The organism is Streptomyces sp. NPDC088745 (assembly GCF_044751045.1).
Classification (GTDB): Bacteria; Actinomycetota; Actinomycetes; order Streptomycetales; family Streptomycetaceae; genus Streptomyces; species Streptomyces cremeus.
In genome coordinates, this window is sequence record NZ_JBIVLB010000020.1 from 1 (window position 1) to 114219 (window position 114219).

A 114219-nucleotide genomic window follows, 5' to 3' on the forward strand; every position below is an offset into this window, starting at 1 on the left:
CACACCCCCCCACCACCCCCCCCCCCCCCCCCCCCGCGCCCCCCCCCCGGGGGGGGGGGGGCCGGGGGCGCGGGGGGGGGGGGGCCCCCCCCCCCCCCCGCCCCCCCCCCCCCGCCCCTGTGCGTATCTGGGAGGGACCGAAAAAGGAGCCCGCCCCATGACGCAGCAGACGTCCTCACAGCACCTGGCCCCCGCCCACACCACGGGCGGCCCCGGCCTGGTGATCCCGTACGGGCAGCCCGGTGACCTGCCGGTCCTCTCCCTGTACGAGGACTTCCGCTGCCCGTACTGCGCGGCTCTGGAGCAGGCGTCGGGCCAAGCGATACGGGGCCTCGCGGACGCGGGCCGGCTGCGCCTGGAGTACCACTTCGCGGCGCTCCTGGACGGGATGCTCGGCGGGCAGGGCTCCGCCACCGCACTGAGCGCGGCCGGCGCCGCGATCAACGAGAGCCAGGCCGACTTCAAGACCCTGCACGAGGCCCTCTACGCCCAGCAGCCCGACGAGAGCGTCGACTCCTACGGGCACCCCTCCGTGGTGCTGCGCGTAGCGGAATCGGCGGGCCTGACCGCACCCGACTTCCGCGAGGCCGTCTCATCGGGCACGTACAGGCCGTGGGCCGACTCCGTCGCCGAGGCCTTCGCCCGCAGCGGGGTACGCGGGACGCCGACCCTGCGCCTGGGCGAGACCTCCATCCACGGCTTCGGCCGCACCGGTCGCCCGCTCCCGGCGGCCGAGGTCACCGCCCAGATCGAAACGGCACTGCCGCACTAGACGATTCCCGCACCGGAACGAACACCAGCAGGGGTACCGGCGAGCGGAGGAGCGGCGACCTGTTCCACTCCCCGCCGCCCCCTGACACTCTGTGGGAATGGCAGCAGTGGCAGAGGTCTTCTTCCGTCGGCTGAGCAGGTGGCAGGCGGACCAACAGCGGGAATCGATCGCCGACTTGTATGAGAAAACGTACCGCGACTCCGATCCCCCACCCCGTCCGCCGTCCACAGGCACCCGCATCTCATACGACAAAAGCGCGCGCCGCGAAACGCCCGCCCATGCCGCCCGCGACCGCGCCGCCTTCCTCGATCGCTTCGCCGCGGACGTCCAGCGCCCCGGCTTCGACATGCTGATCGCCAGCGCGGCGACGGCCCTGGTCGGCTGCATCTACGGCTACCTGCCCGACCGCCAGGGCTCCTGGTGGTACGGCCGCCACGACATCGCCCCCACCACCCTCGGCCAACTCGCCGACTCCGGCCGGATCTTCAACGTGGCGGAACTGATGGTCGCCCCCTCCCACCGCCGCCGGGGCGTGGCCGAGGAACTCCAGGACCGCCTTCTCGTACGGGTCGACGCCGAACTCGTCACCACCCTGATCGAGCCCGCCAACACGGTGGCCAAGGCAGCCTACGAAGCCTGGCACTGGCACCCCACCGACACCCTCCCCGCCGCCAACGGCCACCCCGCCCTGGAGGTCTGGACCCGCCCCACCCCCCAGAACGACCCGTCCTGACCCGGCCCCGCACACAACAGAAAACCCCAGACCGGAAACTTCCGGTCTGGGGTCCTTCTGAGCCGCCTTCGGGATTCGAACCCGAGACCTACGCATTACGAGTGCGTTGCTCTGGCCAACTGAGCTAAGGCGGCGCCGCCGCGTTCACACCATGGTGCGATCAGCAGCGGAGCCAAGTCTACACAGTTTCCGGGGGTGCTCCGCACACCCCCGGAATGGCGGACTCCGCGCAGGTCAGTGGCGGGCTGTGCGGGGGCGGCGCCGGGTCAGGAGCACTGCTTGCCGTCCTTCGGAGGGGTGCCTTCCAGGAGGTAGGTGTTGATCGCCGTGTCGATGCAGTCGCTGCCGCGGCCGTACGCCGTGTGGCCGTCGCCGTCGTACGTCAGGAGGGTGCCGGTGGCGAGCTGGCCGGCGAGGGACTCGGCCCACTTGTAAGGGGTCGCCGGGTCGCGGGTGGTGCCGACCACGACCAGCGGGGCCGCGCCCTTGGCCTCGATGCGGTGGGCGGCGCCGGTGGGCTCGACCGGCCAGGAGGCGCAGTTCAGGGAGGCCCAGGCCAGGCCCCTGCCGAAGACCGGGGAAGCCTTCTCGAAGGCGGGGAGGGCGGCCCGGACGTCGGCCGGCGAGGTGAAGGCCGGGGGGAGATCGAGGCAGTTGACGGCGGTGTTGGCGTACATGAGGTTGGCGTACGCACCGCTGCCGTCGCGCTCGTAGTAGGTGTCCGCGAGCGCCAGCAGGCCGTTGCCGTCGCCCTGCTGGGCGGCCGTGATGCCGGCCCGGAGCTGCGGCCAGGCCCCCTCGTCGTACATCGCGGCGATCGCGCCTGTCGTGGCGAGGGCCTCACCGAGCGGGCGGTTCTTGTCCTTGGTGGGGACGGGCTTGGTGTCCAGCGCCTTGAACAGGGCCTTCAGGCGGGCGCCGGCCTCGGCGGGGGTGCCGGTGCCGAGCGGGCAGCCCCGCTGCTTGACGCAGTCGGCGGCGAAGGACCGGAAGGCGGTCTCGAACCCGGCGGTCTGGTCCCGGTTCAGGTCCCGGGCGGTCAGGGAGGGGTCCATCGCGCCGTCGAGGACGAGGCGGCCGGTGCGGTCGGGGAAGAGTTCGGCGTACGTCGCCCCCAGGAAGGTGCCGTACGAGGCACCGACGTACTGGAGCTTCTGGTCGCCGAGGACCTCGCGCAGGATGTCCATGTCCCGGGCCGCCTCGACGGTGGAGATATGCGGGAGGATCTTCTTCGAACGCTTCTCGCAGCCCTTCGAGAACTTCTCGTACGCGGCCGTCAGCCTGGTGACCTCCGCCGCGTCGTCCGGCGTCTGGTCGACCTGCGTGTGGGCGTCCATCTCGGGTCCGGTCAGGCACTCCACGGGCTCGCTGCGGGCGACTCCGCGCGGATCGATGGCCACCATGTCGTAGCGGGCGCGGACCGGCGCCGGGTAACCGAGAGCGGCGTACGCCTGGAGGTAGCCGATCGCGGAACCGCCCGGCCCGCCGGGGTTGACCAGCAGCGATCCGATGCGCTTGCCCGGCCCGGTGGCCTTCTTCCGCGCCACCGCCAGCTTGATGTCGCCGCCGGACGGCTTCGCGTAGTCGAGCGGCGCCTTCATCGTCGCGCACTCGAAACCGGGCACCCCGCACTCCCGCCAGCTCAGCTTCTGCGCGTAGTACGGAGCCAGGGCCGCGCGGTCCCCGGCCGTCCCCGCGCTCTGCGCGGTGGTGGACACCGTCCGGCTCGGCGGCGACGAGGCCCCCGAACCACCGGAGCAGCCCGCGATCAGCAGACCGGTCACGGCGAACAGGGTGGCGGAGGAACGGAGCAGGCGCCTGGAGTTCATGTCCGGAGCGTAGTGGGATTGTCACGCGCCGTGGGTCTCGGATGCGTTCAGTTGCTCGTACGAGTGAGGTGGTCAACCCGGGGCCGCCCGCTTGCCCCGGGTCCCGCCGGCCCGGCGCTCGCCGCCCGGCATCCGCTCAGCCCGCTCGCAGGGACACCGCCATCGCTTCCACCGCGAGGAGAGGGGCCACGTTGCGGTCCAGGGCGTTGCGGCAGGCGATGATCGATTCGATGCGGCGCAGTGTGCGCTCGGGGGTGGAGTCGCGGGCGATGCGCTCCAGGGACTCGCGTACGTCCTCGTTGGCGAGGGCGACCGAGGAGCCCAGCTGGAGGGCGAGGACGTCGCGGTAGAAGCCGGTGAGGTCGGACAGGGCGAGGTCGAGGCTGTCGCGCTGGGTACGGGTGGAGCGGCGCTTCTGGCGGTCGGCCAGCTCCTTCATCGCGCCCGCCGTGCCGCGCGGCATCCGGCCCCCGGCGGCCGCGCCGAGGGCGGCCTTCAGGTCCTCGGTCTCCTTCTCGTCCACGTCCTCCGCGACCTGCTTGGCGTCCTCGCCCGCCGCGTCGACCAGTTCCTGGGCGGCCTTGAGGCAGCCGCCGATGTCGTCCACGCGCAGCGGGAGGCGCAGGACGGTGGCGCGGCGGCTGCGGGCCCGCTCGTCGGTGGCCAGGCGGCGGGCGCGGCCGATGTGCCCCTGGGTGGCGCGGGCCGCGGTCATGGCGGCCTCGGGCTCGATGCCGTCGCGGCGCACCAGGACGTCGGCCACCGCGGCGACGGAGGGCGTGCTGAGGGTGAGGTGGCGGCAGCGGGAGCGGATGGTGGGCAGCACGTCTTCGAGGGAGGGGGCGCAGAGCAGCCACACCGTGCGGGGGGCGGGCTCCTCGACGGCCTTGAGGAGGACGTTGCCCGCGCCCTCGGTGAGGCGGTCGGCGTCCTCCAGGACGATGACCTGCCAGCGGCCCACGGCCGGGGAGAGCTGGGCGCGGCGGACCAGGTCGCGGGTCTCCTTCACACCGATGGAGAGCAGGTCGGTACGGACGATCTCGACGTCCGCGTGCGTGCCGATGAGGGTGGTGTGACAGCCGTCGCAGAACCCGCAGCCCGGGTCGGCGCCGAGGGCGCGGTCGGGGCTCGTGCACTGGAGGGCCGCGGCGAAGGCGCGGGCGGCGGTGGAGCGGCCGGAGCCGGGGGGGCCGGTGAACAGCCAGGCGTGCGTCATCTTCGACGCGTCGGCGGCCTTCTCACCGGCGGACTGGGCGGTGACCTGGGCGTCGGCGTCCTTGGCCGCGCCGGCCAACTGCTCCTGGACGCGCTGCTGGCCGACGAGGTCGTCCCATACGGTCATGGCCGCTCCCTGCACTTGCGGGCCCCGGGGTGGGGCCGGTCTCCATTGTGGGGGAGCCCACTGACAATCGGGGACGGAGGGGGCGGGCGGTCGGGGGGTGGGGCCGGGGGCGGTCGGCGCGGGGGCGGTCGGGGCGTACGGGCACGCCCAGTGCGCAGGCGTACGCGCGCGAGCGGGGACCCCGCGCGCGGACCGGGGCGGGCGGCACCCGGTGGCGGGGGCATCTCCCCTCCCTGCCCCGTCCCGTGACCCCGCCGGGCGGTCAGCCGCTCCGAGCGGGCCGGTGAGCGGCTGGTCGCGCAGTTCCCCGCACCCCTGGCGGCATCCCTTGCCGGGGGCGAGCGATACGGGCGCGCCATCGCGTGAGCCCGCGGAGCCGCGGTCCGCCGCGCTCCTGGCGGCAGCCCCTGCCGGGACGGGCGGTCCGGCCCGTCCCGGCTCCGCCCTCTACCGTCGGCCCCGGCCCTTCGGGCCCTTGTTCCCGTCTTCCTCCGGGGGCCCTCCGAGCAGTTCGTCCGCCAGCGACGGCAGGTCGTCCAGCGGTGTCTCCTCCGCCCAGTCCGAGCGCCGTCGGGGCCGGCGTTCCGCCTCCGTCGGGCCGTCCGGGTCGACCTGCGGCAGCTCCCGCGTACGGTCCACCGCGGGTTCGTCCCGGAAGTACCCCGCGGGCACCCGGTCCGCCGGTCCCGCGTCCCGTACGGGCGGCAGCACCGCCGTCTCGTCCGCCGCCGGGCCCCCCTCCCGCACCGGGGGGATCACCGTGGTCTCGTCCGCCGAACCGTCCGCCGGGGTCCGCGGCAGCGCCGTCGTCCCGTCCGCCGCCGGCGTCTGCGGCAGGACCGCCGTCTCGTCCGCGGAGCCGGGCGCCGGGTCCTTCGTCAGGTCCAGCCGCACGATCGGCGTCGGCACGGTCCTCTCGTTGTCCGACTCCGGCACGCGCTCGGCCGGTCGCGGCGTACGCACCGGGGCCGTCGCCGAAGCCGTGGCCGAAGCCGTCGCCGCCGCAGCGGAAGCCGCCGCGGCAGCGGCCGCGGCCGCCCGCGCCTCCTCCGCCTTCAGCAGCGCCTCCTCCGCCTTGCGCTGCTTCTCCCGGCGGCGTTCCTCCGCCTCGGCGCGCAGCCGCGCCTCCTCCTCGGCCTGCTTGCGCAGACGTTCCTGCTCGGCGGCCCGCGCCTTGGCCTCGGCCTCGCGGCGTGCCCGCTCCTCCTCGGCGAGCCGGCGCGCCTCCTCGGCACGCTGCCTGGCCTCCTCGGCCTGCCGTTCGGCCTCGCGGCGCCGCGCCTCCTCGATCTCGCGGCGCTTGCGCTCCTCCTCCTCGGCGCGCAGCCGGGCGAGCTGTTCCTGCCGCTCGCGCTCGATGCGCTCCTCCTCGGCCTTGCGCGCGGCCTCCTCCTCGGCGCGGCGTCGCGCCTCCTCCTCGGCGGCCTTGCGCGCGGCCTCGGCGGCGGCGATCTCCTGCTCCGACATCGGCAGCATCCGGTCGAGCCGGTGACGTACGACCGTCGTGACCGCCTCGGGCTCCTGGCCCGCGTCGACGACCAGGTAGCGACTGGCGTCAGCAGCCGCGAGCGTCAGGAAGCCGGCTCGCACCCGCGCGTGGAACTCCGGCGGCTCCGACTCCAGCCGGTCCGGCGCCTCGGTGAACCGCTCGCGCGCCGTCTCCGGCGCCACGTCCAGCAGAACCGTCAGGTGCGGTACGAGGCCGTGGGTCGCCCAGCGGGACATGCGGGCGATCTCGGTCGGGGCCAGGTCGCGCCCCGCGCCCTGGTACGCCACCGAGGAGTCGATGTACCGGTCGGTGATCACCACGGCACCGCGCTCCAGCGCCGGCCGCACCACCGAATCCACGTGCTCGGCCCGGTCGGCCGCGTACAGCAGCGCCTCCGCCCGGTTCGACAGGCCGGCGCTCGACACGTCCAGCAGGATCGACCGCAGCCGCTTGCCGATCGGCGTCGCCCCCGGCTCGCGGGTGACGACGACCTCGTGGCCCTTGGCCCTTATCCAGTCGGCCAGCGCCTTCGCCTGTGTCGACTTCCCGGCGCCGTCGCCGCCCTCCAGGGCGATGAAGAACCCGGTCTTCGACGGTGCCTGCCCGGGCTCGCCGCCCCGGATCGCCTCCCGCAGGTCCCGCCGCAGCGGTACCCCCTGTCGGTCGTCCGTCTTCGCGAGCACGAGCGCGGCCACCGGCAGCAGCAAGGCCCCGACCAGCATCAACGTGTACCCGGCCCCGCCGCCCCGGACGAGGACGACGCTTCCGCTCTCCAGCCGGTGCAGCCCGATCGCGGCGGCCAGCAGGGGGCCGGCGAGCATGCCGAGCGCGCCACTGAGCCGTACGACGGCCTGAAGGTGCTCGGTGGTGCGGGCCTGCCGGTAGTCCTCGGTCTCCAGGTCGAGCAGGGTGTGCGCGGTGTTGGCGGCGACCCCGGCGGCGTACCCCGCGAGCAGGGCGAGGAGCAGCACGGTGGTGGTGTCCGGCACCAGCCCCATGGCCAGCAGCGCGACCCCGGCGACGGCGACCGCGAGGGACAGCAGGCGTCGGCGCGAGAACGCCGGGAGGACCTTGGCGGCCGTCCGGATGCCGAGCCCGGTGCCCGCGGCGAGCGCCAGCACCAGCAGCGCGAAGGTCGCGCCCCCGCCGCCGAGGTCCTGCGCGTGCAGGACGGAGACGGCGCCCGCGGCGGCGGTCGCGCAGGTCACGGCACCGCCCGCCAGCACCAGAAGCGGAAGGGCGCCGGTGCGGCCCTTGTCGGGGCCGTTGCCGGTGCTGGGCCGGCGCAGGCCCTCCAGCGGGGAGCGCGGCCGCGGAGTGTGCGCGTCGGGCAGCTCCAGCAGGGCGAGGACGGAGAGGGAGGCCGCGAAGAGGCCCGCCGCGACGTACGAGGCGAGGGCCGCCGGGTGCCCGGTGAACCATTCGATCCCGGTGCCGAGCAGTCGTCCCAGCAGCGTCGCGACGAGGAGCGCGGCCGCGGCGAGGGGGATCGTGGCGAAGTTCGTACGGAGCGTCAGCCTGCGCAGCGCTCCCAGGTGATCCGGAAGCGGACGTACCGCGTCGCCCTCGATGGGCGGGGTGGGCAGCAGGGCGGGGGCGGCGCTTTCGTGCGCCACCGACCAGAGCCGTTCCGCGACGCCGAGGAGGAAGACCGTGACGAGCAGCACCGCCGTCGCCCTGCCCGGCATCCAGCCGGCCCACAGGGGCGCGACGACCAGCAGCGCGAGCCGCAGCCCGTCGGCGGCGAGCATCGCCCAGCGCCGGTCGAGCGGGCCGCCGGGCGCGACGAGCGCGGACACCGGCCCGAGCAGGACGGCGCCGAACAACAGCGTGGCGAGAAGTCGCGCACCGAAGACCGCGGCGACCACGAAGGCGGCACCGCGGTAGTCACCGCCGAACACCGCCCGGGGGCCTGCGGCCTCCAGCGTCAGCAGGAGAAGGACGAGTAGGGCGAGAGCGTCCCCGACACCGCTGACGAGCTGTGCGCTCCACAGCCGCTTCAGCGGCTGGTGGCGCAGAAGAGCCCGTACGGCTCGCTCGCGTGAGTCTGCGGCTAGTGCGTCGGAGGTGGGGCTCACGACCGTTGGCTGCTCGGCTCGCGTCATCCCGCCAGCCTATCCGGAGTGTCCGGGGGGCATGCGGGGGTCCTCGAACGAATGTGTGCGTGGGTACGCGGGGGGCACGCGCGGCCCTTTCGGCGGCGGGCCCCGGGGCGGAACGGGCGGGCCCCCGGGGTCGGACGGGGCGGGCAAGGGGCGGCCCGGCCGGTCCCGGCCCGCCCGTTCCGGTTCCGGCCCCCGTACGCAACTCCTCGGGGCCGCCCCCGCTCCGCGAGCGGCAGCCCCGCTCCGCAAGCTCCAGCCCTACTCCGCCGGCGCCGCCGCCACCTTCTTGGCGGGAGCCTTCTTCGCCGGGGCCTTCTTCGCCGCCACGGTCTTCTTCGCCGCGGCCGAAGAGGAAGCCGTCTTCTTCGCCGCCGTCTTCTTGGCGGCGGCCTTCTTCGCCGGGGCCTTCTTCACCGCCTTCTTGGCGACCTTCTTCGCCGGGCCCTTGGCCCGCTTCTCGGCCAGCAGCTCGTACCCGCGCTCGGGAGTGATCTCCTCCACACTGTCGCCGGACCGCAGCGTCGCGTTCGTCTCGCCGTCGGTCACGTACGGCCCGAAACGGCCGTCCTTGACCACGACCGGACGCTCGCTCACCGGGTCGGTGCCCAGCTCCTTGAGCGGCGGCTTGGCGGCCGCCCGCCCGCGCTGCTTGGGCTGGGCGTAGATCGCCAGCGCCTCCTCGACCGTGATCGAGAAGAGCTGGTCCTCGGTCTCCAGCGACCGCGAGTCCGTGCCCTTCTTCAGGTACGGCCCGTACCGGCCGTTCTGCGCGGTGATCTCGACGCCCTCGGCGTCGACCCCGACCACCCGCGGCAACGACATCAGCTTCAGCGCGTCCGCCAGCGTCACCGTGTCCAGCGACATCGACTTGAACAGCGAGGCCGTCCGCGGCTTGACCGCGTTCTTGCCCGTCTTCGGCGTGCCCTCGGGAAGGATCTCCGTCACGTACGGGCCGTAGCGCCCGTCCTTCGCGACGATCTGCCGCCCCGTCTCCGGGTCCGTGCCCAGCTCGAAGTCACCGCTGGGCTTGGCGAGCAGCTCCTCCGCGTACTCCACCGTCAGCTCGTCCGGAGCCATGTCGTCCGGAACGTCCGCGCGCTGGTGGCCCTCGGCGTCCTTCTCACCACGCTCGATGTACGGCCCGTACCGGCCGACCCGCAGCACGATCCCGTCCCCGACGGGGAACGACGAGATCTCACGCGCGTCGATCGCGCCGAGATCCGTCACCAGCTCCTTGAGACCGCCGAGGTGGTCCCCGTCGCCGTTGCCGGCGTCCGAGGCGACGCCCGTGGCCTCGCCCTCGCCGAAGTAGAACCGCTTCAGCCACGGCACGGACTGCGCCTCGCCCCGCGCGATGCGGTCGAGGTCGTCCTCCATCCGGGCGGTGAAGTCGTAGTCGACGAGCCGGCCGAAGTGCTTCTCCAGCAGGTTGACCACGGCGAACGACAGGAACGACGGAACCAGCGCCGTCCCCTTCTTGAAGACGTATCCGCGGTCCAGGATCGTGCCGATGATCGAGGCGTACGTCGAAGGACGTCCGATCTCGCGCTCTTCCAGCTCCTTGACCAGCGAGGCCTCGGTGTAGCGGGCCGGCGGCTTCGTCGCGTGGCCGTCGACCGTGATCTCCTCGGCGGCCAGCGCGTCGCCCTCGGCGACCTGCGGCAGCCGGCGCTCGCGGTCGTCCAGCTCTGCGTTCGGGTCGTCGGCGCCTTCGACGTACGCCTTCATGAAGCCGTGGAAGGTGATCGTCTTGCCGGAGGCGGAGAACTCGGCGACCCGGCCGTCGGAGGCGGCGCCCGCGATCCTGACCGTGACCGAGTTGCCGACCGCGTCCTTCATCTGGGAGGCGACGGTCCGCTTCCAGATCAGCTCGTACAGCTTGAACTGGTCGCCGGTCAGCCCCGTCTCGGCGGGGGTGCGGAAACGATCACCCGAAGGGCGGATCGCCTCGTGCGCCTCCTGCGCGTTCTTGACCTTCCCGGCGTACGAGCGCGGCTTGTCCGGCAGGTAGGCGGCACCGTAAAGCTGCGTCACCTGGGCGCGGGCGGCGTTGATCGCCGTGTCCGACAGCGTCGTGGAGTCCGTACGCATGTAGGTGATGAAGCCGTTCTCGTACAGCTTCTGGGCCACCTGCATGGTCGACTTCGCGCCGAAGCCGAGCTTGCGGGAAGCCTCCTGCTGGAGCGTCGTCGTACGGAACGGGGCGTACGGCGAACGGCGGTACGGCTTGGACTCGACCGAGCGCACCGCGAAGGAGGAGTCGGCGAGGGCGGCGGCCAGCGCGCGGGCGTTCGCCTCGTCCAGGTGCAGGACGTCGCTCTTCAGTTGTCCGGCCGCGTTGAAGTCGCGGCCCTGGGCGACGCGCCGGCCGTCGACCGTCGTCAGGCGGGCGACCAGGGAGGACGGGTCGGAGGCGTCCCCGGCACGTCCGGTGGAGAACGTACCGGTGAGGTCCCAGTACTCGGCAGAACGAAAAGCGATGCGCTCGCGTTCCCGGGCGACGACGAGTCGCGTCGCGACCGACTGGACCCGGCCCGCCGAGAGCTTCGGCATGACCTTCTTCCACAGGACCGGCGAGACCTCGTACCCGTACAGCCGGTCGAGGATGCGGCGCGTCTCCTGGGCGTCGACCATCGGCTTGTTCAGCTCGCGCGGGTTCGACACCGCCTCGCGGATCGCGTCCTTGGTGATCTCGTGGAAGACCATCCGGTGGACCGGGACCTTGGGCTTCAGGACTTCCTGGAGGTGCCACGCGATGGCTTCGCCCTCGCGGTCCTCATCGGTGGCGAGGAAGAGTTCGTCCGACTCGGCCAGCAGCTCCTTGAGCTTCTTGACCTGGGCTTTCTTGTCGGCATTGACGACGTAGATGGGCTGGAAGTCGTGCTCGACGTCCACGCCCAGGCGGCGCACCTCACCGGTGTACTTGTCGGGCACCTCGGCGGCGCCGTTCGGGAGGTCGCGGATGTGCCCGACGCTCGCCTCGACTACGTATCCGGGGCCGAGGTAGCCCTTGATCGTCTTCGCCTTGGCAGGCGACTCGACGATGACGAGTCGGCGGCCGCCCTGTGCGGTCTCGCTGGTCGGGGACAACTTGGCTCTTCTCTCCGGTCGGCACTCAGTGATCACAGTCGTGGTCTCAGGCGCCCGCCGGACGGACCCGTCCGGACGCTTGACGCTGCGGAGTGTGACGGTACATGCCGTCCTCGTGTCAGACGGCAAAAGCCCGAAAGCCCGCAACGGCCACCTGAGAGACGGTAACCCGACAATCGCCATTCCTGCCGCCCGGACCACCCCACCGCCCCCGTACGGACCCTCTTCCCCCTCCCCTCGACCCCCACAACCCCACTTCCTTCACCCCCGCCCCCAACCCCTCGGGCGACGGACCCGCCCCGCCTTTCCCCTCCCCCCAGCCCCCTTGGGCGACGGGGCCGCCCTCCTCGCTTCCCCCGCCCCTTTGGGCGACGGGGCCGCCCTTCCCGCTTCCCCAGCCCAGCCCCCTTGGGCGACGGGGCCGCCCCAAGGGGGCGGAACGGGCGGGCAAGGGGGCGGCCCCTCCCGCTCCCGGCCCACCCGGGTGCCGCCCCCTGCCCAAGCGCCTGTGCCGGACGCGCGTCCCTGCCAGGGTCGTGACCTCAGCCCCGGCGCCGGACGCTCAGCCCCGCCCGGCTCGGCCCGGAGAGGCCCCGGACCCGCCCCTTTCCCTAAAGCGCTCGCCGCGCGGCTGCCCCGGTTCACCGCGGACGCGTCGTGGCCGGTCGCGCAGTTCCCCGCGCCCCTGAACGGAGCGCCCACCCCCGGCGGAAGACGTGCGGGTGCCTGGGGTCGCGCAGTTCCCCGCGCCCTGGGCGAGGCACTCCGCAGGGGCGGCCTACTCCCCAGCCCCCCGCGCCGGAAGCAGGAACCCCTCCGCCACCAGCCCCCGGATCGCCTCCGGCGTCCGGTCCCTCAGCACCACCCCGTCCTCCCCCAGCAACCGCGCGATCGCGTCCAGGATCTGCCCCGCGCTCAACCCCCCGTCCGACACCCCCGCGAACCCCGCCCCCACCGTGTCCACCCGCGTCGCCCGCCGCATCCCCCGGTGCTGACGCAGCACCACGTACTCCGGGTCCTCGGTCCCCGGCGCCCCGATCTGCTCCTGCACGACCTCGTCGGCCAGCACGAAGTGGTCCGCCAGCAGTCCCGCGTCATCCGTCGCCCGCAGGTAGTCCTGAAGCTCGAAGTGCTGCCGCACGACCTCCCCCAGCGGCTGCTCCACCGGATGCGGCCACTCCTCCACCAGCACCGACGGCTCGTCCCGCGCCGCGGCCGACTTCCGCAGCGTGATCCACCCGAAGCCGACGCCCACCGTCCTCCGCGCCTCGAACTCGTCCAGCCACGCCTCGTACCGCGCCGCGTACTCGGCCGGATCGCTGCGGTGATCGCCCCCGTCCCGCAGCCACAACTCCGCGTACTGCGTGACGTCCTGCACCTCGCGCTGCACGATCCACGCATCGCACCCACGCGGCACCCACGAGCGGACCCGGTCCTTCCAGTCCTCCCCCTCGACGTGCTGCCAATTGGCCAGGAACTGCGCGTACCCGCCCTCGTTGAGCCGTTCCCCGGCCTCCTGGACGAGCGTCCGGCACAGGTCGTCGCCGCCCATGCCGCCGTCGCGGTACGTCAGCCGGGCGCCCGGCGAGATGACGAACGGCGGATTCGAGACGATCAGGTCGTACGTCGCCTCCCCCACCGGCTCGAACAGCGAGCCCTCCGCCAACTCGGCCTCCGCCGCCCCCGACAGGGCGAGGGTGAGCCGAGTGAAGTCCAGCGCCCGGGGGTTGAGGTCCGTGGCCGTCACCCGCACCGCGTGCTGCGCGGCGTGCAGCGCCTGGATCCCCGACCCCGTACCGAGATCGAGGGCGGAGCCGACAGGCGTACGCACGGTGATTCCGGCGAGCGTGGTGGACGCACCGCCGACGCCGAGCACGACGCCCTCCTGCCGGGTCCCGGCACCGCCCGCGCCGCCGACCGCGCGCCCGAGGTCCGAGACGACGAACCAGTCCTGGCCGTCGTCCCCGCCGTACGGCCGCACGTCGACGGTCGCCCGCAGCTCCTCGCCCTCGCGGACCAGCCACCGGTCGGCCACGCACACGTCCACCGGGAGCACCCCGGCCACGCGGGTCGCCGGCACGGACTCCTGGAGCAGGAAGAGCCGCACCAGCGCCGCCAGCGGCTCCTCCCCCCTGGTCGCGCGCAGTGCGGGCACCGTCTCGCCGCGGGCCAGGGCGCTGTAGGCGGGCGCGCCGAGGAGGTCGAGCAGCCCGTCGGCGGTGAAGGCCGCCGCGAGCAGGGCCTCCCGGAGGCGGGCGGCACTCCCGGCGGCGGGCAGGGACTCGGGCAGGGGCGCGGAAAGGCTGGTCTGACTCACCCCGCCATTGTCGCCGCTGCCTCTGACAATCACGGCAGCCCCGCCCCGGGACGGGCTACGACGCGCCCGTCGTCGTCCCCGCGTTCGAGCTCGGGCAGAAGATCTTCGGCGCGGGCAGCTTGTCCGCCTTCCCGAGGTCCGCGCCGATCTTGTCGAGGGCCTTCGGGAACTCCTTCGACTCCGGGTCCAGCGCCTCCGCCTGCTTCTTCAGTTCGTCGTAGGCCTTCGCCCTGGCGTCCAGGTTCTTGATCATTTCCTTGTGGTCGCGCTCACCGTTCTCGACCGGCGGGACCCCGGCGTCCTTGAGCGCCTTGATCCTGTCCCGGGCCGCGTCGCCGTACATCTGGAAGGCCTGGATGTCGACCTTCTTGAGCTCTTCGGGCTTGCCGTCGGCGGCGACGGAGCTGATGAGCTTCTCCGCCTTGGTGGCCTTCTCGACGGCCGCCTTCTCCTTGGGGCAGTACGACGCGGACCAGTCCTTGGCCTTGTCCTCGGCGTCGTCCCCGCAGCCCGAGAGCGTCGCCGTCATCACGAGTACCGCACCGCCGGACAGCGCGGCTGCAAGCTTCTTGTTCACCGGATTGGTCCCTTCCAAGGTTCTCGGCCCCGGAACATACACGCCAAGTGGCCTACTACCGCGTGTCGGGCTTCCCATTCCTCCGGCATTGAAGCCATTTGCACCAAGAACGCGCCGGGCGTGCGCCCCCTTCCGGGCTCCGGCGCGGACGAACGGACGGCACGTCACCACGCGCCGCCCGTCCGCTTCCTGACCTGCCGTTACGCGTTCGCCTGCGGCACCGCCCGCGTCGGCACGGAGGGCTCGGCCTGCGGGGGGACCGCCGCCGCGTTGCCTTCGTCACCACCGGCGCCGCCGCCGCCCGTCGCGTCGCCCCCGGCCTCGTCGCCCATCACGATGCCGCGCCGCTTGGACACGTACACCGCACCGACGATCACCCCGAAGGCGATGACCGCGACGACGGCCCGCACCCACGGGCTGGCGTCGACGCCGAAGCTGAACTGCACCACGGCGGGTGCGATCAGCAGCGCCACCAGGTTCATCACCTTCAGCAGCGGGTTGATGGCCGGGCCGGCGGTGTCCTTGAACGGGTCGCCGACCGTGTCGCCGATCACCGTCGCGGCGTGCGCCTCGCTGCCCTTGCCGCCGTGGTGCCCGTCCTCGACGAGCTTCTTGGCGTTGTCCCAGGCCCCGCCGGAGTTCGCGAGGAAGACGGCCATCAGCGTGCCCGCGCCGATCGCGCCGGCCAGGTACGAGCCGAGCGCGCCGACGCCGAAGGTGAAGCCGACCGCGATCGGGGCCATGACGGCCAGCAGGCCGGGCGTCGCCAGTTCCCTGAGCGCGTCCTTCGTACAGATGTCGACGACCCGCCCGTACTCCGGTTTCTCCGTGTAGTCCATGATCCCGGGGTGCTCGCGGAACTGCCGCCGCACCTCGAAGACCACCGCTCCCGCCGACCGGGACACCGCGTTGATCGCCAGCCCCGAGAAGAGGAAGACGACCGCGGCGCCGAGCATCAGCCCGACCAGGTTGTTGGGCTGCGAGATGTCCATGGAGAGGTTGACCGGGGTGCCCTCGCCGCCGGTCACGACGCCCGCCTTCTTCGCCGCGCCCAGGATGGCGTCCCGGTACGAGCCGAAGAGCGCGGCGGCGGCCAGCACGGCCGTCGCGATGGCGATCCCCTTGGTGATGGCCTTGGTCGTGTTGCCCACGGCGTCCAGGTCGGTGAGCACCTGCGCGCCCGCGCCCGTCACGTCACCGGACATCTCGGCGATGCCCTGCGCGTTGTCGGAGACCGGCCCGAAGGTGTCCATGGCGACGATGACGCCGACGGTGGTGAGCAGCCCGGTCCCGGCCAGGGCGACCGCGAAGAGGGCCAGGATGATCGACGTACCGCCGAGCAGGAACGCTCCGTACACACCGAGTCCGATGAGCAGCGCGGTGTAGACGGCGGACTCCAGCCCGATCGAGATGCCCGCGAGGACCACGGTCGCGGGCCCGGTCAGCGACGACTTGCCGATGTCGCGCACCGGCCGCCGGGTGGTCTCCGTGAAGTACCCGGTGAGCTGCTGGATCAGTGCGGCCAGCACGATGCCGATGGCCACGGCCACCAGCGCCAGCATCCGCGGATCGCCTCCGTGCCCGGCCACGGACGCGTCCGCGCCGGTCAGTTCCCGGTACGACGACGGCAGGTGGAGGAAGACGGCCACGGCGACCAGCACCAGCGAGATCACGGCGGAGACGAAGAAACCGCGGTTGATCGCGGTCATGCCGCTGCGGTCGGCCCGCCTCGGCGCGACGGCGAAGATGCCGATCATGGCGGTGACCACCCCGATCGCGGGGACGATCAGCGGGAACGCGAGCCCCGCGTCGCCGAAGGCCGCCATGCCCAGGATCAGCGCGGCGACGAGCGTGACGGCGTACGACTCGAAGAGGTCGGCCGCCATGCCCGCGCAGTCGCCGACGTTGTCGCCCACGTTGTCCGCGATGGTGGCGGCATTGCGCGGATCGTCCTCCGGAATGCCCTGTTCCACCTTGCCGACAAGGTCGGCGCCGACGTCGGCGGCCTTGGTGAAGATGCCGCCGCCGACCCTCATGAACATCGCGATGAGGGCCGCTCCCAGCCCGAAGCCCTCCAGGACCTTGGGGGCGTCGGCGGCGTACACGAGGACGACGACGGCCGCACCGAGCAGACCGAGGCCCACGGTGATCATCCCGACGACGCCGCCGGTGCGAAAAGCAATCTTCATCGCTTTGTGGGAGACGGTTTTGAGATCCTTTTCCGCCTCACCGGGCGCAGGAGTCGCTTCCCGCGCGGCAGCCGCGACGCGCACATTGCTGCGTACGGCCAACCGCATTCCGATGTAACCGGTGGCCGCCGAGAAAACCGCGCCCACGAGGAAGAACAGTGAACGCCCCATCCGCTGCGAGGTGTTGTCCGCCGGAAGCAGCAGCAACAGGAATACCACCACTACCGCGAAGATCCCCAGAGTGCGCAACTGCCGCATCAGATAGGCATTCGCGCCTTCCTGCACCGCGGCGGCGATCTCCTTCATGGATTCGGTGCCCTCGTCGGCCGCCAGCACCTGCCGCACCAGCAGCCGGGCGACGATCAGTGCGGCGATCGCGACGGCCGCGATGACGATCACGATCAGCCGGTTGTCGTCGGTGAGGGAGACCGCGAGGTTCGAGAAGTGATCGGACTGTGGGGAGTTGAAGAGTCCCGCCATTCGTCCTCCTTGACGCGCAGAGCTCAAGATGGACGGATTCTAGGGAGCGGAAGCTGATCTCAACAGACCGCCGTTGAAGGGATCTTTCACCAATCCCGGAGAACGATATTGAAATGCTCCGGAAAAAACGAAAGACCCTGCTCAGCAGGGCCTTTCGAATATTCAGGAAAGATGTCGCACGCAGAATGCCTTCAGGGCATTACCACCGCGGAAGCGGTGGGCCAGCTCATCCGGATCGAACCGCCGCTTTCCCCGCCGACGACTTCGAGGTCGTCGACGAGTCCACTGATGACGGCGAGGCCCATGTCGTCCTCGGCGTCCGCTTCGAGTTCCGTCCCGCGCGCCCCCGTCCCCGCTGCGCCACGCGCCCCGGGGACCGGATCACCCGGTGCCGGCACCTCGTCGCTGACCTCGATGGAGAAGGTCTTCTCCTCCTCGGTCAGCGCGACCTTCACCGGTGCGGTGATGTTGTTCGTACGGTGCAGGCCCACGGCCCGGGAGCACGCCTCGCCCACCGCGAGCCGGACCTCGTCCAGCACCGCCTCGTCGACCCCGGCCCGACGCGCCACGGCGGCCGCCACGAGGCGGGCCGTCCTGACGTGCTCGGGCTGGGCGCTGAAACGGAGTTCCACGGTGGCCATTGCGCATCCCCCTAGGACGTACGGGCGTGCATCCGCGAGAGGCCGGGCGGTGAGGCCCGGCACCCCGCGTCGTACTGCTCTGAGCTTGTGTTCACGCCGGTGGGCGGCGCGTACTGCCACGCCGGTGAGGGCGTCGCACGCCCACATGGGGCGGGCGTGCTTCCCGGCGGACGGACCAGATGTCAGTCGGCCGCCGCGACGGCCTCGTCGACCGTCGTGTGGATCGGGAACACCTTGGTCAGTCCGGTGATCCGGAAGATCTTGAGAATGCGCTCCTGGTTGCAGACCAGGCGCAGCGAGCCCTCGTGGGCACGCACACGCTTCAGTCCGCCCACGAGCACGCCGAGTCCGGTGGAGTCGAGGAAGTCCACGGCCTCCATGTCGACGACCAGGTGGTAACTGCCGTCGTTCACCAACTCGACCAACTGCTCGCGCAGCTTGGGCGCGGTATACACATCAATCTCGCCACCGACCTCGACGACCGTACGGTCGCCGTTGGGGCCGTTCACGTTGCGAGTCGACAGGGACAGGTCCACGGATCCTCCAGCACCTTGCTATCGAGCGGCCGCCCCCCTGAGGTCTCCCCGGCGGAGCCAGAGGACGGAACGCCAGCCGCGAAACGCATTCAATCACTTACCAGCAGGCGAGCACGACGCCTTGGGACCATTGTCCGTCACGCCAGTGACACACTCGGCGGTGATGGCCACGAATTCCCGTCCTGGACGACCTCCCCGGAGCAGGGCCCAGACCCTGTCTCCCGGCGAGGTCCTCGCCCGTCTCTCCGCAGGGGAGAGCCGGGCCGCTCGCGTCACTCATACGGAGCACCTGCCCGCGCGGGAGGGCACCCATGCGGTGTGGCCGGACCGGATCCGCAGCGAGGTGATCGCGGCGATCGAGGCAGCCGGCGTGCGGGACCCCTGGGCCCACCAGGCACAAGCCGCCGAGCACGCCCTGGACGGCGAATCAGTGGTGATCGCCACAGGAACCGCGTCGGGCAAGTCGCTCGCCTACCTCGCCCCGGTCCTCAGCGCCCTGCTCGACGGCTCCGAGGCCCCCAACGGCCGGGGGGCCACCGCCCTCTACCTGGCGCCCACCAAGGCCCTGGCCGCCGACCAGCGCCGCGCGGTGAAGGCCCTGGCGGCCCCGCTGGGCAACGCGGTCCGCCCGGCGGTCTACGACGGGGACACCCCGGTCGAGGAACGCGAGTGGGTGCGCCAGTACGCCAACCTGGTCCTCACCAACCCCGACATGCTGCACCGGGGCATCCTCCCGTCCCACCCCCGCTGGTCCTCCTTCCTCAAGGCCCTGCGCTACGTCGTCATCGACGAGTGCCACACCTACCGGGGCGTCTTCGGCTCTCACGTCGCCCAGGTCGTACGACGTCTGCGCCGCCTCTGCGAGCGGTACGGCGCCGACCCGGTCTTCCTCCTCGCCTCGGCCACCTCCGCCGAACCGGCGATCGCCGCGAGCCGCCTGACCGGGCTGCCCGTCCGCGAGGTCGCCGACGACGCCTCACCCCGCGGCGAACTGGTCTTCGCCCTGTGGGAGCCTCCCCTCACCGAGTTCCACGGCGAGAACAACGCCCCTGTCCGGCGCACCGCCACCGCCGAGACCGCCGACCTCCTCACCGACCTGGTTCTCCACAACACCCGCACAGTCGCCTTCGTGCGCTCCCGTCGCGGGGCGGAGCTGATCTCCCTGATCGCCAAGGAGCGCCTCGCCGACCGCTCCGACCGCTTCCTGCCCCGCCGGGTGGCCGCCTACCGGGGCGGATATCTCCCCGAGGAACGCCGGGCCCTCGAAGCGGCCCTGCACTCCGGCGAACTCCTCGGCCTGGCCGCCACCACGGCCCTCGAACTCGGCATCGACGTCTCCGGCCTGGACGCCGTCCTCATCGCCGGATACCCCGGCACCCGCGCCTCCCTCTGGCAGCAGGCCGGCCGCGCGGGCCGTTCCGGCGGCGGGGCCCTGGCGATCCTGATCGCCCGCGACGACCCCCTGGACACCTATCTGGCGCACCATCCCGAGGCCCTCTTCGACCAGCCGGTCGAGTCCACGGTCCTCGACCCCGACAACCCGTACGTCCTGGCTCCCCACCTGTGCGCGGCCGCCGCCGAACTTCCCCTCACCTCCTCCGATCTCACCCTCTTCGGCCCCGCCGCCGAACCGCTCCTGCCGTCCCTCGAGGCGGCGAACCTGCTGCGCCGCCGGGGCACGTCCTGGTACTGGACCCGTCGCGAGCGGGCCGCCGACCTGGCCGACATCCGCGGCGGCGGGGGAAACCCCGTCCAGATCGTCGAGGAGTCCACCGGCCGCCTGCTCGGCACGGTCGACGCCGAAGCGGCCCACACCTCCGTCCACGAGGGCGCGGTCCACCTCCACCAGGGCCGCAGCTACCTCGTGCGCCGCCTCGACCTCGAAGACTCCGCCGCCCTCGTCGAGGAGGCCGCCCCGCCCTACTCCACGACCGCCCGCGACACGACCGCCATCTCCATCCTCTCCACCGACGAGTCCGTCCCCTGGGGCGCCGCCCGCCTCCACTTCGGCTCCGTCGAGGTCACCAACCAGGTGGTCTCCTTCCTCCGTCGCAAACTGATCACCGGCGAGGTCCTGGGCGAGACCAAACTCGACCTCCCGCCCCGCACGCTGCGCACCCGTGCCGTCTGGTGGACCCTCACCGAGGACGACCTCGACACCGCCGGCCTCACCCCGGAGATCCTCCCGGGCGCCCTGCACGCCGCCGAGCACGCCGCCATCGGCCTCCTTCCGCTCTTCGCCACCTGCGACCGCTGGGACATCGGCGGCGTCTCCATCCCCCTCCACCCGGACACCCTGCTGCCCACGGTCTTCGTGTACGACGGCCACCCGGGCGGAGCGGGCTTCGCCGAGCGCGGCTTCCACACGGCCCGTGCCTGGCTCACCGCCACCCGCGAGGCCATCGCCTCCTGCGAGTGCGACGCGGGCTGTCCCTCCTGCGTCCAGTCCCCGAAATGCGGCAACGGCAACGAACCCCTCCACAAACGCGGCGCCCTCCGCCTCCTCACCACCCTCCTGAACGCGGCCCCCGCTTAGCCGCCCGGCCCACCGCCCACCCCGCTCGTCCGGGCCCCCAGGACCCGCCCGTGCCCTCACCACCGCCTCGTACGGCCCCGCCCCCGCCGCCACCGAGACGTCCGCGACCTCGCCCCGCACCGCACACCGCACCACCCGCACCCCCTGCGCCCGGGCCACCTCGGCCGCCCTCCCGCACGCCGCCCGCTCGCCCCGCGTCCACTCCGTCGCCGCCGCCAGCGCCGCCAGATCTGCTCCGGCCCCGGCCCGGTGCCGGGCCAGCACCGCCTGCCCCATGGCCAGCACCCCCGCGCACACCACCCCGAGCAGCGCCACCACGCCCAGCACCCACACCGTCGCCGATCCGCGATCCGCCTCCCGCCCACGCCACGGCCGCCTCATGTCCGGGCCTCCACCGTCTCCTCCGCCAACGCCACCGCCTCGGCCCGCAGCGTCAGGCCCAGCGCCCCGGGCCCCGGTGCGGCGGCCTCCACCACCACCCGCACCAGATCGCCCTCCCGCCGGAACCCGACCCTCGCCCCGTCCGGCGCCGCCTGCCGGACCGCGGCCTCCGACGCGGCCCGCGGTTCCTGCCGGGCCGCCGCCCGCGCCCCGGCCCGGGCGGCGTCCACGCACTGGATCTGCGCGCAGGCCGCCAGCAGCGCCCACACCAGCGCCATCCCGAAAAGCACCAGCACCGGCAGCGCCAACGCCGCCTCGGCGGTCACATATCCCCGGTCCGCGCCCCGACGCCCCTCAGAACTGCACATCGAGGGCCCTCTGCACCGCCGCCTGCAACGCCCCCGAGACCGCCCCGCTGGTGACGACCTTGTAGAGCACCGCCGCGAAGGCACACGCGGCGATCGTCCCGACCGCGTACTCCGAGGTGCTCATCCCCGCGTCGCCGCCCGGACTCCGCAGCCGCCGCCGCACCCGGACCAGCCCCCACGCCGCCCGCACCCGCATCGTCTTCCACATCTCAACCTCCCGAAGTCACACACCACTTGAGTTGCTCGAAGTCCCTTGCGTCACACACCGCCCAGCAGCCCCTCCGCCAGTCCGATCACCACCGGAACCACTCCCACCACCAGGAAGGCGGGCAGGAAGCAGAGCGACAGCGGTGCGACGATCAGCACGGCCGCCCTGTTCGCCCCGGCCTCCGCCCTACGGGCCCGTTCCGCACGGAGCCAGTCCGCGACCCGGGCCACCGGTGCTGCGGCCGGAGCCCCGCTGAGGCCGGACCGCGCCAGGCACCTGGCCAGTCCGGCGGCGCCCGGTATCGCCCCCAGCCGCCCCCACGCCTGGGCCGGCTCACCCCCGAGACGCAGCTCCGCCGCCGCGTGCGCCAACCGCTCCCCGACCGGCCCGCCGAGCGACTCCCCGACCGCCCTGGCCGCCTCCCCCGGCCCCGCCCCCGCCGCCACGCAGGCCGCCATCAGGTCGGCGGCGAGAGGCAGTTGCCGTACCACCGCCGCGTCCTCCGCTGCCGTTGCCCCCTTCGTCTGCCGCCCCCGCAGCCACCTGCGCACCCCGGCTCCGGCCATCGCCCCGACGAGGCATCCCCACACCCCGCCCACCAGCACCCAGCCGGCCACCACTGCCGCCGCCGGTCCGCCCCAGCCCCGCGCCCACGCCGTTGCGGCCCCGAGGTCCCCGCGCCGCCGTCCCGCCAGCGCCGCCTCGACCGCCAGCAGCGTCACGAGCCGCCGTCTGGCCTCCCGCTCCCGGCGCCTGCCCGTCACCGCGAAGGCCAGGCACCCCACGGCCGCCGCAGCGGACACCACCGCCCCCAGCCTGTGGACGACCTCCCCGTTCACGCGCCCTCCCCCTCTCCGCTCCGTACGATCCGGCGGGCCCACAGCAGACCCGCCGCCTCCAACAACCCGCCGACCGCCAGGCAGCCGAGCCCCAGCGGCGTGTGCAGCAGCACCCGCAGCGGGTCCGCGCCCATCGCGCTCCCGATCAGCACACCCACCACCGGCAGCAGCGCCAGCAGTCCGACCGTCGACCAGGCCCCGGACAGCCGGGCCCGCAACAGCTCCCGCCGGTCCCGCTCGGCCCGCAGCGCCGCCTCCAGCCGGTCGAGCCCGGCGGCGAGCCCCGCCCCGCTGCCCACCGCCACCTGCCAGCACACGGCCACCCCGACCAGCCCTTCGGCGCCCGGCTCCCGCGCGGCCCGGTGCAACGCGGTGGGCACATCTCCCCCGAACCGCGCCGCCGCCAGCACCTCGGCCTCCGTCTCCCCCAGGCCTCCGGTGTCCGCCGCCGCGACGAACAGGGCCCGCCCCGGCTGGCTCCCGGCCCGCAACTCCCCGGTCACCGCCCCGCACAGCGCGATCACCCGCTCCTCGCGCCGCTCCCGCTCCCGGCCCGACTCCCGCTCCCGCAGCCGCCGGCCGACCACCGGCACGGCCACCGCCCCCAGCGCCAGCGGAATCACCGACTCCCCCAGCACCGCGACGACACCCGCCGCGGGCACGCACCACCACTCCGGCCGTCCCCGGGCCCGTACCGCCTCCCACAACCGCTCCCACGGCGCGGGCCGCGCCTCCTGCGCCGCGCCCCCGGCCACCACGAGCCGGGCCCTGCGCAACCCGTGCTCCCAGCCGACCAGCAGCCAGGCCGCCAGCCCGGCGCACACCATCGCCGCGTACGCGGCCGGCCCCAACGGGTTCACCAGGCACCCCCGATCAGCTCGCGCAGCCGGGGCCAGCCCCGTTCCCGTACGAACCCGTCCGGACCCCACCGCAGCGCGGGCACGGTCACCACGAGCCCGGCGGCGTCCCGTTCCAGGACGTGCACCTCGGCGAGCCGGCGTCGGCCCTCGCGGTCCCGTACGAGATGCAGCAGCACCGACAACGCGGCCGACACCTGGCTGTGCAACGCGGCCCGGTCGAGCCCGGCGGCCGTCCCCAACGCCTCCAGCCGAGCCGGAACATGGGCCGCCGCATTCGCGTGGAGGGTGCCCGCACCGCCTTCGTGCCCGGTGTTCAGGGCGGCCAGCAAGTCCGTCACCTCGGCCCCGCGCACCTCCCCGACGACCAGCCGGTCGGGCCTCATCCGCAGCGCCTGGCGCACCAGGTCCCGCAGGGTGACCCGGCCGGCCCCCTCCTGATTCGGCGGGCGGGACTCCAGCCGCACCACATGCGGGTGGTCGGGCCGCAACTCGGCCGAGTCCTCGGCCAGGACGATCCGCTCCTGTCTGCCCACCAGCCCGAGCAGAGCCGACAGCAGAGTCGTCTTGCCCGCCCCCGTACCCCCACTGATCAGGTACGACAGCCTGGCCTCGACCAGCGCCCGGAGCAGGACGTCACCGCCGGGCGGAACCGTCCCCGCCGTCACCAGCTCCTCCGGCCGGAAGGCCTTCGGCCGCACCACCCGCAGCGACAGACAGGTCCCGCCCACGGCCACCGGCGGCAGCACGGCGTGCATCCGCGTCCCGTCCGGCAGCCGCGCGTCCACCCAGGGCCTGGCGTCGTCCAGCCGCCTCCCGGCGACGGACGCGAGCCGCTGCGCCAACCTGCGCACCGCGGCCGCGTCCTCAAAGGTCACGTCGGCCAGTTCCAGCCCCGCCCCGCGGTCCACCCACACCCGGTCCGGCGCGGACACCAGCACATCACTCACCGAGGGGTCGGCGAGCAGCGGCTCCAACGGCCCCGCGCCCACCAACTCGTTCCGCAACTCGGCCGCCGCCCCCAGCACTTCGGCATCCCCCAGCAGCCGTCCCTGGGCCCGCAGCGCGGCGGCCACCCTGGCGGGCGTCGGCTCGGCCCCGGACTCCGCGAGCCGCCGGCGCACAGCGTTCAGCAGTACGGTCGCGCCCATCCGGACGCACCCCCCACGAGTGCCCGCTCCCAGAAGGCCGTGCAGAACCTGGCCAGCGGTCCGCGCGGACTGCCGCCCGGCGGCTCCCCGTCCGCGAGCGCGTCCCAGAGGCCGGGCTCGGCCGGGAGCTCGCCCACCAGCGGCAGGTCCAGGGCCTTCGCCACCCACTCCTCGTCGAGCCCGGCCGTATAGGGCCCGCGCACGACGGTCCGCAGGTCGCCCAGCACCATCGAGGCCGAGGCGGCGACCCGGCGGGCGGCGGCGACCGCCCGCAGCTCGCCGGGCACCACGAGCAGCCCCAGATCCAACTGCGCCAGCGCCTCGGCGACGCTCTCGTCCACCCGGCGCGGCAGGTCCACGACCACCACACCACCGGCGCGCCGTGCGGCGGCCAGCACCGCCCGCATCGCCTCGGGCGGGATCGCCACGGTGTCGCTGCGGTCCCAGCTGAGCACCCGGAGGTCGTGCAGCCTCGGCAGCGACTCCTCCAGGGCGGCGCTCGCCACCCGGCCCCGGGAGGCGGCGAAATCCGGCCAGCGCATGCCCTGGGCGCTCTCTCCGCCGAGCAGGACGTCCAGGCCGCCGCCGAGCGGGTCGCCGTCGACGAGCATCGTGCGGCGGCCGGTGCGCGCCGCCGTGACGGCCAGGGCGCAGGCCAGGGTGGAAGCACCGGCTCCGCCTCGCCCGCCCATCACCCCGACGGTGAGCGCCGGTCCGCCGACGCCCTCCGCCGCGTCGGCGAGCTGGTTCACGAGCCAGTTCTCGGCGTCGGGCAGCCGCAGCACGTAGTCCGCGCCGATCTCGACGGCCCGCCGCCAGACGTCCGGGTCGTCCTGGTCGTGGCCGACGAGCATGACGCCCCGTCTGCGCACCGCGCCGCGCACCCGCGGGGCCGCGTCGTCGCCGACGAGCACGATCGGAGCGGCTTCCCAGCTCCCCTGCCGTTCCGGCAGGCCGTGATGGACTTCCGGTTCCGCGCCGGCCGCGGCGCACAATCTCAGCAGATCGTCGAGGAGTTCCACGTCCTCGGTGACGATCAGCGGTCCGCCCCGCCCCTCTTCGGCGGCCGACAAGCGGTCGGGTGTGATCGGTCCAGCCACGATCTCCGCCCCCTCTCACTGCGCTCTCAAGCGATTCCGACATCCGCGAAGTTCGCGGTGGGGAATCACCGTGCAGCGATCCGGGAAATCAAGTGGATCTTGCTCAAAAACTGTGGACAACTCCGCGGTTGTGAATATTCCGCTCACCCATACCAGCGACTTCCAAGGGGAGCGGAACGACTACGCAGAGTCACGAGTTGGGGAGACAGGAGCCCGGCGCGGACGCGCGGGCACAGAGGAGGGAGTCGCGCGATGAGCGAGGATCGAAGGCCGCCGAGGCCCCGGAAAAACCATCCGGACATGCGACGACCCCCGCCGGGGGGGAGAGCGGGGGTCGTCTGCCACGGTTCGACTCGGGGGGGGAGGAGCCGAACCGGGGTAGCACGGTCGCGAACGATCCGTGACTTCCATGGTGTACCCGAGAGCCTTCTCAGGCAAACCCACGCGCCCCAGCGTACGCCGAATGGCGGGGTTCTATGCTCGGCTCGTGGAAAACCACTCGCTGCCCCGCACCGCTGCCTTCTTCGACCTGGACAAGACCGTCATTGCGAAGTCGAGCACGCTGACCTTCAGCAAGTCCTTCTACCAAGGCGGGCTGATCAACCGCCGCGCCGTTCTGCGAACGGCCTACGCGCAGTTCGTCTTCCTGGCGGGCGGCGCGGACCACGACCAGATGGAAGGGATGCGCAAATACCTCTCGGCCCTCTGCACGGGCTGGAACGTCCAGCAGGTGCGGGAGATCGTCGCCGAGACCCTGCACGACCTGATCGACCCGATCATCTACGACGAGGCCGCCTCCCTCATCGAGGAGCACCACGCGGCCGGCCGCGACGTGGTGATCGTTTCGACGTCCGGCGCGGAGGTGGTCGAACCGATCGGTGAACTGCTCGGCGCCGACCGGGTGGTGGCCACCCGGATGGTCGTCGGCGACGACGGCTGCTTCACCGGGGAGGTGGAGTACTACGCGTACGGCCCGACCAAGGCGGAGGCCGTGAAGGAACTCGCCGCCTCCGAGGGGTACGACCTGACGCGCTGCTACGCGTACAGCGACTCGGCGACCGACGTGCCGATGCTGGAGTCCGTCGGCCACCCCCACGCGGTCAATCCGGACCGCGCGCTGCGCCGCGAGGCCACCGCCCGGGAATGGCCGGTTCTCGTCTTCAACCGCCCCGTCCGTCTCAAGCAGCGCCTGCCCGGCCTGTCGATGCCGCCGCGCCCCGCGCTGATGGCGGCGGCAGCGGTGGGCGCGGCCGCCGCCACCGCCGGTCTCGTCTGGTACGCCAGCCGCCGCCGGACGGTCGTCACCGGTTGATGCCGCCTCTTCGCCCTCACGGCTTCGCCCGTGTTCACGCTCGCGGCTTTGCCCGTATTTGAGAGTAAAAGTAAAGAAGCGTTTCCAGGGCTTTCGCTCCTTCGGGAACGGGAGTACAAAGGAGTCAACGGCCCGCGAGACCAAGGCCATCCGCGAGGATCACCTGCTACGCAATACGGCCCCACGGACCGCGCATGGAAGCCGAGCACCCACGCGACGTCGACCCGTCGATTACGGGCCAGCCGCACCAGGCCACGGGCGAAGATCCCGACCTGATGGGCAACATTTCGAGGACGCTTGGTAACTCGACGGACATGCCAGCGGCGGTACCGAAGTCTGGTACCGCCGCATCTTTGTTCCCGGAGTGACCATCCGCCCGCGCCGGCTCGCGGTCAGCCGCCCCCGGAGCGGCGATCCACCGCGCCCGGGTACAGATCCGCTCCCGGGCGCAGATCCGCTCCCGCAGCCCTCAGGCGGCGCCGCGCTGGAGCGCCTCGCAGACCGCCATCGACTCACGCGCGCCCAGTTCGGCCGCACGCCCGCAGTGGGTGATCCACGCCGCGACACCCTCGGGCGTACCGGACGCGTATCCCTCCAGAGCGGCGACGTACTCCGCACGCCCCAGTTCCGCGTGGCCGACCTCGGCCGGGCAGACCGACTTCGGGTCGAGTCCGCTGTTGATCAGCACGATGCGCTCGGCGGCACGCGCGACGAGGCCGTTGTGCGAGCCGAACGGCCGCAGCGCGAGCAGCTCGCCGTGCACGACCGCCGACGTGACCAGCGCCGGAGCGGCCGCCCCGCCCGCGATGATCAGTTGCGACAGCCCTTCCAGCCGCCCCGCGACCTCATCCGCACCCGGCAGCGGCAACTCGATCAGCGGTTCGTCGACCGGCTCGCCCGCCAGCCTGGGCCGCCCCACCAGCTCGTCCTCGACGCCCGCGCCACCGGCCGCCACCAGGTGCAGCCTGGCCAGCACCCGCAACGGCGACTGCCGCCAGATGGACAGGAGCTGACCGGCCTCCGCGGTGAGCCGCAGCGCCCCGCCGATCACCCGGGCCTCGGCGTCACCGCTGAAGTCGGTACGCCGCCGCACCTCTTCCAGCGCCCAGTCCGCACCGGAGAGCGCCGCCGAACCGCGCGAGCCGCGCAGCGCCGCCTCGCCGGTGATCGCATTGCTCCTGCGCCGCATGACGCGGTGTCCGTACACCCGGTCGACCGCCTTGCGTACGGAGTCGACGGCCTCGGGCACGCCGGGCAGGGCGCCCAGCGCCGCGAGCGGATCAGCGTTCGTACTCATAAGTAGGGAGCGTACGCACCGTTCCGCCGCGCCCCCTTCCGCACCACCTTGGAGTGGTCTTCTTCACTTCGGTCGCACACGCAGCGCGTCTGTGCGCCTACCCTTGGTGAACATGAAGATCGCTTTCGTCGGGAAGGGCGGCAGTGGCAAGACCACGCTGTCCTCGCTGTTCATCCGCCACCTCGCGGCCAACGAAGCCCCGGTCGTCGCCGTCGACGCCGACATCAACCAGCACCTGGGCGCGGCACTGGGACTCAGCGAGGACGAGTCCGCCGCGCTGCCCGCCATGGGCGCGCACCTCCCGCTCATCAAGGACTACCTGCGCGGCACCAACCCCCGCATCGCCTCTGCCGAGACGATGATCAAGACGACCCCGCCCGGCGAGGGCTCCCGCCTGCTGCGGGTGCGCGAGGACAACCCGGTGTACGACGCGTGCGCGCGCCCGGTGACCCTCGACGACGGCGAGATCCGGCTGATGGCGACCGGCCCCTTCACCGAGTCGGACCTCGGCGTGGCCTGCTACCACTCCAAGGTCGGCGCGGTCGAGATGTGCCTGAACCACCTGCTCGACGGCCCCGACGAGTACGTCGTCGTCGACATGACGGCGGGCTCGGACTCCTTCGCCTCGGGCATGTTTACCCGCTTCGACATGACGTTCCTGGTGGCCGAGCCGACCCGCAAGGGCGTCTCCGTCTACCGCCAGTACAAGGAGTACGCCCGGGACTACGGCATCGCGCTCAAGGTCGTCGGCAACAAGGTGCAGGGCCAGGACGACCTGGACTTCCTGCGCGACGAGGTCGGCGACGACCTCCTCGTCACGGTGGGCCACTCGGACTGGGTGCGGGCCATGGAGAAGGGCCGCCCGTCCCGCTTCGAGCTGCTGGAGGCGGAGAACCGACAGGGCCTCCAGGTCCTCCAGGACGCCGCCGAGGACAGCTACGCGCACCGCGACTGGGAGCGCTACACCCGGCAGATGGTCCACTTCCACTTGAAGAACGCGGAGAGCTGGGGCAACGCGAAGACCGGTGCCGACCTGGCTGCCCAGGTCGACCCGGCCTTCGTACTGGACGAACGCCTGGCGGTCAGTGCCGCTCAGCCGGCGTAGGAACAGGTCGGTTCCGTTCAGTCAGCGTAGGAACGGATCGGTTCGGTTCGGCCGGCGCAGGAACGAGTCGGTTCCGTTCAGCCGGCGTGGAAACCGGTCAGTGCCGCTCGGCCGACGAAGCGGCCGGGGCGTGCCCGCCCGGGACGTGCGTCGCGGGCTGGGCGGCGGCCGGGTTCAGGAAGGTCGCCCAGCCCGTCTTCGGGGCCTGGCCGACCTTCAGGGTGCGCAGCTTGGCCAGGACCTGCGGGTCCTGGGCGTCCAGCCAGTCCGCGAGCTGGCGGAAGGACACGCACTTCACGCCGCGCTGGGTGCAGACCGCCTTGATGGTGTCCTCGACGGCGCGCATGTACGTGCCACCGTTCCAGGACTCGAAGTGGTTGCCGATGATCAGCGGGGCGCGGTTGCCCCGGTACGAGCGCTCGAAGGCCTGCAGCAGGCCGTCGCGCATCTGGTTGCCCCAGTACGCGTGCTTGCTCTCGTCACCGCGGGCCGCGCCCGACTGGTTCATGTAGAAGTTGTAGTCCATGGAGAGGGTCTGGAAGGCCCTCCCCGGCACCGGTACGAGCTGCATCGACAGGTCCCAGAGCTTGCCCCGCTTCTTGGGCCAGACCTGGTCGTTGACGCCACTGGTGTCGTAGCGGAAGCCCGTCTCGGCAGCGGCGCGCAGGAAGTTCTTGCGGCCCTCCAGGCAGGGCGTGCGGGCGCCGACGAGTTCCTTCTCGTAATCGAAGGGCAGCGGCTTGACGTCCTTGAGGGCGGCGTTGGACTTCCAGTTCTTGACGAAGGACTTGGCCTGGGCGATCTCGCTCTTCCACTCCTCCTTCGACCAGGTGCCGACCCCGCCGTCCTTGCCGCAGAAGTGACCGTTGAAGTGGGTGCCGATCTCGTTGCCCTCGAACCAGGCGCCGCGGATCTGCTCCACGGTGTCCTTGATTCCCTTGACGTCGTTGAAGCCGATGTCGGAGCGTCCGGTGGAGTGCTGCGGCGGGTCGTAGAGGTTCTTCTTGGCCTCGGGCAGCAGATAGACGCCGCTGAGGAAGTACGTCATCGTCGCGTTGTACCGCTGTCCCACCTTGCGGAAGTGGGAGAACAGCCGCTGGCTGTCCTCGCCCGCGCCGTCCCAGGAGAAGACCACGAACTGCGGCGGCTTCTCTCCCGGCGCCAGCTTCTTCGGCAGGGGCTGGAGCGGCTGGGCGCCGGTGTACGCGGTCGAACCGTCACCGATCAGGCGGACCGGGCCGTTGGGAGCGGCGGCGGGGACCCGCTTCGCGCCGTGCGCCCCCTGCTTCGCCGGGGGCTCCGACCCGGAACACCCGGCGAGGGCGGTCAGGGTCAGTGCGGCGGCAGTGACGCCGAAGGCAGTTCTCTTCGTGGCGGCCATCATCCGCCCACCCTCTTTCTCGGTCTGGATCCCGCGATGTCCGCCTCGGCCGAAACGGCGCGGCAAACCTCGCACGCACCCAGAAGTCGTCATATGCGACAAGCCGCCTGAAATACTTAATCACCGGTTTGGGTGAACAAATAGGCCATTTACCCGCAAACCAACCCGCAGATCTTTACTCTGAATTACGATTCGTTTACCGAGAGTTTTACGAGTCCCCCGCTGCACGCCGTGATCCACGGCCGCGACACCTCAGTTCCGCGACCGCGCTGCCCCGGAGGAGACAAGAGCAATGACTGCTTGCGTACCCACTCGCCCCGAACACACCTCTCGCACCACCCGAGCCTCACGGTTCAACCGCCCGCACAGCCCGCCGTCCGGTGACGGCCAGGACGGCAAGAAGCCCCACCGGGCCCGCTTCAGGATCGCCGGCGGTGACCTCGCCGCGTCGATCACCGTGTTCCTGATCGCCGTTCCCATGTCACTGGGCCTGGCTGTCGCCATCGACGCGCCGCTGGCCGCGGGCCTGATCGGCGCCGCCGTCGGCGGCATCGTCGCCGGTCTCCTCGGCGGCTCGCCCCTCCTGGTCAGCGGCCCTTCCGCCGGACTGACCGTCGTGACCGCAGGTCTCATCCAGCAGTACGGCTGGCGCACCACCTGCGGCATCGTCATCTGTGCCGGTTTCGTGCAGATCCTGCTCGGCTCGCTGCGGGCCGCCCGCGGCGCCCTCGCCGTCAGCCCGGCCATCGTGCACGGCACGCTCGCCGGCATCGGCGTCGCCATCGCGCTCGCCCAACTGCACATCGTGCTCGGCGGATCGCCCGAGAGCTCCGCCACGGCCAACGCCCTCGCCCTGCCCGGACAACTGGCGAACCTGGGCCCGGCCGCGCCACTGATCGGCGCGCTCACCATCGCCGTACTGATCCTGTGGCCGCGTCTGCCGGGTCGTGCGGGAAGGTTCCTGCGCAAGACCCCCGCCGCCCTGGCCTCCGTCGCGATCGCCACCGCGGTCGCCGCCGTCGCGGCCCCCTCGATCACCCGTGTCGACCTGCCCTCCTGGAGCAGTCACGCGCTGCCCCGGATGCCGGAGGGACCGGTACTGGGCCTGATCGCGGCGGTGCTGACCGTGACGCTGGTGGCGAGTCTGGAGTCACTGCTGTCCGTGGTCGCCGTGGACAAGCTGGCCGCCGAGCGGCCCCTCGTACCGGGCACCCCGCCCGTACCGCGCTCGGACCTGGACCGCGAGCTGCGCGGTCAGGGAATCTCGAACATGGTCTCCGGCATGCTCGGTGGCCTGCCGCTCTCCGGAGGCGCCGTGCGCAGCACGGCCAACGTCCGTACGGGCGCGGTCAGCCGGGCGGCCACCGTGCTGCACGGGGTGTGGGTGCTGCTCGCCTCCGTGCTGCTGGTCGGCGTACTGGAGTGGATTCCACTGGCGGCACTGGCCGCCCTGGTGATGATGGTCGGCATCCAGATGGTGAGCTTCGCCCACATCCGCAACGTCCACAAACACCGCGAATTCCTGGTGTACGCCACCACGGTCGCCGGTGTCGTCGTGCTCGGCGTCCTGGAGGGTGTGGCACTCGGAATCGCCGTCGCGGTCGCGGTCGCGCTGCACCGGCTGGCCAAGACCCGCATCGTCGTCGAGACCACGGCCGACGGCGTCCACCACGTGCGGGCGCGCGGGCAGTTGACCTTCCTGGCCGTCCCCCGGCTGAGCCGGACGCTGGGCCAGGTGCCCGAAGGGGCGCACGCGGTGGTGGAGCTGGACGGGTCCTTCATGGACCACGCCGCGTACGAAACGCTGCAGACCTGGCAGGACAGCCATGTCGCGCAGGGCGGAAGGGTCGAGGTCACCGGCCGGTCGGGCAGCCGCCTCGCCGGGCCCGTGACGGGCGTGGCGCACACCTGCTGCCGCCCCTGGACGCCCTGGCGCAATCACCACTGCGACGAGCACAACTCCCCCGGGCACGCCGCCGTCGACCACGCGGCCCAGGCGGTGACGCGCCCGTCGGGGACGCGTCAACTGGCCAGTGGGCTCAGCGCGTTCCAGCGCAACACCGCGCCGCTGGTGCGCGAGGAGCTGGCCCGCCTCGCGCGCGAGGGCCAGAGCCCCTCGCAGCTCTTCCTCACCTGCGCGGACTCCCGGCTGGTGACGAGCATGATCACGTCCAGCGGTCCGGGCGACCTCTTCACCGTACGGAACGTGGGAAACCTGGTTCCGCCGCCCGGTTCGGAGAGCGGGGACGACTCGGTGGCCGCGGCCATCGAGTACGCGGTGGACGTGCTGGAGGTCGAGTCGATCACCATCTGCGGGCACTCGGGGTGCGGAGCGATGCAGGCCCTGCTGAACGGGCCCGCCGAGGGCGGGGCGGACACCCCGCTGCGCCGTTGGCTGCGGCACGGCACGCCGAGTCTGCGACGCATGAAGAGCCGTCACCACCCGTGGGCGCGGATCTCCGGGCGGCTGCCCACCGATGTGGTGGAGCAGCTGTGCCTGACCAACGTGGTGCAGCAGTTGGAGCACCTGAGGAGCCACGAATCGGTGAAGCGCCGGCTCGCGGAGGGCACGCTGGAGCTGCACGGGATGTACTTCCACGTGGGCGAGGCCCAGGCGTACCTGCTGGTCGACGGGGCAGGGGTCGGGGAGACCAGCGAGGTCTTCGACCGTGTCGCGCCGTCGTCGCACACGGAGCTGGAGGATCTCAGCGCCTGATGGGTGCACCGTGAACCTTCCGCGGTTCGCATACGTGAGACCGTACGGCCCCCTCCGCACGACCGCGGCGGGGGCCGTACCGGCGCCATGCCCGCCAACAGGTCTAAACCAATTGCCGGATGGCTCTTGTCACCCGGCCCTTCGACTGATGAGCTAGGCCCCGGGACACATCGGACGCCCCTGGGAATGGGAGATGTCGTGAGCAACGAAAGCCTGGCCAACCTTCTTCGAGAAGAGCGTCGATTCGCTCCTCCCGCCGAGCTGGCCGCGAACGCCAACGTCACTGCGGAGGCGTACGAGCAGGCCGAGACCGACCGGCTCGGTTTCTGGGCCGAGCAGGCGCGCCGGCTCACCTGGGCCACCGAGCCCACCGAGACGCTCGACTGGACGAACCCGCCCTTCGCGAAGTGGTTCGCCGACGGCAAGCTGAACGTCGCGTACAACTGCGTGGACCGCCACGTCGAGGCGGGGAACGGCGACCGCGTCGCCATCCACTTCGAGGGCGAGCCGGGCGACAGCCGCTCCTTCACGTATGCGGAACTGAAGGACGAGGTGTCGCGCGCCGCGAACGCCCTCACCGAGCTGGGCATCCGCAAGGGCGACCGCGTCGCCGTCTACCTCCCGATGATTCCCGAGGCCGCGATCGCGATGCTGGCCTGCGCCCGTGTCGGCGCCGCGCACTCGGTGGTCTTCGGCGGTTTCTCCGCCGACGCCGTCGCCTCCCGCATCCAGGACGCCGACGCCAAGCTGGTCATCACCTCCGACGGCGGCTACCGGCGCGGCAAGCCGTCCGCGCTGAAGCCCGCGATCGACGAGGCCGTCGCCAAGTGTCCGACGGTCGAGCACGTCCTGGTCGTCCGGCGCACCGAACAGGAGACGGCGTGGGACGAGTCCCGCGACGTGTGGTGGCACGAGATCGTCGGCCGGCAGTCGGCCGAGCACACCCCGGAGGCCTTCGAGGCCGAGCACCCGCTCTTCATCCTGTACACCTCGGGCACGACGGGCAAGCCCAAGGGCATCCTGCACACCTCCGGCGGCTACCTCACCCAGGCGGCCTACACCCACCACGCCGTCTTCGACCTGAAGCCCGAGACCGACGTCTACTGGTGCACGGCCGACATCGGCTGGGTGACCGGCCACTCGTACATCGTCTACGGGCCGCTGGCGAACGGCGCGACGCAGGTCATGTACGAGGGTACCCCCGACACCCCGCACCAGGGGCGCTTCTGGGAGATCGTGCAGAAGTACGGCGTGACCATCCTCTACACGGCGCCGACCGCGATCCGCACGTTCATGAAGTGGGGCGACGACATCCCCGCGAAGTTCGACCTGTCCTCGCTGCGCGTCCTCGGGTCGGTCGGCGAGCCGATCAACCCCGAGGCGTGGGTCTGGTACCGCAAGCACATCGGCGGGGACACGTGCCCGATCGTGGACACCTGGTGGCAGACCGAGACGGGCGCGATGATGATCGCTCCGCTGCCGGGCGTCACCGAGACGAAGCCGGGCTCCGCGCAGCGCGCGCTGCCCGGCATCTCCGCGACGGTGGTGGACGACGAGGCGCGCGAGGTGCCCGACGGCGGGGGCGGCTACCTGGTCCTCACCGAGCCGTGGCCGTCGATGCTCCGCACGATCTGGGGCGACGACCAGCGGTTCATCGACACGTACTGGTCGCGTTTCGAGGGCAAGTACTTCGCGGGCGACGGTGCCAAGAAGGACGAGGACGGCGACATCTGGCTGCTGGGCCGCGTCGACGACGTGATGCTGGTGTCCGGGCACAACATCTCCACCACCGAGGTCGAGTCCGCGCTGGTCTCGCACCCGTCGGTCGCCGAGGCGGCCGTGGTCGGCGCGGCGGACGAGACGACCGGTCAGGCGATCGTGGCGTTCGTGATCCTGCGCGGCACGGCGTCCGAGACGCAGACGCTGGTCGCGGACCTGCGCAACCACGTCGGCTCGACACTGGGCCCGATCGCCAAGCCGAAGCGCATCCTGCCCGTCGCGGAGCTGCCCAAGACCCGCTCGGGCAAGATCATGCGCCGGCTGCTGCGCGACATCGCCGAGGGCCGTGAACTGGGTGACGTCTCGACGCTCACCGACGCCTCCGTGATGGGGCTGATCCAGACGAAGCTGCCGAGCTCGGCGGACGGCGAGGACTAGTCCCCCCTCCCCCGACCGCCCCTCCGGTCGCAGTAAGGGCACCCGGCGCTCCCCGCGCCGGGTGCCCTTTTCGTCCGTAAAGTGAAGGTCGCCGGATACGCCCTTGCGCACCACCGGTAGAGTTGTCGCTCGCGTCAGGAACGCGTCAAAACTCAACAGGTGCGCCGGGAAGTCTGGTCGGCAATGTGCTTCATGCTGCCCACCGACCGGAGGTAGATTCCCGTGGCCGCGCCCACTCCCCCCACGTCCGCTCCCGAGAGCAAGAGCAAGTTCCTCGGACGGCTCCCCCTTCCCGAGCGGCGCTACGTCGCCGAGGCCCTGCGCACCGAGACGGTGGGCGGCGTCCTGCTGCTCGTGGCCGCCGTCGCGGCGCTGATCTGGGCGAACACCTTCGGCTCCGGTTACGAGGCGTTCCGCGGGCTGCACTTCGGGCCCGGCTTCCTCGGACTCGACCTGTCCGTGCAGCACTGGGCGGCCGACGGCCTCCTCGCCGTCTTCTTCTTCGTCGCGGGCATCGAACTCAAGCGCGAACTCGTCGCGGGCGAACTGCGCGACCCGAAGGCCGCGGCGCTCCCGGTGATCGCCGCCCTGTGCGGCATGGCGGTCCCGGCACTCGTCTACGTGCTCGTCAACGTGGTCGGCGGCGGAGACACCGGCGGCTGGGCCGTGCCGACCGCGACCGACATCGCCTTCGCGCTCGCGGTCCTCGCCGTGATCGGCACCTCGCTGCCGTCCGCGCTGCGGGCCTTCCTGCTGACCCTGGCCGTCGTCGACGACCTCTTCGCGATCCTGATCATCGCGGTCTTCTTCACCACCGACATCAACTTCCTGGCGCTCGGCGGGGCCTTCCTCGCGCTGGCGGTCTTCTGGCTGCTGCTGCGCGCGAACGTCCGCGGCTGGTACGTCTACGTACCGCTCGCCCTGGTGATCTGGGGCCTGATGTACAACAGCGGCGTGCACGCCACCATCGCCGGTGTCGCCATGGGCCTGATGCTGCGGTGCACCCGGCGCGAGGGCGAGGAGCACTCGCCGGGTGAGCACATCGAACACCTGGTGCGGCCGCTGTCGGCGGGGCTCGCGGTGCCGTTGTTCGCCCTGTTCTCGGCGGGCGTGTCGGTGTCCGGGGGCGTGCTCGCGGACGTCTTCACCAAGCCGGAGACGCTCGGCGTGGTGCTGGGCCTGGTGCTCGGCAAGGCGCTCGGCATCTTCGGCGGCACCTGGCTGGCGGCCCGCTTCACCAAGGCGGAGCTCAACGAGGACCTGGTCTGGCCGGACGTCTTCGCGATCGCCTCGCTGGCCGGAATCGGCTTCACCGTTTCGCTCCTGATCGGCGAACTCGCCTTCACCGACGACTTGCAACTGGCCGAAGAGGTCAAGGCGGCGGTGCTCATCGGCTCGCTGACCGCCGCGATCCTGTCAGGCGTACTGCTGAAACTGCGGGTCCGCAAGTACCGCGCGCTCTACGACGAGGAGGAGCGCGACGAGGACATGGACGGAATCCCGGACGTCTACGAGGTCGGCAAGCCGGAATACCACCTGCGGATGGCCGACATCCACGACGCGAAGGCCGCCGAACACCGACGGCTGGCCGCCCAGTACGCGGGTAGCGGCAACAACGGCACCGGAGACACCGGCGCCACGAACACCGCACAAGTGCCGGGGGCAGCGCGCGACGACCGCAGCGGTCCGGCATGATCTGACTTCAGATCCGGCGAGTGTTCCGACATGTGTCGAAAACTCGCAGAGCTTGAACAAAAGAGGGAGTAAGCGATGAGCGACCCCGCGCGCAACGCCCACGGCGTCGAGAGCGCCGAGCGCAGCCTCGGCCAGTTGGTCGCCACGGCGACCACCGAGCTGTCGGCACTCGTGCACGACGAGATCGCGCTGGCCAAGATCCAGCTCCGGCAGGACGTGAAGCGCGGTGCGGTCGGCGGTGGGGCGTTCGGCGCGGCCGGCGCGGTGCTGATCTTCTCGCTGCCGATGCTGAGCTTCGCACTGGCGTACGGCATCCACGCCTGGAGCGACTGGCACCTGTCGGTCTGCTTCCTGCTCTCCTTCGTGGCGAACGTCCTGGTCGCGGGGCTGCTCGCGCTGATCGGCGTGGTCTTCGCGAAGAAGGCCAAGAGGGGCCGCGGCCCGCAGAAGGCGGCCGCGTCCGCCAAGGAGACGGCGGCCGTTCTGCAGAATGCGAAGCCGCACCCCCGTCAGACGCCGGACAGCACGTCCGTTGTGGCACGCTCGTCCGTATGACAGCCCTTGACACCAACGGCTCTTCCGGTACGCCCGCCACATCCGCCGCATCACCGGCCTCCGCCGCGTCCCTCGTGCGGCTCGACGGCCCGTGGACGCACCGGGACGTGGCGGCCAACGGCGCGCGCTTCCACATCGCGGAGCTGGGGGAAGGGCCGCTGGTTCTGCTGCTGCACGGGTTCCCGCAGTTCTGGTGGACCTGGCGGCATCAGCTGACGGCGCTCGCCGAGGCCGGGTTCCGGGCGGTGGCGATGGACCTGCGCGGGGTGGGCGGCAGCGACCGCACGCCCCGGGGATACGACCCGGCGAACCTCGCGCTCGACATCACGGGCGTCGTACGGTCCCTGGGCGAGCCGGACGCGGCCCTCGTCGGGCACGACCTGGGCGGGTACCTGGCGTGGACCGCGGCGGCGATGCGCCCCAAGCTGGTGCGCCGGCTGGTGGTCTCCTCGATGCCGCACCCGAGACGGTGGCGCTCCGCGATGCTGTCGGACTTCGCGCAGTCGCGGGCCGGCTCCTACGTCTGGGGCTTCCAGCGTCCGTGGGTACCGGAGCGCCAGCTCGTCGCGGACGACGCGGCGCTGACGGGCCGCCTGATCCGGGACTGGTCGGGTCCCCGGCAGCCGGACGACAAGGTGGTCGACACCTACCGGCGGGCGATCCAGATCCCTTCGACCGCGCACTGCTCGATCGAGCCGTACCGGTGGATGGTGCGCTCGATGGCCCGTCCCGACGGCCTCCAGTTCAACCGGCGGATGAAGACTCCTGTACGGGTGCCGACGCTGCATCTGCACGGCTCGCTCGACCCGGTGATGCGCGCCCGCAGCGCCGCGGGCTCCGGCGAGTACGTCGACGCGCCCTACCAGTGGCGGCTGCTGGAAGGACTCGGACACTTCCCGCACGAGGAGGACCCGGCCGCCTTCTCGGCCGAACTCATCCACTGGCTCCAGGACCCGGAACCGGCCCGCTAGATCCGGAGCCCACCCCCGGCAGAACACTTGTCCTACGAACTGCCAATTGCCTCCCGCATAGGCCAATTGGCGGCCTGTCAGGCGATTATCGACCTTGGGTGCCGGGCAGAGGTCGGGGTATGGGCTGGACGCACGACTACGGTGACGCAGCACGCAACCGCCGCTCGGCAATGACGCCGATCGCTCACGAGAGGGGACGCCCCCACAATGAGGGCCGCCAACACCCCGGCACGGCGATCGGCATTCCCCGTATCCTTCGGCGTCGCGCCCGGTGGATGTCGGCACGGCTGAGGCATCAGCGCAGCTGACGCCTCCCCCCGGCACCCGGCTCCCTGGCACGGAACGTCTCCGTCGGCCGAGGTCGCGCCCCCGTCGGGCGACCATGGCCGGTCAGTCCTTCCGGAGGTAGTCGAGTCCGGGATGTGCGCCCCGGTAGCCCTCCAGCAACCTGTGCGCCACCTGGACCGAGTCGACGAGCGGGTGCAGGGCGAACGCCTTGACCGCCTCCCGTCGCGACCCGCTCTCCCCCGCGGCCAGCACGCACCGCTCCACGGCCTTCACGGCGGCCACCAGGCCCGCCTCGTGACCGGTGAGCTGCGAGACCGCCAGGGGGTGCGCCCCGGTCGCGTCGACCAGGCACGGTGCTTCCACCACGGCCGCCTCGTCGAGGACGTCGAGCACGCGGCCTCCGTGCAGGCCACCGCCCTCCCGGCTGCCGTCGGACAGACCGACGTCTGGCCGGTCGGCGACGGGCCGGTCGACGGCTGGTGCGGTGCTCCTGCCGTTGCGGACGTTGAGGATCAGCGTGGTGCGTTCGTCGCGTGCGACGGCCCGCATCAGGGCCAGCGCCACGTACTCGTACCCGCCGGACTCCAGGTCGTCGGCGGCCCGCTCCCCCGCGCCCGCCGCCTCCCGGTTCTCCGCCATGTACGTCGCCTCGCGCTCGGCCCTCGTACGGTCCCAGGCTTCCCAGGCCGCGCCCTGCGGCCCTGTGGCCGCACGGGATGCCGGACCGGTCCTCAGAGCGTCGTAGAAGCGCGCCTGCTGGTCGCGGAGGAAGGCACCGCGGGTCTGCCTCGCCTGCTGGTAGGCGGCGACCGCCTCGCGGGTGAAGTAGTAGTAGTGCAGATACTCGTTGGGGACGGAGCCCAGGGAGCGCAGCCAGTCCGCGCCGAAGAGACGGCCCTCCTCGAAGGACGTCAGCCGCGCGTCGTCGGTGAAGAGCTGGGGCAGCACATCGCGGCCCGCCACGTACAACCCGCGCAGCCAGCCGAGGTGGTTGAGGCCCACGTAGTCCACCCGCGCCGACGCGGGGTCGGCGACGCCGAGCGTGCGCGCCACCCTGCGGGCCAGGCCCACCGGGGAGTCGCAGATGCCGATGACGCGCTCGCCGAGGTGACGGGACATGGCCTCGGTGACCAGGCCGGCCGGATTGGTGAAGTTGATGACCCAGGCCTCGGGCGCCAGCCGGGCCACCCTGCGGGCGATGTCGACGGCCACGGGGACGGTCCGCAGGCCGTACGCGATGCCGCCGGCGCCGACGGTCTCCTGGCCCAGTACCCCTTCGGCCAGGGCGATCCGCTCGTCGGCGGCCCTGCCCTCCAGGCCGCCGACCCGGATCGCGGAGAAGACGAAGTCGGCGCCGCGCAGCGCCTCGTCGAGGTCGGTGGTGACCGAGACCTCGGGCGCGTCGGGGACGCCCTCGGCGGCGGCGCGGGCGGCCTGGTCCCCGAGCACCCGGGCGATGGCGGCCAGCCGGGCCGGGTCCAGGTCGTACAGGGTGAGGTGGGTGACGCGGCCCTCGGCGCAGTCGCGCAGGAGTGCTCCGTACACCAGCGGGACGCGGAATCCACCGCCGCCCAGGATCGTCAGACGCATGCTCGTGGCCTTTCGGTAGGGACCCGCTGCCCGGGTCTCCGGTCCGCCTGCGGGTTCTCCCGCGAATGCGGGCTCTCCTGCGGATACGGATACGGATACTTCAGCCTCGCAGGTCACCTGATGCTCATGAATCAACCCGTGGGTTGGCATTTCTGCTCAGCCCACGGGTTGATTCCGAGGTCGTACGGGGCGCGTCGGCTCCCTGGTGTGCGGAACCCCGAGCGGGACGGGCCCCGGGGCGGGGGCGGCCGGGCACGCGGGACGGATCAGAGCGCGCAGCCCTGGCTGTCCACCTGCTGACTGGCCGTGCGGCCGGTCTTGATGTCGTCCTGGATCTCGTCGGCGGTCAGCGCGTAGCCCGTCTGCGGGTCGTCCAGCGACTTGGCGAAGATGACGCCGTAGACCTTGCCGTCGGGGGTCAGCAACGGGCCGCCGGAGTTGCCCTGGCGGACCGTCGCGTACAGCGAGTAGACGTCGCGGCGGACGGTGTCGCGGTGGTAGATGTCGGGGCCCTTGGCGTTGATGCGGCCGCGGACGCGGGCCGACCGGACGTCGTACGAGCCGTTCTCCGGGAAGCCGGCGACGATCGCGCTGTCGCCGCTGCGGGCGTCCTTGGCGATGAATTCCAGCGGCTTGGCCTCCAGGGCCGGGACGTCCAGGACGGCGATGTCGCGCTGCCAGTCGTACAGGACGACCTTGGCGTCGTACAGCTTGCCCTCGCCGCCGATCTGCACGGTCGGCTCGCTGACCCCGCCCACCACGTGCGCGTTCGTCATGACGCGGCGGTCGGCGAACACGAAGCCGGTGCCCTCCAGGACCTTGCCGCAGCTCGGCGCCGTGCCGACGACCTTGACGATGGACTGCTTGGCTCGGGCCGCCACCGGGCTGCCGGCGAGCTTCGGGTCGGGCGGGGTGACCTCGGTGATCGGCTCGTTCGAGAACGGGCTGAAGACCTGCGGGAAACCATTCTGCGCGAGGACGGAGCTGAAGTCCTCGAACCAGGTGCTGGCCTCTCCCGGCACCACCCGGTCCACCCCGAGCAGCACCTTAGAGCTCCGCACCTCCTTGCCGAACGTGGGCAGCGACGAGCCCGCGAGGGCGGAGCCGATCAGCCAGGCCACCAGCAGCATCGCCACGACGTTGACCAGCGCGCCGCCGGTCGCGTCCAGCGCGCGAGCGGGCGACCAGGTGATGTGTCTGCGCAGCCTGTTGCCCAGGTGGGTGGTGAAGGCCTGCCCCACCGAGGCGCAGACGATCACGATCACGACCGCCACCAGGATTCCGGTGGTGGAGTCGCCGAGGGAGGAACCCTCGTCGAACCACCCCCAGATGACCGGCAGCAGATACACCGCGACAAGACCGCCGCCGAGGAACCCGATCACCGACAGCACGCCGACGACGAATCCCTGGCGGTACCCGATCACCGCGAACCACACGGCCGCGACCAGCAACACAATGTCCAGGACGTTCACGCCCGCCACCCTGCCATGTCCGTCATGCGTGCCAGTCGAGCGGGACCTCGCGGGAGCGGTCCCAGGGACGCTCCCAGCCTGCGAAGTGCAGGACCTTGTCCACCACGCCCGCCGTGAATCCCCACAGCAGGCCGTGTTCCAGCAGGAAGGCGGGGCCCCGGTGACCGCGCGGATGCACGCTGGTGGCCCGGGTCGCCGGGTCGGTGAGCTGCGCCACCGGGACCGTGAAGACGTGCGCGGTCTCGCCCTGGTCGACGGCGCCGACCGGGCTCGGCTCCCGCCACCAGCCCAGCACCGGGGTCACCACGAAGCCGCTGACGGGGATGTACAGACGCGGCAGCACCCCGAAGACCTGAACACCGGAGGGGTCGAGTCCGGTCTCCTCCTCGGCCTCCCTGAGGGCGGCCCGCAGCGGCCCCGTGGTCGCGGGGTCGCCGTCCTCGGGGTCGAGGGCGCCGCCAGGGAAGGAGATCTGCCCGGCGTGCGAGCGCAGGCTGCCGGCCCGCTCCATCAAGAGCAGTTCGGGCCCCTGCGGCCCCTCGCCGAAGAGCACCAGGACCGCCGACTGACGTCCGCTGCCGCTTTCCGGCGGCAGAAAGCTGCTCAACTCCTCGGGACGGACACTGCGGGCCAGGCCGGCCACCGGATCGAGCCAGGCGGGCAGGCCCTGGTCGCTGACGACGACCGGGCCGGACGCGGCCGCCACGTCACGTGCGGCTCCGCCGACCGAGCCGGACGCGGCCCTCCCGTCGCCCGTGGCTCCGGCCGGCGGGCCGGACGCGGCCGCCCCGTCATCCGCGGCCTCGGCAACCCGTTCGGACGCCGACCTCACGTCGCCCATGCCCCCGGCCGGCGGGCCGATCGCCGTCGTTCCGTCCTCGTACGTCTCACTCGCGGCTCCCGCTGTGCTCGTCCGTGTCATCCGCCACACCCCGTACCTTCCCAACGTCCGCACCCGGCACGATCGTTCCGCACCACGTCGTCGTTCCCTCAATCCGTGGACCGTCCGGGGTCATTTTTCGGCCGCGGCCGCTCCCAGCGGCGGCGCCGGCCTGCCGCCCGCGTCCAGGAAGGACTGCGGGGGCTTCAGCCGCTGTCCCGGGTGCCCGCTCTTCTCGTACTTCAGCAGCTTTTCGGCCTTCTCCGGATCCGTCTCGCCCACGCCGTACGACGGACACAGGGCGGCGATCGGGCAGGCGCCGCAGGCGGGCTTGCGGGAGTGGCAGATGCGGCGGCCGTGGAAGATCACGCGGTGCGAGAGCATCGTCCACTCGGTCTTGGGGAAGATCTCGGCGACCACCGCCTCGACCTTCACCGGGTCCTCCTCGTCGGTCCACTTCCAGCGGCGTACCAGTCGCCCGAAGTGGGTGTCGACGGTGATTCCGGGAACGCCGAAGTAGTTGCCCAGCACCACGTTGGCGGTCTTGCGGCCGACCCCCGGCAGGGTCACCAGGTCCTCGATGCGGCCGGGCACCTCGCCGCCGAAGTCGTCCCGCAGGGCCGCGGACAGGCCCAGCAGGGACCTCGCCTTGGCGCGGAAGAAGCCCGTCGGCCGGATGATCTCCTCCAGTTCCTCCGGCACGGCGGCGGCCATGTCCTCGGGCGTCGGGTACGCCTCGAAGAGGGCCGGGGTGGTCTGGTTGACGCGCAGGTCGGTGGTCTGGGCGGAGAGCACCGTGGCGACCAGTAGCTGGAAGGGGTTCTCGAAGTCGAGCTCGGGGTGGGCGTACGGGTAGACCTCGGCCAGCGCGCGGTTGATCCTGCGGGCGCGGCGGACCATGGAGAGGTGGGACTCGGGCTTGGCCTGCTTGGCAGCGGCCTTCTTCGCCGCCGGGGCTCCCGCGGCCCCCGCGGCCTCCGGGGCCTGCTTCGCCTTCGCGGAGGGCTTCCTCTCGGCGGCCTTCTTGACCGGAGCCTTCGCAGCGGCCTTCTTCGCCGGCGTCTTCCCAGCGGCCCTCTTCGCCGGGGCCTTCGCGACGGCGGCCTTCCCGCCCGGCGCCTTCTTCGCCGCGGTCGGCCCGGCCGACGTCGCGGTGACCGCTTCGGCGGCCTTCCCCGGTTTCGCCGCGGCCTGTTCGCCCACGGCGGAATTACGACCTGCTGTCACCTGTCCGGCCCCCTTGACCTGCGCTCTCACCGGCGTGTTGGACACCCGTCCAGCCTAGGTGCAGCCACGGACATCCACCTTGGCCACAGCTCAACGCGTACCCAATCAGCCCCCTGAAGCACGACCTGGCCCGGATGTAAGTCATCCTTGGTGATTGAAGTGATTGATCGCACTGTTTTACCGTCCGGCATCATGGGGATCCAGGTCCCCTGAGCAGGTCGACAAGGAGAGAACACGTGGACGACGTTCTGCGGCGCGCCCCGCTCTTCGCGGCGCTCGATGACGAGCAGGCCGCGGAGCTGCGCGCCTCCATGAGCGAGGTGACCCTCGCACGCGGTGACGCCCTGTTCCACGAGGGCGACCCCGGTGACCGCCTCTATGTGGTGACCGAGGGCAAGGTGAAGCTGCACCGCACCTCCCCCGACGGCCGGGAGAACATGCTGGCCGTCCTCGGCCCCGGCGAGCTGATCGGCGAGCTGTCGCTGTTCGACCCGGGTCCGCGCACCGCCACCGCGACGGCGCTGACCGAGGTCAAGCTGCTGGGCCTCGGCCACGGCGACCTCCAGCCCTGGCTGAACGTACGCCCGGAGGTCGCGACCGCGCTGCTGCGCGCGGTGGCCCGCCGACTGCGCAAGACCAACGACCAGATGTCCGACCTGGTCTTCTCCGACGTGCCGGGCCGGGTGGCCCGTGCGCTTCTGGACCTGTCGCGCCGCTTCGGTGTGCAGTCCGAGGAGGGCATCCACGTCGTGCACGACCTGACGCAGGAAGAGCTGGCCCAGTTGGTCGGCGCCTCCCGCGAGACGGTCAACAAGGCGCTCGCGGACTTCGCGGGCCGCGGCTGGCTGCGCCTGGAGGCGCGGGCCGTGATCCTGCTGGACGTGGAACGTCTGGCGAAGCGCTCGCGCTGACACTGCCGTACGGGAAGTACGGACCGTACGGGCGACGGACGGACCGTACGGGCGACGGGAAGTACAGGCAGTACGGAAACGGGCCGCACCCTCTGTGAGGGTGCGGCCCGTTCCGTTCGTCACGGTGTTCAGTCCTTGCCCACGATCACCGGCGTCCGGCTGCCAGAGCCGCACGGAACGGCGTACACCGGGTGCTTCTGGGCGGCCTCCTTGTAGGCCTCGATGCACTGGTTCGCGAGCACCTTGTCGCTGAGCGAGTTGTTCAGGATGCGGTTGGCCTGGGCGACGCCCTCGGCCTCGATCTTGCGCCGCTTGGCCTCGGCGGTGGCCGTCTTGGCCGCCTCCTCGGCCCGCTCGGTGGCCTGCTGCTGCTGGATCTTCCGGTCGATCTGGCCCTGGAGCTGCGCGGAGGGCTTCACATTGCGCAGGTTGACGGCCGCGACGGCGATCCCGCGCGGAGCGAGCCGCTCCTTGATCAGCTCGCCGATCTCGGCGTTGATCTTCTCGCGGGCCGAGGAATAGCCCTGTTCGCTCGTGTGCCGGGCGAACACGTTGCGGATGATCTCCCGGCTGTCCGGCTGCACCAGACGCGTCTGCACGGACTCCTCGCTGCCCGCGAGGCGGTACAGCTCGACGACCTTGTCCGGGGTCACTGCCCACTTCACGGTCAGCTCGACCTCCATGACGCCGCCCTGCGAGGAGCGGACCTCGACGACGTCCTTGTCGGAGAGGTTGAGGTCGACGGGGCGGGTGGAGAAGGACGTGACGGTCGTGAACGGCGAGCGCAGGTGCATGCCGGAGAGCATCGGCCCGCCGACCTTGCCGAAGGTGACCGGCACCCCCACCTCGTACGCGCTCATCACGTACAGACAGCTGGAGATCCCCGCGATCAGCCCGGCGAGCAACGCGCCCGCCGCACCGAGTCTCAGACCTCGGGTGTCCTGCGCCCGGCCCACGAAGTAGAGCACCACGGCGGCCAGGACGAGCAGGATGGACAGCACAAACACAGTGGTTCCCCCCAGGAACAACGGACATCATGCCGGTACGCACCGGATGTAGGCGGAGAGTAAGCCATGGACATGACCAGCGCGGGGGAATTCGCGGGACGCCCTCCCCCGCACCCGTACATCGGGCGCGAGGGCTCCCTGTGCCGGGTCCAGGAGGAGTTCCGCCCCGTCGTCGCGGCGCTCCGCACGCGCCTGGCGACGGAGTTCGGCCCCGAGCGGCTGCACAGTGCGTATGTGTACGGTTCCGTGCCGCGCGGCACCGCCCGCCCCGGCCGCTCCGACCTCGACGTCCTGCTGGCCCTGCGCGGCGAGCCGACGGCTGCCGACCGGCAGGGCATGCGGCGGATCGGCGAGGTGCTCGACGTGCGGTTCCCCCAGATCGACGGCGTGGGTGAACTGGTCTTCAGCGAGGCCGTGCTGACGAGCGAGCGGGAACGGTACGACATGGGCTGGTTCGTCGCCTGTCTCTGCACCCCGCTGCTCGGGCCCGACCTCGGCGAGCGCCTGCCCCGGTACCGCCCCGACGCGCTGCTGGCGCGGGAGACCAACGGGGGCCTGATCGACGCGCTGCCGCGGTGGCGGGAACTGGTGGCGACGGCGGGTTCCGCGGCGGAACTCCGACGGCTGGAACGGACCTTCGCGCGCCGTCTCGTACGCACCGGACTGACCCTGGTGATGCCCCGCTGGGGCCGCTTCACCAGCGAACTCGCCGAATCCGCCGAGGTTTTCGCCCGGTATTACCCGGAGCGTGGCGACGAGATGCGAAAAATTTCTGAGGCGGCCGGGAATCCTTCGGGCCTACCGGCCGTTCTCTCTGTGTACACCGAGGATTTCGGACCGTGGCTGGCGACCGAGTACATCGCAGTCCACGGCAGGAAGACCCCTCGGCCGTAGAGAAGTACCGCAGTGCGCAGTACCGGAGTTCCGCAGGTCAGTGGGTCATTGAGCCCCCGCAGCTTGTGAACTGCACAGGGAAGAAGCACCAAGGCGGCTCAGGCGCGCGGCCGCTCGGAACGCGGCCGTCCGCAACGCCTCGGTCCGGAGCCCGGCCATCCGAGACGCGGTCATCCGGACCATCCGGAACGCGGCGGCCCGCAACGCCACGGTCCGGAGCTCAGCTCGGCCGCTCGCGTCCGATGAGGCCGTGCTCGCGCAGATACGCCAACTGCGCCCGCACCGAGAGCTCAGCCGCAGGCCACAGGGACCGGTCCACGTCCGCGTAGACATGCGCCACCACGTCGGACGCACTCACGTGCCCGTTCTCCACCGCCGTCTCCACCTGTGCCAGCCGGCTCGCCCGGTGCGCCAGGTAGAACTCGATCGCGCCCCGGGCGTCGTCGAGCACGGGGCCGTGGCCGGGCAGAACGAGCCGCACCCCGTCGTCCACCGTCAGCGACCGCAGCCGCCGCAGCGAGTCCAGGTAGTCCCCGAGCCGGCCGTCCGGATGGGCCACCACGGTGGTGCCGCGCCCCAGCACCGTGTCCCCCGTCAGCACGGCCTGGTCGGCGGGCAGATGGAAGCAGAGAGAGTCGGCGGTGTGCCCCGGCGTGGGCACCACCCGCATCTCGACTCCGCCGGTGGTGATCACATCGCCGGCGCCCAGCCCCTCGTCCCCGAGCCGCAGCGCGGGGTCCAGCGCCCGCACGGAGGTCCGGGTCAGCTCCGCGAACCGCGCGGCGCCCTCCGCGTGGTCGGGGTGCCCGTGCGTCAGCAGGGTCAGCGCGACCCGCTTGCCCGCCTTCTCCGCGGTGTCGATCACCGCCCGCAGGTGCACGTCGTCCAAGGGGCCCGGGTCCACGACGACGGCCAGGTCGGAGTCCGGCTCGGACACGATCCAGGTGTTCGTGCCGTCCAGGGTCATCGCCGAGGGGTTCGGGGCCAGGACGTTGACCGCGCGGGCGGTGGCGCGGCCGGACAGCACGCCGCCGCGGGGCTGCCCGGGCAGGGCCGCGGCGTCCGTCATCGGGTGCCTCCCGCGGAATCGGCCTGCCCGGAGGCGGCGGCCGGGACGTGCTTGGTGAACTCGTCGTGGCCCGGCCAGCTCAGCTCCAGTTCGCCGCCGACGAGACGGGCCCGGGCCAGTACGGGTGTCATGTCCTGCGCCGGAGCGCCCGCCAGGACCTCTGCCGCCGTACGGTACGGCTGGAGCCGCCGCAGCGTGGAGATGGTGGGCGGCATCATCAGCAGCTCGCCCCGGTCGTATCCGGCTGCCGCCTCGGCCGGGGAGATCCACACGGTGCGGTCGGCCTCCGTGGAGGCGTTGCGGGTCCGTTGTCCGGCCGGCAGCGCGGCCACGAAGAACCAGGTGTCGTAGCGCCGGGGTTCGAACTCGGGGGTGATCCAGCGCGCCCACGCGCCCAGCAGGTCGGAGCGCAGCACCAGCTCTCGCCGGTCGAGGAACTCGGCGAAGCCCAGCTCCCGGGCCACCAGGGCCTGCCGGTCCGCCTCCCAGTCCGCGCCGGTGGTGTCGCCGACCACGGTGTCCTCGGTGGGGCCGGCGAGGAGGACGCCCGCCTCCTCGAAGGTCTCGCGGACGGCCGCGCAGACCACCGCCTGGGCGGCGCCCAGGTCGTCCGGCAGGCCCAGCCGCTCGGCCCACTCGGGCAGGGAGGGGCCCGCCCAGCGCACCAGCGAGTCGTCGTCCCGGGGGTCGACGCCGCCGCCCGGATACGCGTACGCGCCTCCGGCGAAGGCCATGGAGGCGCGTCTGCGCAGCATGTGGACCCGGAGTCCGTCCTGGTCGGCGGCGGTGCCGTCACTCAGCAGCAGCACGGTCGCGGCCCGCTTGGGGGTCGCGGGGACGAGCTCGCCGCTCGCCAGCGCGCGAATCCGGTCGGGCCATTCGGGCGGGTACCACTGACCATTGGACATGGCCGGATGCTACGGCCAACCGCCGCGATGTTCGAGAGGCAGTTGTACCCGGCACGGACATACGCCGGGGCCCGGCAGCGGTCCCCGCCGCACGGACCGGACCGGGTCGTACCCGGCCCGGATCGCCCCCCGGGCCGGGCCGCCCCGGACCAGGCCGCGCCCGGACCGGGCCCGGGACCGGGTCACGCCTCGGTGAGCTCCACCTGGATCTCGACCTCGACCGGGGCGTCCAGCGGCAGCACCGTGACGCCGACGGCGCTGCGGGCGTGCACGCCCTTGTCGCCGAGCACCTCGCCGAGGAGCTCGCTCGCCCCGTTGATGACGCCGGGCTGGCCGGTGAAGTCGGTGGCCGAGGCCACGAAGCCGACGACCTTCACGACGCGCGCGACGCGGTCCAGGTCACCGGCGACGGACTTGACGGCCGCCAGGGCGTTCAGCGCGCAGATCCGCGCCAGGTCCTTGGCTTCCTCGGCGGTGACCTCCGCCCCGACCTTGCCGGTGACCGGCAGGGCGCCGTCCACCATCGGGAGCTGGCCCGCGGTGAAGACGTACACGCCGGACTGCACGGCCGGCTGGTACGCGGCGATCGGCGGGACGACCTCGGGCAGGGTCAGGCCGAGCGAGGCGATCTTCTCCTCGACCGCGCTCATGCGGACTTCTCCCGCTTGAGGTAGGCCACCAGCTGCTCGGGGTTGTTCGGACCCGGCACGACCTGGACGAGCTCCCAGCCGTCCTCGCCCCAGGTGTCCAGGATCTGCTTCGTCGCGTGGACGAGGAGGGGGACAGTCGCGTACTCCCACTTTGTACTCATGCGGCCGAACTCTAGCCGGTGGAAAGCGGGTGGGAACGCCCGGGAAGCCCCGTCGGAACGTACGGGACGGGCGGCCTCCTGATTGGCCCGCGGACCTACTGGTTAGGCTCGAAGGCGTGAGCAGGCTCCAGGTCGTCAGTGGCAAGGGCGGTACCGGCAAGACCACGGTCGCCGCAGCACTCGCGCTCGCCCTCGCCACCGAGGGCAAACGCACCCTTCTGGTGGAGGTCGAGGGCAGGCAGGGCATCGCGCAGCTCTTCGAGACGGAGCCCCTTCCGTACGAGGAGCGCAAGATCGCTGTCGCGTCGGGCCGCGGGGAGGTGTACGCCCTCGCGATCGACGCCGAACGCGCGCTCCTGGACTACCTCCAGATGTTCTACAAGCTGGGCAGCGCCGGGCGGGCGCTGAAGAAGCTCGGCGCGATCGACTTCGCGACGACCATCGCGCCGGGACTGCGGGACGTCCTGCTGACCGGCAAGGCCTGCGAGGCGGTCCGGCGCCGGGACAAGAAGGGCGCGTACGTCTACGACCACGTGGTGATGGACGCACCGCCCACCGGGCGCATCACCAAGTTCCTGAACGTGAACGACGAGGTGGCGGGACTCGCGAGGTTCGGGCCGATACACAACCAGGCGCAGGCCGTGATGCGGGTCCTCAAGTCCCCCGAGACCGCGGTGCACTTCGTGACGCTGCTGGAGGAGATGCCGGTCCAGGAGACCGCGGACGGGGTCGCCGAACTGCGGGCCGCGGAGCTGCCCGTGGGCAAGGTGCTGGTGAACATGGTCCGGCCGGAGCTGCTGGACGGGGCGGCGCTGCGTTCGGCGGCCGGCGAGCGGCGGGCGGCGGTGGCGCGGGCGCTGTCGGCGGCGGGCCTGGGCGGTGCGCGGCCCGGCGGTCCCGCGGAGCGACTGGTGGACCCGCTCCTGGAACAGGCGGCGGAGCACACGCAGCGGGTCGAGCTGGAACGGGAGCAGCGGGCGGCGCTGGCCGGGACCGGCCTTGAGACGTACGAACTGCCCATGCTGGGCGAGGGGTTGGACCTGGCCGGGCTCTACCGGCTGGCGGCGGCGCTCCGTACCCACCTGGGGGCGGACCGGGCAGGGAGATCGGCATGAGCGCGGACAGGCACCGGGCGGACGGTACGGCGATGGTCTCGGCACCGGCGCTGGACATCGATCCGCTGCTGGACGACCCGGCCACCCGGATCATCGTGTGCTGCGGATCGGGCGGCGTCGGGAAGACGACCACCGCGGCGGCACTGGGCGTGCGGGCGGCCGAGCGGGGACGGCGGGCGGTGGTGCTGACCATCGACCCGGCGCGCAGGCTCGCCCAGTCGATGGGGATCGACTCCCTGGACAACGTGCCGCGCCGGGTGAAGGGCGTCGACGAGAGCGCGGGCGGCGAGCTGCACGCCATGATGCTCGACATGAAGCGCACCTTCGACGAGATCGTCGAGGCGCACGCGGACGCGGACCGGGCCCGCGCCATCCTGGACAACCCCTTCTACCAGTCCCTGTCGGCCGGGTTCGCCGGTACGCAGGAGTACATGGCGATGGAGAAGCTGGGACAGCTCCGCTCGCGCGACGAGTGGGACCTGATCGTCGTGGACACCCCGCCGAGCCGGTCGGCGCTGGACTTCCTGGACGCGCCGAAGCGGCTGGGGTCGTTCCTGGACGGGAAGTTCATCCGGGTGCTGATGGCTCCGGCGAAGGTGGGCGGCCGGGCCGGGATGAAGTTCCTCAACGTCGGCATGTCGATGATGACCGGCACGCTCAGCAAGCTGATGGGCGGCCAACTCCTGCGTGACGTGCAGACGTTCGTGGCGGCGATGGACACGATGTTCGGCGGGTTCCGGACGCGCGCGGACGCCACCTACCGGCTGCTCCAGGCGCCCGGGACGGCGTTCCTGGTGGTCGCCGCCCCGGAGCGGGACGCGCTGCGCGAGGCGGCGTACTTCGTGGAGCGCCTGGCCGCCGAGGAGATGCCGCTGGCCGGTCTCGTACTCAACCGGGTGCACGGCAGCGGCGCACCCCAGCTCTCCGCCGACCGGGCCCTGGCGGCCGCGGAAAATCTTGCGCAGGGCGGCATTGTGGATCAGGGGGACGGGAATGCTGCTCCTCGTGGCTCCACGGCCGCCTCTCCCGAGACACCCCGCACCACCGCGAGCAGCGGCGCCGCCGACGGCACGCCCACCGAGAGCGAGCACGCCGAGGACACGCACGCCGTCGACACACCACCCACCGACGGCACGGACGACGTCGCGCAGTTGACCGCGGCCCTGCTGCGGCTGCACGCCGAACGCATGCAGGTCCTCGCGCGTGAACAGCGAACGCGCGACCGCTTCACCGCACTCCACCCCGAGGTGGCGGTGACCGAAGTCGCCGCCCTGCCCGGAGACGTGCACGACCTGGCCGGCCTGCGGACCATCGGTGAGCGTCTGAGTCACCGGTGAGCCGCCGGCCCGTGGGCCCCCTGGGGCCCGCAGGTCATCCGTGAGCCGTGAGGCCTGTGTGCACCCCGGGGCGTACGCGAACGACGCACCGCGGTGAGCGACCGGCGGCCGATCCGGACATCCCCGTCCGGGTCCTTCGCCCTGCGCGCCGTCACCCCCGGCACCGTCCCACCCGGCCCGGCCGTCACTCCCGGCACCGTGCCACCCGGCCCGGCTGCCACGATCGGCCCAGCCCCGCCACGATCGGCCTAGCCCACCGCGGCGTACGTCTCCTCGTACACCTCGGCCTCTTCGAGCACCGCGGGCAGGATTCCCGCGCCGCGCTCGTACTCCGTGCGCGCGGTCTCCAAGAGCCTGCGCCACGAGGTGACCGTCGGCCGCCTGCGCAGCAGCGCACGGCGTTCGCGCTCCGTCATGCCACCCCACACGCCGAATTCGACGCGGTTGTCCAGCGCGTCCGCCAGGCACTCGGTCCGCACCGGGCATCCGGTGCACACCGCCTTCGCCCGGTTCTGCGCCGCTCCTTGTACGAACAGTTCATCCGGATCGGTAGTGCGGCAGGCTGCCTGCGCACTCCAGTCGGTTACCCAGCCCATCCCGGCGCCGTCCTCTCCCGAATCGAGGCTCCCCCACGGCGGCAGCGGCATATTCACCGCTGCCAGTTGAGGACGTTACGGAAGGTGGGCACAGCGCAACACCCCCTTCGGGCCCAATCTTGAATGGCCCGAACGGACTATGCGTACGCGGCAGATCACCCAGGGGAGTGAGCTGGGGACATGCGTCATCTACCCGGCGAAACGGGACAGTTCAGCGGAGCCGAGGGGGTCTCGGGGAAAAGCGGGGGACCACTCGGCACGACCCCGCCGGAGTGAGACGGAACCGCACTGGCGTGACAGCTGAGAGCAGCTTAGGCCAGAGCCTTTACGTATGTCCGGCGATTGAGAACGTAGGCTGCTCCCCATGGCAAAAACGCGCTCGGGCGGGGGTCTCACGCGGACCCAGCAGGCCGCCAAGTTCCTCGGTGTCAGCGTGCTCTCCGGAGCCGTACTGGCCGGCATCGCCCTGCCCGCGGCCGGCGCCCTCGGTCTCGCGGCCAAGGGGACGGTCGAGGGTTTCGACACCATCCCGGCGAACCTCAAGCGCCCGCCGCTGAGCCAGCGCACCACGATCCTCGACAGCCAGGGCGGCAAGATCGCCACGGTGTTCTCCCGCGACCGCACGGTGGTCGACCTGAAGGACATCTCGCCGTACATGCAGAAGGCGATCGTCGCGATCGAGGACAACCGCTACTACGAGCACGGCGCGGTCGACATGAAGGGCATCCTGCGTGCCCTCAACCGCAATGTGCAGGCGGGCGGCACGGCGCAGGGCGCGTCCACGCTGACGCAGCAGTACGTGAAGAACGTGTTCGTCGAGGAGGCCGGCGACGACCCCGACAAGGTCGCCGAGGCCACCCAGCAGACCCTCGGCCGCAAGATCCGTGAGCTGAAGTACGCGATCCAGGTCGAGAAGGAACTCGGCAAGAAGAAGATCCTGGAGAACTACCTCAACATCACCTTCTTCGGCCAGCAGGCGTACGGCGTCGAGGCCGCCTCGCAGCGGTACTTCAGCAAGCGCGCCAAGGACCTGAAGCTGGAGGAGGCCGCGCTGCTGGCCGGGCTCGTCCAGTCGCCGACCCGCTACGACCCGGTCAACGACTCCGCCGAGGCCACCAAGCGGCGCAACGTCGTGCTCCAGCGCATGGCCGACATCCGCGAGATCTCGCCCGCCGAGGCCGCGCGCGCCAAGGCCGCCCCGCTCAAGCTGAACGTCAGCCGGCCCAAGAACGGCTGCATCACCGCGGTGAGCGGCGCCGGGTTCTTCTGCGACTACGTCCGCGAGATCTTCCTCAACGACCCGGTCTTCGGCAAGACCAAGGAGGACCGGGCCAAGATCTGGAACCAGGGCGGTCTGACCGTCCGCACGACCCTGGACCCGAAGGCCCAGAAGTCGACGCAGGCCTCCATCAAGGACCACGTCTACAAGAGCGACAAGGTCGCCACGGCCGTCACCCTGGTCGAGCCCGGCTCCGGCAAGGTCCTCGCGATGGGCCAGTCCAAGCCGTACGGCTTCGGGAACAACGAGACCCAGATCAACTACTCGGTCGACAAGAAGATGGGCGGCTCGAACTTCGGCTTCCCGACCGGCTCGACCTTCAAGCCGTTCCTGGCCGCGGCCGCGCTGGAGGAGGGCAGGCCCCCGACGCAGGTGTACTCGGCGCCGTACCAGATGCCCTATCCGGACCGCATCCAGACGTGCAGCGGCAAGCCGTGGGTCAACGCCGCCAACGAGAAGCTGGAGAACGAGAACGACAAGGAGGTCGGCCCGTATCCGCTCCGTGAAGCGATGAACATGTCGGTCAACACCTACTTCGTTCAGATGCTCCAGGACATCGGGATGTGCCCGGTGGCCAAGATGAGCGAGAAGATGGGCCTGGTCCAGGGCAACGGCAAGAAGATCCCGGAGGTGCCCTCGACGCTGACCCTGGGTTCCACCGGCATGTCGCCGCTGACCATGGCAAGCGCGTACGCGACCTTCGCCAACCGGGGCACGTACTGCACCCCGATCGCCATCGAGTCGATCACCGCCCCCGGCGGCAAGTCGCTGCCGGTGCCGAAGACCTCCTGCTCCGCCGCCATGGCCGAGCAGACCGCGGACACCGTCAACACGCTGCTGGGCGGAGTGGTCGACTCCGGTACGGGCAAGGAAGCCGGGCTCAAGGACGGCCGTGACAACGCGGGCAAGACCGGTACCACCGACGAGCGCAAGAACGCCTGGTTCGTCGGCTACACCCCGAACCTCTCCGGCGCCGTCTGGGTGGGCAGCCCCACCCAGCGGGTGAAGATGGAGAACATCACCATCGGCGGCAAGTACGAGGCCAAGGTGTTCGGCGGGCAGGTCCCCGGCCCGATCTGGAAGGACGCGATGTCCGGCGCCCTGGCCGGCAAGGACTCGCCGCAGTTCAGGACGGTCCACATCCCCGAGGCCCAGAAGGACAAGGGCGAGGACGAGGGCAAGCCCGACAAGAACAAGGGCCGCGACAAGAACCGCCCCGGCGGCGACAACAAGCCCCCGGGCCGGGGCGACGGCGGGGGCGACGACGGGGATGACATCTTCGGCGACTGGCCGTGATCCGGCGCCACCGGTGACCCCCTGAGCACGACGTGAGGGCGCCACCCCGACCGGGGTGGCGCCCTCACACGTACCTCGGCCGCTGCGGGTCAGCCCGCCAGCAGCTCCTTCACCGCCGCGGCGACGCGGCCGCCGTCGGCGCGGCCCGCGACCTTCGGGCTGACGATCTTCATGACGGCGCCCATCGCGCGCGGCCCCTCGGCCCCGGCCGCCCGCGCCTCGGCGACGGCCTCGGCGACGACCGCCTTCAGCTCCTCGTCGCTCAGCGGCTGCGGCAGGTACGTCGCGAGGATCTCGCCCTCCGCCTTCTCCCGCTCGGCCTGCTCGGCGCGACCGCCCTTGGCGAAGGCGTCGGCGGCCTCGCGGCGCTTCTTCGCCTCCTTGGCGATCACCTTCTCGACCTCGGCGTCGGAGAGCTCGCGGGCCTCCTTGCCCGACACCTCCTCGACCTGCACGGCGGCGAGGGTGAGCCGGAGCGTGGAGGAGCGGAGCTCGTCGCGGGCCCGGATGGCGGCGGTGAGGTCTTCCTTCAACTGCGACTTGAGCTGGGACTTGAGCGTGGTCATGACGCAAGTGTGGCAGGTCGTACGCCCCCGCCGCCCACCGATTTACGCCGCGGCGTCCGGCCCCTCCCCCATCTGCAACGATGGGAGGCATGCGCGCACGTTACGGAGTACCCCTGGGAATCACGGCCGTTGGCGCGGCCACACTCGCCTACGCGGCCGGTTTCGAGGCCCGTTCCTTCAGACTCCGACGCGTGAGCGTTCCCGTCCTCCCGCCGGGTGCGAAGCCCCTCCGCCTGCTCCAGGTCTCCGACATCCACATGGTGAGCGGCCAGCGCAAGAAGCAGCGCTGGCTCCAGTCGCTGGCCGGGCTGCGCCCCGACCTGGTCGTCAACACGGGCGACAACCTCTCCGACCCGGAGGGCGTGCCGGAGGTCCTGGACGCGCTCGGCCCGCTCATGCAGTTCCCCGGCGCGTACGTCTTCGGCTCGAACGACTACTACGGGCCGAAGCCCCGCAACCCCGCCCGCTACCTCCTCGAAAAGGTCCAGGGCAAGCACGGCCTGAACGGCAACCCGCCCGTCGTCGGCGCCGTCCACAACCCGTGGGAAGAGCTCCGCGACGGCTTCGACGCCGCGGGATGGCTCAACCTCACCAACACCCGCGGCAACCTCAAGCTCCGCGACGGCTTCGACCTGGCCCTCACCGGCCTCGACGACCCGCACATCAAGCGCGACCGCTACGCCGAGGTCGCGGGCGGCCCCTCCGCCACCGCCGACTTCTCGCTCGCCGTGGTCCACGCGCCGTACCTGCGGGCCCTGGACGCCTTCACCGCCGACGGCTACCCCCTGGTCCTCGCCGGCCACACCCACGGCGGCCAGGTCTGCATCCCCTTCTACGGCGCCCTGGTCACCAACTGCGACCTGGACACCGACCGCGTGAAGGGCCTCTCCACCCACACCCACGGCGGCCACCGCTCCTACCTCCACGTCTCCGCGGGCTGCGGCGCGAACCGCTACACGCCGGTGCGTCTCGCCTGCCCCCCGGAGGCGACCCTGCTGACGCTGACGCCGAAGGCCTGACCAGCGGTCGTACGGGCCGGGCCCCACCGCGCAGGGGCCCGGCCCGCGCCCCCACCCGTACGGGCCCGGGGCCCACCGCGCCGGAGACCCGACCCCACTCCCCCGTCCCGACCCACCGCCTCAAACCCGGACGAACTCCCCTACCGTGGGAGTCATGATCGCCCCGTCCTCCCCGGGGGTGCCGGCCGCAGCGGTCGTGCCGCCCCACCGTCGTCCGTACGCAGCCGTCTTCCGCGCACTGCTCTGCGCGGCCGCCGTCACCGGCATCGTGATCGACATGGCCCTCGGCGATCCGCTCCGGGCGCCGGTCTACTTCACGATCCAGTCGAACGCCCTGCTCGCCCTGGTCCTCGGCTGGTCCGCCCAGCGCGCCTGGACCGGCCGGCCGGCCCTCTCCCCACGCCTCACCGGCGGCGCGTTCCTCTTCATCGCCATCACCGGCCTCGTCTACCACCTGATCCTGGCCAACGACTCCAGTGGCTTCTCCATGACCGGCGACGCCCTCACCGGCCCGCGCGCGGTCTCCAACCAGCTCCTGCACACCGTCACCCCCCTCGGGGCGGCCCTGGACTGGTTCCTCCTCACCGCCCCCGGCGGCCTCCGCTTCCGGTACGCCGCCCAGTGGCTGCTCTACCCGGCCGCCTACCTCGCCTTCGCCCTGATCCGCGGCGCCCTCCTCGCCCCCACCGCCGAGGCCCGCTACCCCTACCCCTTCCTGGACGTCGCCGCCCACGGCTACGCCAGTACCGCCACAACCGCCCTGGTCCTGGGCCTGGCCTTCTACGCGCTGGCCCTCGGCCTGGTCGCCCTGGACCGCGTACGCCCCGACCTGCGCCGCCGCGAAAACCGGATTTCGCGTGAGCGCGCGGGTGGGCTAAAGTAATCGATGTCGCCACGGCAACGCGGTGGACATCGGGGTGTAGCGCAGCTTGGCAGCGCGCTTCGTTCGGGACGAAGAGGTCGTGGGTTCAAATCCCGCCACCCCGACAGCTGAAACATCAGGTCAGGCCTGGTCTTCCTTAGGGAAAGACCGGGCCTGATTTGCGTTGGGGAGGCCGTGGGGAGTGAGTGGATCTTCGGTCGGCGTCCAGCAACGGGGGAAGCGGCGCTCCCGCGACATCGGTGCCGCCGACGGCCAGGGCGACGGTTCCCCGCATGTGGTCGTGCGTATGACCGCGGCGGTGGCAGGGCGGCGGCCAGGGGCAGGTACTGCATCCTCAGCGTCCCCCTCCTCAGGGCCGGAACACTCCTTCACCCTGATCCGGCTCTGTCGTCCCCCGAGGTTCCGCTGTGATTGAAGCCTCCATCGGTGCCGTTCCCGGCCTGATCGTTGTGGCTGGGCGTGGGCGGAGGTGACGCCCGCATCGGCGCCGTCACCGGTCAGCGGATCATCCCCGCCCCGTAGCCGATGCGGGCCGTGGGGGTACGCGGGCGTCCGGGGCCCGGGGCCGGTACAGTTCGCCGCTGATTGAGGTGGGCCGGGAGCGGTGTGGGTGGCCGTGTGCCAGGGGGGTCTGGCGCTTCGGGTCCATTTCGTGGCCGTGCCGCCTCTTATTGGAGTACACCCCGATGACTGCGTCCGTCGTGGCTGGGCCCCCTGCCATACCTGCGCCCGTTCTCCCCCGGGAGAGCGGGGCGCCGGCTTCCCCGGAGGGGGCGCGGGGCGGGCGGTTGTACGTGCTGGACGGGTTGCGGCTGGTGGCCGCGCTCATGGTGGTCGGGTACCACTTCGTCGGGTACGACCGGTGGACGGCTCCGCCGTGGCCCGAGTCCACCTCGGTGGTCTTCCCGGTGGCGCACCAGGTGGGCGGTTACGGGTGGCTCGGGGTGCAGTTCTTCTTCCTCATCAGCGGGTTCGTCATCTGCATGTCCTGCTGGGGGCGTACGGTCCGGCAGTTCGCGGTGTCGCGGATCGTGCGGCTGTACCCGGCGTACTGGTTCGCCGTGCTGGCCGTCGCGACGTTGATGCTGCTGGTGCACGGGTCGGAGCAGACGGGGATCACGGCGTCGAAGATCCTGACGAACCTGACCATGTTCCAGGGCGGCATGGGGGTCGGGAACGTCACGCCCGTGGCGTGGACGCTGTGGGTGGAGATGCGGTTCTATCTCCTGTTCGCCGTGGTGTGCGCGCTCGGGGTCACCTACCGGCGGTGCGTGGTGTTCTGTGCGCTGTGGCTGTTGGCGGCGATGGTCGCGCCGCAGTCGGACAGTCCGCTGGTGGAGATGGCGGTGATGGCCGAGGCCGCGCCCTTCTTCGTCGGGGGCATGGTCGTCTTCCTGATGCGCCGGTTCGGGACGTCGGCCGTGCTGTGGCTGTTGCTCGGCGGGTCCTGGCTGGTCGCACAGCACCAGTTGCAGGGGTTGGTGGAGGGCGCCGAGGGCGCGGTGGGCGGGAAGTTGTCGTGGGAGATCGCGCTGGGGCTGGTGACCGTCTTCTACGGGTTGTTGCTGGCCGTGGCGCTGCTGCCGCTGCGGGCGGTCAACCGGCCGTGGCTCGTGACGGCGGGAGCGCTCACCTATCCGCTGTACCTGCTGCACGAGGACTTCGGCTGGGAGGCGATCCGGTGGCTGCATCCCTCGATGCCGCCGTGGGCCGTGATCGGGGTGACGCTCGCCGGGCTGTTCGTGGTGTCGTACGCCGTCCATCGGCTCGTCGAGCGGCCGGGCGGGAAGGCGCTGCGGAAGTGGCTGGGGCCGAAGCCCGAGGGGGGACGGGCGAAGGCCGTCTGAGCCGTATCGCGTCAGCCGTGGTGGCGTGAGTGGGTCGGTTGCTGCCACGGCGCGGCCGTCCCGGAGGCGAGGGGGTACAGGGAAGCGGGCGTCAGTAGCGCTCCACCAAGTGGTCGCGGCCGGCGGGGGGTTCGTAGGGTTCGGGCCAGAATTCGGTGATCTCGGTGATCAGGCCCGTGTGCGGGTCGGTGGTGAAGAAGGTCTGGGCGTGGAGCTCCGTCAGACCTGAGGTGGTGTGGGTCCAGGTGGCCGCCTGGGGGGACTCGACGACCGTGCGCAGGACGCGGGTCTGCCGTGCGCCCGGGTGGTCGCGGTGGAAGCGGGAGCAGGCCTGCTTGCCGCGGATGCGTTCGCGGGTCTGCGGGAGGTCGTGGACGACGTCGTCCGCGAGGGTCGTGTCAAGGAGGCCCCAGTCGCGGGTGTCCAGCGCCTTCCAGTACGTGGCGATCAGGGCGTCCAGGGGTGGAGCGGCCGGTGGGTTCGGTGGGTTCGGTGTGCTCTCCGTCATGGGGGCAGTCTGCCCCGGGGGTCCGACAAACAGGGGGTATGGATTCCGCTTGGGGGTGGGGCGGGAGTGGTGGGCGGTCCTGTTTGATGGGGGGATGACCAGTGGTGAGAGCAGTGTGGGTAAGGACGAAGCGGCGGACGTGCCCGCGTGGGAGCAGCGGTTCCGGGCGCCCCGGGTTTCGCTGCCCGAGTGGGCCGAGGAGGCTCCCGAGCGGGCGTTGTTCGTGTCGAACGCCACGGGGACGTACGAGCTGTACGCCTGGGACCGCGGCACCGGCGTGCAGCGGCAGGTCACCGACCGGGCGAACGGCACGACGGACGGGGTGCTGACGCCGGACGGGCGGCACGTGTGGTGGTTCAGCGACACCGACGGGGACGAGTTCGGGGTCTGGATGCGGCAGCCCTTCGAGGGGGGCGCGGACGTCGTCGCCGTGGCGGGCCTGGCGGCCTCGTACCCGGCCGGGCTGGCGCTGGGGGCCGACGGGACCGTCGTCGTCGGGCGGTCCACCGACGACGACGGGTCGACCGTGCACGTGGTCCGGGGCGGGGTGGGCGAGCCCGTCGAGATCTACCGGCACCGGGAGTCGGCCGGGGTGGGGGACCTGAGTCATGACTCCTCCCTGCTCGCCGTCGAGCACACCGAGCACGGTGACGCCATGCACTCGTCGCTGCGGGTGCTGCGGGTGAGCGACGGCGGTGTGGTCGCGGAGCTGGACGACACCAAGGGGGGCACGGAGGAGCTCGGGCTCGCCGTGCTCGGGTTCTCGCCGGTGGACGGGGACACCCGGCTGCTGGTGGGCCACCAGCGGCGGGGGCGCTGGGAGCCCATGATCTGGGACCCCGTGGCGGGGACCGAGACCGAGTTGGCCATCGACCTGCCGGGCGATGTCAGTGCCGACTGGTACCCGGACGGCTCGGCGCTGGTGGTCGGGCACAGCTTCGAGGCGCGGGGCGAGCTGTGGCGGTACGAGATCGACAGCGCCGAGCTGGTCAGGATCGAGACGCCGGCCGGGTCGGTGAGCGGGGCGACCGCGCGGCCGGACGGCTCGGTCGAGTACCTGTGGTCGTCGGCCGCCGAGCCGCCGGTGGTGCGGTCCACGGCGGGCGGGGTCGTGCTGGACCCGCCCGGGGCGAAGGCCCCGAGGTCGGTCCCCGTGGAGACCGTGTGGGTGGACGGGCCCGGCGGGCGGGTGCACGCGCTGGTGCAGCGGCCGGAGGGGGCCGGGGACGGTCCGTACCCGACCGTCTTCGAGGTGCACGGCGGGCCGACGTGGCACGACAGCGACGCCTTCGCGTCCGGGCCCGCGGCATGGGTGGATCACGGGTTCGCCGTGGTGCGGGTGAACTACCGGGGGTCCACCGGGTACGGCCGGGAGTGGACGGACGCGCTCAAGCACCGGGTCGGGCTGATCGAGCTGGAGGACATCGGGGCGGTCCGGGAGTGGGCGGTGAGCAGCGGGCTCGCGGACCCGGAGCGGCTGGTCCTGTCCGGCGGGTCGTGGGGCGGGTTCCTGACCCTGCTCGGGATCGGGACGCAGCCGCAGGCGTGGACGCTGGGGGTGGCGGCGGTGCCGGTCGCCGACTACGTGAAGGCGTACGAGGACGAGATGGAGGCCCTCAAGGCGCTGGACCGGACGCTGTTCGGGGGCACGCCGCAGGAGGTGCCCGAGAGGTACGCGGCGTCCTCGCCGATCACCTACGTGGACGACGTGCGGGTGCCGGTCTACATCTCGGCGGGGATGAACGATCCGCGGTGCCCGATCCAGCAGGTCGAGAACTACGTGGACCGGCTGGCGGCGCGGGGCGCGGTGCACGAGGTGTACCGGTACGAGGCGGGGCACGGGTCGCTGGTGGTGGAGGAGCGAATCAAGCAGGTGCGGCTGGAGATCGACTTCGTGAAGCGGCACCTGGACTGACGGGCCGGGGCGGGTGCGGCCGCTCCGCACGAGCGGGCCGCACCCCGCAGGGGCGCGTGGGGGGACCGGAGGAGGGGAACGTACCTTGGGGGGGTGTACCGGTTTCTGCTGACCCCGCGGTGGTGGGGGATCAACCTGTTCGTCGTGCTGGCCATCCCCTTCTGCATCTTCATGGGGTCCTGGCAGCTCGGCCGTTTCGAGGACCGGGTCGACTCGCACCGCAGCGCCGAGGCCGCCCCCGATCCCGCCCGACAGGCTGCCGTACCGCTGGCGGAGCTGTTGCCGGTGACCACCGAGACGTCCGGCAAGCAGGCCGAGGCCAGGGGGACGTACGCGGAGCAGTTCCTGGTGCCCGGCCGACGGCTCGACGACCGGGACGGGTACTACGTGCTGGGGATGCTGCGGACGGAGGGCGGCCCGGCGCTGCCCGTGGTGCGGGGGTGGGTCGCCGGGGACGCGGACAAGGCCGCGCCGCCGCCCGCGCCCCGGGGCCCGGTCACCGTCGTCGGGGCGCTTCAGGCATCCGAGAACGCGCGGACCGACGGCGTCGACGCGGCGGGCGGACTGCCGCGGGGGCAGGTCGGGATGATCAGCTCCGCGACGCTGGTCAATCTGGTGCCGTACGACGTCCACGACGCGTGGATCACGCAGAGCTCCGGGCAGCCGGCCGGGATGAAGGCGGTGCCCGCGGTGGCGCCGCAGGGCAGCGGGCTGGACCTGAAGGCGTTCCAGAACCTCGGGTACACCGGCGAGTGGTTCGTCTTCGCCGGGTTCGTGCTGTTCATGTGGTTCCGCCTGGTGCGCAGGGAGGTCGAGGCCGCCCGGGACCTCGCACTCGGACTTCCGAGCGAGGACGGGGAGACGGGCGGTCACGACGGGACCGCCGGTCGGGGTGGTTCCACGGGGCGGGAAGAGACCGCCGGTCAGGAAGAGTCCGCCGGTCAGGAGGAGACCACCGATCAGGGGGAGACCACCGGCCAGGGGGAGTCCGCCGGTCAGGGAGCGTCCAGGACGCCCGTCCGGTAGATCGTTCCCGCGCACGCGTTCGGGATCGTCGTCGCGGCGCTCGGCGCGCCCTCCTCCGGCGTGTGCGTCACCGCCACCTTGCCGTCCACCGGGTCGCCGTCGCCGGTGAGGAGCTGCGTCGTGGTGCCCGTCGACTTCGCGTCCTCCGGGCCCGGCTCGGGGACCTTGCCGCCCGGTTCGCCGCCCGGGGTGCCGCCGACCGTGCCGCTCGCGCCCGGGTTCTCGCCCGTGGGGGTCGGCTCCGGGGTGGTGTCGTTCGTGCTGGGGCAGGTGTCCTGCGGCACCCAGGCGAACTGCACCTCGTACGCCGCTTCCGGCGGCAGCACCAGGCTGCGCGCCTCCTTCGCCGGATCGGGCAGGCCCACCGCGGGGTCGCCCTGCTTGTGCTCGACGACCTTGATGCGCTTCTGGTCGGCCGCGCCCATCGCCTGGAACTTCATCCGGCCCTCGCCCGGAACAGTGCATTCCGCGCCGGACTTGTTGGCGATGCGGAACGCCCCGTAGACCTTGCCCGTGGCGTCCGGGGCCCCCGTGGTGGCCTGGATGACCTGGAGCTGGTCGCCGTCGCAGGCGGGCTTCTCGGGCGCGTCGCCGCTCTGTTCGTACGCGTCCGGGCGGTGCTCGTCGGAGCCTTCGGTGACGTTCTGCCCGGTGTCGGGAACGCCGGGGGCCGGGGGCCGGGACGCGCCGCCGGGGTCCTTGCCGGTGGTCTTGCCCGGTGTCTTGCCCTGCGGGTCGGCCGGGCCCTGGCCGGTGCCGTCGCTGCCGGTGCCGGTCGACCTGTCCCCGTCGGAGCCCTCGGTGCTCTGGGAGTGGCCCGCGTTGGCCGAGTGCGCGGTGGTGCTGCCGTCGGAGCGCGAGACGTGCAGGAAGGCCGGGATCGCGGTGCCTATCAGCAGTGCCGCGGCGGCCGCCCCGACCACCGCCTGCCGCCTGCGGGTGCGCCGCAGCGGCACCGCGCGGCGCAGCTGGTCCAGCGCGCCGTCAGCGGGCTTCAGGTCGTGCACCGCGCCCTGCATGAGGCGCCTGATGGCCAGCTCGTCGGGGCTGAGGGCGGCGCCGGCCGGCTGCGGGCCGGGGGCGGGGAAGGCGAGCGTGGGCGCCGGGGCCCGGCGGGGCCCGGGGAAGGCGTCACGGGCCGGGGAGGGGCCGCCCGCGCCCGGGGAGGAACCACCGCCGTTCCGGGCGGGGAACGCACCGCCGGGGAACGCACCGGCCGGGAACGCACCGCCGTCCGCGCCCCAGGACGTGCCCTTGTCACCGCCGTCCGAACCCCAGGACGTACCCCTGTCGCCGCCGTCCGCGCCCCAGGACGTACCCCTGTCATCGCCGTCCGCGCCCCAGGACGTCGTACCCCTGTCGCCGAAGGCTCCGGTGCGGGAGTCGGGGGAGTCCCCGCGAGGATGCGCCGGGTTCTCCCGCCCGTGGCGCTCCTCGCGCCCGTCGCGCCCGTCGTTCACAGCCCTGTTCTTTCCGGTCCGGTCGGTGCGCGGCCCGTCCGGCCCGTGCCTCTCCTGGTCGCTCCCGCTCATGCGGTCGCCTCCATCGCGACGCGCAGCGCCGCGATCCCGCGTGAACCGTACGCCTTCACCGAGCCCAGCGATATTCCGAGCACGTCGGCGACCTGGGCCTCCGTCATGTCGGCGAAGTAGCGCAGGCTCAGCACCTCGCGCTGGCGGCGCTGCAGGCCGCGCATGGCCTTGATCAGCGCGTCGCGCTCCAGGCTGACGTACGCCCCCTCCTCCGCGCTCGCCATGTCCGGCATCGGCTTGGAGAGGAGTTTGAGGCCGAGTATGCGGCGGCGCAGCGCCGAGCGCGAGAGGTTGACGACCGTCTGGCGCAGGTAGGCCAGGGTCTTCTCGGGCTCGCGGACCCGGCCCCGCGCCGAGTGGACCCGGATGAAGGCCTCCTGGACCACGTCCTCGCAGGAGGCGAGGTCGTCCAGCAGCAGCGCGGCGAGGCCCAGCAGTGAGCGGTAGTGCGCGCGGTAGGTCTCGGTGAGGTGGTCGACGGTGGTGCCCTCGGCGGCGGCGTGCGGGCCGGCGGCACTCTGCGCGCCTGCCGCACCGGGCGTGCCCGCCGCGCCGTACGCGCCCGCGGCGCTCTGCGTGCCCTCGGCCGGGTGTCCGGCGAGGGTCCTCTCCTCAGCGCCCACGGGCCCGGGTCCCGAGGGCGCGGCGGACCGGTCCGGTACGGACCTGACGGGCGACACCGCCGGCGGCACGGGAGGCGCCGCCATCGACGGGATCGCGGAGAGCGCCTGCTGCACCGGCAGGCGCACCGGGCGCGCCGCGGGCATGGGGGCGATCACCGGCATGCCGCCGGGCACGCGGGACCTGCGCCGCGGGCGCGCCGACGCGCCGCGCAGCGAGACCGCCGTGATGTCGAGAACCTCTGCTGCCACGCCTGTTGGACACGCTTCTCCCCGTCAGGGTTGTACGCGCGGGTCGCCGCTTTCACCGGCGTGCTCGATGTACGCGTCGCGCGGTGCCCCACCCGCGCCGCATCGATGTGCCCCATGCGTAACCGCCCCTCCCCTTTGCCCCGGAATTCACCCCGGAATTTTCCCCGAAATCGCCGCGGCCCGTCCGAGGGCGTCGGCGAAGACGCCACGCGCCCGACCGCCGGTTCCCGCGGGGCCGCAGGCATCGCCCGCGGCCCTTCCCGAACTCCCGCGGACCTTCCGGACTTCCCCGGACTTCCCCGAAACTTTCCCGAACGTCCCGTGCTTCACGTGCTGCTGGTGCTTCCCGTGCCTCCCGTGCTCCCCGCACGGCGGCCCGCACACTTTCCCGTACGACCCCCCGCGCAACGGGAAACCTGCACGACAGTGCCCTGCCGACAGTCCATCCTCTGTGGTCCGGACCTGTCACTCATCCACAGGGCTTTCACGGATCCTACAAAGAATTCCGGTCAGTTCGGAGCGAGTTCGGAAGCGACCAATTCGGCGATCTGCACCGTATTCAGGGCAGATCCCTTGCGCAGGTTGTCGCCGCAGACGAAGAGTTCCAGGGCCTGTGGGTCGTCCATCGAGCGGCGTACCCGGCCGACCCAGGTGGGGTCGGTGCCGACCACGTCGGCGGGGGTGGGGAAGTCGCCGGCCGCCGGGTCGTCGAAGAGGACCACGCCGGGGGCGGTGGCGAGGATCTCCTCGGCCCGCGCCACGGTCACCTCGGACTCGAAGCGGGCGTGCACGGACGCGGAGTGCGTGCTGATGACCGGTACCCGGACGCAGGTCGCGGTGACCCGGAGATCGGGCAGGCCCAGGATCTTGCGGGACTCCTCGCGGATCTTCAGCTCCTCCGAGGACCAGCCGCCGTCCTGCGGGGTGCCGACCCAGGGCACGACGTTCAGCGCGAGCGGGGCCGGGAACGGGCCGAGGTCGTCGCCGACCGCCCGGCGCACCCCGCCGGGGGTGGTGCCCGCGTCCGGCTCGGCCGCCAGCAGCGAGAGCTGGGCGCGCAGGGTGTCGATGCCGCGCTGTCCGGCCCCGCTGGCCGCCTGGTACGAGGAGACCACCAGCTCGGCCAGGCCGAACTCGGCGTGCAGGGCGCCCAGCGCCACGATCATCGAAAGGGTGGTGCAGTTGGGGGTGGCGACGATGCCGCGCGGTCTGACCCGTACGCAGTGCGGATTGACCTCGGGGACCACGAGCGGAACGTCCGCCTCCTGGCGGAAGGCGGCCGAGTTGTCCACCACCACCGCGCCCTTGGCGACGGCGACGGGCGCCCAGCGGGCGGCCACCTCGTCGGGCACGTCGAACAGCGCGACGTCCACGCCCTCCAGAGCCTGCTCGGAGAGTGCGTGGACCTCGCACGCCTCCCCGCGCACGGCCAGCTTGGCGCTGGCCGAGCGCGGGGAGGCGAGAAGTCGGATCTCGCCCCAGACGTCGGCGTGCTGCGACAGGATCTGGAGCATGACCCGGCCGACCGCTCCGGTCGCCCCGACGACCGCGAGCGTCGGCTTGTGCGTCACCTTCCGGTGCCTCCGTAGACCACGGCCTCGTCGGAGTCCGTGTCGAGTCCGAAGGCGGTGTGCACGGCGCGGACGGCCTCGTTGACGTCGTCGGCGCGGGTGACCACCGAAATGCGGATCTCGGAGGTCGAGATCAGCTCGATGTTCACGCCCGCGTCGGAGAGCGCCTCGAAGAAGCCGGCTGTGACGCCCGGGTTCGTCTTCATACCGGCTCCGACCAGGGAGATCTTGCCGATCTGGTCGTCGTAGCGCAGCGAGTCGTAGCCGATGGCCGTGCGCGCCTTCTCCAGCGCGTCGGTGGCCTTGCGGCCCTCGGTCTTGGGCAGCGTGAAGGAGATGTCCGTGAGCCCGGTGGAGGCGGCGGACACGTTCTGCACGACCATGTCGATGTTGATCTCGGCGTCCGCGATGGCGCGGAAGATCGCCGCGGCCTCGCCCGGCTTGTCCGGGACGCCGACGACCGTGACCTTGGCCTCGGAGACGTCGTGGGCGACTCCGGAGATGATGGCCTGCTCCACCTGCTGGTCTCCCTGCGGCTCGTTGCTGACCCAGGTGCCGCGCAGTCCGGAGAAGGACGAGCGGACGTGGATCGGGATGTTGTATCGGCGTGCGTACTCCACACAGCGGTGCAGCAGCACCTTGGAACCGGACGCGGCCAGCTCCAGCATGTCCTCGAAGGAGATCCACTCGATCTTCTTCGCCTTCTTCACCACCCGGGGGTCGGCGGTGAACACGCCGTCCACGTCCGTGTAGATCTCGCAGACCTCGGCGTCGAGGGCGGCGGCCAGCGCCACGGCCGTCGTGTCCGAGCCACCGCGACCGAGGGTCGTGATGTTCTTCCCCTCCTGGCTGACGCCCTGGAACCCGGCGACGATGGCGATGTTGCCCTCGTCGATCGAGGTCCGGATGCGGCCGGGGGTGACGTCGATGATCCGCGCCTTGTTGTGGACCGAGTCGGTGATGACTCCGGCCTGGCTGCCCGTGAAGGACTGGGCCTCGTGGCCCAGGTTTTTGATCGCCATGGCCAGCAGGGCCATGGAGATCCGCTCTCCCGCGGTCAGCAGCATGTCGAATTCGCGTCCGGCAGGGATCGGAGATACCTGCCCGGCGAGGTCGATCAGCTCATCCGTGGTGTCGCCCATCGCGGACACCACGACGACGACCTGATGGCCGGCCTTCTTGGCATCCACGACTCGCTTGGCGACACGCTTGATGCCTTCGGCATCGGCGACGGAGGAGCCTCCGTACTTCTGCACGACAAGGCCCACGTGCGCTCCTCGTTAGTCCATTGCGGCAGTTCATTACTGCGCTCGGGTCAGTTTAACGAGCGGGAGTCCCGCGCCGGGCGGGTATCGCATGGTGAGACGTCCCGCTCACGCACTGGTCCCGCCGCCGGCGTCCTGCCTGCTCGAACGGGATGCTGCCCCGCTCCCCGGGGGCTACGCGAAAGGTGTCCTGCCTCACATGCCCGCTGTGCGGCGGTACGTACGGGGAGGGGGGCGGCCCGCACCGCGCGGGCCGCCCCCCTCCCCGTAACCGGCGTCCGCTACGTGGTCCGCAGCCCCAGCGGGCCCGCGATCTCCTCCAGCATCACGCGGCCCGCCTCCTCCTCCAGGTCCTTCTCGCCCAGGTCCTCATCGGTGTCCAGGCCGTCCAGCTCCTGGAGCGGCTGGTCGAGGCGGACGTGCGCCACCAGGGACTGGAGGGCGCGCAGGCAGGCCGAGGCGGTGGAGCCCCAGTTGGAGAAGTAGGAGAACTGCCACCACCACAGCGCCTCGGACGTGCGGCCCGCGCGGTAGTGCGCGAGGCCGTGCCGCAGGTCGGTGACGATGTCGGCGAGGTCGTCGGAGATCCGGCAGGGGACGGGCGCCTTGCGCGGCTCGTACGGGTCGAAGACCTCGGAGTAGACGTCGATCGGCTCCAGCATGCGCGCGAAGCGGATGCGCAGGTCGTCGACGTCCGGCTCGGGGCCGAGGTCCGGCTCGTACCGTTCGTCCGGGACGATGTCCTCGTGCGCGCCCAGTCGGCCGCCCGCGAGCAGGAGCTGGGACACCTCCAGGAGCAGGAAGGGCACCGCGCTGTCCGGCTCGTCGCCCTTCGCCACTTCCGTGACGGTGAGGAGGAAGCTCTCGATCTGGTCGGCGATCTGGACGGCGAAGTCGTCCGGTTCGGCTTCGGTGCCGACAGGCGTCGCTGCGGCGGTGGCTTCAGACATCCAGCAATCGTCTCCCCTCGAAGGCACGCCCGAGCGTGACCTCGTCGGCGTACTCAAGATCTCCCCCTACGGGGAGACCACTGGCCAGCCGGGTGACCTTCAAACCCATGGGTTTGATCATCCGCGCCAGGTAGGTGGCCGTGGCCTCGCCCTCCAGGTTCGGGTCCGTCGCCAGGATGAGCTCGGTGACGGAGCCGTCGGCGAGGCGGGCGAGCAGTTCCCTGATCCGCAGGTCGTCCGGGCCGACGCCCTCGATGGGGCTGATCGCGCCGCCCAGCACGTGGTAGCGCCCCCGGAACTCCCGCGTCCGCTCGATCGCGACCACGTCCTTGGGCTCTTCCACGACACAGATGACGGTCTGGTCGCGGCGCGGGTCGCGGCAGATGTTGCACCGCTCCTCCTGCGCCACGTTCCCGCACACCGCGCAGAAGCGGACCTTGTCCTTGACTTCCAGCAGGGCGTGCGCGAGCCGGCGGACGTCCGTCGGCTCGGCCTGGAGGATGTGGAAGGCGATCCGCTGCGCGCTCTTGGGACCGACGCCGGGCAGCCTGCCCAACTCGTCGATGAGGTCCTGGACCACGCCTTCGTACACGGAGTGCCTTTCCTGTTCTTTCCTGCGGTCGTGCTCGGTTCGTACGGTAGTTGCTGCGGGGGCCCGCGCAGAAGGGCCGCGGGCCGGCGGCTCGCCCTAGAAGGGCAGGCCCGGCATCCCGCCGAGGCCCTGGGTGAGCGGGCCGAGCTTCTGCTGCTGGAGGGTCTGGGCGTTGTCGTTCGCGGCCTGGACGGCGGCGACGACGAGGTCCGCGAGGGTCTCGGTGTCCTCCGGGTCCACGGCCTTCGGGTCGATCACCAGGCCGCGCAGCTCACCGGAGCCGTTGACGGTCGCCTTGACCAGGCCGCCGCCGGCGGTGCCGTCCACCTCGGTGCGGGCGAGCTCCTCCTGCGCCTGGGCGAGGTCCTGCTGCATCTTCTGGGCCTGCTGGAGCAGCTGCTGCATGTTGGGCTGGCCACCACCGGGGATCACGGCATGTCTCCTACGGGTCGGGAGGACCTCGTACGGATCACGGGGAACGCGTACGGGTCGAAAGGTCGGTCGATCCGAGCCTACGTGGTCGCCCGACGGCCCGCCGCACGCCGTACGAGCTGACTCTTTCGAGTGACGGCGCTTCGGCTCCTCCACCTGTTCACGGCCTCGTACGGGGGGAAATACCGGGACAACGGCCCCAGGGCGCGCCCTGCGGCGGTAGGAAGGGCAAGCGCACCCGTACGGAGCAGTTTGCCGGTTCGCCGTACGGCGTTCCCGGTGCGGAACTCTCAGAGCAGAAGAGCAGAGGAGTGCCCGGTGAGTCAGCCGGAGATGCAGCCCGAGGGGCCGCCGGCCCGGCACGACGCCGGTTCCGGTCACGATTTCGCCGGGAACGGCGGGGAAGAGTGGGGCTGGGACGCCGAGGACCTCGCCGGCCGGCCCTTTCCGCTCGGTGACTGGGGCGAGCCCGCGGAGCGGCTGGACGAGCTGTACCGGTGGGTGGAGGCGGGAGCGCTGCGCACGGCCCGCTGGTACCTCGCCGACCGGGGCTGGAAGCGGCGGGGCGCGCGGGCGCTGCGGATCGGCACGGCGGTGGGGGTGGTGGCCGGGGCCTCGCTGCCCCTGCTCGACCTGACGGGCACGGTCGCCGGGGGCGCGGGATGGGGGTATCTGGCGCTGCTGGCGGGGGCCGCGTGCCTGGCCTGCGACCGGTACTTCGGGCTGACCTCGGGGTGGATGCGGGACATGGCCACCGCGCAGGCGGTGCAGCGGCGGCTGACGGCCCTGCAGTTCGACTGGGCGTCGGAGAGCGTACGGGAGATCCTGGGGCCGACGGAGGGCACGGCGAGCGAGGCCGCGGAGCGGTGCCTGGGGGTGCTGCGGCGCTTCACCGAGGACATCACCGAGCTGATCCGGGTGGAGACGACGGACTGGATGGTCGAGTTCCGCTCGGGGCCCGCTCCCCTGGTCATGCAGACCCTGGGCGCGTCCCCGGCCCGCCCGGAGCCCGGCGTTCCGCACCCGAGCCGCATCCCCCTCCCCCCGGGCGCCCGCCCGAACATGCCCCGCCAGCGCCCTCCGGAGCCGCCCCGCTAGCGGGGCCGCGCCGGCGCGGGCCCGCCCTCCCCGGCCGACGGCGGAGCGCCCCCCGCGGGGCCCGCCTCCCCGCGGCCCCCCGGGGCTCCGGCGGGGGTCTGCCTCGACACCCTGCCGATCCGGGCGGCCCATCCCGTACAGGATGGCCATGGCCCCTGCCGCCCGGGGCGATCTACCCTCCCCCCATGACCCCTCATCTCACCCCCGACCCGGCCCAGGGCGCAGCCGTCAAGGCCGCGGACCGGGCGCACGTGTTCCACTCCTGGTCCGCGCAGGGCCTGATCGACCCCCTGGCCGTCGCCGGCGCGGAGGGGTCGTACTTCTGGGACTACGAGGGCAACCGCTACCTCGACTTCACCAGCGGCCTCGTCTTCACCAACATCGGCTACCAGCACCCCGAGGTCGTCCGGGCGATCCAGGAGCAGGCCGCGAAGATGACCACCTTCGCGCCCGCGTTCGCCGTCGAGGCCCGGTCCGAGGCCGCACGCCTCATCGCCTCGCACACCCCCGGCGACCTCGACAAGATCTTCTTCACCAACGGCGGGGCGGAGGCCGTCGAGAACGCGGTGCGCATGGCCCGCCTGCACACCGGCCGCCACAAGGTGCTGGCCGCCTACCGCTCGTACCACGGCGCGACGAACACGGCCATCAACCTCACCGGTGACCCGCGCCGCTGGGCCTCCGACAACGGGTCGTCGGGCACCGTCCACTTCTGGGCGCCGTTCCTCTACCGGTCCGCGTTCTACTCCGCGACCCAGGAGGAGGAGTGCGCCCGCGCCCTCCAGCACCTGGAGGACACCATCGTCTTCGAGGGGCCGGCCGGCGTCGCCGCGATCGTCCTGGAGACCGTCCCCGGCACCGCCGGGATCATGACGCCGCCCCCCGGCTACCTCCAGGGCGTGCGCGAGCTCTGCGACCGGTACGGGATCGTGTTCGTGCTGGACGAGGTCATGGCGGGCTTCGGGCGGACCGGCAAGTGGTTCGCCGCCGAGCACGACGACGTCGTACCGGACCTGATGACCTTCGCCAAGGGCGTCAACAGCGGTTACGTGCCGCTGGGCGGCGTCGCCATCTCCGGCGCGATCGCCGAGACCTTCGAGAAGCGGGCCTTCCCGGGCGGCCTCACCTACTCCGGGCACCCGCTGGCCTGCGCCGCCGCCGTCGCCACGATCCGGGTGATGGAGGAGGAGAAGGTCGTCGAGAACGCCGCCCACATCGGCGCGAGCGTCATCGGCCCCGGCCTGCGCGACCTCGCGGAGCGGCACCCGAGCATCGGCGAGGTGCGCGGCACCGGCATGTTCTGGGCGCTGGAGCTGGTCAGGAACCGCGAGACCCGCGAGCCGCTCGTCCCGTACAACGCGACCGGCGCGGACGCCGCCCCCATGGCGGCCTTCGGCGCGGCCTGCAAGAAGAACGGCCTGTGGCCCTTCATCAACATGAACCGCACCCATGTCGTCCCGCCGTGCAACGTCACCGAGGCCGAGGCGAAGGAGGGCCTGGCCGCGCTCGACGAGGCGCTCGCGGTGGCGGACGAGCACACGGCGTGATCGTCCCGCCGGCCGCGGCTTCGGGTGCGCCTTTGGCTTCGGCTGCGGCTGCGATTTCGGCCGCGGACCGGACCGCGGACCCGGCCGCGTAACGGAATGTGATCTTCCCCCTTGTCCCGCTCCGAACGCCCCATAAGGTGTCCGGAGCGGACGAAGGGGGAGACACCATGCCCGCGAGCGGAGCCGGTGCGCGCGGGATCGTGCACCGCAGCACGCTGCGCCAGCAGCTCGCCGACGCGCTGAGGGACGAGGTCCTGGCGGGACGCCTGCCGCCCGGCCGCGAGTTCACCGTCAAGCACATCGCCGAGCAGTACGAGGTCTCCGCGACCCCGGTGCGCGAGGCCCTCTTCGACCTCGCGGCGCAGGGCCTGCTGGAGTCCGACCAGCACAAGGGCTTCCGGGTGCGGGAGTACAGCGTCGCCGAGTTCCGGGGCATGGTCGAGGCCCGCTCGCTCGTCGTCGCCGGGGTCCGGGGCCGGCTGGCCATCGCCGCGAGCGACCTCGCGCCCGACCGGCTGGCGGTGCTGCGCCGCCGCGCCGAGGAGGCCGCCCGAGCGGCGGGCGCCGGGGACCTGGACGTCCTGATCGGCTACGACCTGCGCTTCTGGAGCGAGCTGGCGACCATGGTCGGCAACCCCCACATAGCCGCCTTCCTCCACCAGCTCCGGGTCCGCTGCTGGGTGTTCTCCATATCCCGGCTGCGCGCGGAACTCCTGCGGCACGCGCCGGGCAGCGGCGCGGGCGGGCTGTGGAGCCGGCACGAGGAGGTGGTCGCGGCGCTCGCCCGGGGGGACGAGGAGGGGGTGTACGCGCTCCTCGCCGAGCACGACGAGCGGGCGCTCGGATGGGCGGACCGGCTGGAGGGGCGCGGCGGGTACGCGGGCCCACCGGGCTTCTGAGGCCGCCGTACCGGCGCGGGCGCGGACACCGGCGGGGCGGTCCGCCCGGTGGCGGCGCGGGCGTCGCTGGAGCGGCCGGCCCGGGGCTTGTCGCCGGTGGTCTTCGCTCGGCGCACACATGGCATTACGCTGCCTGGACCGACCGGTCGCCGACCACGGGGCCGGGAGCCCCGGACATCCCCGACACTTCCCGGACCGTGGAGGAGCGCACCCCTTGGCCTGTGACCTGTGGCTGGTCCCCCTTGTCGACATCCTCTGCCAGAGCCCCGACAACCCCTTCGCCGAAGAGATCGCCGCCTACGACAAGGCACTCACCGACGCCGGTCTGCCGACGGTCCCGATCTTCCCGTACATGCCGGGCCTGTCCGGCGACGTGGCCCCGGTCGCGGGCTTCGACTACGACGCCCTGCACCTGCTGCGGCGCGCGTACATGCTCCAGGCGCGCGGGCTCGCGGTGACCCCGGTCGACGAACTGGGCGGCGACTACGAGCAGTTGCTCGAAATCTTCGAGGAGACGGCGCTCCACTCGCACCTGGTCTGGCACTTCGACCACGCGGGGGCGTACGTCCCGGTCGACTTCCCGGCCCCCCTCTCCAACGAGGAACTCCTCGTCGGAGGCGGCCCGTTGGGCTCCGCCCAGGGACTCCTGCGGGAGCTGGAGTACGTCGCCCCCGCGATCGGCATCGATCCGGCGAACCCGCCCGCGCCCCCGCTGCCGCCCGCCGGGCCGACCGCGCTGGACGAGCCCGCGGCCCCGGTGACGGACCCCTCGCCCTTCGCGCGCGAACGGCACGTCTGGCTGGGGCTGCACGCCGCCACCACGCGGAGCCTGGGCCAGGGCTCCATGATCGTCTTCAGTTGACGTACCGGGATCAGTCCGACCGGGTGTAGGTGACGGACCTGTTGTCCGGGGTCGTACGGCGCATTCTGCCGTCCGGCAGGAGCACCACCTCCGACGCCCGGCCCGGTGAGCAGGACGCGGCCGGGCCCGTCACCACCCGGGACGGGCCCAGCCGGACCGGCCCGCCCGGCGGCGGGTCCGCGGCGAGTTCCGCCTCGAACAGGCAGCGGAACGAGGCCCCCTCCGCCACCAGCGACATCACCGTCTCGCCGGACCGCCCCTGCCGGAGCGTGAGGTCGCGGGTGCTCGTCCCCGAGTCCCCGCTCACCGTGCCGTGCCAGGTTCCGAGGAATTCGGAGGGAATCGTTCCGGCCGGGTCGGCCGAGGTGGGCGGGGGCGTGGTGACCGTGCCGCTGGAGGGGACGCCGCCCGAGGAGGACGCCGAGCCCCGCGGGGAGGGCTTGTCGTCGGACGTGCCGACGGCGGCCGGCGGTCTGTCCTGGCCGTCGCCCCGCATGAACGCGTACACCGAGCCGCCCGCCGCGAGCGCGACGACGACCGCGACGACGACCAGGGCCGCCGTGGAACGCCTGCTGCGCTGCGCCGGGGGCTCCGGGGCCGGGCCGGGAGCCGGGCCCGGGTAGCCGTAGCCGCCGGGCGGGGTGGGCCTGCCGTACGGGTCGAAGCCGCTCGGCGGGTAGGCGTAGGCGGCCTGCGGGGCGGGGGCGCCGGGGTAGCCGTACGGGGCGGGGGCGGCGGGCGGGAGCGCGGGGAGCCCCGGGCCCGGGGCGGCACGCGGCGGCACCGCGCTGCCGGAGGCGCCGGGAGTGCCGGACGCGCCGGGGGTCCCGGGGGCGGGCGGTCCGGCGGAGCCCGGTGCGCCGGGGTGTGCGGAGGGGGCCCGGCCGCTCGTACCGGCGCCGCTCGGGTCGCCGGGGGGCGGGCCGCCCGGCCGCGGGCCGACGCTCATCGTGGGCAGCGCGTGCACGTTGCCCCCGGGGGGCTGCGTCCCGGGCGGCAGCGGAGTCCCGACACCGATCGTCGGCGTCCGCACCCCGGCTCCGGGCCCGGCCCCGGGATCAGACCTGGGATCGGACCCGGGCCCCGCCCCGGGCAAGGACGTCGTCGGGTTCTCCAGGTCCAGCAACTGCACCGCGTGCGCGCCCAGTTGGGCCACCAGCGACGCCGGAAGCCACGGTTCGCCCGGGGCCTGCGCCGGGCCGGTGCGGGCCAGGACCGCGTCCAGGCCCGGGCGCGCCTCCGGTGCCTTCTGGAGGCAGTCGCGGATCAGGTCGTGCAGGGATTCCGGCACGTCCGCCAGGTCCGGCGGCTCCTGCGCGATGCGGAACATCAGCGCGTGGACGCCGCTGTGCGTCGTACCGAAGGGAAGCCGTCCGGTCGCCGCGTACGCGAGCACGGAACCGAGACAGAACACGTCGCAGGCGGCGGTGACCCGGTCGCCCCGGATCTGCTCGGGGGCCATGAACCCGGGCGAGCCGACCAGCGCGCCCGTCCGCGTCAGCCCGCTGTCGGTGACCGTCTCCAGCGCGCGGGCGATGCCGAAGTCGATGACGCGGGGGCCGTCGATGGTGACCAGGACGTTGGAGGGCTTCAGGTCGCGGTGGATGAGGCCCGCCGCGTGGATGTCCTTCAGGGCGCGGGCGAGACCGGCCGCCAGGATCAGCACCGAGCGCTCGGGCAGCGGCCCGTGCCCGCCGGAGACGACCTGCTGGAGGGTGGGACCGGCGACGTAACCCGTGGCCACCCACGGCACCTCGGCCTCGGTGTCCGCGTCCAGCACGGGAGCCGTCCAGTGCCCGCCGACGCGCCGCGCCGCCCGCACCTCCTGGCGGAACCGGGAGCGGAACTCCTCCTGTTCGGCGAGTTCGCGCCGTACGAGCTTCACGGCGACGGTACGGCCGCGGTCGGAGCGGGCCAGGTAGACCTGGCCCATCCCGCCCGCACCGAGCCGGGCCAACAGACGGTAGGCGCCGATGTGTTGGGGGTCGACGGGCCCCAGTTTCTCCATGGCCATGACTGCTGTGCCACCCTCCCCCGACGCGACAGCGATGGGCCGAGGATAGTGCCGTCGTACGACGGAGAAGTCTGCCGATCGCTACCGTTTCGTCACCGAGTGTCCCTCATGGCGCGGCCGGTGGGGAGGGGAATGCCGGGGGCACCGTGTCCATCGCCGCCGAGAGGCGCTCCAGGACGCGGACGGTCTCCGCGAAGCCCTCCTCGCCCAGCTCCGCGCGCAGCCGGTCCGCCAGGGCCTCGTGGGCGGGGTTGCACCGGCGGAGCGCGTCCGTCCCCTCCCCGGTGACGCGCAGCAGCTTGGCTCGGCGATGGGCGGGGTTGTCGGCGTACTCCGCGAGGCCCCGCTCCACCAGGACGTCGGCGATGCGCTGCACGCTCTGGCGGGTGATGCCCATGGTGCGGGCGACGGCCGCGACGGGGGCCGGCGCGCGGTCGACGGCCCCCAGCACCTGCCACCAGGCGGCGGTGAGGCCCACCTCGCGGGCCATCCGGTCGGAGACGGCCACGAACCGGCCGTTGAGGTGGAACACGCCGAGCGCGGTACGGGTGAGGAGCTGCTGGGCGGGGGTCTCCGGGGAGCGGGCGCCCGGGCGCGGGGACGTCACGACGCGAGGACCTCGTACGCGGCGGGGTCGGAGTCGTGGAACAGCCGGTACCAGGCGTCCAGCTTCTCCGGCGGGAACACGTCGAGGCGGCGCAGGATCTCGCGGGCGAAGGCCTCGGGCTGGGTGCTGTTGGCGGTGATGAGGTCGCCGTCGGTGAGGGCGTCGGTGTCGACGTAGTGGGCGGCGCCCCGGTACCCGGTGGCGTCGAGGTAGAAGGAGACGTTGCTGGTGTGCGGGCGGTCGTCGAGGAGCCCTTCACGGGCCAGCCCCGCGGTCGCCCCGCAGATGGCGGCGACGGGCACCCCGGCGTCGAGGAAGGTCCGGGCGGCCTTGGCGAAGGGCTCCAGCTCCACGCCCTCGTCCCAGAGTTCGGCGCCGGTCAGGATGAGCAGCGCGCTGTCCTCGGGCCGGAGGTCGGCGAGGACGAGGTCCGGGAGGACGCGGAGGCCGCCCTTGGTGGTGACGGGCTCCGGAGTGAGGGCGACGGTCCTGACCGTGTACCCCTGGTCGCCCAGCTCGGCGGTGATGTGGCCGGACTCCCAGTCGGCGTAGGTGTCGTAGACGGCGAGGTGCACGGTCTTGCGGGACATGGACGTCTCCTGGAGATCGTGGAACGCGGCCCCGACGGGCCGATGACAGCAGGCTGTCATCACGACAGTTCACTGTCAACGCCCTTGCACCGGAACGGTGTTGACGCGCAACGCGTCCGGACCGGGCCGCCTCAGCCCCGGGGCCCGTACAGGGCCGCCCGCTCGCCCCGGGCCAGGGCCCAGTACCTGTCCCCGTACGACCAGTGCCACCACTCCGTCGGGTAGTTGACCAGGCCCGCCGCGTCCAGCGCCGCGCCCAGCACCGCCCGGTTCGCCCGCGCGGCGGCGCCCACGCCCGGACCCTCCGTGTAGCACGCGCCGCCGCTCTGCTCCGGGCTCGCGTTCATCGGCGTGCCCATGTCCAGCTCGACGCCCGCCGCGTCCGCGAGTGTCAGGTCGACCGCGCCGCCCGCGCTGTGCGGGGCGATCTCGGGCGGCGACACATAGCGGCTGGCCGCGGACCGGACGCGGGAGGCGGGCCAGTCCGGGTGCAGGCCGCGCAGTTCCTCCTCGTACTCCTCGAAGTACTCCCGCTGGAGCGCCGGCGTCCGGTAACCCTCCACGATCACCAGGCGCAGCCCGTCGGGCAGCAGCTCCTGTGCCTTCAGCAGCCGTTCGACGACGCCCGACCGCAGCAGCGCGTACGCCTCCACCCCGTCCGCCCGCTCCGGCCTCAGCTCCAGCCCGGACTCCCGTACGTCGACCAGCGGTTCGCCGCAGTCCCGCACCGGCACGGCGGCTATGCGGGGGTCGGCCATCAGAACGATCTCGGCAGCAGTCATAACGGGGATCATGCCCGGCGCACACCCGCCTCCGCACGCCTTCTCGCGCTCCCTCGCCCCCGCGTCCATTCGGAGTTCCCCCGCGCGGCGGCCCGGCGTACTGGAACAGGATGTTCCGCATGAACCGCCCCCTCGCCGCCGCCCTGAGCGCGGCCGCCCTGACCACCGCCCTCCTCGCCGCCGCCCCCGCCGGGGCCGCCTCCGCTCCCGCTCCCGCTCTCGAATGCGGCGGCACCGCCGCCGACTGGGCGGACCAGGGAGACCTCGGCGGGATGTACGTGGGACGCGTCCACTTCGACCACTACAACCGCCCCGTCAGCGCCGGTTTCCTCGTGCACCTCACGCACGACAGGTTCCGGCTGCGGACGGACGAGGCCAACGGCACCGGACAGTGGGAGATCCGCCGCTACTTCGGCGACCCCTCCCCCTCCGTCCTCTTCCGGTCGACGTGGGGCGCGACCGTCCTGAGCGACCCCCGGTGCGAGGACCCGTCCCGCCCGACCCGCGTCACCAGCACCACCGCCACCGTCGAGGACAACGAGACCGGCCGCCTGACCCGCGCCGCCGGCTGACCCTCCCGGAGGCCCTCGGCCGCCCGCCGCGCCGCGTGGGATCATGCCGCCGTGGATGCGCTGAGAGCCGAAGACCCCGCTCGGGTGGGACCGTTCCGGCTGCTCGCCCGGCTCGGGGCGGGCGGCATGGGCCGCGTGTTCCTCGCGCGGTCGGCCGGGGGGCGCACCGTCGCCGTCAAACTCGTCCAGCCGGACCTGGCGCAGCAGCCCGCCTTCCGGGAGCGGTTCGCCCGGGAGGTCGCGGCGGCCCGGCGCGCGGGCGGCCTCTGGACGGCGGAGGTCATCGACGCCGACACGGAGGCCGAAGTGCCGTGGGTGGCGACCGCGTACGTCCCGGGGCCGTCCCTCCGTGACGTCGTGGGCCGGGAGTTCGGTCCGCTGCCGCCCGACACGGTACGGGTCCTGGCGCACGGGCTGGCGCAGGCGCTGGAGGCCATCCACGCCGGGGGTCTCGTCCACCGGGACCTCAAGCCGTCGAACGTCCTGCTGGCCGTGCAGGGCCCGCGCATCATCGACTTCGGCATCGCGCGGGCGCTGGACGCGGTCACCGGGGAGGGCGCGCTCACCCTCACCGGCACCGGCGAGCTGCTCGGGTCGCCCGGGTTCATGTCGCCGGAGCAGGTGCGCGGCGAGCGGGTCGGCACGGCCTCCGACATCTTCTGCCTCGGGTCGTTGCTGGCGTACGCGGCGAGCGGGACGCAGCCCTTCGGGGACGGGGCCAGCGGGGCGCACTCGGTGATGTTCCGCATCGCGCACGACGAGCCGCGGCTGCCCGGGGCGGAGGACCTGCCCGAGGACCTGGCCGGTCTGGTGCGGGCCTGTCTGCGCAAGGACCCCGCCGCCCGCCCCGACGCCGCGACGATCGCCGCGCACCTGTCGCCCCCGCCGGGGCCGTGGCTGCCCGCCGGGGTGCTGGCGCTGATCGGCGAGCGCAACGCCGAACTGCTGGACTTCGAGGTACGGGGCACGGCGGGCGACGAGGAGCGCGCGGCCGCATCCCTCGCACCCCCTGAGGGGACCAGCACGCCCGACTCCCCCACCGCCGCCCCGCCCCGCCGCCGGCACCGGGCCGTCCTCGCCGTCTGCGCGGTGCTGGCGCTCGCCGCGGGCGGGGCCTTCGCCGCCCACCAGGCGCGGGACAAGGAGGCGCCGGGTGCGGCGGGCGGCGGGGCCTCCCCCTCGCCCACCCGCCCCGCACAGGACGCCGGTGCCGTGCCCGCCGCGTTCCTCGGGGCGTGGGAGGGCGTCGTACGCGGGGACCAGGACATGCCGAGCGAGACCCGGCGGATCGAGCTCGCCCAGGGGCGGGCCGGGGACAAGGCCGGAACGTACGTCCAGGTCGGCCCGGACCTGCTGTGCATGGGCCGGTCGGTACTGGTCTCGGCCAGCGCCGACGCGGTGGAGCTCGGCGAGAGCAACGTGACCACCGGCGTGCCCGCCAAGCGGTGCGCCCCCGCCGCCCGCCAGACCCTCACCCTGCGCTCGGCCGACGTACTGGAGTGGAGGTCCGGACAGCTCACCGCCACGCTGAAGCGGGCGAAGGCGGGACCGGAGGCGGTGCCCGCGCGGTTCGTCGGGGTCTGGCAGAGCGTGCCGTTCAAGGAGCTGCCGCGCGAGCAGCAGGACCGCTACCGGACCACCCTGACCGTCAGCCAGGGGCCGGTCGGGGCCCCGCTCGTCCGGATCGACGAGACCATGCCCCGCACGGACGCCGAGGGCAGCCCGCTGCCGGGCGACGTGCTGTGCGTGAAGACGGCGACCGTCGGCGGCGCGGGGAACCTGCTGGTGCTCGGCCCGATGACCCTCGACCGCGACACCTCCGACCAGCAGTGCCCACGGGACACGACCTCGCGGAACCTGCGGATCATCCGCCACGAGGGCAAGGAGCTCCTCCAGGACTTCTCCATGGGCACGGACAGCGAACCCGGGCAGTTCACCCGGAAGTGGGGGGCGGGGGGCTGATCCCGCCCCGCCGCGAGTGGGTGGGCCGGTCGCCACGCCGGGGGTGGGGCGCGCCCCACCCCCTCACCTCAGGGCAGCCGGATGGTTCGCACCAGCGGCATGTCGGCATACAGCTCCGGCTCCACCGTTACGACCGGCCGCCCGTCCGGCCAGTCCAGAGTGGGGCGGGACAGATGTACGGCGTGTCCGACCGGCATCGCGATCCCGTCCCTGAGCAGTGCGCCCAGCGCCGAGGCACCTGCGAAATCCAGATCCACGATCTCGGCGGCGGGCAGAGCTCCGACGTGGTCCGCGAGCCCCTTGCGCACACCGTCCGCCGTGGCGAGGCAGACGGCGGGCACGTACACGTGCCGGGTCGGTCCGTGCTCGGTGTTGGACAGGAACTGCGAGGCGAGCCGGTTGCCCCGGCCCAGAGCGAGCAGCGCGGATTCGTCGTAGACCACCGCCACGGATCGGGTCACAGGCTGTCCACGGGCCGTCCGGCCTCCAAGTCCTTCCACGCCTGTTCGGCCCGATCGTGGTCGTCGTCGGTCAGCGTCACGCCGAAGTGCGTCTCGCAGTACGTCTTGGTCGCCTCGTACCGCTTGCGGAGCTCCTCACGGGTGGGCGTGGCACCGGCCAGCTCCGTGAGCAGGTCGCGCATGGTCATGCCGCGCTCCCTGGCGAGGACCATGAGCCGGTCTCGGGTGTCGGGGTCAACCTTGATCGTGGTGTCGGCCATGACAACAGTATACCGCCGGTATACCGCCTGGGGTGGTTCGAGCAATGCGGTCACAAGGACCCCTTCCTGCTTCTTCGGTTACTTGCTTCCACCGGCCCGGGTCCGGGCCGGAAGTCCTTGGGCGTACGGGGCCCCGCCCCGCTACACCGCCGCGAGGCCGCCCGGCGCCGGCGCGTCCCCTCCCAGCCCCCGCATCGCGGCCCGTGCCGCCTCCGCGCCCCGCCTGGCCGACTCGATGAACCCGAGCACGCCCTCGGCGACCGGCACCGGCTCCCGGCTGTCCCGCGCCGCCGCCCGTACGCACGCCGCACACCGCCCCGCGTGCGGCAGCCGCGCCCCGCACCCCTCGCACGCGTGCCGCAGCAGCGGTTCCGGCGGGGCGGGCGGCACCGGCGGGCACTTGCGCCGCAGCCGGTCGGCGAGGAGCTTCGGGGCCGAGTGCACCTCCGTGGGCAGCCCCGCCGTCAGCGCCTTCGTCAGCACGGCGTCACTGGCCCCCCGCTCCCACCACACCTCCACCAGCGGTGCGAGCTTCAGCGCCTCGGCGGCTCCCAGCGACAGGGCGGGGGCGGTCCGCCCGAGCCCGTGCAGGAAGCGGGCGGCCCGGCCGGTTCGTACGGCCGGGTCGGCCCCGCCCTCCGCCAGGGAGGGAGGTTCTTTGGAAGAGGTGCTTGAAACCAAGGGTTTCGGGCCCGTCGCGGGAGCCTCCGGGTCACCGGGGGCCGGGTTCCGGCCACTTTCGGGTTCATTTCCGGGATCGGCCTCGACGGGCTCCGCGTCGTCCCTGTCGTACGGGTTGTCGAACACCACGTACACCGTGCGGAGCTGCCCCGACCCGGGGTCCTTGCGCACCTCGCGCCGCAGATACCGGGCTTTCTCCAGCTCACGCAGGGCGGAAGCGATCCGGGCGCGGCCCTCCTTGCGCTTCTCCGCCAGCGAGCGGACGGACGCGCGGGCTTCCTCGGGGAGGCTGATGAGGTACATCAGTACGCCTGCCGCGCACCAGGAGATCGAGCAATCGCGCAGCAATTCATTCCGGAAGACGGTGAAGGCGCGCGTGGGGGAGGTACGGTGAATCTGCATCGGAGGTCACTTCTCCTGGTGCCGGGCCCCGGGTGCTGAGAACACCGCGGGGCCGACTTATGTCAGTGTGTTGATGTGTCGGTGACCATTACGCGACCATCAACAGCGCGCCACGCAAGCCGAGTTGGCCTTTCCCACTCATACGGGTGAGGACTCCGATTCCGCTGACCCCTCCCCCAGCACCGCGTCCGCCGTCCCGGCGAGCAGTCCCAGATGCACCCGCCGCCCGGCCGAACTCGGCGGACACCACCACACCAATGGCCAGGTCCCGCCGCTGAGCGCGGGAACCGGGATGTAACTGACCCTGTTCGGGCCGGAGTTCAGTACGGTCACGCCCCGCGGCCACGCCCGGTACCCCGTGCTGCCGGCCCGGACCAGGAAGTACACGGCGCGCGCACCCCTGACCTCCGCGACGATCGGTCCGGGGTCGCCGCCCGTCATCTCCTCCAGCGCCTCCGCCACGCGTCGGCCCGCGTCGCCTTCGATGCGTACGGCATCGAATTGCACGCCCGCTTTGCGGAGCTGGAAGCCGGATGCGGGAATCCAGTCGATGTTTAGTTCGCGAGTTTGCGTATTCACGCTGACAGCTTGGCGGGGCCTGACTTACGTTTTCCATAGGCTTCGGCGGACCGTTGCACAATGCCAACTCCCGTCGTGCCGCGTTGAATTCGGCGGGGACTGGTTGAGGCTGGTTGAGGCCAGTTGAGAGTGAATCGGTGAATGCGATGGCTCGTGCGGAGAACAAGGAAACGGCAGGCCCGGCGGCACGACTGGTAGCGAAGATGGTCCTGGCCATCAGGAAACAGAGGGGCTGGTCGCAGGAACGAACCGGGCAGGAGCTGGGCTTCAGCGGAGCTGCGATCAGCGCGATGGAAACCTGCGCGCAGCCGCCGAGCGATCAGATGCTGATCCGGCTGGAGGAGGTCATGGGAGGGGGCTCCGGCTTCTTCGAGGAAGCGCGGACTGCTGTGCGCAGGGAGAAATTCCCACCGCTGTTCCAGGACTTCGCGGGGCTGGAGGCCAGGGCGGCGACACTGCTCCTCTACTCGATGCAGATGGTCGACGGGCTGTTCCAGACGGAAGCGTACGCACGGGCGCTGATCAGTGGCGGCTACCCCCCGGCCCGTGAGGCGCGCGTGGAGGAACTCGTTCAGGCACGCATGGAGCGGCAAGCATTGCTCGACCGCGAGCCGACAGCCCTGATCGAGCTGGTCATCGAAGAGGCGGTCCTGACACGTCTGGTGGGCAACGACAACATCATGCGCGAGCAAATGCGGCATCTAGCCGCGTGCGCCCGGCGTCGTAACGTCACCCTCCATGTGCTCAAACAGGACTGCGGCCGCTATGGCGAGTACGCGGGCGACCGGGGCAACCTCACCGTCCTCGAAACGCTCGACAATGAACGTCTGGTCTATCTGGAAGTACAGGACCAGAGCATCCTGATCGAGGACCCGACAAAGGTCAGCCTCTACTTCCAGCGGTATGCGAAGATCCGGTCACAGGCCCTGGGCCCTCGTGAATCACTGGGCCTCATTGAGCGGTTGGCAGGAGAGCAGAGATGAGCGAGAGCCTCCGGTGGTTCAAGTCGAGCTACAGCAGCAGCAGCGGAGGCGAGTGCCTCGAAGTGGCCTATGAATGGCACAAATCCTCCTACAGCGACAGCGGCGGCGGGCAGTGCGTCGAGGTCTCCGCGTGCCCCCACACCGTCCACGTCCGTGACTCCAAGCTGAGCGACTCCAGTCCCGTCTTCACCGTCGCCTCCGCCAGTTGGACGGCGTTCCTCGGCAGCGCTCTGGTGCGTTGAGCACTCCGTCCGGGCCCGGACGGTGACGTGCTTCCTCCCGCCAAAAAGTCCCCCCTCCCGAAAAGTGGGACACTTTCCCCCGAAAGCGTCCCACTTTTCCTGCACCCCCCGCCGATCGCCACCTCTGGGTGATCTTGTGGGGTATCAGCCGCGCGGCAGCAGCGGACGCGGCCACGCTGGTGGCATGAACGCTCGTCCCCGGGTGATGGACCCGCCTCCGCAGCGCCTCGTGTACGAGGCCACCCTCCAGGCCATGGCCGAACGCGGCGTCCGCACGCCCGGTCTCCAGAACATCGCCCAGCTCGCGGGCACCCACCGGAGCCTTCTCTACCGGCACTGGCCCCGCCCCCGGCTGCTGCTCTCCGAAGCCCTCGCCTACGGCCTCGACATGCTCCTCCAGCACGCCGCCGAACCTCCGCAGTCGCTGTTCACCCGGCTCCCGCCGCTCTGCGAGCTGGCCGCTCAACTGACGTACGCCACCCGCCTCCTGCGCGAGCACCCGCTCACGGCCTCGCTCCGGCAACGCTCCCCCGACGTACTGCTGGAGGCCGTGAGCACAAGCGACCACCCCCTGTACTGGGCCGCGAAGTCCTGGCTGCACCAACGCCTCAGCGACTACGCCAGGAACTCCGCCCCCCTCACCACCCCGGACACGGCGGGCACCGCCTCCCCGGCCCCCGCGCCCGCCGCCTACGCCCCCGTCCTCCTGCTCACTCTCGTCCCCCTCGCCCTGCTGCCCTCCGCCCTGCCCGAGTCCGACCTCGACCGCACGACACGGGCCCTCGTCCACGGCCTGTTCTCCCCGTCCCCCGACTGTTCCACCTGCCTGCGCCCCACGACGTAGGCAGAGGCCGCAGGCCGGCCGGAGCACGCTCCGGTCAGGCAGGCGTCGACCGCGCCCGGTGCCGGCGGACGGCGTCACGGTTGGCGCACCGCTGCGAGCAGTAGCGCTGCCGTCCGGTGCGCGACGTGTCGGCGAAGGCCGTGGCGCATCCGGCCGTCTCGCAGCGCCCCAGGCGGTGCATGCCCCGGCCCGCCAGGTGGAACGCCGTGCCGACCGCGAACAGCGTGAACAGGACGGAGCCCAGCGGCTGCTCCTCGTCCCGGTAGTGCAGATGCCAGCCGGTGCCGGGGTGGGAGGTCAGCCGTGGGTAGGCGGCGGCCTCGGCCAGCATCCGGTTGAGCAGCTCGGCGCGCTCCTGCTCCCCGGCGGCGTCGACGACCTCCTCCCAGGCGTCGAGTGCGGCCCCGGCACGGTCGAGGTCGTCCGCCGTCACCGGGCGCTCCAGTACGAGCCCGGCAGCACGGCAGCGGTCCGCCAGCTCTTCCGTGCTGCCGGGCCGTCGGTTGGCCAGGTCCGCGGCGAGATTCACCGCGTCCGCGCCGTAAGGGTTGAGCTGCACAAGACCATGACAGCAGGGTGTCGGGCATGACACAAGGCACGGCAGGGCACGTCGTACGTTCCGCCAGGCGCACCGGACTGCGGTCCGGCGACCCGTGGCGCTACCGCTGGGTCGTGCTGGGCGTCGCCACCTTCACCCAGGCGGCGTCCGGCTTCTTCGTGGGCGGCATCGGCGCGCTCGGCGTCCACCTGCAGAGCGCCCTGGACCTGACCACTGCGCAACTGGGCCTGCTGGTCTCGGCCGCCCAACTCGCGCCGCTGGCAGGGTTGTTGGTGGCGGGCGAGCTGCTGGACCGCTACAGCGAACGCTGGGTGGTCGGCATCGGGGCCGGCACGGTCGGGCTGGCTCTGTGCACGGGGAGCCTGGCACCGGGATACGCGGCACTGCTGACCGCTCTGTTCGTGGTCGGGATGGGGTACAGCACCGTCCAGCCGGGCGGGAGCAAGTCGGTGGCGTCCTGGTTCGACGCGTCGCAGCGCGGCTTCGCCATGGGCGTCCGGCAGGCCGGGCTGCCGCTGGGAGCGGCGCTCGCCTCGGCCGTACTGCCCTTCGTTGCGGTGGAGTTCGGCTGGCGGGCGACCCTGCTGACCGGCGGCTTCGTCGCGCTGCTCGGAGCCGGTCTCTTCACGGGCTGCCACCGCCGGCCGCCCGCGCCGCCCGCGCCGGCCGTCCCGAAGGACGAGGAGGCCCCGCTCCCGCTCGCGGCCCAGCTCCGCGCCCGGCTGCGCATGCTCCGGGAGCCGTCCACGGTGAAGATCATGCTCTCGGGGACCAGCCTGGTCTCCGTGCAGTGCGGCGTGGGCATCCTGACGGTGCTCCACCTCCACCGGACGGCATCGGTCGGCGCCGGGACGGCGGCGCTGGTCCTGGTGGCCTCCCAGGCCGCCGGTGTCGCGGGCCGGATCTGCCTGGCGGCCTGGAGCGACCGGAGCCGGTCCGGGCGCTGTGCCGTCGTGCTGGTCTGCATGGTCGCCGTGCTCGCGGGCCTGACCGTGCTGACGACCCCGGCCGGGCGGTCGCCGGCCGTCGCGTCCGGCGTCTTCGTCTGGCTCGGCTTCTTCGGCTTCGGCTGGTACGGCCCGTGGGTCGCCTACGTCACCGAGGCGGCCCCGCCGGGCAGGACCGGCTTCGCCCTGGGGCTGGCCATGTCCGTCAACCAGATCGCCATCGTCACCGTGCCGCCCGTGCTCGGGCTGCTGGCCGATCTCACCGGCAGCTTCACCCCGGCCTGGGCGCTGCTCTGCCTGCTGACCGCCGTCGCCCTGGCGGTCACGGCGAGGGCGGAGCTCCGTACCCGCTGACGCAGGAAGGCATGGAGCGTCACCCGGGTGCGGTCCGCGGCCCCGGCCGCACCCGGGCGCCCCGCCCTCAGGACCCCGTCGGAACCTCCGGGTCCAGCGAGTTGCCCGCCGGGATGCGCCCGCAGTCCGACGGCGCCTTCTTGCCCGCGAAGCGGTCGTTCAGCCAGCCCAGGGCGGTGGGGGCCCACGGCACGGCGGCCCCGACGTGGCTCAGCAGCTCGAACTGCTGGTACTTGATCGCCGTGCCGCCCTTGGCGCAGTACTGCCGTGCCAGCGCCCGCACGTCGCCGGACACCATGACGCCGTCGCCCCGGCCGATGCCCGGGTGGTTGCTGAGGGTGCCTTCGAGGACGCCGCCGTTGCCCTGGGCGATGTAGCCGGGGATCTGCGGGGTGGCCGCCGAGCCGAGGTTGAGCTTGTTCACGGCCTCCAGGAAGGGGCCCACCGAGTTCGGGTTCTCGTACTGCGGCTTGACCATCTTCTTCCAGGTCAGACCCGGGTACTGGCCCAGCGCGTTCGCGATGGACGCCTTCTCCAGCTTCTTGAAGACCTTCAGGCCGTAGTCGTTGAGGTAGGGCGTGAAGTCGATGTCGTACGCGCGGGCCGCCCCGATCACGGCCATCGGCGCGACGCCCGCCCAGATCGAACTGCCGCTGATGTACTTGAGGTTGTGGGACGGGTTCACCAGCAGCCCGCCCTCCGCGTAGCCGACCAGTCTCCTGTTGACGTCCGGCGCGTAGCCCGGGGCGAGGACGGCCGCCCAGTGGGTGGCGATGGCCCCGCCGGAGTACCCGGCGAGCCCGAACCGGGTGGCGGAGTTCAGGCCGGTCTCCGGGGCCTTGCTCGCGGCCCGGATCGAGTCGAGCGTGGTCGTGCCGTACTCGGGGCCGGCCGCGAAGTTGGCGGTCTGGCCCTCGGTGTCCGGGATGACGACGTTGTAGCCCGCGAGCAGCAGCGGGGCCAGGAGCAGGGACTCGCCGTTGGCGATCGCGCCGCCGAGGGAGACGTCACCGGCGATCGCCCGGGACGGTCCGTGCTCGGGGTCGAGGGAGTCGTAGAACGACTGGTAGGAGACGGCCTTGCCGCTGTCGCCGTTCGGGCTGCGCACGACCGAGGTCACCCCGGCCGACGGCCTGCCCTGGGCGTCGACCGTGCGGAAGAGGAGCTGAGTCGCCCTGACGGGGGTCGGGACGCCGAGGACGTGGTACTTCAGCGTGCGCGTCTTCAGCACGTCGCCGGGGGCGTACTCGGAGAGCGGCTTGCTTCCGTCGTACGCGTAGAAGGGGTCCTTCGCGGCGGCGGAGACGGCCTCGCGCGGGGCGGCGGACGCGGTGGCGGTGGCGGTCATCGGGACGGCGGTGACGGCCAGGGCGGTGACGACGGCGGCGGCCAGCCTACCCGGCGTGCGGCGGGGTGCGAGGCGCGGTGCGGTGCTGCGGGGCATGGGTTCCCTCGGATTCGGCTCATGGAACACGGGGACGGCGTGGGGGGGGTGTTACCTGGCGGTAACAGCGCCGAAAGTTACCAAGGGGTACGCCTGTTGACCAGAGTTCTCACAAGACCGGGCGCGTCGGGGCATGACGGAAGGGGCGCCCGGACCGAAGTCCGGACGCCCCTTCCCGTACCGCCGAAAGCCCCTAGATGAAGGAGTTGATCTCGATCGTCTCGGTGCGGCCGGGGCCGACGCCGATCGCGGAGATCGGCGCGCCCGACATCTCCTCCAGCGCCTTCACGTACGCCTGCGCATTCTTCGGCAGGTCGGCGAAGGTCTTGGCCTTGGTGATGTCCTCGGACCAGCCGGGGAGCTTCTCGTAGATCGGCTTCGCGTGGTGGAAGTCGGTCTGCGAGTACGGCAGCTCCTCGACGCGCTTGCCGTCGATCTCGTACGCGACGCAGACGGGGATCTCCTCCCAGCCGGTCAGGACGTCCAGCTTGGTGAGGAAGAAGTCCGTGAGGCCGTTCACCCGGGTGGCGTAACGCGCGATCGGCGCGTCGAACCAGCCGCAGCGGCGGTCGCGGCCGGTGGTGACACCGCGCTCGCCGCCGATGCGGCGCAGCGCCTCGCCGTCCTCGTCGAACAGCTCCGTCGGGAACGGGCCCGCGCCGACGCGGGTCGTGTACGCCTTCAGGATGCCGATGACGCGGCTGATCTTCGTCGGGCCCACGCCCGCACCCGTGCAGGCGCCGCCCGCGGTCGGGTTCGAGGAGGTGACGAAGGGGTACGTGCCGTGGTCGACGTCGAGCAGGGTGCCCTGGCCGCCCTCGAAGAGGACCACCTTGTCCTCGTCCAGCGCCTTGTTGAGGATCAGGGTGGTGTCGGCGACGAAGGGCTTGATCTGCTCCGCGTACTGGAGCATCTCCTCGACGATCCGCGCCGACTCGATGGCGCGGCGGTTGTAGAGCTTCGTGAGGAGCTGGTTCTTGGTCTCCAGCGCCGCTTCGACCTTCTGGGTGAGGATCGACTCGTCGTAGAGGTCCTGGACGCGGATGCCGACGCGGTTGATCTTGTCGGCGTACGTCGGACCGATGCCCCGGCCGGTCGTACCGATCTTCCGCTTGCCGAGGAACCGTTCCGTCACCTTGTCGACGGTGACGTTGTACGGCGTGATCAGGTGAGCGTTGCCGCTGATCAGGAGCTTGGACGTGTCGACGCCGCGGTCGTTCAGTCCGCTCAGCTCGGAGAGCAGGACGGCGGGATCGACGACGACACCGTTTCCGATGACCGGCGTGCACTCAGGCGAGAGGATTCCGGAAGGGAGAAGATGCAGCGCGTACTTCTGGTCGCCGACGACGACCGTGTGGCCGGCGTTGTTGCCGCCCTGGTAGCGCACCACATAGTCAACGGATCCACCGAGCAGGTCGGTGGCCTTTCCCTTGCCTTCGTCACCCCACTGAGCACCGAGCAGCACAAGTGCGGGCACAGGCGTACACCCCTTCCGGGCGGGGCATGTCCAAGGCCAAGGGGAGTGCGCGATGACGTGCGCCGACGACTGTGTCGGCGTACGAGACGTCTGCTGACGTCCGTCGCGTGCCTTGACCGCTGAACGAGCTGCCCCGGAATAGACGAAGCCCCTGGCGCAATAGCGCAAGGGGCTCTTGCACAAAGATGCTACCCGAGGAAGGACCGAGGTGTCGGCTCCCGACCAGCTCATGGTGGTCATCGACCCGGTCGCCCGGCGTACGGACGGCGAGTCCGTGCGCATCGCGAAGGACGTGCTGGGCGCCGGGGCACGGACGAGGATCTCTCTTCCGGAGAGTGCCGAGGAGTTCGCGCGGGCCCTGTCCCGCCGGGGCCGCAGGCGGCTGGTGGTGATCGGTGACGACCGGGCGCTGTTACGGGCCGTGGGGCTGCTGCACCGCGAACGCGAGCTCTCCGGCGGGCGGCCGGTGGGGCTCGTCCCGGTGGGCGACCGGGTGGTGCTCGCGCGCTCCCTCGGCGTGCCGACGGAGACGGTGGCGGCGGCGCGGGCGGTCCTGGAGGGGGCCTCGCGCCGGCTCGACCTCCTGGTCGACGACAGCGACGGGGTGGTCCTGGGCGGGCTGCGCGTCCCGGCGCTCTCGCCCTCGGGGCCGGGCGCGGCCTCCGGGAGTCCGCCCTCGGTCTGGACGGCCTGCCGTTCCCTCGTCCGTACGCTGGTGCGCCCGACGCCGCCGGAGCGGCTGGTGACGTACCGGCTGCGGGTGGAGGCGGACGGGGTGCTGCTGAGCGATCTCGACGAGGCGGTGCGGGGCGTGTCGCTCCGTTCCCGGGGCGGCGGCACGGTCGAGGTGGAGGTCGCGGGAACCTCGGGCGCGTCGGCCCGCGCCCGCACGGTGACGGTCTCGGGCCCGGACTTCCGCTACCGGGCGGACGGGGCGGTGGGGGGCCCGGTCCGGAGGAGGACGTGGACGGTGCGGGAGGGTGGGTGGCGGCTGGTCGTGCCGGTCGGTTCGGCCGGCCCGGTCGAACCGCTTGAGCCGCTCGACCCGGTCGGTTCGGTTGATCCGGGCGGCCCGGGCGGTCCCGTCGATCCGGATGTTCCGGTCGTCCGGGGGCCCTGAGCGGTGTCCCGGACCGCCGGGGTGCTCGTTCCCGAGTCCCTGAGCGGTGCCTAGGACCGGCCGAGGGGGGCCGCCCCCCCTCGGCCCCGAGCCGGACGCCCCTACCCCGTCACGTCCCGCCTCCGCAGTCCCGCCAGCCCCGCTCCCACCAGGGCCACCGCGAGCCCCAGCAGCACCGTCACCGGGGTCCACTCCATCCCCGCCCCCGGCAGCTTCGGCAGATGCCCGAACGGGGAGATCCGCAGCAGCGCGTCCGGCGCGCCGGCCAGCGGCCCGATCCACCCCACCGCCAGGCACAGCCCCGTCAGGCCCCACGCCGCCTGCGCCAATGCGGGCACGAAGCCGTACAGCAGCACCGCCAGGCCCCCCAGCGCCCACACCGCCGGCACCTGGACCAGACACGCCCCCAGCACCGGCCCGAAGCCCTCGCCGTACCCGAGGGCCAGCCCCAGCCCTCCGGCGAGCAGGACGAGCACCGTGCCGCCGAACGCGACGGCCAGGTGACCGGCCGCCCAGCGCAGCCGTCCCACCGCGCCCGCCAGCACCGGTTCGGCCCGGCCCGAGGTCTCCTCGCCGTGCAGGCGCAGCACGGACCCGACGACGTACAGCGCCGCCACCATGCCCAGCAGCCCGACCATCGCGGCGAGGAACGCCTCGCTCAACCCCTGCTTCCCGCCCAGGCGCTGGAAGATCTCGGCCGTCCGCGCACTGCCCCCGAGCAGGTCGCTCACGCCGTCCGTCATGCCGCCGAAGAGCAGGCCGCAGAGCAGGAAGGCGACGGTCCAGGCGGCCAGGTTGCCGCGCTGGAGGCGCAGGGCCAGTCCGTACGCGGAGGACAGGCGTCCGGCGGCGGGTCCCGGCCTGGCGGGCAGGAAGCTCATGCCGACGTCCCGGCGGGCGGCCAGGAGCTGCGCCGCCACGGCCAGCAGGGCCGCACCGGCGAGGAGCAGCAGCAGGACCCACCAGCGTTCGGCGGCGTACGGGCGGATGTTCTCGGTCCAGCCGAGCGGGGAGATCCAGTTCAGCGCGGACGAGGCGTCCGCCGTCGCGGCGTCGCCGGCGGCCCGCAGCACGAAGGACGCGCCGAGCACCGCCGCCGCGAGCCCCTTCGCCAGCCGGGCGCTCTCGCTGAGCTGGGCGGTGACGGCCGCGACCCCGGCGAAGAACATGCCCGTCGCGCCGATGCCGAGGCCCAGCGCGAGCGCCCCGGCCGTGTCGCCGGTGGCGGAGGCGAGGCCGCCGAAGGTGAGGAGCACCAGGGCCGTGTCGGCGACGAGGGCGGTGAGCAGGGCCGCGGCCAGCGGGGCCCGGCGTCCCACCACGGCCGACGACAGCAGCTCCTGCCGCCCGGTCTCCTCTTCCTCCCGGGTGTGCCGTACGACGACGACCAGGCTCATCGCGCCCGCCATCAGGGCGACGAACCCGCCGAGCCGCCAGGCCACGAGGCCGCCGACGGAGGAGTCGAAGACCGGCCCGTACAGGGCGCGCAGCGAACCGTTCGCGGACATCGTCCCGGCCACCTGGGCGCGCTCGGCGGCCGTGCCGTACAGCCCCTCGACCGTGCCGGCGCCACTGCTCACGACCAGGCCGAGCACCAGGACCCACACCGTCAGCACGATCCGGTCGCGCCGCAGGGCGAGCCGCAACAGGGTTCCTGTGCCGGCCAGTTGGGGCGACCGGGCGGGCACGGGGGCGGACGCGGGGGTGAGCACGCTCATCGCGCGGGCACCCCCTCGGCGCGCGCGTCGCTGTAGTGCCGCAGGAACAGCTCCTCCAGCGTCGGCGGCGTGCTGGTCAGCGAGCGCACGCCGGCCGCGGTGAGCGCGCCGAGGACCGCGTCCAGCTTGTCGGTGTCGACCTGGAGGCGGACCCGGCGGCCCCGCACGTCGACGTCGTGGACGCCGGGAAGCGCGGCGACGCCGTCGGGCGCGGAGGCCAGTTCGGCGGTGATGGACGTGCGGGCGAGGTGGCGCAGCTCGGCGAGCGAGCCGGTCTCGACGGTGCGGCCCCGGCGGATGATGCTGACCCGGTCGCAGAGGGTCTCGACCTCGCTGAGGATGTGCGAGGACAGCAGCACGGTCCGCCCGTCGTCGCGGGCCTCCCGCACGCAGCGCTGGAACACCGACTCCATCAGCGGGTCGAGCCCGCTGGTCGGCTCGTCGAGGATCAGCAGGTCGACGTCGCGGGCGGCGAAGGCGGCGACGAGGGCGACCTTCTGCCGGTTGCCCTTGGAGTACGTACGTCCCTTCTTGGTCGGGTCGAGCTCGAACCGCGCGACCAGCTCGGCCCGCCGCGCCGGGTCGAGCCCGCCGCGCAGGGTGCCGTACAGGTCGATGGCTTCGCCCCCGGAGAGGTTGCGCCACAGGGTGACGTCGCCGGGCACGTAGGCGATCCGCCGGTGCAGGGCGACCGCGTCCCGCCAGGGGTCGCCGCCGAGCAGCCGCACGGTCCCGGAGTCGGGGCGCAGCAGGCCCAGCAGGACGCGGATGGCGGTGGACTTGCCGGACCCGTTGGGGCCGAGGAAGCCGTGGACCTCGCCGGAGCGGACCTCCAGGTCCAGTCCGTCCAATGCGTGCGTGCGCCCGAAGGACTTGCGGAGTCCGGCGACGCTGAGTGCGGTGGTCATGTTTTTGAACGTACGCTCACTTCACAAATTTGTGAAGTTAAGGAAGCGTATAAAGTCGGGGCGACGGCGGGGGGACCCGGAGCAGGGGAGAAGATGGGCCGATGACCAGTACGAACGGTGCCCCGCCGGGCGGCGGACGGGACCCCGAGGCCGTGTCCCGGTTCGTGGAGCGCTTCGCGGGCGAGATGGCGGACGCGGGCATGCAGCGGATGGCCTCCCGGGTCTTCGCGGCGCTCCTCGCCTCCGAGAAGGGCTCCCTGACCTCCACCGAGCTCTCCGAACAGCTCCGGATCAGCCCGGCGGCGGTCTCGGGCGCGATCCGCTACCTCACGCACGTGAGCATGGTCCGCCGCGAACGCGAACCGGGCACCCGGCGCGACCGCTACCTCCTGCACGACCAGCTCTGGTACGAGGCCTTCGGCCGCCGCGACCAGATCCTGGTGCGCTGGGAGGCGGTCCTCGTGGAGGGCGCGGAGCTGCTGGGCCCGGACACCCCGGCGGGCCGCCGCATCGCGGAGTCGGCGGAATTCTTCGCCTTCGTCCAGGAGGAGATCCCGCTGATGATGGAACGCTGGCGGGCCCAGCGGGCGCGGCAGCGGGAGGAATAGGACCCGCGGGACACGGGGCGCCGGCGTCCCGGCCGGAGGGCCGCGGGCGGTCCGGTGCGGAGGGACCCGGTTCGCCGCCGCTCCCCGAGGGGCCACCTCCCCGTAACCCGGGATTCAGACACCCTTGCGACCCTCGCTCAATGCGACCCCCCGCGCCCACCCCTCCCGCCGCCCTCTATTTCGGCGCGCCCGCCGAGGGCCCCGCACGGAAGAATGGGTCCATGAGCCAGCAGCCCAGCACCGGCGCCAGCAAGAGCACGAGCCAGAGCGCGAGCGAGAACGCCGGCGCGAGTGCCGACGTCCCGGTCCAGCACGCGCAGCCCTCGGTCGGCGCCATAGCCGCCCACCGGCCGCACACCCTGGCCGCCGCACCCTCCTCCGGGTTCGATCCGGACCTGGACTCCGACCTGGACACGTACGAGGAGAGCGAGGAGGAGGGCGGGGACGGCACCCGCGTCCCGCTGCCCCAGGGGCGTTTCCTGGACCGGGAGCGGAGCTGGCTCGCGTTCAACGAGCGGGTCCTGGAACTGGCCGAGGACCCCAGCACCCCCCTCCTCGAACGGGCTAATTTCCTGGCCATCTTCGCCAGCAACCTGGACGAGTTCTTCATGGTCCGGGTCGCCGGCCTCAAGCGGCGCATCGCGACGGGAGTGGCCACCCGGTCCGCCTCCGGTCTCCAGCCGCGCGAGGTGCTGGACCTGATCTGGACGCGTTCGCGCGAGCTCATGGCCCGGCACGCCGCCTGTTTCCAGCAGGACATCTGCCCGGCGCTGGCCGACGAGGGCATCCACCTCATCCGCTGGCCGGAACTCACGGAGAAGGAGCAGGCCCGCCTCTTCACCCTGTTCCGGCAGCAGATCTTCCCGGTGCTGACCCCGCTGGCGGTGGACCCCGCGCACCCCTTCCCGTACATCTCGGGGCTGTCCCTGAACCTCGCGGTGGTGGTGCGCAACCCGGTCAGCGGGCACCGCCACTTCGCCCGCGTGAAGGTCCCGCCGCTGCTCACACGCTTCCTGGAGGCCTCGCCCGAGCGGTACGTGCCCCTCGAAGACGTCATCGCGGCGCACCTGGAGGAGCTGTTCCCGGGGATGGAGGTGCTGGCCCACCACGCCTTCCGGGTGACGCGCAACGAGGACCTGGAGGTCGAGGAGGACGACGCCGAGAACCTCCTCAAGGCCCTGGAGAAGGAGCTGATGCGGCGCCGCTTCGGGCCGCCGGTGCGCCTGGAGGTCGAGGAGTCCATCGACCCGTACGTACTGGACCTGCTGGTACGGGAGTTGAAGGTCTCCGACGCGGAGGTCTACCCGCTGCCCGGCCCGCTGGACCTCACCGGCCTCTTCGGCATCGCCGGGCTCGACCGGCCCGAGCTGAAGTACCCGCGCTTCATCGCCGGCACCCACCGCGACCTCGCCGAGGTCGAGTCGGCGTCCGCGCCGGACATCTTCGCCGCCCTGCGCGAGCGGGACGTCCTGCTGCACCACCCGTACGACTCCTTCTCGACCTCCGTCCAGCTCTTCCTGGAGCAGGCCGCCGCCGACCCGGACGTGCTGGCCATCAAGCAGACGCTGTACCGCACCTCGGGCGACTCGCCGATAGTGGACGCGCTGATCGACGCCGCCGAGTCCGGCAAGCAGGTCCTCGTACTGGTGGAGATCAAGGCCCGCTTCGACGAGCAGGCGAACATCAAGTGGGCGCGGAAGCTGGAGGAGGCGGGCTGCCACGTCGTCTACGGCCTCGTCGGGCTGAAGACCCACTGCAAGCTCTCCCTGGTCGTCCGGCAGGAGGGCGACACGCTGCGCCGCTACAGCCACGTCGGGACGGGCAACTACCACCCCAAGACGGCCCGCCTGTACGAGGACCTGGGGCTGCTCACGACCGATCCGCAGGTCGGTGCGGACCTCTCGGACCTCTTCAACCGGCTGTCGGGGTACTCGCGCCGCGAGACCTACCGGCGGCTGCTCGTCGCGCCCAAGTCCCTGCGCGACGGCCTCGTCTCGCGGATCAACCAGGAGGTCGTGCACCACCGGGCCGGCCGCCCCGCGTACGTCAGGATCAAGGTCAACTCGATGGTCGACGAGGCCGTCATCGACTCCCTCTACCGGGCCTCCCAGGCGGGCGTCCCGGTGGACGTGTGGGTGCGCGGGATCTGCGCGGTGCGGCCGGGCGTGGCGGGCCTGTCGGAGAACATCCGGGTGCGTTCCGTGCTCGGCCGGTTCCTGGAGCACTCCCGCGTCTTCGCCTTCGGCAACGGCGGCGAGCCCGAAGTCTGGTTCGGCAGCGCCGACATGATGCACCGCAACCTCGACCGGCGCATAGAGGCCCTGGTCCGCGTCACCGACCCGGCCCACCGCGCCGCCCTGTCCCGGATGCTGGAGACCGGCATGTCGGACACCACCTCGTCCTGGCACCTGGGCCCGGACGGCAACTGGACGCGCCACGCCACGGACGCGGACGGGCACCCCCTTCGTCACGTACAGGAAATGCTGATCGACGCCCGGAGGCGCCGGCGTGCCACACCATGAACCGCTTACCTCGACTCCCCCTGCCCGGCCCGGCGCCGCGGCCGCCGTCACGGGCGGTGAGGCCATGCTCGCCGGCCACCTGAACGCCCACGCCGCCGAGTTCCTGCGCGCACTGCGGCGGCACCGGGAGGGCTCGGACGCCGCCGACCCGGCGCAGGCCGCGCGCTCGGCGCTCGACATGCGGCGCGCGGCCCGCCGGATCGGCAGCGCCCTGCACACCTTCCGGCCGATGACCGACACCGCCTGGGCGGACCCGCTGCGGGCCGAACTGGCCTGGCTGGGCAGCACCCTGGGCCGGGAGCACGCGTGCGCGGCACGGCTGGGCAGGCTGCTGGAGGCGATGGAGCGGCTGGGCTCCGGCGCCTCCGTGCCGGGCCAGCGGGACGACCCGTCCGCCGCCTCCGTACGGGAGACCGCGCTCGGCATCGCCCGGGCCGGCGCCCTGCTGGAGCGGCAGCTCACCCTGGCCCGCACCCGGGCCCACTCCGCCGCCCTCCAGGCCCTCGGCTCCGCCCGCTTCCACGCGCTGGCCGACGCGGTGGCGCTGCTGGCGTCGGACGCGCCGGTGGTGCCGGGCGACCCGTACGAACACGCGGCGCGGGCCGCCCGCCGGCTGACCGAGGCGGTGGACGCGCTGCCCCTGGGCCGGGCGGCCCGCCCGTACAACGCGGAGGCCGCCCACGACGGGCAGGACTCCCCCTGGCACCACGTACGCCTGCTGCTCCGCCTGCACCGGTACGCGGCCGACGTCACCGGCGGCGACACCGGGGCCCTCGCCGAGGCGGGCGGGGCCCTGGACCGGCACCGCGACGCGGCCGACGCGGGGGCCGCCGCGGCGGCGGCCGCCAGGACCGCCCGCATCGCGCCCGCCACGGCGTACGCGCTCGGGGTGCTCCACTCCTCGCAGCGCCACGAGGTCGAGGCGGCCCGCTTCGCCTTCCAGCGGGCGTGGCGGCAGGCGGTGGTGGCGCGGTGAGCGGCGGGGCGGCGGCGCGGTGAGCAGCGGGGTGGTGCGGGCGGCGGGGTGCGTGCTGTGGCGGCGGGCGCCGTACGACGGGGAGGTCGAGGTGTGCCTGGTGCACCGGCCGCGCTACGACGACTGGTCCTTCCCCAAGGGCAAGCTGAAGCGGGGCGAGGAGGCGCTCGCCGGGGCCCTGCGGGAGGTCCTGGAGGAGACCGGCTTCCACGCCCGGCCGGGGGCGCGGCTGCCCACCCTGCGGTATGTCACCGGGGGGCGGCCCAAGCAGGTCCTCTACTGGGCGGCCGAGGCGGTGTCCGGCTCCTTCGCGGCCAACTCCGAGGTGGACCGGCTCCTCTGGCTGCCGCCGGGCGCGGCCGCCGCCCGCCTCACCCACCCCCGTGACCGGCCGCTCCTGCCCGCCCTCCTCTCCAGCCTCTGACCTGCGGAGCTTCCCTTTCCCCGCTCTCCCTGGACGGCTCCGTTCCCTCTTGATTCCCCTCGTTCCCGCACGGCGATGTGCGGGCGCGCGGTTGCCCGCGCCCCGGAACGGGGCACGGATGAGCCGGGCAGGAACGCGAAGCTCCGGAAGTCCCCTGCCCGCCCGCCACGGTTCACCCCCCGTTCACTCTCCCCCGCAGCCCGCTTCACCTGATCTGCCTAATTTCGTACTGGCAACGCAAGGGACCGGCCATCCGGCCGAGAACCCCCCTGTCCCACCTCGCACGCCGCCCGCCACAGGGCCCGGCGGCACCCGGAAGGAACCCAGAGAGTGATGAAGCTCCCGCGCAAGAACCGGCTCCGCGCCTCCGCACTCGGCGCCCTCGCCGTCTCCGGCGCCCTGCTCCTCACGGCGTGCGGCTCGGACAACAACACCGGTGGCACCGGCGGCACCGGCACCAACACCGCCGCCAAGAACGTCAAGTGCGAAGGCGCCAAGGGCAAGATCCTCGCCGCCGGCTCCTCCGCGCAGAAGAACGCCATGGACCTCTGGGTCAAGAACTACATGGCCGCCTGCCAGGGCATCGAGGTCAACTACAAGTCCTCCTCCTCCGGCGAGGGCATCAGCAACTTCACCAAGGGCGTCGTCAGCTTCGCCGGTTCCGACTCCGCGCTGAAGCCCGAAGAGGTCGCCGCCTCCAAGACCGCCTGCAAGACCGGCCAGGGCATCGACCTGCCGATGGTCGGCGGCCCGATCGCGATCGGCTACAACCTCCCCGAGGTCAAGGACCTGGTCCTGGACGCCTCCTCGATCGCCAAGATCTTCAACAGCCAGATCAAGAAGTGGAACGACCCGGCGATCGCCAAGCTCAACCCGAACGCCAAGCTGCCGGACAAGCCCATCCAGTCCGTCCACCGCTCCGGCGACTCCGGCACCACCCAGAACCTCGGCAAGTACCTGGGCAAGGCCGCCCCGAACGACTGGAAGTACGAGGCCGAGAAGAAGTGGCCCGCCCCCGGCGGCCAGGGCGCCAACGGCTCCGCCGGTGTCGCCGCCCAGGTCAAGCAGGTGGAGGGCGCCATCGGCTACTTCGAGCTCAGCTACGCGACCTCGCAGTCCATCCCCACGGTGAAGGTCGACACCGGCGCCTCCGCCCCGGTCGCCGCCAACTCCGAGAACGCCTCGAAGGCCATCGCCGCCGCCAAGATCAAGGGCACCGGCAAGGACCTGGCGCTGGAGCTGGACTACGCGACCAAGGCCGAGGGCGCCTACCCGCTGGTCCTCGTCACGTACGAGATCGTCTGCGACTCGGGCAACAACCCGGAGACCCTGCCGACGCTCAAGTCCTTCCTCGGCTACACCGCCTCCGACGACGGCCAGAAGGCCCTCTCCGGCATCGGCTACGCGCCCATCCCGGCCGAGATCAACGCCAAGGTCCGCGAGACCATCGCCGGCCTGAAGTAACACCCCGCAGCACCCGGGACGGGAGGCGCGCCCCGCACGGCCCGCCTCCCCGCCCGCCCGGCACGACCCCGCCCCACCCAGCCCGATCCGGTGCACCGCCGCCCGGGAGCGCCCCAGGGCGCTCCCTCCCAGACCGGAAAGACCCACCATGACCATCACCGCCACACCGACCGACTCGCCCCCCTCCCCACCTCCACCGCCCGTCACCGCGAAATCCGCGAACCGCCCCGGCGACAAGATCTTCTCGGGCCTCTCCCGGGGCTCCGGCATCCTGCTGCTCGTCGTCATGGCGTCGATCGCGATCTTCCTGACGGTCCGCGCCACCGCCGCCCTCACCCAGAACGAGGGCAACTTCTTCACCACCTTCGACTGGGACCCGGCCGCCAACCCGCCGGTCTTCGGCATCGCCGTACTCCTCTACGGCACCGTCGTCAGCTCGGTCATCGCGATGGTCATCGCGGTCCCGATCGCCGTCGGCATCGCGCTGTTCATCTCGCACTACGCGCCCCGCAAGCTGGCCGCGCCGCTCGCCTACGTGGTGGACCTGCTGGCCGCCGTGCCGTCGATCATCTACGGCATCTGGGGCGCCCTGGTCCTGGTCCCCTACCTCGACGGCCTGAACTCCTGGCTGGACACCTTCCTCGGCTGGACGATCGTCTTCGAGAAGACCGAGGTGGGCGCCGCCCGCAACCTGTTCACCGTCGGCATCCTGCTCGCGATCATGATCCTGCCGATCGTGACCAGCGTCAGCCGCGAGGTCTTCCTCCAGGTCCCGAAGATGAACGAGGAGGCCGCCCTCGCGCTCGGCGCCACCCGCTGGGAAGTCATCCGGATGTCGGTGCTCCCCTTCGGCCGCTCCGGAGTGATCAGCGCCTCGATGCTGGGCCTGGGCCGCGCGCTCGGCGAGACGATGGCCGTCGCCACCGTCCTGTCCCCCAACTTCCTGCTCTCCTTCCACCTGCTCGACGCGGGCGGCGGCACCTTCGCGCAGAACATCGCCGCGAAGTTCGACGAGGCCGACGACCTCGGCCGGGACGCACTGATCGCCTCCGGTCTGGTCCTCTTCGTCCTCACCCTGATCGTCAATGGCGCGGCCCGGCTGATCATCGCCCGCCGCAAGGAGTACTCGGGGGCCAACGCATGAGCCAGGCAACGATGACCCAGGACACCACCGTCCCCGCGGCCCCCCGCCCCTCCTCGCTGGCCGGCAAGAGCCTGCCGCGCTGGTCGCCCTTCGGCTTCGCCGCCGTGTCCCTGGCGCTCGGCGCCGGCCTCGGCCTCGTGGCCGGCTGGCACAGCAAGGTCCAGTGGGGCCTGATCGCCGCCCTGCTGTTCGTCGTCCTGACCTACACGGTCAGCACCGCGGTCGAGGGCAAGCGGCAGGCCAAGGACCGGGTCGCCACCAGCGTCGTCTGGGTCTGCTTCCTCCTCGCGATCATTCCGCTGGTCTCCCTCCTGTGGACGACGATCAGCCGCGGCATCAAGGTCCTCGACGGTTACTTCCTCACCCACTCGATGGCGGGCGTCCCCGGCTTCGAGACCGGCGGCGGCGTCTACCACGCCCTGATCGGCACCCTGGAGCAGGTCGGCATCGCCACCCTGATCGCCGCGCCGGTCGGCCTGCTGACCGCCGTCTACCTGGTCGAGTACGGCAAGGGGGCGCTCGCCAAGGCGGTGACGTTCTTCGTGGACGTCATGACCGGCATTCCCTCGATCGTCGCCGGTCTGTTCCTGCTGGCCATCATGCTGATGTTCGGCCTGGGCCCCTCCGGCCTGCTGGGCGCGCTCGCCCTGGCCATCCTGATGGTCCCGGTGGTCGTCCGCTCCACCGAGGAGATGCTCAAGCTGGTCCCCAACGAGCTGCGCGAGGCCTCCCTCGCCCTCGGCGTACCGAAGTGGCGCACGATCCTGAAGGTGGTCCTGCCGACCGCCCTGGGCGGCATCACCACCGGCGTCATGCTCGCCATCGCCCGCATCGCAGGCGAGACCGCGCCGATCATGCTCCTCGTCTTCGGCAGCCAGCTGATCAACCCGAACCCCTTCGAAGGCGCCCAGTCCTCGCTCCCCTTCTACATCTGGGAGCAGTACCGGGTCGGCAGCGAGGCGAGCTACGACCGCGCCTGGGCAGCGGCCCTCGTCCTCATCGCCTTCGTCATGATCCTCAATCTGGTGGCTCGCGGCATCGCCCGCTGGAAGGCACCCAAGACCGGTCGCTGAAGCGCCGATGAGCGGCCCCGCCGCGTGAGACACCCCCCGAAAGCGAAGTGACCGACATCATGGCCAAGCGAATCGACGTCTCCGGACTCTCCGCCTACTACGGCTCCCACCGGGCCATCGACGACATCTCCATGACCGTCGAACCCCGCTCCGTCACGGCCTTCATCGGCCCCTCCGGCTGCGGAAAGTCGACGTTCCTGCGCACCCTCAACCGCATGCACGAGGTCACCCCCGGCGGCCGGGTCGAGGGCAAGGTCCTCCTGGACGACGAGAACCTCTACGCCTCCAACGTCGACCCGGTCTCGGTACGCCGTACCGTCGGCATGGTCTTCCAGCGCCCCAACCCCTTCCCCACCATGTCGATCTTCGACAACGTGGCGGCGGGGCTGCGCCTGAACGGCTCGTACAAGAAGTCCGAACTGGCCGACGTCGTGGAGAAGTCCCTCAAGGGCGCCAACCTCTGGAACGAGGTCAAGGACCGCCTGAACAAGCCCGGCTCGGGCCTCTCCGGCGGCCAGCAGCAGCGTCTGTGCATCGCCCGCGCCATCGCGGTCGAGCCCCAGGTGCTCCTGATGGACGAGCCGTGCTCCGCCCTGGACCCGATCTCCACCCTCGCCATCGAGGACCTGATCGGGGAGCTCAAGGAGCGCTTCACGATCGTCATCGTGACGCACAACATGCAGCAGGCCGCCCGCGTCTCCGACCGCACCGCCTTCTTCAACCTGGCGGCGGTCGGCCAGCCCGGCAAGCTGATCGAGATCGACGAGACGGAACGGATCTTCTCCAACCCCTCCGTCCAGGCCACCGAGGACTACATCTCCGGCCGCTTCGGCTGAACCGGACGGGCCCCAGCGGCCCCCCTGATCCTCGCGGTGCTGCATGGCGGTGCCACCGCGAGTCCCCTTCGCCCCGCCGGGCCAGACCCCGGCGGGGCGAAGCACGTGGTCCCCGGGGCACGGAGAAGGCCCGCCCCCCGCGCCGAAAAGCGCCAGGGACGGGCCCAGGACCGTACGAAGAAGGGAGAGCGTCTAGCCGAAGACGAGCTGAACCGCCCAGAAGCTGACCGCCGCCACGATCGCCGCCGCCGGCATCGTGATGAACCAGCCCATCACGATGTTCTTCGCGACCCCCCACCGCACGGCGCGCGGCCCCTTCGTCGAGCCGACGCCCATGATCGCCGAGGTGATCACGTGCGTGGTTGAGATGGGCGCGTGGAACATGAAGGAGGCCGTGTACATCACCGAAGCCGCGGTCGTCTCCGCCGCGAATCCCTGCGGCGGGTCCAGCTCGATGATCCGGCGCCCCAGCGTCCGCATGATGCGCCAGCCGCCCGCGTACGTGCCGAGCGAGAGCGTCACCGCGCACGCGATCTTGACCCAGATCGGAATGGCGTCGTCCTGACCCTCGACATCGGCGATGACCAGCGCCATCACCACGATGCCCATGGTCTTCTGCGCGTCCTGGAGACCGTGACCGAGCGCCATGCCGGCCGCCGAGACCGTCTGGGCGATACGGAAGCCCCGCTTCGCCTTGTGCGGGTTGGACTTCCGGAACATCCACATGATCGCGACCATCACCAGATAGCCGATGACCAGGCCGACGAACGGCGACAGGAACATCGGGATGACGACCTTGGACAGCACACCGCCCCAGATCACCTCCGTCCCGCCCGCCAGCGCCGCCCCGACCATGCCGCCGAACAGTGCGTGGGAGGACGAGGACGGCAGCCCGAAGTACCAGGTCACGAGGTTCCACACGATCGCCCCGACCAGCGCGGCGAAGAGGATTCCCATGCCCTTCTGACCGTGCGGAGTGGCGATGAGCCCCTCACTGACGGTCTTCGCGACGCCCTGCCCGAGGAAGGCGCCCGCGAGGTTCATCACCGCGGCCATGGCCAGCGCCGCCCTCGGCGTCAGCGCACGCGTGGAGACCGACGTGGCGATCGCGTTCGCCGAGTCGTGGAAGCCATTGGTGTACGTGAAGCCGAGCGCGACGGCGATGGTCACGACCAGCGCAAAGGTGTCCACGAAGCTCAGGACTCCTTGACGGCGATGGTCTCCACCGTGTTCGCCACGTGCTCGAAGGCGTCGGCGGCCTCTTCCAGCACATCCACGATCTGCTTCAGCTTCAGCACCTCCATGGCGTCGTACTTGCCGTTGAAGAGGTGGGCGAGCAGCTTGCGGTGGATCTGGTCGGCCTGGTTCTCCAGGCGGTTGACCTCGATCCAGTATTCGGTCAGATTGCTCATCGTACGGAGACCGGGCATGGCCTCCGCGGTGAGCTCGGCGGCCCGCGCGAGCACCTCGATCTGCTGCTCGACGCCCTTGGGCAGTTCTTCCACCTGGTAGAGGACGACGAGGTCGACGGCCTCCTCCATGAAGTCCATGATGTCGTCGAGCGACGACGCGAGGTTGTAGATGTCCTCGCGGTCGAACGGCGTGATGAAGGAGGAGTTGAGCTGGTGGAAGATCGCGTGCGTGGCGTCGTCACCCGCGTGCTCGGCTGCCCGCATCCGCTCCGCGATCTCGGCCCGGGCGGCGGAATCCGCACCGAGCAGTTCCATGAGGAGCTTGGAGCCCGTGACGATGTTGTCCGCGGATGCGGAGAACATGTCGTAGAAGCTCGTCTCCCGGGGGGTCAGACGAAAGCGCACGTGGGGTCCTCGGGGTGCATTGGATTCGGTCAGGCTGATGCTAGGCGCATCATCCGGCCACGGCTAACCGGCGTTCTTCAGTGTCGCCCATCGGGGACAGTGGCAGGCAGCGGCCCCCGAGCACCCCGGCGAAATCCCGTAGAATATACCCACGAGGGGTATGCGATCCCGTATACGGCCCCTCCCCCCTTCCCCAGGAGGACGCGATGACGACCACCGAAGAGGCGGCCGGCGTGACCACGACGGACGCGCCCTCCACCGAGGCCGCCGGCACCGCCGTGGCGCACGCCACGCACGGCTACCACAAGCAGAAGGACGAGCACCTCAAGCGCCTGCGCCGGATCGAGGGCCAGATCCGCGGCCTCCAGCGCCTGGTGGACGAGGACGTCTACTGCATCGACATACTCACCCAGGTCTCGGCCTCCACGAAGGCCCTCCAGTCCTTCGCGCTCCAGCTCCTGGAGGAGCACCTGCGGCACTGCGTCGCGGACGCGGCCGTCAAGGGCGGGGCGGAGATCGACGAGAAGGTGGAGGAGGCGACGAAGGCGATCGCCCGCATGCTGCGGACGTGACCGTTCCCGTACGTGCGCGTGCCGGGCGCACGGAAGAGGGGGGAGACGACATCGGTCGCCTCCCCCCTCTCCTCCTGCCCGGGGGCCGCCGGAACGCGGATCGCCCGCCGTCGCCGGAGCTGTCCCGCCCGCACGCGTCCCCCTCGGCTACTCGAACTCCTTCGCCGCGTGCATCAGCACCTCGTCGATCCGGTCCGGACTGAGCCGGTCGCCGTCCACGGACGACGCCGCGATCATCAACTCGCCGCACAGCTCGATCTCGGCGAGGGCGACACGGTCCTGTACGGCCGCACCACGCATCGAACCCACGTGCATCACCTCTTCCCGACCTCGTTCCCCCCGCGGGCCGACTTCCTAGCGTAGGGAGGACGGCACTCACCGCGCATGGCACGGACGGGCCATTTCACTCCCACCCGCCCTCGCCATGCGCCAGGGCGCGCCGGGACCACGGACCCGGCCCCCGGGCCGGCCGGAACCCCGGCCGGCCCGCCTCCCGACCGCTACTGCCTGCGGATCTTCCCGGTGTAGATGTCGCCGGCGGGCGGTGTGACGACCCGTACCGGCTTCCCGAACCCGTCGAACGTGACGGTGGAGGCCACCGCGACCGTCTTCCCGGCGTTCACGAAGCTGAACTCGTGGCGCACCTTGCGCACCCGGCCCGCCCCGTCCAGGTACGCCTCGAACGGCACCCCCTTGGTGGAGAACCCTTTCGCCGCCGCTCCGAGCGGCCCCCGGACCTGCGGCGAAGCGGCCTTCGACGCGAGCGCGAGATCGGCGACGCCCCGGTAGCGCCGGACGCCGTCCGCCCCCTGCCCCACGAAGGCGACCTCCCGCGCCCCGCGCAACAGCTCCACGGCGGCCAGCGGATCGGTCGCGCCGCCCGTCACGAGGTTCCCGTCGGCCAGGGCCGCCGTGTCGATCCGCACCCACTTGTCGGCGGGCACCCCGGCTCCCCGGTTCTTCATGAACAGGGCCCCGGGCACGAACACCTCGATGATCGGCCGGTGTTCCTGCTTGCCCGCCGGGCCGGTCGGCAGCAGCACCTCCAACTGGCCCCGGCTGCGCCGGAAGTCGTAGACGCCCGTGCCCCGGATGGTCACCCGCGTGCCGCCGGCCGCCATCTCCATGCCGGTCCGCACCGCGTCCGCGCTGCCCGCGCGCAGCACCGCGTCGGCGGCTCCCCTGACGGCCCGCCCCGGATCGACGCCCTTACGGTCCTCGGCGGCGGCCCCGCTCCCGCCGCACCCGGCGCAGGTCCCCACCAGCCCCACCACGACGGCCAGCGCAGCCGCGCCCCCGCTCACCCTGTCCATCCGTCTGCCTCCGGAGTACGAGCCTCCTGCTCGCCCCGCCTAACGAGTGCCGGGGGAACTTCGTCACGCCGTACCGTGGAGAGGTGCCCGAGAACGAGTCCCCCCGGCAGGCCTCCACCGCCCCCCACACCCCCACCGTCACCGAACACGGCTCCTTCACCCACGCCCACTGCCCGTGCGGCTGGCGCGGCCCGGCCCGCCGCAGCCGCGACCGGGCCAGAACGGACGCGACGGAACACGCTTCCGCGGCCCGCTGACCGCCCCGCCCGACAAGAGCCCCGGCCCGACCAACGGCCCAAGCTTTCCCGGCGGGAAGCCCCGGCCCACCGGGCGACCCGAGCTCCCCGACGGGAAGCCCCGGTCCGACCGGCGGCCCCGCACCCCGCCCCCTCGGTTCAACCCCCCTCCGCGCCGGGCACACCGCCCCGCGCAGCGGCAACGCCCATCCGCCCCCGTCCCGGGCCGCCGCCCCGTCCGCCCCGGGAGACCGCCATGCCCCTGCCCCGCCGACGCACCCTCCTCGCCGCCACCGGCGCCGCCGCCCTGACCTCGGCCTGCGACACCGGTCCCGCGCCGCGGCCCCCGGCGGACCCGAAGCCCGGCGCGGACCCCGCCCCCGAGGCGCCTCCCAGGCCCGCCCCCAGGGCCCCGCAGGACTGGGCCGCCCTCGCCCGCTCCCTCCAGGGCCCCCTCGTCCGCCCCCAGGACGCCGACTACGCCACCGCGCGCCAGCTCTACAACCCCCGCTTCGACGGCCTGCGCCCCGCCGCCGTCGCCTACGTCGCGCACGAGGCCGACGTCCGCGAGGCCCTCGCGTTCGCCCGGACGACCCGCACCCCCGTCTCGATCCGCAACGGCGGTCACGCCTACACCGGTTGGTCCAGCGGCACGGGCCACCTGGTGATCGACGTGTCGCAGCTCAGCGCCATCACGACCACCCCCTCCACCGCGACCGTCGGCGCCGGCGCCCGGTTGGTCCACGTCTACCGCACCCTCACCACCAGCACCGGCCGCACCGTTCCCGGCGGCTCCTGCCCCACCGTCGGCATCTCCGGACTCACCCTCGGCGGCGGGCACGGCGTGCTGTCCCGTGCGTACGGGCTGACCTGCGACAGCCTCACCGCCGCGACCCTGGTCACCGCCGACGGCACGACACTGCGCTGCGACGACGCCACCCACCCCGACCTCTTCTGGGCCCTGCGCGGCGCGGGCAACGGGCAGTTCGGCGTCGTCACCCGGCTCGAATTCCGCACCCACCCGGCCCCCGAGGTCGTCACCGCCCGTCTCACCTGGCCCTGGTCGAAGGCGGCGGCCGTCCTCACCGCCTGGCAGGAGTGGGGCCCGGCCCAGCCCGACGAGATCTGGTCCTCGGCGCACTTCTCCGCGGGCGCGGGCGGCGGCACCCCCACCGTGAACGTCACCGCCTGCTCCCTGGGCTCCCGCTCCGCACTGGCCGACGCCCTCGACCGCCTCACCGCGCGGGCCGGAGCCCCCCGCTCCAGTTCTCTGCGCACCACCCCGCACCTCGACGCGATGCTCCAGTACGCGGGCTGCGCCGGACTCTCCGAGGCCCAGTGCCACCTGCCGGGCACGACCCCGGGCCGCGACCCCGCCGGGACCCTCGGCCGGGAGAACTACGGCGCCCGCTCCGCCTTCTTCGCCGCGTCCCTCGACCGGGCGGGGGTACGGACCCTGCTCGCCGCCGTCGAGCGCTTCACCCGCGTCCCGGCCGCGCAGGGCGGCGCCGGCACCGTCGCGCTCACCGCACTGGGCGGCGCGGTCAACCGGGTCGCGCCCGAGGCCACCGCCTTCGTCCACCGGAACATGCGGATGCTCGCCCAGTACACGGCGTCCTGGCGGCCCGCCACCCCCGGCACCGCGCACCAGCAGTGGCTGACGGCCACTCATGACGCGCTGCGCAGGCACGCCTCGGGCTCCGCCTACCAGAACTACCCGGACGCGAACCTGCCCGACTGGCGCCGTGCGTACTTCGGCAGCGCGGCCGGCCGCCTCACCGGGCTCAAGGCCCGCTACGACCCGGACCGCCTCTTCGACTTCCCGCAGGCCCTCTGATTCCGCCACGGCCGCCCGGACCCCCGAGGTCCGCCGGCCGCGGCTCGGCCCGACGGTTTTCAGCCAAAAAACCTAAGCTGCGAGTCCGTTGTAACCGCTGCCGTCCTGCCGCGCCTCCACCGCCGCCCGCGCCTGTCCGGCCGGCGCGGCGGTCCGCCGCTCGGCGTCCCGCTCCCGCGCGCTCCTGGACCGTACGAGGAAGCGCGTCGCCCCCCAGCGGGACAGCGCCCCCACGGCCGGCGTCAGCAGCATCAGCGCGAGCGGGGCCAGCAGCAGCGTCACCGCGGTGCCCAGCGCGAAGCCGCCCACCACGTCGGTCGGGTAGTGCACCCCCATGTAGACCCGGCAGAAGCCCTCGGCGCAGGCGAGCGCGATGCTCAGCAGCCCCCACCTGCGGTTCGCCATGAACACCCCGATGGCGACCGCCATGGCCAGCGTGGCGTGGTCGCTCACGAAGGAGAAGTCCGTCTTGCCGGCGACCAGCACCTCCAGCCCCTTGTGCTCCAGGAAGGGCCGCGGCCGCTCCACGAAGCTCCGGATCGGGATGTTGACCAGCAGTGCGATGCCGGCCGCGAGGGGGGCCCACACGATCGCCGCCGCCGACGCCACCGAGTCCTCGGCGCTCCCGCGCGTGCGCCCGCGCCACCAGCACCACAGGGCGACCAGGACGAGCCCGAGCAGGATTCCGTACTCGCCGACGTACTCCACGAGCCGGTCGGCCCAGCCGGGTGCGTCGGCGGCGATGCCGTTGATGTCGTAGAGCAGGCTGACATCGGGGTTCGACCCGTCCATCGAGAGTCCAGCCATCTGCACGGCCCCTTGCCCTTGCTGTGTCGCAGTCGCACGTCTCCCGGCCCGCGCACGTCGTTGTGCGCGGCGGGCCCATCACCCCCGTGACAGTTCTTCCCGAAAGTCTTTCCCGGAGCTGGAGCCGACGCCCTCGACAGCACGGTCGCCGCGTCGTCACGGTCGTCGCGTCCAGGGAACGCCCTGGGGCGTCCCGAGGTTCCACTCTCCACCGAACGATCACCATGACGTTATCGAAGAGAGACTCATCGTCCCAGCTCAGGGCGGAGTCGTCACAGAGAGTTCCGGCCAGAACCGACGTCCCGTCAGGCTTCCGGACGACGGCGCGCATCACGCCTTGGGCAATGCCTTCGCGCCATCAGCGGTGACTCTGGTGGCCCCGAAGTAGTCATCCGTGTCGATCTTGTCGAAGCGGATCACGGCACCGGTGAAGGGCGCGTTGATCATGTAACCGCCGCCCACGTAGATCCCCACGTGCCGGATCATCCGGGAGTTGGCGGGATCGTCGGAGAAGAACACCAGGTCGCCCGGCAGCAGCTCGTCGCGGGAGGGGTGCGGTCCGGCGTTGTACTGGTCGTTGGCGACGCGCGGCAGCTCGATGTCGACGGTCCGGTACGCGGCCTGCGTGAGCCCGGAGCAGTCGAACCGCCCCTGCTGGTCCGGCGTCCCGTTGCCGCCCCACAGGTACGGCGTGCCGAGCTTGCTCTGCGCGTAGTTGATGGCGGTCGCCGCGGCCCGCGAGGGCGCGACCCGGCCGACGGGCTTGGCGAAGCTCTGCTCCAGGGAGCGGATGATCTTGACGTAGTTCTGGGTCTCCTTGTACGGGGGGACCCCGCCGTACTTGATCACCGCGTACGCGCCCGCGTTGTAGGCGGCCAGCATGTTGTTCGTCGGGTCGCCGGGGGCCTTCTTCACGTACCCGGCCAGTTCGCAGTCGTACGAGGCGGCCGACGGAATGGCGTCCTTCGGGTCCCACACGTCCCGGTCGCCGTCGCCGTCGCCGTCGATGCCGTGCGTGGCCCAGGTGCCAGGGATGAACTGGGCGATGCCCTGCGCCTTGGCCGGGCTCACCACCTTCGGGTCGAAGCCGCTCTCCTGGTAGAGCTGGGCGGCCAGCAGCGCCGGGTTGATGGCCGGGCAGAGGTTGCCCCACTTCTGGACGAGCGGCTGGTAGAGGGCCGGCACCGCCCCCTTGACCAGTCCGACGGCCCGCCCGCCGGCACCGCCCTGGCCCGCGATGCCCGCCGCCGCCGAGAACGTACCGACCACGAGCAGCACGACGAAGGCCAGGAACAGCCCGATCCCGGCCCCGCTCGCCACCCAGACTTTGCGCACGCCCCAACCCTCCCTCATCGCGGCCCGGTTCACGGGGGTTCTCCACACTGTCGTGTCGCGCCGCCGGTCCAGGCAAGAGCGCCCGGCATGCGCCAGGGAGCGCGGCAGGCGTCGCGCTCGCCGTTCGCGGGGCTCGTCACGCGGCGCGCGGCCCGCCCGAACCCCCCGGCGGAGCAGCCCCGTTGCCCCCGCGTCTCACGGCGGCCCCGCCCCCAGCAGCGTCAGCGCCCCGTACGCCCCCGACGCGACCCCCGCCGCCCCCACGACCACCGCCGGCGCCCAGCGCCGCCGCAGCCCCGCCAGCGCCACCGCGGGCCCCAGCAGCAACAGGAACGACGGCATCATCAGCCGCGGCCGCGACCCGAAGTACCCGGACCCGACCAGCGAGACCACGACGACCGCCACCCCGTACACCGCGACCGGCAGCGCAGGCCGCAGCCGCAGCGCCGCCCACAGCGCCCATCCCAGCACCGCGAAGGCGGCGCACAGGCCCGCCCCCGCGAAGGCGTTCACCGCGAGCTGCCCGGCGACGAACCGCGCCAGCGCCACTCCGCCGTCGATCCGGTTGTCCCACCCCGCCTGGACGTCGAAGTACGCGAACGGCCGCCCTTCCCGTACCGCCACGAAGCAGACGTATCCCAGCCAGCCCAGCGGCGCCAGCAGCACGCCCGCGACCACCCGCCGGGGACGCACTCCGGACCCCCGCCGGGCGGCCAGCCGCCGCACCCCCGCGACGGCGATCGCCGCGACGAGCGCCGCCGCCACCGGCCGGGTCAGCCCCGCGCCCACCGCGAGCAGCCCCGCCGACACCCACCGGTCGCGCAGGACCGCGTACAGCGACCAGGCCGCCAGCGCGGTGAAGAGCGCCTCGGTGTACGCCATGGACTGCACGAAGGCCGTCGGGTACGCCCCCCACAGCACTGCCAGCAGCACGCCCGCCCGGCGTCCGTACAGCCGCGCGCCGACCGCGAAGATCCCCCACGCGGCGGCGACGGACGCGGCCCAGGAGACGAGCAGCCCCGCCCCGGCGACGTCCAGCGGCGGCACGAGCGCGTGCAGGGCCCGTTCCAGCGCCGGGAGCAGCGGGAAGAAGGCGAGGTCGGAGTGGAGCGTGCCGTCGGGGAGCACCGCGGTGTGGCCGTAGCCGTGCTGGGCGATGCGCTGGTACCAGAGGGAGTCCCAGCGTCCGTGCAGCCGCAGCACGCCGTCCTGGCCCCGGGCGGCGGCGACGGCCAGCAGGATGGCCAGACCGGTGAGCCGCACGGCGGCATAGCCGAGCAGCGCGGGGGCGGCGTACCGCAGCGCGTCCGCGAACGGGCGGGCGGCGGCGGCCGGTTCCGCTCCGTCCGTCCGGGGCCGGGGCGGCGCCTGGGTCTCGGGCATGCTGGACACTATCGCGCGGCGACGCCCCGGAAAGCACATGCGTTCGGATCGAGGGGCCCCGACGGGAGGGCGTCGGAACGCCGGTCCGCCACCGCATCCGACGCAGCGCCCGCGCGCGTGGACGCAACGCGGGCGCAGGGGAGCGCACGCCTCGGCCGGACGTAACAGGGCCAAGGTGCACAACGCCAGTCATTGCCCGGAGTCACCCCCCGTGATACACAGAGTGACCGTACGGCTTTTCGCCCGACAACCGGTTTGGACCCCTCCGCACCGCAGGTCAGAGCGGTGAGACCGGACCTGTGTGCGAAAAACCGACAAAGATTGCCGCCAAGTCGACATACCCGGGCGGTTTCATCAGCGAAGATAGGGCGATGCTCCCTGCCGTCCGGCAGGAGTGCGAACTACCCGACAGGGGCGGTGACTTAATGATCCTGGCAGCCGAAAAGGGCGACATCACCACCATCATCGGCGGAATCGCGCCGAACTGGGGACCGTTCGGAAACCTCGGCAACGAGGCCCGCATCATGGTCGAGGTCGTCATGGCCGTGGCGATCCTGCTGTGCCTCGGCATCGCCATCTGGGGCGCGGCCAAGCAGCGCATCGGAGCCACGGCACTGCGCGACACGTTCAGCGCGGAACAGGGCAAGGGCCTCATCGTCGCGGGTCTGACCGGCGTGTTCATCATCGGCTCGCTCGGCACGCTGTTCACCATCGTGTACGGCATGGCCGTCTAGCCCCCTTCCCCCCCACTCCGCACCGGGCGTGCCCGGAACTCCCCCCGAGGTTGCGTTCTCTGATGCCGACTCACCTGACGAGTCACCACACCGCGCCCACCCGGGAAGCGGCACCGCTACCGTCTAGGCAGTACGCCTCCGCATACGTGTGCGGGTGCGGCGGGACGGACACGGGACGGCGAAAGGCTGAGGGGGCGTACGCGGCATGAACCGCGGTGACGACGAGCGACGGGGGACGGACGACCCCTATACGACGATGGGCGGCACCCGTCAGACGCGTACCCGCATGCCGGACGACACGGGCGCGGCCCGGCCGCGCGCCCCACGGGCCCGGGCGTCGCGTTCGACGGTCACGGTGGTGGGCGTGGCGGTGCTGCTGATCGCGGCGATCGCGTTCGTCAACCGGGGGCCGGGGAGCAGCGGCGGCGGCACGGGCCGGGCGGGCGGCGAGCCGGAGTCCAGCTCGACGGCGGCGACGGGCGACAAGCCCGTGACGGCCAAGGGCCCGTCCGGCATCCCCTCGGGCTTCGCGCGGAGCAGTCAGGGCGCGCAGAGCGCGGCGTCGAACTACACGGTGGCGCTGAATTCGGCGGACATGTTCAAGACCGCCGAGCGGCACCGGATCATCGACGCGCTGTACACGCCCGAGGCGGCGGCGAAGCTGAACCGCGCCCAGGACGCCGTGATCAACGCCGACTTCCTCAAGAGGCGGGGGCTCGACGCCGCCGGCAATGCCCCCGCGGGCAGTCTGTTCGTCTCCCGCACGCTCCCGGTGGGGACCAAGGTCTCCTACGCCGACGCGGACAGCGCGACCGTTTCGGTCTGGTACTCGGGCCTGG

101 protein-coding genes, 2 tRNA genes and 1 pseudogene (1 of these 104 only partly in view) are annotated in these 114219 nt (G+C 72.2%); 46 read left to right on the forward strand and 58 right to left on the reverse strand.

The genetic code is table 11. The features are described 5' to 3' along the window. Nucleotides 1-157 precede the first annotated feature (157 nt). Complete coding sequence (locus ACIP93_RS33950) at nt 158-772, forward strand: DsbA family protein (RefSeq protein WP_401765498.1); 615 nt, start codon at nt 158-160, stop codon at nt 770-772. A gap of 97 nt (nt 773-869) precedes the next feature. Continuing rightward, nucleotides 870-1505: a GNAT family N-acetyltransferase gene (locus tag ACIP93_RS33955; protein ID WP_401765501.1), complete on the forward strand. Its 636-nt coding sequence runs from the start codon at nt 870-872 to the stop codon at nt 1503-1505. Between the two features lie 60 nt (nt 1506-1565). Here the strand turns inward: ACIP93_RS33955 and ACIP93_RS33960 are convergent. From ACIP93_RS33960 to ACIP93_RS34005, 10 genes are all read right to left on the reverse strand, one after another. Then, nucleotides 1566-1639, reverse strand: a tRNA-Thr gene (locus ACIP93_RS33960). Nucleotides 1640-1771: 132 nt separating this feature from the next. Then, a complete protein-coding gene (locus ACIP93_RS33965) occupies nt 1772-3334 on the reverse strand; it encodes an alpha/beta hydrolase (RefSeq protein ID WP_401765504.1) in 1563 nt (520 codons plus the stop codon). Nucleotides 3335-3470: 136 nt separating this feature from the next. Continuing rightward, complete coding sequence (locus tag ACIP93_RS33970; protein ID WP_345220289.1) at nt 3471-4676, reverse strand: DNA polymerase III subunit delta'; 1206 nt, start codon at nt 4674-4676, stop codon at nt 3471-3473. Nucleotides 4677-5123: 447 nt separating this feature from the next. Then, nucleotides 5124-8270, reverse strand: a complete 3147-nt coding sequence (gene tmk / locus ACIP93_RS33975) for a dTMP kinase (RefSeq protein ID WP_401765507.1) — start codon at nt 8268-8270, stop codon at nt 5124-5126. A gap of 258 nt (nt 8271-8528) precedes the next feature. Further along, nucleotides 8529-11360, reverse strand: coding sequence for a type I DNA topoisomerase (topA, locus tag ACIP93_RS33980; RefSeq protein ID WP_401765510.1), 2832 nt, complete (start codon nt 11358-11360; stop codon nt 8529-8531). A gap of 778 nt (nt 11361-12138) precedes the next feature. Next, a complete protein-coding gene (locus tag ACIP93_RS33985) occupies nt 12139-13677 on the reverse strand; it encodes a methyltransferase (RefSeq protein WP_401765512.1) in 1539 nt (512 codons plus the stop codon). Nucleotides 13678-13732: 55 nt separating this feature from the next. Continuing rightward, nucleotides 13733-14254, reverse strand: coding sequence for a small secreted protein (locus ACIP93_RS33990; protein ID WP_345220299.1), 522 nt, complete (start codon nt 14252-14254; stop codon nt 13733-13735). A gap of 200 nt (nt 14255-14454) precedes the next feature. Further along, a complete protein-coding gene (locus ACIP93_RS33995; protein ID WP_401765515.1) occupies nt 14455-16923 on the reverse strand; it encodes a sodium-translocating pyrophosphatase in 2469 nt (822 codons plus the stop codon). 191 nt (nt 16924-17114) lie between these two features. After that, nucleotides 17115-17564: an ATP-binding protein gene (locus ACIP93_RS34000; RefSeq protein ID WP_401765518.1), complete on the reverse strand. Its 450-nt coding sequence runs from the start codon at nt 17562-17564 to the stop codon at nt 17115-17117. Nucleotides 17565-17746: 182 nt separating this feature from the next. Continuing rightward, nucleotides 17747-18100, reverse strand: a complete 354-nt coding sequence (locus ACIP93_RS34005; RefSeq protein ID WP_189826890.1) for an STAS domain-containing protein — start codon at nt 18098-18100, stop codon at nt 17747-17749. Nucleotides 18101-18263: 163 nt separating this feature from the next. Here ACIP93_RS34005 and ACIP93_RS34010 point away from each other — a divergent pair, with 163 nt between their 5' ends. Next, nucleotides 18264-20636: a DEAD/DEAH box helicase gene (locus ACIP93_RS34010; protein ID WP_401765520.1), complete on the forward strand. Its 2373-nt coding sequence runs from the start codon at nt 18264-18266 to the stop codon at nt 20634-20636. 99 nt (nt 20637-20735) lie between these two features. Here the strand turns inward: ACIP93_RS34010 and ACIP93_RS34015 are convergent. From ACIP93_RS34015 to ssd, 7 genes and pseudogenes are all read right to left on the reverse strand, one after another. Further along, nucleotides 20736-21017 (reverse strand): annotated as a pseudogene (locus ACIP93_RS34015) (Rv3654c family TadE-like protein); the annotation flags it as partial. After that, nucleotides 21014-21343: a TadE family type IV pilus minor pilin gene (locus tag ACIP93_RS34020; RefSeq protein WP_401765523.1), complete on the reverse strand. Its 330-nt coding sequence runs from the start codon at nt 21341-21343 to the stop codon at nt 21014-21016. The pseudogene ACIP93_RS34015 and the gene ACIP93_RS34020, both read right to left, overlap by 4 nt. A 28-nt stretch (nt 21344-21371) precedes the next feature. After that, nucleotides 21372-21593 (reverse strand): DUF4244 domain-containing protein, encoded by a 222-nt coding sequence (locus ACIP93_RS34025; protein ID WP_345220311.1) that lies wholly within the window; start codon nt 21591-21593, stop codon nt 21372-21374. A 50-nt stretch (nt 21594-21643) separates the two neighbouring features. Further along, entirely contained in the window at nt 21644-22432 is a 789-nt protein-coding gene (locus ACIP93_RS34030) for a type II secretion system F family protein (protein ID WP_401765526.1), read from the reverse strand. After that, complete coding sequence (locus ACIP93_RS34035; RefSeq protein ID WP_401765664.1) at nt 22429-23283, reverse strand: type II secretion system F family protein; 855 nt, start codon at nt 23281-23283, stop codon at nt 22429-22431. The genes ACIP93_RS34030 and ACIP93_RS34035 overlap by 4 nt, the downstream gene beginning before the upstream one ends. 5 nt (nt 23284-23288) lie before the next feature. Next, complete coding sequence (locus ACIP93_RS34040) at nt 23289-24440, reverse strand: TadA family conjugal transfer-associated ATPase (protein ID WP_401765529.1); 1152 nt, start codon at nt 24438-24440, stop codon at nt 23289-23291. Continuing rightward, on the reverse strand, nt 24419-25540 hold the full coding sequence (gene ssd, locus ACIP93_RS34045; protein ID WP_401765532.1) for a septum site-determining protein Ssd: 1122 nt from the start codon (nt 25538-25540) through the stop codon (nt 24419-24421). The genes ACIP93_RS34040 and ssd overlap by 22 nt, the downstream gene beginning before the upstream one ends. A gap of 463 nt (nt 25541-26003) precedes the next feature. On the opposite strand from ssd, the gene ACIP93_RS34050 reads away from it, so the two are divergent. Beyond that, nucleotides 26004-26852: an HAD-IB family hydrolase gene (locus tag ACIP93_RS34050; RefSeq protein WP_345220321.1), complete on the forward strand. Its 849-nt coding sequence runs from the start codon at nt 26004-26006 to the stop codon at nt 26850-26852. A 469-nt stretch (nt 26853-27321) separates the two neighbouring features. Here ACIP93_RS34050 and ACIP93_RS34055 read toward each other — a convergent pair whose 3' ends face one another. Further along, nucleotides 27322-28149 (reverse strand): oxidoreductase, encoded by an 828-nt coding sequence (locus ACIP93_RS34055; protein ID WP_401765536.1) that lies wholly within the window; start codon nt 28147-28149, stop codon nt 27322-27324. Nucleotides 28150-28261: 112 nt separating this feature from the next. On the opposite strand from ACIP93_RS34055, the gene ACIP93_RS34060 reads away from it, so the two are divergent. Beyond that, a complete protein-coding gene (locus ACIP93_RS34060) occupies nt 28262-29254 on the forward strand; it encodes an ATP-binding protein (RefSeq protein ID WP_345220328.1) in 993 nt (330 codons plus the stop codon). A 97-nt stretch (nt 29255-29351) separates the two neighbouring features. Here ACIP93_RS34060 and ACIP93_RS34065 read toward each other — a convergent pair whose 3' ends face one another. After that, nucleotides 29352-30638, reverse strand: coding sequence for a hypothetical protein (locus ACIP93_RS34065; protein WP_401765539.1), 1287 nt, complete (start codon nt 30636-30638; stop codon nt 29352-29354). 289 nt (nt 30639-30927) lie between these two features. Here ACIP93_RS34065 and ACIP93_RS34070 point away from each other — a divergent pair, with 289 nt between their 5' ends. From ACIP93_RS34070 to ACIP93_RS34095, 6 genes are all read left to right on the forward strand, one after another. Continuing rightward, the gene (locus ACIP93_RS34070) at nt 30928-33351 is read left to right on the forward strand and encodes a bifunctional SulP family inorganic anion transporter/carbonic anhydrase (protein ID WP_401765541.1); all 2424 of its coding nucleotides are present in this window, start codon (nt 30928-30930) and stop codon (nt 33349-33351) included. Nucleotides 33352-33537: 186 nt separating this feature from the next. After that, the gene (gene acs, locus ACIP93_RS34075) at nt 33538-35508 is read left to right on the forward strand and encodes an acetate--CoA ligase (RefSeq protein ID WP_401765544.1); all 1971 of its coding nucleotides are present in this window, start codon (nt 33538-33540) and stop codon (nt 35506-35508) included. A 222-nt stretch (nt 35509-35730) separates the two neighbouring features. Beyond that, nucleotides 35731-37203 (forward strand): Na+/H+ antiporter NhaA, encoded by a 1473-nt coding sequence (gene nhaA, locus ACIP93_RS34080; RefSeq protein ID WP_380837411.1) that lies wholly within the window; start codon nt 35731-35733, stop codon nt 37201-37203. A 75-nt stretch (nt 37204-37278) separates the two neighbouring features. After that, on the forward strand, nt 37279-37758 hold the full coding sequence (locus ACIP93_RS34085; protein ID WP_345220336.1) for a phage holin family protein: 480 nt from the start codon (nt 37279-37281) through the stop codon (nt 37756-37758). Continuing rightward, nucleotides 37755-38729: an alpha/beta fold hydrolase gene (locus tag ACIP93_RS34090; protein ID WP_401765547.1), complete on the forward strand. Its 975-nt coding sequence runs from the start codon at nt 37755-37757 to the stop codon at nt 38727-38729. Before ACIP93_RS34085 ends, ACIP93_RS34090 begins: the two co-directional genes overlap by 4 nt. A 119-nt stretch (nt 38730-38848) precedes the next feature. Next, nucleotides 38849-39037, forward strand: a complete 189-nt coding sequence (locus ACIP93_RS34095; RefSeq protein ID WP_401765550.1) for a hypothetical protein — start codon at nt 38849-38851, stop codon at nt 39035-39037. 82 nt (nt 39038-39119) lie between these two features. On the opposite strand, the gene ACIP93_RS34100 is transcribed toward ACIP93_RS34095, so the two are convergent. The 4 genes from ACIP93_RS34100 to nth form a co-directional block, all read right to left on the reverse strand. Beyond that, nucleotides 39120-40607 (reverse strand): 6-phospho-beta-glucosidase, encoded by a 1488-nt coding sequence (locus ACIP93_RS34100; RefSeq protein WP_401765553.1) that lies wholly within the window; start codon nt 40605-40607, stop codon nt 39120-39122. 266 nt (nt 40608-40873) lie between these two features. Continuing rightward, nucleotides 40874-42079 (reverse strand): MarP family serine protease, encoded by a 1206-nt coding sequence (locus ACIP93_RS34105; RefSeq protein WP_401765556.1) that lies wholly within the window; start codon nt 42077-42079, stop codon nt 40874-40876. Between the two features lie 22 nt (nt 42080-42101). Further along, nucleotides 42102-43001, reverse strand: coding sequence for an NUDIX hydrolase (locus ACIP93_RS34110; protein WP_401765559.1), 900 nt, complete (start codon nt 42999-43001; stop codon nt 42102-42104). A 90-nt stretch (nt 43002-43091) separates the two neighbouring features. Continuing rightward, a complete protein-coding gene (gene nth, locus ACIP93_RS34115; RefSeq protein ID WP_401765561.1) occupies nt 43092-44231 on the reverse strand; it encodes an endonuclease III in 1140 nt (379 codons plus the stop codon). A gap of 191 nt (nt 44232-44422) precedes the next feature. On the opposite strand from nth, the gene ACIP93_RS34120 reads away from it, so the two are divergent. Then, on the forward strand, nt 44423-45097 hold the full coding sequence (locus tag ACIP93_RS34120) for a Crp/Fnr family transcriptional regulator (protein WP_123460131.1): 675 nt from the start codon (nt 44423-44425) through the stop codon (nt 45095-45097). A 128-nt stretch (nt 45098-45225) separates the two neighbouring features. Here ACIP93_RS34120 and ACIP93_RS34125 read toward each other — a convergent pair whose 3' ends face one another. After that, nucleotides 45226-46104 (reverse strand): prohibitin family protein, encoded by an 879-nt coding sequence (locus ACIP93_RS34125; RefSeq protein WP_401765564.1) that lies wholly within the window; start codon nt 46102-46104, stop codon nt 45226-45228. A 66-nt stretch (nt 46105-46170) separates the two neighbouring features. Between ACIP93_RS34125 and ACIP93_RS34130 the strand changes: the two genes are divergently transcribed. Further along, the gene (locus ACIP93_RS34130; RefSeq protein ID WP_401765567.1) at nt 46171-46998 is read left to right on the forward strand and encodes a nucleotidyltransferase domain-containing protein; all 828 of its coding nucleotides are present in this window, start codon (nt 46171-46173) and stop codon (nt 46996-46998) included. Nucleotides 46999-47218: 220 nt separating this feature from the next. Here ACIP93_RS34130 and ACIP93_RS34135 read toward each other — a convergent pair whose 3' ends face one another. The 4 genes from ACIP93_RS34135 to ACIP93_RS34150 form a co-directional block, all read right to left on the reverse strand. Continuing rightward, complete coding sequence (locus ACIP93_RS34135; protein WP_345220358.1) at nt 47219-48067, reverse strand: MBL fold metallo-hydrolase; 849 nt, start codon at nt 48065-48067, stop codon at nt 47219-47221. Next, nucleotides 48064-48975: an NUDIX hydrolase gene (locus ACIP93_RS34140; protein WP_401765570.1), complete on the reverse strand. Its 912-nt coding sequence runs from the start codon at nt 48973-48975 to the stop codon at nt 48064-48066. Before ACIP93_RS34140 ends, ACIP93_RS34135 begins: the two co-directional genes overlap by 4 nt. Before the next feature lie 182 nt (nt 48976-49157). After that, on the reverse strand, nt 49158-49625 hold the full coding sequence (locus ACIP93_RS34145; protein WP_345220362.1) for a RidA family protein: 468 nt from the start codon (nt 49623-49625) through the stop codon (nt 49158-49160). Then, the gene (locus ACIP93_RS34150) at nt 49622-49786 is read right to left on the reverse strand and encodes a DUF4177 domain-containing protein (RefSeq protein ID WP_266664787.1); all 165 of its coding nucleotides are present in this window, start codon (nt 49784-49786) and stop codon (nt 49622-49624) included. Before ACIP93_RS34150 ends, ACIP93_RS34145 begins: the two co-directional genes overlap by 4 nt. Nucleotides 49787-49902: 116 nt before the next feature. On the opposite strand from ACIP93_RS34150, the gene ACIP93_RS34155 reads away from it, so the two are divergent. After that, on the forward strand, nt 49903-50901 hold the full coding sequence (locus ACIP93_RS34155; protein ID WP_401765572.1) for an ArsA family ATPase: 999 nt from the start codon (nt 49903-49905) through the stop codon (nt 50899-50901). After that, complete coding sequence (locus ACIP93_RS34160) at nt 50898-52238, forward strand: ArsA family ATPase (protein WP_401765575.1); 1341 nt, start codon at nt 50898-50900, stop codon at nt 52236-52238. The genes ACIP93_RS34155 and ACIP93_RS34160 overlap by 4 nt, the downstream gene beginning before the upstream one ends. Nucleotides 52239-52486: 248 nt before the next feature. On the opposite strand, the gene ACIP93_RS34165 is transcribed toward ACIP93_RS34160, so the two are convergent. Then, entirely contained in the window at nt 52487-52834 is a 348-nt protein-coding gene (locus tag ACIP93_RS34165) for a WhiB family transcriptional regulator (RefSeq protein WP_345220373.1), read from the reverse strand. 364 nt (nt 52835-53198) lie between these two features. Between ACIP93_RS34165 and ACIP93_RS34170 the strand changes: the two genes are divergently transcribed. Then, nucleotides 53199-55409 carry a transglycosylase domain-containing protein gene (locus tag ACIP93_RS34170; RefSeq protein ID WP_345220376.1) on the forward strand — a complete coding sequence of 737 codons (2211 nt, stop codon included), beginning with the start codon at nt 53199-53201 and terminating at the stop codon, nt 55407-55409. An 89-nt stretch (nt 55410-55498) separates the two neighbouring features. Here the strand turns inward: ACIP93_RS34170 and ACIP93_RS34175 are convergent, their stop codons facing one another. Further along, nucleotides 55499-55975 carry a GatB/YqeY domain-containing protein gene (locus tag ACIP93_RS34175; RefSeq protein ID WP_345220380.1) on the reverse strand — a complete coding sequence of 159 codons (477 nt, stop codon included), beginning with the start codon at nt 55973-55975 and terminating at the stop codon, nt 55499-55501. Between the two features lie 89 nt (nt 55976-56064). Here ACIP93_RS34175 and ACIP93_RS34180 point away from each other — a divergent pair, with 89 nt between their 5' ends. The 4 genes from ACIP93_RS34180 to ACIP93_RS34195 all read left to right on the forward strand — a co-directional run bounded on the left by ACIP93_RS34180 (nt 56065) and on the right by ACIP93_RS34195 (nt 59724). Beyond that, on the forward strand, nt 56065-56994 hold the full coding sequence (locus ACIP93_RS34180) for a metallophosphoesterase (protein ID WP_401765579.1): 930 nt from the start codon (nt 56065-56067) through the stop codon (nt 56992-56994). 154 nt (nt 56995-57148) lie between these two features. Next, nucleotides 57149-57877, forward strand: coding sequence for a Pr6Pr family membrane protein (locus tag ACIP93_RS34185; RefSeq protein ID WP_401765582.1), 729 nt, complete (start codon nt 57149-57151; stop codon nt 57875-57877). A gap of 30 nt (nt 57878-57907) precedes the next feature. Further along, nucleotides 57908-57981 (forward strand) — tRNA-Pro (locus tag ACIP93_RS34190). Nucleotides 57982-58671: 690 nt separating this feature from the next. Continuing rightward, nucleotides 58672-59724, forward strand: a complete 1053-nt coding sequence (locus tag ACIP93_RS34195; protein ID WP_401765584.1) for an acyltransferase family protein — start codon at nt 58672-58674, stop codon at nt 59722-59724. Between the two features lie 91 nt (nt 59725-59815). On the opposite strand, the gene ACIP93_RS34200 is transcribed toward ACIP93_RS34195, so the two are convergent. Then, nucleotides 59816-60232 (reverse strand): nuclear transport factor 2 family protein, encoded by a 417-nt coding sequence (locus ACIP93_RS34200; protein WP_401765587.1) that lies wholly within the window; start codon nt 60230-60232, stop codon nt 59816-59818. Between the two features lie 94 nt (nt 60233-60326). Here ACIP93_RS34200 and ACIP93_RS34205 point away from each other — a divergent pair, with 94 nt between their 5' ends. Together ACIP93_RS34205 and ACIP93_RS34210 are read left to right on the forward strand one after the other, a co-directional pair. Next, nucleotides 60327-62147 (forward strand): prolyl oligopeptidase family serine peptidase, encoded by a 1821-nt coding sequence (locus ACIP93_RS34205; protein WP_401765589.1) that lies wholly within the window; start codon nt 60327-60329, stop codon nt 62145-62147. A gap of 93 nt (nt 62148-62240) precedes the next feature. Next, nucleotides 62241-63173, forward strand: a complete 933-nt coding sequence (locus ACIP93_RS34210; protein ID WP_401765591.1) for an SURF1 family protein — start codon at nt 62241-62243, stop codon at nt 63171-63173. Here the strand turns inward: ACIP93_RS34210 and ACIP93_RS34215 are convergent. The 7 genes from ACIP93_RS34215 to ACIP93_RS34245 all read right to left on the reverse strand — a co-directional run bounded on the left by ACIP93_RS34215 (nt 63143) and on the right by ACIP93_RS34245 (nt 70387). After that, nucleotides 63143-64705, reverse strand: a complete 1563-nt coding sequence (locus ACIP93_RS34215; protein WP_401765594.1) for a hypothetical protein — start codon at nt 64703-64705, stop codon at nt 63143-63145. The genes ACIP93_RS34210 and ACIP93_RS34215 overlap by 31 nt on opposite strands. Continuing rightward, nucleotides 64702-65328 (reverse strand): SigE family RNA polymerase sigma factor, encoded by a 627-nt coding sequence (locus ACIP93_RS34220; protein WP_401765667.1) that lies wholly within the window; start codon nt 65326-65328, stop codon nt 64702-64704. Before ACIP93_RS34220 ends, ACIP93_RS34215 begins: the two co-directional genes overlap by 4 nt. A gap of 758 nt (nt 65329-66086) precedes the next feature. After that, nucleotides 66087-67148: an aspartate-semialdehyde dehydrogenase gene (locus ACIP93_RS34225; RefSeq protein WP_401765596.1), complete on the reverse strand. Its 1062-nt coding sequence runs from the start codon at nt 67146-67148 to the stop codon at nt 66087-66089. Next, on the reverse strand, nt 67145-68416 hold the full coding sequence (locus ACIP93_RS34230; RefSeq protein WP_345220417.1) for an aspartate kinase: 1272 nt from the start codon (nt 68414-68416) through the stop codon (nt 67145-67147). Before ACIP93_RS34230 ends, ACIP93_RS34225 begins: the two co-directional genes overlap by 4 nt. Before the next feature lie 278 nt (nt 68417-68694). Further along, the gene (locus tag ACIP93_RS34235; protein ID WP_345220419.1) at nt 68695-69363 is read right to left on the reverse strand and encodes a DUF5063 domain-containing protein; all 669 of its coding nucleotides are present in this window, start codon (nt 69361-69363) and stop codon (nt 68695-68697) included. Beyond that, complete coding sequence (gene recR, locus ACIP93_RS34240) at nt 69356-69955, reverse strand: recombination mediator RecR (RefSeq protein WP_345220423.1); 600 nt, start codon at nt 69953-69955, stop codon at nt 69356-69358. The genes ACIP93_RS34235 and recR overlap by 8 nt, the downstream gene beginning before the upstream one ends. A 96-nt stretch (nt 69956-70051) precedes the next feature. Next, nucleotides 70052-70387 carry a YbaB/EbfC family nucleoid-associated protein gene (locus tag ACIP93_RS34245; protein ID WP_345220425.1) on the reverse strand — a complete coding sequence of 112 codons (336 nt, stop codon included), beginning with the start codon at nt 70385-70387 and terminating at the stop codon, nt 70052-70054. A 318-nt stretch (nt 70388-70705) separates the two neighbouring features. On the opposite strand from ACIP93_RS34245, the gene ACIP93_RS34250 reads away from it, so the two are divergent. From ACIP93_RS34250 to ACIP93_RS34265, 4 genes are all read left to right on the forward strand, one after another. Beyond that, nucleotides 70706-71485, forward strand: a complete 780-nt coding sequence (locus ACIP93_RS34250; protein WP_380837417.1) for an SLATT domain-containing protein — start codon at nt 70706-70708, stop codon at nt 71483-71485. Between the two features lie 185 nt (nt 71486-71670). Continuing rightward, nucleotides 71671-73032: an aspartate aminotransferase family protein gene (locus ACIP93_RS34255; RefSeq protein ID WP_401765600.1), complete on the forward strand. Its 1362-nt coding sequence runs from the start codon at nt 71671-71673 to the stop codon at nt 73030-73032. A gap of 167 nt (nt 73033-73199) precedes the next feature. Next, nucleotides 73200-73931 (forward strand): GntR family transcriptional regulator, encoded by a 732-nt coding sequence (locus ACIP93_RS34260; protein ID WP_401765603.1) that lies wholly within the window; start codon nt 73200-73202, stop codon nt 73929-73931. A 214-nt stretch (nt 73932-74145) separates the two neighbouring features. Next, nucleotides 74146-74793 (forward strand): hypothetical protein, encoded by a 648-nt coding sequence (locus ACIP93_RS34265; protein ID WP_401765605.1) that lies wholly within the window; start codon nt 74146-74148, stop codon nt 74791-74793. 10 nt (nt 74794-74803) lie between these two features. Here the strand turns inward: ACIP93_RS34265 and ACIP93_RS34270 are convergent, their stop codons facing one another. The 4 genes from ACIP93_RS34270 to ACIP93_RS34285 form a co-directional block, all read right to left on the reverse strand. After that, a complete protein-coding gene (locus tag ACIP93_RS34270) occupies nt 74804-76801 on the reverse strand; it encodes a protein kinase (protein ID WP_401765669.1) in 1998 nt (665 codons plus the stop codon). Between the two features lie 112 nt (nt 76802-76913). Further along, nucleotides 76914-77414: a MarR family winged helix-turn-helix transcriptional regulator gene (locus tag ACIP93_RS34275; protein ID WP_401765608.1), complete on the reverse strand. Its 501-nt coding sequence runs from the start codon at nt 77412-77414 to the stop codon at nt 76914-76916. Then, nucleotides 77411-78004 (reverse strand): type 1 glutamine amidotransferase family protein, encoded by a 594-nt coding sequence (locus tag ACIP93_RS34280; RefSeq protein ID WP_401765611.1) that lies wholly within the window; start codon nt 78002-78004, stop codon nt 77411-77413. Before ACIP93_RS34280 ends, ACIP93_RS34275 begins: the two co-directional genes overlap by 4 nt. A 131-nt stretch (nt 78005-78135) precedes the next feature. Next, nucleotides 78136-78786 (reverse strand): M15 family metallopeptidase, encoded by a 651-nt coding sequence (locus tag ACIP93_RS34285; RefSeq protein WP_401765613.1) that lies wholly within the window; start codon nt 78784-78786, stop codon nt 78136-78138. Between the two features lie 119 nt (nt 78787-78905). Here ACIP93_RS34285 and ACIP93_RS34290 point away from each other — a divergent pair, with 119 nt between their 5' ends. Then, on the forward strand, nt 78906-79358 hold the full coding sequence (locus tag ACIP93_RS34290; protein WP_401765614.1) for a hypothetical protein: 453 nt from the start codon (nt 78906-78908) through the stop codon (nt 79356-79358). 51 nt (nt 79359-79409) lie between these two features. After that, a complete protein-coding gene (locus ACIP93_RS34295) occupies nt 79410-81320 on the forward strand; it encodes a serine/threonine-protein kinase (RefSeq protein ID WP_401765617.1) in 1911 nt (636 codons plus the stop codon). Between the two features lie 68 nt (nt 81321-81388). Here ACIP93_RS34295 and ACIP93_RS34300 read toward each other — a convergent pair whose 3' ends face one another. The 4 genes from ACIP93_RS34300 to ACIP93_RS34315 form a co-directional block, all read right to left on the reverse strand. Further along, nucleotides 81389-81781 carry a hypothetical protein gene (locus ACIP93_RS34300; protein WP_345220445.1) on the reverse strand — a complete coding sequence of 131 codons (393 nt, stop codon included), beginning with the start codon at nt 81779-81781 and terminating at the stop codon, nt 81389-81391. Then, nucleotides 81778-82041, reverse strand: coding sequence for a hypothetical protein (locus ACIP93_RS34305; protein WP_345220447.1), 264 nt, complete (start codon nt 82039-82041; stop codon nt 81778-81780). Before ACIP93_RS34305 ends, ACIP93_RS34300 begins: the two co-directional genes overlap by 4 nt. A gap of 141 nt (nt 82042-82182) precedes the next feature. After that, nucleotides 82183-83124, reverse strand: coding sequence for a hypothetical protein (locus tag ACIP93_RS34310; RefSeq protein WP_401765620.1), 942 nt, complete (start codon nt 83122-83124; stop codon nt 82183-82185). Between the two features lie 138 nt (nt 83125-83262). Continuing rightward, entirely contained in the window at nt 83263-83703 is a 441-nt protein-coding gene (locus tag ACIP93_RS34315; RefSeq protein ID WP_401765621.1) for a hypothetical protein, read from the reverse strand. A 146-nt stretch (nt 83704-83849) separates the two neighbouring features. Between ACIP93_RS34315 and ACIP93_RS34320 the strand changes: the two genes are divergently transcribed. The 3 genes from ACIP93_RS34320 to ACIP93_RS34330 all read left to right on the forward strand — a co-directional run bounded on the left by ACIP93_RS34320 (nt 83850) and on the right by ACIP93_RS34330 (nt 85772). Further along, nucleotides 83850-84686 carry a Scr1 family TA system antitoxin-like transcriptional regulator gene (locus ACIP93_RS34320; protein WP_401765672.1) on the forward strand — a complete coding sequence of 279 codons (837 nt, stop codon included), beginning with the start codon at nt 83850-83852 and terminating at the stop codon, nt 84684-84686. Further along, on the forward strand, nt 84683-84928 hold the full coding sequence (locus ACIP93_RS34325) for a DUF397 domain-containing protein (protein WP_401765623.1): 246 nt from the start codon (nt 84683-84685) through the stop codon (nt 84926-84928). Before ACIP93_RS34320 ends, ACIP93_RS34325 begins: the two co-directional genes overlap by 4 nt. 184 nt (nt 84929-85112) lie before the next feature. Further along, on the forward strand, nt 85113-85772 hold the full coding sequence (locus ACIP93_RS34330) for a TetR/AcrR family transcriptional regulator (RefSeq protein WP_401765624.1): 660 nt from the start codon (nt 85113-85115) through the stop codon (nt 85770-85772). A gap of 34 nt (nt 85773-85806) precedes the next feature. Here ACIP93_RS34330 and ACIP93_RS34335 read toward each other — a convergent pair whose 3' ends face one another. Next, complete coding sequence (locus tag ACIP93_RS34335; protein WP_401765626.1) at nt 85807-86331, reverse strand: CGNR zinc finger domain-containing protein; 525 nt, start codon at nt 86329-86331, stop codon at nt 85807-85809. Nucleotides 86332-86357: 26 nt separating this feature from the next. Here ACIP93_RS34335 and ACIP93_RS34340 point away from each other — a divergent pair, with 26 nt between their 5' ends. Further along, a complete protein-coding gene (locus ACIP93_RS34340; RefSeq protein WP_401765629.1) occupies nt 86358-87632 on the forward strand; it encodes an MFS transporter in 1275 nt (424 codons plus the stop codon). A gap of 67 nt (nt 87633-87699) precedes the next feature. Here ACIP93_RS34340 and ACIP93_RS34345 read toward each other — a convergent pair whose 3' ends face one another. Further along, nucleotides 87700-89076 carry a lipase family protein gene (locus ACIP93_RS34345; protein WP_401765631.1) on the reverse strand — a complete coding sequence of 459 codons (1377 nt, stop codon included), beginning with the start codon at nt 89074-89076 and terminating at the stop codon, nt 87700-87702. Between the two features lie 193 nt (nt 89077-89269). After that, the gene (locus ACIP93_RS34350) at nt 89270-90553 is read right to left on the reverse strand and encodes an adenylosuccinate synthase (protein WP_345220462.1); all 1284 of its coding nucleotides are present in this window, start codon (nt 90551-90553) and stop codon (nt 89270-89272) included. A gap of 229 nt (nt 90554-90782) precedes the next feature. Between ACIP93_RS34350 and ACIP93_RS34355 the strand changes: the two genes are divergently transcribed. Next, on the forward strand, nt 90783-91673 hold the full coding sequence (locus tag ACIP93_RS34355) for a diacylglycerol kinase family protein (protein ID WP_401765675.1): 891 nt from the start codon (nt 90783-90785) through the stop codon (nt 91671-91673). Nucleotides 91674-91774: 101 nt separating this feature from the next. On the opposite strand, the gene ACIP93_RS34360 is transcribed toward ACIP93_RS34355, so the two are convergent. After that, complete coding sequence (locus tag ACIP93_RS34360; protein WP_401765634.1) at nt 91775-93391, reverse strand: ABC transporter permease; 1617 nt, start codon at nt 93389-93391, stop codon at nt 91775-91777. Next, nucleotides 93388-94299 (reverse strand): ABC transporter ATP-binding protein, encoded by a 912-nt coding sequence (locus ACIP93_RS34365; protein ID WP_345220466.1) that lies wholly within the window; start codon nt 94297-94299, stop codon nt 93388-93390. The genes ACIP93_RS34360 and ACIP93_RS34365 overlap by 4 nt, the downstream gene beginning before the upstream one ends. Nucleotides 94300-94400: 101 nt before the next feature. Between ACIP93_RS34365 and ACIP93_RS34370 the strand changes: the two genes are divergently transcribed. From ACIP93_RS34370 to pstB, 8 genes are all read left to right on the forward strand, one after another. After that, on the forward strand, nt 94401-94907 hold the full coding sequence (locus ACIP93_RS34370; RefSeq protein ID WP_345220469.1) for a MarR family transcriptional regulator: 507 nt from the start codon (nt 94401-94403) through the stop codon (nt 94905-94907). A gap of 221 nt (nt 94908-95128) precedes the next feature. Beyond that, nucleotides 95129-97429: an RNA degradosome polyphosphate kinase gene (locus ACIP93_RS34375; protein WP_401765637.1), complete on the forward strand. Its 2301-nt coding sequence runs from the start codon at nt 95129-95131 to the stop codon at nt 97427-97429. Further along, complete coding sequence (locus ACIP93_RS34380) at nt 97416-98405, forward strand: CHAD domain-containing protein (protein WP_401765639.1); 990 nt, start codon at nt 97416-97418, stop codon at nt 98403-98405. The genes ACIP93_RS34375 and ACIP93_RS34380 overlap by 14 nt, the downstream gene beginning before the upstream one ends. Before the next feature lie 19 nt (nt 98406-98424). Beyond that, entirely contained in the window at nt 98425-98829 is a 405-nt protein-coding gene (locus ACIP93_RS34385) for an NUDIX hydrolase (RefSeq protein WP_345220477.1), read from the forward strand. Between the two features lie 333 nt (nt 98830-99162). Continuing rightward, the gene (pstS, locus tag ACIP93_RS34390) at nt 99163-100293 is read left to right on the forward strand and encodes a phosphate ABC transporter substrate-binding protein PstS (RefSeq protein ID WP_401765641.1); all 1131 of its coding nucleotides are present in this window, start codon (nt 99163-99165) and stop codon (nt 100291-100293) included. A 148-nt stretch (nt 100294-100441) separates the two neighbouring features. Beyond that, nucleotides 100442-101437 (forward strand): phosphate ABC transporter permease subunit PstC, encoded by a 996-nt coding sequence (gene pstC, locus ACIP93_RS34395; protein WP_401765644.1) that lies wholly within the window; start codon nt 100442-100444, stop codon nt 101435-101437. Further along, nucleotides 101434-102510: a phosphate ABC transporter permease PstA gene (gene pstA / locus ACIP93_RS34400; RefSeq protein WP_345220485.1), complete on the forward strand. Its 1077-nt coding sequence runs from the start codon at nt 101434-101436 to the stop codon at nt 102508-102510. The genes pstC and pstA overlap by 4 nt, the downstream gene beginning before the upstream one ends. 59 nt (nt 102511-102569) lie before the next feature. Then, complete coding sequence (gene pstB, locus ACIP93_RS34405) at nt 102570-103346, forward strand: phosphate ABC transporter ATP-binding protein PstB (protein ID WP_345220487.1); 777 nt, start codon at nt 102570-102572, stop codon at nt 103344-103346. Between the two features lie 192 nt (nt 103347-103538). Here pstB and ACIP93_RS34410 read toward each other — a convergent pair whose 3' ends face one another. Both ACIP93_RS34410 and ACIP93_RS34415 read right to left on the reverse strand, forming a co-directional pair. Further along, nucleotides 103539-104537, reverse strand: a complete 999-nt coding sequence (locus ACIP93_RS34410; protein ID WP_345220489.1) for an inorganic phosphate transporter — start codon at nt 104535-104537, stop codon at nt 103539-103541. A 5-nt stretch (nt 104538-104542) separates the two neighbouring features. After that, nucleotides 104543-105163 (reverse strand): DUF47 family protein, encoded by a 621-nt coding sequence (locus tag ACIP93_RS34415; RefSeq protein ID WP_345220491.1) that lies wholly within the window; start codon nt 105161-105163, stop codon nt 104543-104545. Nucleotides 105164-105369: 206 nt separating this feature from the next. On the opposite strand from ACIP93_RS34415, the gene ACIP93_RS34420 reads away from it, so the two are divergent. Beyond that, nucleotides 105370-105735, forward strand: coding sequence for a metal-sensitive transcriptional regulator (locus tag ACIP93_RS34420; RefSeq protein ID WP_345220494.1), 366 nt, complete (start codon nt 105370-105372; stop codon nt 105733-105735). Between the two features lie 147 nt (nt 105736-105882). On the opposite strand, the gene ACIP93_RS34425 is transcribed toward ACIP93_RS34420, so the two are convergent. Both ACIP93_RS34425 and ACIP93_RS34430 read right to left on the reverse strand, forming a co-directional pair. Continuing rightward, nucleotides 105883-106044, reverse strand: coding sequence for a hypothetical protein (locus ACIP93_RS34425; RefSeq protein ID WP_266665070.1), 162 nt, complete (start codon nt 106042-106044; stop codon nt 105883-105885). A gap of 191 nt (nt 106045-106235) precedes the next feature. Beyond that, on the reverse strand, nt 106236-107048 hold the full coding sequence (locus ACIP93_RS34430; RefSeq protein ID WP_345220496.1) for a hypothetical protein: 813 nt from the start codon (nt 107046-107048) through the stop codon (nt 106236-106238). Between the two features lie 83 nt (nt 107049-107131). On the opposite strand from ACIP93_RS34430, the gene ACIP93_RS34435 reads away from it, so the two are divergent. Both ACIP93_RS34435 and ACIP93_RS34440 read left to right on the forward strand, forming a co-directional pair. Beyond that, a complete protein-coding gene (locus ACIP93_RS34435; protein ID WP_345220498.1) occupies nt 107132-107305 on the forward strand; it encodes a hypothetical protein in 174 nt (57 codons plus the stop codon). Between the two features lie 235 nt (nt 107306-107540). Beyond that, nucleotides 107541-109121 (forward strand): FAD-binding oxidoreductase, encoded by a 1581-nt coding sequence (locus ACIP93_RS34440; RefSeq protein ID WP_345220500.1) that lies wholly within the window; start codon nt 107541-107543, stop codon nt 109119-109121. 72 nt (nt 109122-109193) lie between these two features. On the opposite strand, the gene ACIP93_RS34445 is transcribed toward ACIP93_RS34440, so the two are convergent. From ACIP93_RS34445 to ACIP93_RS34455, 3 genes are all read right to left on the reverse strand, one after another. Continuing rightward, nucleotides 109194-109928 carry a phosphatase PAP2 family protein gene (locus tag ACIP93_RS34445; RefSeq protein ID WP_345220503.1) on the reverse strand — a complete coding sequence of 245 codons (735 nt, stop codon included), beginning with the start codon at nt 109926-109928 and terminating at the stop codon, nt 109194-109196. Nucleotides 109929-110258: 330 nt separating this feature from the next. Next, nucleotides 110259-111263 (reverse strand): NlpC/P60 family protein, encoded by a 1005-nt coding sequence (locus ACIP93_RS34450; RefSeq protein ID WP_401765648.1) that lies wholly within the window; start codon nt 111261-111263, stop codon nt 110259-110261. Nucleotides 111264-111458: 195 nt separating this feature from the next. Beyond that, complete coding sequence (locus ACIP93_RS34455; RefSeq protein ID WP_401765651.1) at nt 111459-112646, reverse strand: hypothetical protein; 1188 nt, start codon at nt 112644-112646, stop codon at nt 111459-111461. 425 nt (nt 112647-113071) lie between these two features. On the opposite strand from ACIP93_RS34455, the gene ACIP93_RS34460 reads away from it, so the two are divergent. Continuing rightward, a complete protein-coding gene (locus ACIP93_RS34460) occupies nt 113072-113380 on the forward strand; it encodes a hypothetical protein (RefSeq protein ID WP_189826809.1) in 309 nt (102 codons plus the stop codon). A 205-nt stretch (nt 113381-113585) separates the two neighbouring features. Further along, on the forward strand, nt 113586-114219 hold the 5' portion of the coding sequence (locus ACIP93_RS34465; RefSeq protein WP_401765654.1) for a hypothetical protein. The gene runs 212 nt beyond the window's last position; only the first 634 of its 846 coding nucleotides appear in the window; its start codon is at nt 113586-113588; the stop codon falls past the right edge of the window.

Coding starts and splice junctions, on each gene's coding strand:
- ACIP93_RS33950 (WP_401765498.1), top strand. CDS start 158: ATGACGCAGCAGACGTCCTCACAGCACCTGGCCCCCGCCCACACCACG.
- ACIP93_RS33955 (WP_401765501.1), top strand. CDS start 870: ATGGCAGCAGTGGCAGAGGTCTTCTTCCGTCGGCTGAGCAGGTGGCAG.
- ACIP93_RS33965 (WP_401765504.1), bottom strand. CDS start 3,334: ATGAACTCCAGGCGCCTGCTCCGTTCCTCCGCCACCCTGTTCGCCGTG.
- ACIP93_RS33970 (WP_345220289.1), bottom strand. CDS start 4,676: ATGACCGTATGGGACGACCTCGTCGGCCAGCAGCGCGTCCAGGAGCAG.
- tmk (WP_401765507.1), bottom strand. CDS start 8,270: ATGACGCGAGCCGAGCAGCCAACGGTCGTGAGCCCCACCTCCGACGCA.
- ACIP93_RS33995 (WP_401765515.1), bottom strand. CDS start 16,923: ATGGCGGGACTCTTCAACTCCCCACAGTCCGATCACTTCTCGAACCTC.
- ACIP93_RS34000 (WP_401765518.1), bottom strand. CDS start 17,564: ATGGCCACCGTGGAACTCCGTTTCAGCGCCCAGCCCGAGCACGTCAGG.
- ACIP93_RS34010 (WP_401765520.1), top strand. CDS start 18,264: ATGGCCACGAATTCCCGTCCTGGACGACCTCCCCGGAGCAGGGCCCAG.
- ACIP93_RS34025 (WP_345220311.1), bottom strand. CDS start 21,593: ATGTGGAAGACGATGCGGGTGCGGGCGGCGTGGGGGCTGGTCCGGGTG.
- ACIP93_RS34040 (WP_401765529.1), bottom strand. CDS start 24,440: ATGGGCGCGACCGTACTGCTGAACGCTGTGCGCCGGCGGCTCGCGGAG.
- ACIP93_RS34050 (WP_345220321.1), top strand. CDS start 26,004: ATGGCGGGGTTCTATGCTCGGCTCGTGGAAAACCACTCGCTGCCCCGC.
- ACIP93_RS34055 (WP_401765536.1), bottom strand. CDS start 28,149: ATGAGTACGAACGCTGATCCGCTCGCGGCGCTGGGCGCCCTGCCCGGC.
- ACIP93_RS34060 (WP_345220328.1), top strand. CDS start 28,262: ATGAAGATCGCTTTCGTCGGGAAGGGCGGCAGTGGCAAGACCACGCTG.
- ACIP93_RS34065 (WP_401765539.1), bottom strand. CDS start 30,638: ATGATGGCCGCCACGAAGAGAACTGCCTTCGGCGTCACTGCCGCCGCA.
- ACIP93_RS34070 (WP_401765541.1), top strand. CDS start 30,928: ATGACTGCTTGCGTACCCACTCGCCCCGAACACACCTCTCGCACCACC.
- acs (WP_401765544.1), top strand. CDS start 33,538: ATGGGAGATGTCGTGAGCAACGAAAGCCTGGCCAACCTTCTTCGAGAA.
- ACIP93_RS34085 (WP_345220336.1), top strand. CDS start 37,279: ATGAGCGACCCCGCGCGCAACGCCCACGGCGTCGAGAGCGCCGAGCGC.
- ACIP93_RS34090 (WP_401765547.1), top strand. CDS start 37,755: ATGACAGCCCTTGACACCAACGGCTCTTCCGGTACGCCCGCCACATCC.
- ACIP93_RS34095 (WP_401765550.1), top strand. CDS start 38,849: ATGGGCTGGACGCACGACTACGGTGACGCAGCACGCAACCGCCGCTCG.
- ACIP93_RS34100 (WP_401765553.1), bottom strand. CDS start 40,607: ATGCGTCTGACGATCCTGGGCGGCGGTGGATTCCGCGTCCCGCTGGTG.
- ACIP93_RS34110 (WP_401765559.1), bottom strand. CDS start 43,001: ATGACACGGACGAGCACAGCGGGAGCCGCGAGTGAGACGTACGAGGAC.
- ACIP93_RS34130 (WP_401765567.1), top strand. CDS start 46,171: ATGGACATGACCAGCGCGGGGGAATTCGCGGGACGCCCTCCCCCGCAC.
- ACIP93_RS34135 (WP_345220358.1), bottom strand. CDS start 48,067: ATGACGGACGCCGCGGCCCTGCCCGGGCAGCCCCGCGGCGGCGTGCTG.
- ACIP93_RS34140 (WP_401765570.1), bottom strand. CDS start 48,975: ATGTCCAATGGTCAGTGGTACCCGCCCGAATGGCCCGACCGGATTCGC.
- ACIP93_RS34145 (WP_345220362.1), bottom strand. CDS start 49,625: ATGAGCGCGGTCGAGGAGAAGATCGCCTCGCTCGGCCTGACCCTGCCC.
- ACIP93_RS34150 (WP_266664787.1), bottom strand. CDS start 49,786: ATGAGTACAAAGTGGGAGTACGCGACTGTCCCCCTCCTCGTCCACGCG.
- ACIP93_RS34160 (WP_401765575.1), top strand. CDS start 50,898: ATGAGCGCGGACAGGCACCGGGCGGACGGTACGGCGATGGTCTCGGCA.
- ACIP93_RS34165 (WP_345220373.1), bottom strand. CDS start 52,834: ATGGGCTGGGTAACCGACTGGAGTGCGCAGGCAGCCTGCCGCACTACC.
- ACIP93_RS34170 (WP_345220376.1), top strand. CDS start 53,199: ATGGCAAAAACGCGCTCGGGCGGGGGTCTCACGCGGACCCAGCAGGCC.
- ACIP93_RS34175 (WP_345220380.1), bottom strand. CDS start 55,975: ATGACCACGCTCAAGTCCCAGCTCAAGTCGCAGTTGAAGGAAGACCTC.
- ACIP93_RS34180 (WP_401765579.1), top strand. CDS start 56,065: ATGCGCGCACGTTACGGAGTACCCCTGGGAATCACGGCCGTTGGCGCG.
- ACIP93_RS34185 (WP_401765582.1), top strand. CDS start 57,149: ATGATCGCCCCGTCCTCCCCGGGGGTGCCGGCCGCAGCGGTCGTGCCG.
- ACIP93_RS34200 (WP_401765587.1), bottom strand. CDS start 60,232: ATGACGGAGAGCACACCGAACCCACCGAACCCACCGGCCGCTCCACCC.
- ACIP93_RS34205 (WP_401765589.1), top strand. CDS start 60,327: ATGACCAGTGGTGAGAGCAGTGTGGGTAAGGACGAAGCGGCGGACGTG.
- ACIP93_RS34215 (WP_401765594.1), bottom strand. CDS start 64,705: ATGAGCGGGAGCGACCAGGAGAGGCACGGGCCGGACGGGCCGCGCACC.
- ACIP93_RS34235 (WP_345220419.1), bottom strand. CDS start 69,363: ATGTCTGAAGCCACCGCCGCAGCGACGCCTGTCGGCACCGAAGCCGAA.
- ACIP93_RS34255 (WP_401765600.1), top strand. CDS start 71,671: ATGACCCCTCATCTCACCCCCGACCCGGCCCAGGGCGCAGCCGTCAAG.
- ACIP93_RS34260 (WP_401765603.1), top strand. CDS start 73,200: ATGCCCGCGAGCGGAGCCGGTGCGCGCGGGATCGTGCACCGCAGCACG.
- ACIP93_RS34270 (WP_401765669.1), bottom strand. CDS start 76,801: ATGGAGAAACTGGGGCCCGTCGACCCCCAACACATCGGCGCCTACCGT.
- ACIP93_RS34280 (WP_401765611.1), bottom strand. CDS start 78,004: ATGTCCCGCAAGACCGTGCACCTCGCCGTCTACGACACCTACGCCGAC.
- ACIP93_RS34285 (WP_401765613.1), bottom strand. CDS start 78,786: ATGACTGCTGCCGAGATCGTTCTGATGGCCGACCCCCGCATAGCCGCC.
- ACIP93_RS34290 (WP_401765614.1), top strand. CDS start 78,906: ATGAACCGCCCCCTCGCCGCCGCCCTGAGCGCGGCCGCCCTGACCACC.
- ACIP93_RS34305 (WP_345220447.1), bottom strand. CDS start 82,041: ATGGCCGACACCACGATCAAGGTTGACCCCGACACCCGAGACCGGCTC.
- ACIP93_RS34310 (WP_401765620.1), bottom strand. CDS start 83,124: ATGCAGATTCACCGTACCTCCCCCACGCGCGCCTTCACCGTCTTCCGG.
- ACIP93_RS34320 (WP_401765672.1), top strand. CDS start 83,850: ATGGCTCGTGCGGAGAACAAGGAAACGGCAGGCCCGGCGGCACGACTG.
- ACIP93_RS34325 (WP_401765623.1), top strand. CDS start 84,683: ATGAGCGAGAGCCTCCGGTGGTTCAAGTCGAGCTACAGCAGCAGCAGC.
- ACIP93_RS34330 (WP_401765624.1), top strand. CDS start 85,113: ATGAACGCTCGTCCCCGGGTGATGGACCCGCCTCCGCAGCGCCTCGTG.
- ACIP93_RS34340 (WP_401765629.1), top strand. CDS start 86,358: ATGACACAAGGCACGGCAGGGCACGTCGTACGTTCCGCCAGGCGCACC.
- ACIP93_RS34345 (WP_401765631.1), bottom strand. CDS start 89,076: ATGCCCCGCAGCACCGCACCGCGCCTCGCACCCCGCCGCACGCCGGGT.
- ACIP93_RS34355 (WP_401765675.1), top strand. CDS start 90,783: ATGGTGGTCATCGACCCGGTCGCCCGGCGTACGGACGGCGAGTCCGTG.
- ACIP93_RS34360 (WP_401765634.1), bottom strand. CDS start 93,391: ATGAGCGTGCTCACCCCCGCGTCCGCCCCCGTGCCCGCCCGGTCGCCC.
- ACIP93_RS34365 (WP_345220466.1), bottom strand. CDS start 94,299: ATGACCACCGCACTCAGCGTCGCCGGACTCCGCAAGTCCTTCGGGCGC.
- ACIP93_RS34370 (WP_345220469.1), top strand. CDS start 94,401: ATGACCAGTACGAACGGTGCCCCGCCGGGCGGCGGACGGGACCCCGAG.
- ACIP93_RS34375 (WP_401765637.1), top strand. CDS start 95,129: ATGAGCCAGCAGCCCAGCACCGGCGCCAGCAAGAGCACGAGCCAGAGC.
- pstS (WP_401765641.1), top strand. CDS start 99,163: ATGAAGCTCCCGCGCAAGAACCGGCTCCGCGCCTCCGCACTCGGCGCC.
- pstC (WP_401765644.1), top strand. CDS start 100,442: ATGACCATCACCGCCACACCGACCGACTCGCCCCCCTCCCCACCTCCA.
- pstA (WP_345220485.1), top strand. CDS start 101,434: ATGAGCCAGGCAACGATGACCCAGGACACCACCGTCCCCGCGGCCCCC.
- pstB (WP_345220487.1), top strand. CDS start 102,570: ATGGCCAAGCGAATCGACGTCTCCGGACTCTCCGCCTACTACGGCTCC.
- ACIP93_RS34420 (WP_345220494.1), top strand. CDS start 105,370: ATGACGACCACCGAAGAGGCGGCCGGCGTGACCACGACGGACGCGCCC.
- ACIP93_RS34430 (WP_345220496.1), bottom strand. CDS start 107,048: ATGGACAGGGTGAGCGGGGGCGCGGCTGCGCTGGCCGTCGTGGTGGGG.
- ACIP93_RS34440 (WP_345220500.1), top strand. CDS start 107,541: ATGCCCCTGCCCCGCCGACGCACCCTCCTCGCCGCCACCGGCGCCGCC.
- ACIP93_RS34445 (WP_345220503.1), bottom strand. CDS start 109,928: ATGGCTGGACTCTCGATGGACGGGTCGAACCCCGATGTCAGCCTGCTC.
- ACIP93_RS34455 (WP_401765651.1), bottom strand. CDS start 112,646: ATGCCCGAGACCCAGGCGCCGCCCCGGCCCCGGACGGACGGAGCGGAA.
- ACIP93_RS34460 (WP_189826809.1), top strand. CDS start 113,072: ATGATCCTGGCAGCCGAAAAGGGCGACATCACCACCATCATCGGCGGA.